The sequence below is a fragment of the Rhizobium sp. P1_C7 genome (assembly GCF_056406295.1).
Genome location: NZ_JBFUAL010000015.1, coordinates 1 through 111,526 on the forward strand (window position 1 = coordinate 1; position 111,526 = coordinate 111,526).

Annotated in this window: 109 protein-coding genes and 3 pseudogenes (1 of these 112 cut by a window edge); 51 read left to right on the forward strand and 61 right to left on the reverse strand. The window is 59.6% G+C overall.

What is annotated here, in order from left to right; all coding sequences use genetic code 11:
* From AC1D2R_RS21660 to hemC, 3 genes are all read left to right on the forward strand, one after another.
* Positions 1-257 (forward strand): aminotransferase class I/II-fold pyridoxal phosphate-dependent enzyme (locus AC1D2R_RS21660; RefSeq protein ID WP_477970333.1); only part of this gene is annotated, 257 nt, incomplete at its 5' end.
* 299 nt (positions 258-556) lie between these two features.
* Positions 557-2,404, forward strand: coding sequence for an ABC transporter transmembrane domain-containing protein (locus AC1D2R_RS21665; RefSeq protein ID WP_477970334.1), 1,848 nt, complete (start codon positions 557-559; stop codon positions 2,402-2,404).
* Complete coding sequence (gene hemC, locus AC1D2R_RS21670) at positions 2,404-3,327, forward strand: hydroxymethylbilane synthase (protein ID WP_477970335.1); 924 nt, start codon at positions 2,404-2,406, stop codon at positions 3,325-3,327. The genes AC1D2R_RS21665 and hemC overlap by 1 nt, the downstream gene beginning before the upstream one ends.
* A gap of 438 nt (positions 3,328-3,765) precedes the next feature.
* Here hemC and AC1D2R_RS21675 read toward each other — a convergent pair whose 3' ends face one another.
* The gene (locus AC1D2R_RS21675; protein ID WP_477970336.1) at positions 3,766-4,023 is read right to left on the reverse strand and encodes a DUF982 domain-containing protein; all 258 of its coding nucleotides are present in this window, start codon (positions 4,021-4,023) and stop codon (positions 3,766-3,768) included.
* 97 nt (positions 4,024-4,120) lie between these two features.
* On the opposite strand from AC1D2R_RS21675, the gene AC1D2R_RS21680 reads away from it, so the two are divergent.
* Both AC1D2R_RS21680 and AC1D2R_RS21685 read left to right on the forward strand, forming a co-directional pair.
* Positions 4,121-4,420, forward strand: a complete 300-nt coding sequence (locus AC1D2R_RS21680) for a hypothetical protein (RefSeq protein ID WP_477970337.1) — start codon at positions 4,121-4,123, stop codon at positions 4,418-4,420.
* On the forward strand, positions 4,417-5,061 hold the full coding sequence (locus tag AC1D2R_RS21685; protein WP_477970338.1) for a metallophosphoesterase family protein: 645 nt from the start codon (positions 4,417-4,419) through the stop codon (positions 5,059-5,061). Before AC1D2R_RS21680 ends, AC1D2R_RS21685 begins: the two co-directional genes overlap by 4 nt.
* Before the next feature lie 46 nt (positions 5,062-5,107).
* Here the strand turns inward: AC1D2R_RS21685 and AC1D2R_RS21690 are convergent.
* Positions 5,108-5,206 (reverse strand): annotated as a pseudogene (locus AC1D2R_RS21690) (MerR family DNA-binding transcriptional regulator); the annotation flags it as partial.
* Between the two features lie 230 nt (positions 5,207-5,436).
* Between AC1D2R_RS21690 and AC1D2R_RS21695 the strand changes: the two are divergent.
* Complete coding sequence (locus tag AC1D2R_RS21695) at positions 5,437-6,396, forward strand: MYG1 family protein (protein ID WP_477970339.1); 960 nt, start codon at positions 5,437-5,439, stop codon at positions 6,394-6,396.
* Between the two features lie 40 nt (positions 6,397-6,436).
* On the opposite strand, the gene AC1D2R_RS21700 is transcribed toward AC1D2R_RS21695, so the two are convergent.
* The 4 genes from AC1D2R_RS21700 to AC1D2R_RS21715 all read right to left on the reverse strand — a co-directional run bounded on the left by AC1D2R_RS21700 (position 6,437) and on the right by AC1D2R_RS21715 (position 8,715).
* Positions 6,437-6,667 carry a hypothetical protein gene (locus AC1D2R_RS21700; protein WP_477970340.1) on the reverse strand — a complete coding sequence of 77 codons (231 nt, stop codon included), beginning with the start codon at positions 6,665-6,667 and terminating at the stop codon, positions 6,437-6,439.
* 407 nt (positions 6,668-7,074) lie between these two features.
* Positions 7,075-7,392: a cupredoxin domain-containing protein gene (locus AC1D2R_RS21705; RefSeq protein WP_477970342.1), complete on the reverse strand. Its 318-nt coding sequence runs from the start codon at positions 7,390-7,392 to the stop codon at positions 7,075-7,077.
* A gap of 11 nt (positions 7,393-7,403) precedes the next feature.
* Positions 7,404-7,925: a DUF4142 domain-containing protein gene (locus AC1D2R_RS21710; RefSeq protein WP_477970344.1), complete on the reverse strand. Its 522-nt coding sequence runs from the start codon at positions 7,923-7,925 to the stop codon at positions 7,404-7,406.
* An 88-nt stretch (positions 7,926-8,013) separates the two neighbouring features.
* Positions 8,014-8,715 carry an RNA polymerase sigma factor gene (locus AC1D2R_RS21715; RefSeq protein ID WP_477970346.1) on the reverse strand — a complete coding sequence of 234 codons (702 nt, stop codon included), beginning with the start codon at positions 8,713-8,715 and terminating at the stop codon, positions 8,014-8,016.
* Positions 8,716-8,985: 270 nt separating this feature from the next.
* Between AC1D2R_RS21715 and AC1D2R_RS21720 the strand changes: the two genes are divergently transcribed.
* Together AC1D2R_RS21720 and AC1D2R_RS21725 are read left to right on the forward strand one after the other, a co-directional pair.
* On the forward strand, positions 8,986-9,891 hold the full coding sequence (locus AC1D2R_RS21720; RefSeq protein ID WP_477970601.1) for a LysR family transcriptional regulator: 906 nt from the start codon (positions 8,986-8,988) through the stop codon (positions 9,889-9,891).
* Between the two features lie 39 nt (positions 9,892-9,930).
* Positions 9,931-11,052, forward strand: a complete 1,122-nt coding sequence (locus AC1D2R_RS21725; RefSeq protein WP_477970348.1) for an HPP family protein — start codon at positions 9,931-9,933, stop codon at positions 11,050-11,052.
* Positions 11,053-11,098: 46 nt separating this feature from the next.
* Here AC1D2R_RS21725 and AC1D2R_RS21730 read toward each other — a convergent pair whose 3' ends face one another.
* The 5 genes from AC1D2R_RS21730 to AC1D2R_RS21750 all read right to left on the reverse strand — a co-directional run bounded on the left by AC1D2R_RS21730 (position 11,099) and on the right by AC1D2R_RS21750 (position 16,680).
* A complete protein-coding gene (locus AC1D2R_RS21730) occupies positions 11,099-11,398 on the reverse strand; it encodes a hypothetical protein (RefSeq protein ID WP_477970350.1) in 300 nt (99 codons plus the stop codon).
* Between the two features lie 288 nt (positions 11,399-11,686).
* Complete coding sequence (locus AC1D2R_RS21735; RefSeq protein ID WP_477970352.1) at positions 11,687-12,109, reverse strand: hypothetical protein; 423 nt, start codon at positions 12,107-12,109, stop codon at positions 11,687-11,689.
* Positions 12,110-12,178: 69 nt separating this feature from the next.
* Positions 12,179-13,177, reverse strand: coding sequence for a glycosyltransferase (locus AC1D2R_RS21740; RefSeq protein ID WP_477970354.1), 999 nt, complete (start codon positions 13,175-13,177; stop codon positions 12,179-12,181).
* Between the two features lie 388 nt (positions 13,178-13,565).
* Positions 13,566-14,621, reverse strand: a complete 1,056-nt coding sequence (locus AC1D2R_RS21745) for a sterol desaturase family protein (protein ID WP_477970356.1) — start codon at positions 14,619-14,621, stop codon at positions 13,566-13,568.
* A 91-nt stretch (positions 14,622-14,712) separates the two neighbouring features.
* A complete protein-coding gene (locus AC1D2R_RS21750; RefSeq protein WP_477970358.1) occupies positions 14,713-16,680 on the reverse strand; it encodes a hydrolase in 1,968 nt (655 codons plus the stop codon).
* A 625-nt stretch (positions 16,681-17,305) separates the two neighbouring features.
* On the opposite strand from AC1D2R_RS21750, the gene AC1D2R_RS21755 reads away from it, so the two are divergent.
* The 4 genes and pseudogenes from AC1D2R_RS21755 to AC1D2R_RS21770 form a co-directional block, all read left to right on the forward strand.
* Positions 17,306-18,451, forward strand: coding sequence for an acyltransferase family protein (locus AC1D2R_RS21755; protein ID WP_477970360.1), 1,146 nt, complete (start codon positions 17,306-17,308; stop codon positions 18,449-18,451).
* Positions 18,452-18,623: 172 nt separating this feature from the next.
* A complete protein-coding gene (locus tag AC1D2R_RS21760) occupies positions 18,624-19,316 on the forward strand; it encodes a DUF72 domain-containing protein (RefSeq protein ID WP_477970362.1) in 693 nt (230 codons plus the stop codon).
* A gap of 382 nt (positions 19,317-19,698) precedes the next feature.
* Positions 19,699-20,324 (forward strand): annotated as a pseudogene (locus tag AC1D2R_RS21765) (flavodoxin family protein).
* Positions 20,325-20,519 (forward strand): annotated as a pseudogene (locus AC1D2R_RS21770) (putative 2-aminoethylphosphonate ABC transporter permease subunit); the annotation flags it as partial. It lies immediately after the preceding pseudogene.
* Between the two features lie 78 nt (positions 20,520-20,597).
* Here the strand turns inward: AC1D2R_RS21770 and lhgO are convergent.
* From lhgO to AC1D2R_RS21825, 11 genes are all read right to left on the reverse strand, one after another.
* Positions 20,598-21,785, reverse strand: coding sequence for an L-2-hydroxyglutarate oxidase (lhgO, locus tag AC1D2R_RS21775; protein WP_477970364.1), 1,188 nt, complete (start codon positions 21,783-21,785; stop codon positions 20,598-20,600).
* A gap of 274 nt (positions 21,786-22,059) precedes the next feature.
* Entirely contained in the window at positions 22,060-22,302 is a 243-nt protein-coding gene (locus AC1D2R_RS21780) for a hypothetical protein (protein ID WP_477970603.1), read from the reverse strand.
* 133 nt (positions 22,303-22,435) lie between these two features.
* A complete protein-coding gene (locus AC1D2R_RS21785) occupies positions 22,436-23,476 on the reverse strand; it encodes a fatty acid desaturase (protein WP_477970365.1) in 1,041 nt (346 codons plus the stop codon).
* A 77-nt stretch (positions 23,477-23,553) separates the two neighbouring features.
* A complete protein-coding gene (locus AC1D2R_RS21790; protein WP_477970367.1) occupies positions 23,554-23,934 on the reverse strand; it encodes a DUF6481 family protein in 381 nt (126 codons plus the stop codon).
* Between the two features lie 184 nt (positions 23,935-24,118).
* Positions 24,119-24,328 carry a cold-shock protein gene (locus tag AC1D2R_RS21795; RefSeq protein ID WP_477970369.1) on the reverse strand — a complete coding sequence of 70 codons (210 nt, stop codon included), beginning with the start codon at positions 24,326-24,328 and terminating at the stop codon, positions 24,119-24,121.
* 327 nt (positions 24,329-24,655) lie between these two features.
* A complete protein-coding gene (locus AC1D2R_RS21800) occupies positions 24,656-26,191 on the reverse strand; it encodes a SpoVR family protein (protein ID WP_477970370.1) in 1,536 nt (511 codons plus the stop codon).
* A 12-nt stretch (positions 26,192-26,203) separates the two neighbouring features.
* Positions 26,204-27,517: a YeaH/YhbH family protein gene (locus AC1D2R_RS21805; RefSeq protein ID WP_477970372.1), complete on the reverse strand. Its 1,314-nt coding sequence runs from the start codon at positions 27,515-27,517 to the stop codon at positions 26,204-26,206.
* A 25-nt stretch (positions 27,518-27,542) separates the two neighbouring features.
* Positions 27,543-29,492, reverse strand: a complete 1,950-nt coding sequence (locus AC1D2R_RS21810; RefSeq protein ID WP_477970374.1) for a PrkA family serine protein kinase — start codon at positions 29,490-29,492, stop codon at positions 27,543-27,545.
* A gap of 287 nt (positions 29,493-29,779) precedes the next feature.
* Entirely contained in the window at positions 29,780-30,829 is a 1,050-nt protein-coding gene (speB, locus tag AC1D2R_RS21815) for an agmatinase (protein ID WP_477970376.1), read from the reverse strand.
* A 64-nt stretch (positions 30,830-30,893) separates the two neighbouring features.
* Positions 30,894-31,286: a YybH family protein gene (locus AC1D2R_RS21820; RefSeq protein WP_477970378.1), complete on the reverse strand. Its 393-nt coding sequence runs from the start codon at positions 31,284-31,286 to the stop codon at positions 30,894-30,896.
* An 18-nt stretch (positions 31,287-31,304) separates the two neighbouring features.
* Positions 31,305-31,931 carry a TetR/AcrR family transcriptional regulator gene (locus AC1D2R_RS21825; protein WP_477970380.1) on the reverse strand — a complete coding sequence of 209 codons (627 nt, stop codon included), beginning with the start codon at positions 31,929-31,931 and terminating at the stop codon, positions 31,305-31,307.
* Positions 31,932-32,045: 114 nt separating this feature from the next.
* On the opposite strand from AC1D2R_RS21825, the gene AC1D2R_RS21830 reads away from it, so the two are divergent.
* The 6 genes from AC1D2R_RS21830 to AC1D2R_RS21855 all read left to right on the forward strand — a co-directional run bounded on the left by AC1D2R_RS21830 (position 32,046) and on the right by AC1D2R_RS21855 (position 38,159).
* Entirely contained in the window at positions 32,046-33,143 is a 1,098-nt protein-coding gene (locus AC1D2R_RS21830) for a polyamine ABC transporter substrate-binding protein (RefSeq protein ID WP_477970382.1), read from the forward strand.
* Between the two features lie 78 nt (positions 33,144-33,221).
* A complete protein-coding gene (locus AC1D2R_RS21835; RefSeq protein WP_477970384.1) occupies positions 33,222-34,085 on the forward strand; it encodes an ABC transporter permease in 864 nt (287 codons plus the stop codon).
* Positions 34,085-34,876: an ABC transporter permease gene (locus tag AC1D2R_RS21840; protein ID WP_477970386.1), complete on the forward strand. Its 792-nt coding sequence runs from the start codon at positions 34,085-34,087 to the stop codon at positions 34,874-34,876. The genes AC1D2R_RS21835 and AC1D2R_RS21840 overlap by 1 nt, the downstream gene beginning before the upstream one ends.
* On the forward strand, positions 34,873-35,973 hold the full coding sequence (locus tag AC1D2R_RS21845; RefSeq protein WP_477970388.1) for an ABC transporter ATP-binding protein: 1,101 nt from the start codon (positions 34,873-34,875) through the stop codon (positions 35,971-35,973). The genes AC1D2R_RS21840 and AC1D2R_RS21845 overlap by 4 nt, the downstream gene beginning before the upstream one ends.
* Positions 35,970-36,713 carry an MBL fold metallo-hydrolase gene (locus tag AC1D2R_RS21850; protein WP_477970389.1) on the forward strand — a complete coding sequence of 248 codons (744 nt, stop codon included), beginning with the start codon at positions 35,970-35,972 and terminating at the stop codon, positions 36,711-36,713. The genes AC1D2R_RS21845 and AC1D2R_RS21850 overlap by 4 nt, the downstream gene beginning before the upstream one ends.
* Before the next feature lie 12 nt (positions 36,714-36,725).
* Positions 36,726-38,159, forward strand: a complete 1,434-nt coding sequence (locus tag AC1D2R_RS21855) for an aldehyde dehydrogenase family protein (protein WP_477970391.1) — start codon at positions 36,726-36,728, stop codon at positions 38,157-38,159.
* 146 nt (positions 38,160-38,305) lie between these two features.
* Here the strand turns inward: AC1D2R_RS21855 and hutC are convergent, their stop codons facing one another.
* A complete protein-coding gene (hutC, locus tag AC1D2R_RS21860; RefSeq protein ID WP_477970393.1) occupies positions 38,306-39,061 on the reverse strand; it encodes a histidine utilization repressor in 756 nt (251 codons plus the stop codon).
* 188 nt (positions 39,062-39,249) lie between these two features.
* Here hutC and AC1D2R_RS21865 point away from each other — a divergent pair, with 188 nt between their 5' ends.
* The 6 genes from AC1D2R_RS21865 to solA all read left to right on the forward strand — a co-directional run bounded on the left by AC1D2R_RS21865 (position 39,250) and on the right by solA (position 45,101).
* Positions 39,250-40,089 carry a transporter substrate-binding domain-containing protein gene (locus AC1D2R_RS21865; protein WP_477970395.1) on the forward strand — a complete coding sequence of 280 codons (840 nt, stop codon included), beginning with the start codon at positions 39,250-39,252 and terminating at the stop codon, positions 40,087-40,089.
* Positions 40,090-40,193: 104 nt separating this feature from the next.
* Positions 40,194-40,919 (forward strand): ABC transporter permease, encoded by a 726-nt coding sequence (locus AC1D2R_RS21870; RefSeq protein ID WP_477970397.1) that lies wholly within the window; start codon positions 40,194-40,196, stop codon positions 40,917-40,919.
* Between the two features lie 10 nt (positions 40,920-40,929).
* Positions 40,930-41,634, forward strand: coding sequence for an ABC transporter permease (locus AC1D2R_RS21875; protein ID WP_477970399.1), 705 nt, complete (start codon positions 40,930-40,932; stop codon positions 41,632-41,634).
* Positions 41,635-41,662: 28 nt separating this feature from the next.
* Positions 41,663-42,439, forward strand: a complete 777-nt coding sequence (locus AC1D2R_RS21880) for an ABC transporter ATP-binding protein (protein ID WP_477970401.1) — start codon at positions 41,663-41,665, stop codon at positions 42,437-42,439.
* On the forward strand, positions 42,436-43,929 hold the full coding sequence (locus tag AC1D2R_RS21885; RefSeq protein ID WP_477970403.1) for an HAL/PAL/TAL family ammonia-lyase: 1,494 nt from the start codon (positions 42,436-42,438) through the stop codon (positions 43,927-43,929). Before AC1D2R_RS21880 ends, AC1D2R_RS21885 begins: the two co-directional genes overlap by 4 nt.
* Positions 43,930-43,940: 11 nt before the next feature.
* Positions 43,941-45,101: an N-methyl-L-tryptophan oxidase gene (gene solA / locus AC1D2R_RS21890; protein ID WP_477970405.1), complete on the forward strand. Its 1,161-nt coding sequence runs from the start codon at positions 43,941-43,943 to the stop codon at positions 45,099-45,101.
* Between the two features lie 3 nt (positions 45,102-45,104).
* Here solA and AC1D2R_RS21895 read toward each other — a convergent pair whose 3' ends face one another.
* The 6 genes from AC1D2R_RS21895 to AC1D2R_RS21920 form a co-directional block, all read right to left on the reverse strand.
* Complete coding sequence (locus AC1D2R_RS21895) at positions 45,105-46,175, reverse strand: ABC transporter ATP-binding protein (protein WP_477970407.1); 1,071 nt, start codon at positions 46,173-46,175, stop codon at positions 45,105-45,107.
* Positions 46,172-47,101 carry a PfkB family carbohydrate kinase gene (locus AC1D2R_RS21900; protein WP_477970409.1) on the reverse strand — a complete coding sequence of 310 codons (930 nt, stop codon included), beginning with the start codon at positions 47,099-47,101 and terminating at the stop codon, positions 46,172-46,174. The genes AC1D2R_RS21895 and AC1D2R_RS21900 overlap by 4 nt, the downstream gene beginning before the upstream one ends.
* On the reverse strand, positions 47,102-48,124 hold the full coding sequence (locus tag AC1D2R_RS21905; RefSeq protein ID WP_477970411.1) for an SIS domain-containing protein: 1,023 nt from the start codon (positions 48,122-48,124) through the stop codon (positions 47,102-47,104). It abuts the gene before it with no gap.
* Positions 48,121-48,966, reverse strand: coding sequence for a carbohydrate ABC transporter permease (locus tag AC1D2R_RS21910; protein ID WP_477970413.1), 846 nt, complete (start codon positions 48,964-48,966; stop codon positions 48,121-48,123). The genes AC1D2R_RS21905 and AC1D2R_RS21910 overlap by 4 nt, the downstream gene beginning before the upstream one ends.
* Positions 48,966-49,850 carry a carbohydrate ABC transporter permease gene (locus AC1D2R_RS21915; RefSeq protein WP_477970415.1) on the reverse strand — a complete coding sequence of 295 codons (885 nt, stop codon included), beginning with the start codon at positions 49,848-49,850 and terminating at the stop codon, positions 48,966-48,968. Before AC1D2R_RS21915 ends, AC1D2R_RS21910 begins: the two co-directional genes overlap by 1 nt.
* Positions 49,851-49,923: 73 nt before the next feature.
* Positions 49,924-51,162 (reverse strand): extracellular solute-binding protein, encoded by a 1,239-nt coding sequence (locus AC1D2R_RS21920; RefSeq protein WP_477970417.1) that lies wholly within the window; start codon positions 51,160-51,162, stop codon positions 49,924-49,926.
* Positions 51,163-51,383: 221 nt separating this feature from the next.
* Between AC1D2R_RS21920 and AC1D2R_RS21925 the strand changes: the two genes are divergently transcribed.
* Complete coding sequence (locus tag AC1D2R_RS21925; protein WP_477970419.1) at positions 51,384-52,589, forward strand: ROK family transcriptional regulator; 1,206 nt, start codon at positions 51,384-51,386, stop codon at positions 52,587-52,589.
* A gap of 62 nt (positions 52,590-52,651) precedes the next feature.
* On the opposite strand, the gene AC1D2R_RS21930 is transcribed toward AC1D2R_RS21925, so the two are convergent.
* Together AC1D2R_RS21930 and AC1D2R_RS21935 are read right to left on the reverse strand one after the other, a co-directional pair.
* A complete protein-coding gene (locus AC1D2R_RS21930; RefSeq protein ID WP_477970421.1) occupies positions 52,652-53,674 on the reverse strand; it encodes a Gfo/Idh/MocA family protein in 1,023 nt (340 codons plus the stop codon).
* An 81-nt stretch (positions 53,675-53,755) separates the two neighbouring features.
* Positions 53,756-54,664 carry a LysR substrate-binding domain-containing protein gene (locus AC1D2R_RS21935; RefSeq protein ID WP_477970423.1) on the reverse strand — a complete coding sequence of 303 codons (909 nt, stop codon included), beginning with the start codon at positions 54,662-54,664 and terminating at the stop codon, positions 53,756-53,758.
* 192 nt (positions 54,665-54,856) lie between these two features.
* Between AC1D2R_RS21935 and bioB the strand changes: the two genes are divergently transcribed.
* From bioB to AC1D2R_RS21960, 5 genes are read left to right on the forward strand one after another with little or no spacing between them, the layout of a single operon-like run.
* Complete coding sequence (gene bioB / locus AC1D2R_RS21940; protein WP_477970425.1) at positions 54,857-55,861, forward strand: biotin synthase BioB; 1,005 nt, start codon at positions 54,857-54,859, stop codon at positions 55,859-55,861.
* Positions 55,858-57,003 carry an 8-amino-7-oxononanoate synthase gene (locus AC1D2R_RS21945; protein WP_477970427.1) on the forward strand — a complete coding sequence of 382 codons (1,146 nt, stop codon included), beginning with the start codon at positions 55,858-55,860 and terminating at the stop codon, positions 57,001-57,003. Before bioB ends, AC1D2R_RS21945 begins: the two co-directional genes overlap by 4 nt.
* The gene (bioD, locus tag AC1D2R_RS21950; protein ID WP_477970429.1) at positions 57,000-57,638 is read left to right on the forward strand and encodes a dethiobiotin synthase; all 639 of its coding nucleotides are present in this window, start codon (positions 57,000-57,002) and stop codon (positions 57,636-57,638) included. The genes AC1D2R_RS21945 and bioD overlap by 4 nt, the downstream gene beginning before the upstream one ends.
* Entirely contained in the window at positions 57,635-58,900 is a 1,266-nt protein-coding gene (locus AC1D2R_RS21955; RefSeq protein ID WP_477970431.1) for an adenosylmethionine--8-amino-7-oxononanoate transaminase, read from the forward strand. Before bioD ends, AC1D2R_RS21955 begins: the two co-directional genes overlap by 4 nt.
* The gene (locus AC1D2R_RS21960) at positions 58,897-59,886 is read left to right on the forward strand and encodes a beta-ketoacyl-ACP synthase III (protein WP_477970433.1); all 990 of its coding nucleotides are present in this window, start codon (positions 58,897-58,899) and stop codon (positions 59,884-59,886) included. The genes AC1D2R_RS21955 and AC1D2R_RS21960 overlap by 4 nt, the downstream gene beginning before the upstream one ends.
* 52 nt (positions 59,887-59,938) lie before the next feature.
* Here the strand turns inward: AC1D2R_RS21960 and AC1D2R_RS21965 are convergent, their stop codons facing one another.
* The 16 genes from AC1D2R_RS21965 to AC1D2R_RS22040 all read right to left on the reverse strand — a co-directional run bounded on the left by AC1D2R_RS21965 (position 59,939) and on the right by AC1D2R_RS22040 (position 75,045).
* Entirely contained in the window at positions 59,939-60,940 is a 1,002-nt protein-coding gene (locus AC1D2R_RS21965) for a dihydroxyacetone kinase subunit DhaK (RefSeq protein ID WP_477970434.1), read from the reverse strand.
* A 61-nt stretch (positions 60,941-61,001) separates the two neighbouring features.
* Positions 61,002-61,412: a hypothetical protein gene (locus AC1D2R_RS21970; protein ID WP_477970436.1), complete on the reverse strand. Its 411-nt coding sequence runs from the start codon at positions 61,410-61,412 to the stop codon at positions 61,002-61,004.
* A gap of 1 nt (position 61,413) precedes the next feature.
* Entirely contained in the window at positions 61,414-63,015 is a 1,602-nt protein-coding gene (locus AC1D2R_RS21975; RefSeq protein WP_477970438.1) for a putative PEP-binding protein, read from the reverse strand.
* Positions 62,999-63,301 carry an HPr family phosphocarrier protein gene (locus tag AC1D2R_RS21980; RefSeq protein ID WP_477970440.1) on the reverse strand — a complete coding sequence of 101 codons (303 nt, stop codon included), beginning with the start codon at positions 63,299-63,301 and terminating at the stop codon, positions 62,999-63,001. The genes AC1D2R_RS21975 and AC1D2R_RS21980 overlap by 17 nt, the downstream gene beginning before the upstream one ends.
* A 41-nt stretch (positions 63,302-63,342) precedes the next feature.
* The gene (dhaM, locus tag AC1D2R_RS21985) at positions 63,343-63,741 is read right to left on the reverse strand and encodes a dihydroxyacetone kinase phosphoryl donor subunit DhaM (protein WP_477970442.1); all 399 of its coding nucleotides are present in this window, start codon (positions 63,739-63,741) and stop codon (positions 63,343-63,345) included.
* Complete coding sequence (dhaL, locus tag AC1D2R_RS21990; RefSeq protein WP_477970605.1) at positions 63,738-64,346, reverse strand: dihydroxyacetone kinase subunit DhaL; 609 nt, start codon at positions 64,344-64,346, stop codon at positions 63,738-63,740. The genes dhaM and dhaL overlap by 4 nt, the downstream gene beginning before the upstream one ends.
* A 53-nt stretch (positions 64,347-64,399) precedes the next feature.
* On the reverse strand, positions 64,400-66,040 hold the full coding sequence (locus AC1D2R_RS21995) for a dihydroxyacetone kinase subunit DhaK (protein WP_477970444.1): 1,641 nt from the start codon (positions 66,038-66,040) through the stop codon (positions 64,400-64,402).
* A 52-nt stretch (positions 66,041-66,092) separates the two neighbouring features.
* The gene (locus AC1D2R_RS22000) at positions 66,093-67,100 is read right to left on the reverse strand and encodes an ABC transporter ATP-binding protein (protein ID WP_477970446.1); all 1,008 of its coding nucleotides are present in this window, start codon (positions 67,098-67,100) and stop codon (positions 66,093-66,095) included.
* On the reverse strand, positions 67,093-68,190 hold the full coding sequence (locus tag AC1D2R_RS22005) for an ABC transporter ATP-binding protein (RefSeq protein ID WP_477970448.1): 1,098 nt from the start codon (positions 68,188-68,190) through the stop codon (positions 67,093-67,095). Before AC1D2R_RS22005 ends, AC1D2R_RS22000 begins: the two co-directional genes overlap by 8 nt.
* Before the next feature lie 4 nt (positions 68,191-68,194).
* Positions 68,195-68,407, reverse strand: coding sequence for a hypothetical protein (locus tag AC1D2R_RS22010; protein WP_477970450.1), 213 nt, complete (start codon positions 68,405-68,407; stop codon positions 68,195-68,197).
* Positions 68,404-69,357: a carbohydrate ABC transporter permease gene (locus AC1D2R_RS22015; protein WP_477970452.1), complete on the reverse strand. Its 954-nt coding sequence runs from the start codon at positions 69,355-69,357 to the stop codon at positions 68,404-68,406. Before AC1D2R_RS22015 ends, AC1D2R_RS22010 begins: the two co-directional genes overlap by 4 nt.
* Complete coding sequence (locus AC1D2R_RS22020; RefSeq protein WP_477970454.1) at positions 69,354-70,322, reverse strand: carbohydrate ABC transporter permease; 969 nt, start codon at positions 70,320-70,322, stop codon at positions 69,354-69,356. Before AC1D2R_RS22020 ends, AC1D2R_RS22015 begins: the two co-directional genes overlap by 4 nt.
* Before the next feature lie 101 nt (positions 70,323-70,423).
* Positions 70,424-71,749 carry an ABC transporter substrate-binding protein gene (locus AC1D2R_RS22025; protein ID WP_477970456.1) on the reverse strand — a complete coding sequence of 442 codons (1,326 nt, stop codon included), beginning with the start codon at positions 71,747-71,749 and terminating at the stop codon, positions 70,424-70,426.
* Between the two features lie 1,060 nt (positions 71,750-72,809).
* Positions 72,810-73,835 (reverse strand): hydroxyacid dehydrogenase, encoded by a 1,026-nt coding sequence (locus tag AC1D2R_RS22030; RefSeq protein ID WP_477970458.1) that lies wholly within the window; start codon positions 73,833-73,835, stop codon positions 72,810-72,812.
* Between the two features lie 114 nt (positions 73,836-73,949).
* Positions 73,950-74,339, reverse strand: a complete 390-nt coding sequence (locus AC1D2R_RS22035; RefSeq protein ID WP_477970460.1) for a VOC family protein — start codon at positions 74,337-74,339, stop codon at positions 73,950-73,952.
* Positions 74,332-75,045, reverse strand: coding sequence for an SDR family oxidoreductase (locus tag AC1D2R_RS22040; protein WP_477970462.1), 714 nt, complete (start codon positions 75,043-75,045; stop codon positions 74,332-74,334). The genes AC1D2R_RS22035 and AC1D2R_RS22040 overlap by 8 nt, the downstream gene beginning before the upstream one ends.
* Before the next feature lie 105 nt (positions 75,046-75,150).
* Between AC1D2R_RS22040 and AC1D2R_RS22045 the strand changes: the two genes are divergently transcribed.
* Positions 75,151-76,092: a LysR family transcriptional regulator gene (locus tag AC1D2R_RS22045; protein ID WP_477970464.1), complete on the forward strand. Its 942-nt coding sequence runs from the start codon at positions 75,151-75,153 to the stop codon at positions 76,090-76,092.
* Positions 76,093-76,094: 2 nt separating this feature from the next.
* On the opposite strand, the gene AC1D2R_RS22050 is transcribed toward AC1D2R_RS22045, so the two are convergent.
* Positions 76,095-76,991, reverse strand: a complete 897-nt coding sequence (locus AC1D2R_RS22050; RefSeq protein WP_477970466.1) for a LysR family transcriptional regulator — start codon at positions 76,989-76,991, stop codon at positions 76,095-76,097.
* 118 nt (positions 76,992-77,109) lie between these two features.
* On the opposite strand from AC1D2R_RS22050, the gene AC1D2R_RS22055 reads away from it, so the two are divergent.
* Positions 77,110-78,291: an MFS transporter gene (locus AC1D2R_RS22055; protein WP_477970468.1), complete on the forward strand. Its 1,182-nt coding sequence runs from the start codon at positions 77,110-77,112 to the stop codon at positions 78,289-78,291.
* 100 nt (positions 78,292-78,391) lie between these two features.
* The gene (locus AC1D2R_RS22060) at positions 78,392-79,225 is read left to right on the forward strand and encodes an aldo/keto reductase (protein WP_477970470.1); all 834 of its coding nucleotides are present in this window, start codon (positions 78,392-78,394) and stop codon (positions 79,223-79,225) included.
* 56 nt (positions 79,226-79,281) lie between these two features.
* On the opposite strand, the gene AC1D2R_RS22065 is transcribed toward AC1D2R_RS22060, so the two are convergent.
* From AC1D2R_RS22065 to AC1D2R_RS22075, 3 genes are all read right to left on the reverse strand, one after another.
* Positions 79,282-80,982, reverse strand: a complete 1,701-nt coding sequence (locus AC1D2R_RS22065; protein ID WP_477970472.1) for a GMC family oxidoreductase — start codon at positions 80,980-80,982, stop codon at positions 79,282-79,284.
* A 72-nt stretch (positions 80,983-81,054) separates the two neighbouring features.
* Positions 81,055-81,723: an HAD-IA family hydrolase gene (locus tag AC1D2R_RS22070; RefSeq protein WP_477970474.1), complete on the reverse strand. Its 669-nt coding sequence runs from the start codon at positions 81,721-81,723 to the stop codon at positions 81,055-81,057.
* A gap of 33 nt (positions 81,724-81,756) precedes the next feature.
* On the reverse strand, positions 81,757-82,134 hold the full coding sequence (locus AC1D2R_RS22075; protein ID WP_477970476.1) for a VOC family protein: 378 nt from the start codon (positions 82,132-82,134) through the stop codon (positions 81,757-81,759).
* Between the two features lie 234 nt (positions 82,135-82,368).
* Here AC1D2R_RS22075 and AC1D2R_RS22080 point away from each other — a divergent pair, with 234 nt between their 5' ends.
* Positions 82,369-83,067, forward strand: a complete 699-nt coding sequence (locus tag AC1D2R_RS22080) for a glycosyltransferase (protein WP_477970477.1) — start codon at positions 82,369-82,371, stop codon at positions 83,065-83,067.
* On the opposite strand, the gene AC1D2R_RS22085 is transcribed toward AC1D2R_RS22080, so the two are convergent.
* Positions 83,049-83,465, reverse strand: coding sequence for a hypothetical protein (locus AC1D2R_RS22085; protein WP_477970479.1), 417 nt, complete (start codon positions 83,463-83,465; stop codon positions 83,049-83,051). The two genes, AC1D2R_RS22080 and AC1D2R_RS22085, sit on opposite strands and share 19 nt — an antisense overlap.
* Positions 83,466-83,779: 314 nt before the next feature.
* On the opposite strand from AC1D2R_RS22085, the gene AC1D2R_RS22090 reads away from it, so the two are divergent.
* The 5 genes from AC1D2R_RS22090 (at position 83,780) to AC1D2R_RS22110 (ending at position 90,102) form a co-directional block, all read left to right on the forward strand.
* Complete coding sequence (locus tag AC1D2R_RS22090) at positions 83,780-84,700, forward strand: 3-deoxy-manno-octulosonate cytidylyltransferase (protein ID WP_477970481.1); 921 nt, start codon at positions 83,780-83,782, stop codon at positions 84,698-84,700.
* 1,122 nt (positions 84,701-85,822) lie between these two features.
* Positions 85,823-86,752 (forward strand): aldo/keto reductase, encoded by a 930-nt coding sequence (locus AC1D2R_RS22095; protein ID WP_477970483.1) that lies wholly within the window; start codon positions 85,823-85,825, stop codon positions 86,750-86,752.
* A gap of 242 nt (positions 86,753-86,994) precedes the next feature.
* Positions 86,995-87,747 (forward strand): transporter substrate-binding domain-containing protein, encoded by a 753-nt coding sequence (locus tag AC1D2R_RS22100; protein WP_477970485.1) that lies wholly within the window; start codon positions 86,995-86,997, stop codon positions 87,745-87,747.
* A gap of 9 nt (positions 87,748-87,756) precedes the next feature.
* On the forward strand, positions 87,757-89,130 hold the full coding sequence (locus AC1D2R_RS22105) for a GGDEF domain-containing protein (protein WP_477970487.1): 1,374 nt from the start codon (positions 87,757-87,759) through the stop codon (positions 89,128-89,130).
* Between the two features lie 189 nt (positions 89,131-89,319).
* On the forward strand, positions 89,320-90,102 hold the full coding sequence (locus AC1D2R_RS22110) for a TIM barrel protein (RefSeq protein WP_477970489.1): 783 nt from the start codon (positions 89,320-89,322) through the stop codon (positions 90,100-90,102).
* 220 nt (positions 90,103-90,322) lie between these two features.
* Here AC1D2R_RS22110 and AC1D2R_RS22115 read toward each other — a convergent pair whose 3' ends face one another.
* A complete protein-coding gene (locus AC1D2R_RS22115) occupies positions 90,323-91,831 on the reverse strand; it encodes a winged helix-turn-helix domain-containing tetratricopeptide repeat protein (RefSeq protein WP_477970491.1) in 1,509 nt (502 codons plus the stop codon).
* A 143-nt stretch (positions 91,832-91,974) separates the two neighbouring features.
* Here AC1D2R_RS22115 and AC1D2R_RS22120 point away from each other — a divergent pair, with 143 nt between their 5' ends.
* The 6 genes from AC1D2R_RS22120 to AC1D2R_RS22145 all read left to right on the forward strand — a co-directional run bounded on the left by AC1D2R_RS22120 (position 91,975) and on the right by AC1D2R_RS22145 (position 99,724).
* Positions 91,975-92,187 (forward strand): DUF1127 domain-containing protein, encoded by a 213-nt coding sequence (locus tag AC1D2R_RS22120; protein WP_477970607.1) that lies wholly within the window; start codon positions 91,975-91,977, stop codon positions 92,185-92,187.
* Between the two features lie 13 nt (positions 92,188-92,200).
* Positions 92,201-93,667: an MFS transporter gene (locus AC1D2R_RS22125; protein WP_477970493.1), complete on the forward strand. Its 1,467-nt coding sequence runs from the start codon at positions 92,201-92,203 to the stop codon at positions 93,665-93,667.
* A 252-nt stretch (positions 93,668-93,919) separates the two neighbouring features.
* Positions 93,920-96,466 carry an autotransporter family protein gene (locus tag AC1D2R_RS22130; RefSeq protein ID WP_477970495.1) on the forward strand — a complete coding sequence of 849 codons (2,547 nt, stop codon included), beginning with the start codon at positions 93,920-93,922 and terminating at the stop codon, positions 96,464-96,466.
* 42 nt (positions 96,467-96,508) lie between these two features.
* Positions 96,509-96,706 carry a helix-turn-helix domain-containing protein gene (locus AC1D2R_RS22135; RefSeq protein ID WP_477970497.1) on the forward strand — a complete coding sequence of 66 codons (198 nt, stop codon included), beginning with the start codon at positions 96,509-96,511 and terminating at the stop codon, positions 96,704-96,706.
* Positions 96,707-96,830: 124 nt separating this feature from the next.
* Positions 96,831-98,198 (forward strand): LLM class flavin-dependent oxidoreductase, encoded by a 1,368-nt coding sequence (locus AC1D2R_RS22140; protein WP_477970499.1) that lies wholly within the window; start codon positions 96,831-96,833, stop codon positions 98,196-98,198.
* A gap of 431 nt (positions 98,199-98,629) precedes the next feature.
* Positions 98,630-99,724, forward strand: a complete 1,095-nt coding sequence (locus AC1D2R_RS22145) for a rhodanese-like domain-containing protein (protein ID WP_477970501.1) — start codon at positions 98,630-98,632, stop codon at positions 99,722-99,724.
* A 233-nt stretch (positions 99,725-99,957) separates the two neighbouring features.
* Here AC1D2R_RS22145 and AC1D2R_RS22150 read toward each other — a convergent pair whose 3' ends face one another.
* The 3 genes from AC1D2R_RS22150 to AC1D2R_RS22160 all read right to left on the reverse strand — a co-directional run bounded on the left by AC1D2R_RS22150 (position 99,958) and on the right by AC1D2R_RS22160 (position 101,887).
* Complete coding sequence (locus AC1D2R_RS22150) at positions 99,958-100,716, reverse strand: SDR family oxidoreductase (RefSeq protein WP_477970503.1); 759 nt, start codon at positions 100,714-100,716, stop codon at positions 99,958-99,960.
* Between the two features lie 357 nt (positions 100,717-101,073).
* Complete coding sequence (locus tag AC1D2R_RS22155; RefSeq protein WP_477970505.1) at positions 101,074-101,481, reverse strand: PAS domain-containing protein; 408 nt, start codon at positions 101,479-101,481, stop codon at positions 101,074-101,076.
* A 91-nt stretch (positions 101,482-101,572) separates the two neighbouring features.
* On the reverse strand, positions 101,573-101,887 hold the full coding sequence (locus AC1D2R_RS22160; RefSeq protein WP_477970506.1) for an ArsR/SmtB family transcription factor: 315 nt from the start codon (positions 101,885-101,887) through the stop codon (positions 101,573-101,575).
* Between the two features lie 258 nt (positions 101,888-102,145).
* On the opposite strand from AC1D2R_RS22160, the gene AC1D2R_RS22165 reads away from it, so the two are divergent.
* The gene (locus AC1D2R_RS22165) at positions 102,146-103,066 is read left to right on the forward strand and encodes a LysR family transcriptional regulator (RefSeq protein WP_477970507.1); all 921 of its coding nucleotides are present in this window, start codon (positions 102,146-102,148) and stop codon (positions 103,064-103,066) included.
* Here the strand turns inward: AC1D2R_RS22165 and AC1D2R_RS22170 are convergent.
* Positions 103,055-103,975 carry an alpha/beta fold hydrolase gene (locus AC1D2R_RS22170; protein WP_477970509.1) on the reverse strand — a complete coding sequence of 307 codons (921 nt, stop codon included), beginning with the start codon at positions 103,973-103,975 and terminating at the stop codon, positions 103,055-103,057. The two genes, AC1D2R_RS22165 and AC1D2R_RS22170, sit on opposite strands and share 12 nt — an antisense overlap.
* A 403-nt stretch (positions 103,976-104,378) precedes the next feature.
* On the reverse strand, positions 104,379-104,894 hold the full coding sequence (locus AC1D2R_RS22175; RefSeq protein ID WP_477970511.1) for an NUDIX hydrolase: 516 nt from the start codon (positions 104,892-104,894) through the stop codon (positions 104,379-104,381).
* Between the two features lie 21 nt (positions 104,895-104,915).
* Between AC1D2R_RS22175 and AC1D2R_RS22180 the strand changes: the two genes are divergently transcribed.
* Positions 104,916-105,041 carry a hypothetical protein gene (locus AC1D2R_RS22180; protein ID WP_477970513.1) on the forward strand — a complete coding sequence of 42 codons (126 nt, stop codon included), beginning with the start codon at positions 104,916-104,918 and terminating at the stop codon, positions 105,039-105,041.
* Here AC1D2R_RS22180 and AC1D2R_RS22185 read toward each other — a convergent pair.
* Complete coding sequence (locus AC1D2R_RS22185) at positions 105,028-105,462, reverse strand: hypothetical protein (RefSeq protein ID WP_477970515.1); 435 nt, start codon at positions 105,460-105,462, stop codon at positions 105,028-105,030. The genes AC1D2R_RS22180 and AC1D2R_RS22185 overlap by 14 nt on opposite strands.
* A gap of 125 nt (positions 105,463-105,587) precedes the next feature.
* Positions 105,588-105,962, reverse strand: a complete 375-nt coding sequence (locus AC1D2R_RS22190; protein WP_477970517.1) for a winged helix-turn-helix transcriptional regulator — start codon at positions 105,960-105,962, stop codon at positions 105,588-105,590.
* A 141-nt stretch (positions 105,963-106,103) separates the two neighbouring features.
* On the opposite strand from AC1D2R_RS22190, the gene AC1D2R_RS22195 reads away from it, so the two are divergent.
* A complete protein-coding gene (locus AC1D2R_RS22195; RefSeq protein ID WP_477970519.1) occupies positions 106,104-107,093 on the forward strand; it encodes a zinc-dependent alcohol dehydrogenase family protein in 990 nt (329 codons plus the stop codon).
* 612 nt (positions 107,094-107,705) lie between these two features.
* On the opposite strand, the gene AC1D2R_RS22200 is transcribed toward AC1D2R_RS22195, so the two are convergent.
* Positions 107,706-108,509, reverse strand: coding sequence for a DUF1194 domain-containing protein (locus tag AC1D2R_RS22200; protein ID WP_477970609.1), 804 nt, complete (start codon positions 108,507-108,509; stop codon positions 107,706-107,708).
* 270 nt (positions 108,510-108,779) lie between these two features.
* Here AC1D2R_RS22200 and AC1D2R_RS22205 point away from each other — a divergent pair, with 270 nt between their 5' ends.
* From AC1D2R_RS22205 to AC1D2R_RS22215, 3 genes are all read left to right on the forward strand, one after another.
* Positions 108,780-109,250, forward strand: coding sequence for a hypothetical protein (locus tag AC1D2R_RS22205; RefSeq protein ID WP_477970521.1), 471 nt, complete (start codon positions 108,780-108,782; stop codon positions 109,248-109,250).
* On the forward strand, positions 109,247-109,870 hold the full coding sequence (locus AC1D2R_RS22210) for a hypothetical protein (RefSeq protein ID WP_477970523.1): 624 nt from the start codon (positions 109,247-109,249) through the stop codon (positions 109,868-109,870). The genes AC1D2R_RS22205 and AC1D2R_RS22210 overlap by 4 nt, the downstream gene beginning before the upstream one ends.
* Before the next feature lie 234 nt (positions 109,871-110,104).
* A protein-coding gene (locus AC1D2R_RS22215; RefSeq protein WP_477970525.1) for an FAD-dependent monooxygenase crosses the window boundary here: on the forward strand, positions 110,105-111,526 show its 5' portion. Its footprint extends 120 nt past the window's final position; the window shows 1,422 of its 1,542 coding nt (coding positions 1-1,422); the start codon lies at positions 110,105-110,107; its stop codon lies beyond the right edge, outside the window.

Genomic DNA, 111,526 nt, shown 5'->3' on the forward strand with positions numbered 1-111,526 from the left:
ACATGCCGATGCCGAACCCGAGCCACATCGTCCCCGTCATGGTCGGCGATGCGGCCAAGTGCAAATGGATCTCGGATCTGTTGCTCGACAATTGCGGCGTCTACGTGCAGCCGATCAACTATCCGACGGTGCCGAAGAAGACCGAGCGCCTGCGCATCACACCCACGCCGCTGCATACCGATGCCGATATCGAGCATCTGGTCGAGGCGCTGCATTCCCTCTGGGCACGCTGCGCGCTGGCCAGGCAGGTCGCGTAGAACCAGTCGCAGAAGAAATCTCGCGGCCAATGTCGGTTATCTCGGCATCAGGATGGTCGTTTTGCCGCTCCAGTGCTCTCCCGGTCCGCCAGACACCCGGAGGCTTCCCTTGGAAGCTTTGGGCCACTGCTGCGGAAAGCCGATGACCCCATAATTTAGGAACAATCGCAATTTGCGTGCCCATCTGGGATCTGCCTGATTGCTGATAATACGAGACAGTAGTTGACCATAATCAAAGACTTGATCGCCAACCCGGTAGACAAGGGCCTCATGTTCATCCCCAGGAGAAAACGGCGTTGATGATAGCTCAGCACGACCGACAGCCCGACAGCCCTGCCCACAATGGAGACGGTGGTAAAAACCTACCCCCTACCAGGAAGCAGACTGCAGCCCGGCTCCTTCGCCTTGTTCCATTTCTGCGTCGTCACGGCGGCCTCTCGGTTTGCGCTGCCTTGGCGCTCACATGTGCCGCCTTGATTTCGCTCGCACTCCCGATGGCCGTACGCCGCATGGTTGACAATGGCTTCGGCCATGCCGATGGCGCATTCATCAACCGGTACTTCCTCATGGTGATGACGCTGGCGGTGGCTTTGGCACTCGCGAGCGCATTGCGCTATTATTTCGTGACCACTCTCGGAGAGCGCCTTGTCACTGACCTTCGATCGGCGGTCTTTTCACATATAATTCGTCTTCCGGCTCCTTTTTTCGACAGCAATCGCTCGGGAGAAATAGCCTCCCGACTATCCGCCGACGCCGCCCAGATCAAATCGGCGGTCAGTTTGACGGCATCTGTAGCCTTGAGGAACTCGATCCTTTGCGCCGGCGCTTTGGGAATGATGTTCGTCACCAGCCCAAGTCTCTCCGCGATAGCGATAGGTGTGATTCCCCTCATCCTCACTCCGCTCATTATCTTCGGCCGATCGGTTCGTCGGAAGTCCCGGGTCGCACAGGACAGGCTCGCAACCGCGTCTGCCTACGCCAGTGAAATCATCGCTGCCAACCGAACCGTTCAGGCCTTCAATAGTGAAGACCTCGCTCGCCAACGGTACGTTCGAGGTGTTGAGTCTTCTTACGACGCTGCGGTGACGGCGGCCCGAGCCCGGGCCTGCCTGACAGGCGTCGCGATTGCTCTGATATTCAGCAGCGTGGTTGGGGTACTCTGGCTTGGCGCGCACAGCGTGCTTGCCGGAACTCTTTCGCCAGGGAGCCTTGGCCAGTTTCTGATTTACTCGGTCATCGCCGCGGGCTCACTCGGTTCACTGTCCGAGGTTTGGGGGGAGCTAGCACAAGTAGCCGGTGCTGCAGACAGACTGTTCGAACTGCTGGGCGAAAAGACCTACGATCGCGAGCCGGGGGCTTGCGCCCCGCTGCGCAGCCCGGTTCGGGGTGGTATCGAAATCTTGGATGTCACCTTCTCGTATCCGGGAGCGCCCGGGCGCGCCGTCCTGGACGGACTGTCACTAAGGGTCTCGCCGGGTGAGATGGTTGCGCTGGTCGGCCCGTCCGGGTCGGGGAAGAGCACGGTTTTTTCCCTGCTGCTCGGGTTCTACGACAATCAGGCAGGCAGTCTGTCGATCGATGGCAGGGAGCTCAAGTCGATCTCGCCCCAGGATATCCGCAAAGAGATATCTGTCGTACCCCAAGACGTGACGGTTTTCACGGCCTCGATCCACGACAACATTGCGTTCGGACGGCCTGATGCCACACGGGATGAAGTGGTCGCGGCCGCTATCAAGGCCCAGGCGCACGGTTTTGTGACAAGTTTGCCGAACGGGTACGATACCGTCGTTGGCGAGCGAGGCTTGACCCTTTCAGGAGGGCAAAGGCAGCGACTGGCGATTGCGCGTGCGATACTCAAGAACGGACCAGTCCTTCTCCTGGATGAAGCCACATCCTCGCTGGACGCAGAGAGCGAGCTGTTGGTTCAGCGAGGGTTGGAGGAGTTGATGGAGGACAGGTCCAGCATTGTCATCGCCCACAGGCTTGCGACGGTGCTCAAGGCAGACAGGATCCTCGTGATGGACGAAGGCAGGATCGTAGAGGAGGGGACTCATGCTTCGCTCTTGCGTCAGGGTGGGCTCTACGCCCGCCTGGCAGAACTGCAGTTCAAAGCCGCTTCCTCCGAATTGAAACAGGATGCGGCGTGATGGCGAGCCCCAGCAAAATTGCAAGACCCATAAGGGTCGGGACGAGGGCGAGCCCTCTTGCGTTGGCGCAGGCCGGCGAGGTGGCAGACAGACTGGCGTCGATCCACGACCTTCCACGAGAATGCTTCGAGATCATTCACTTTGCGACCAAGGGCGATCAGTTGCGTGACCAGCCCCTTCCCGAGATCGGAGTAAAGGGTCTTTTTACAAAAGAGCTGGAAGAGCGGCTGCTCACCGGCGAGTTAGACATGGCAGTCCACTCGGCAAAGGATGTTGCGACCTCGCTCCCGGAGGGGTTGCTTCTCAGCGCGTTTCTTCCTCGGGAGGACGTTCGTGATGTCTTCCTTTCCCGTAGCGGGTTCACACTTTCGGAGCTCCCGCCTGGCGCGATTGTCGGGACATCTTCGGTCCGTCGCCATGCGCTGGTCGCGATGCATCGTCCAGACGTGGAGATCGTGCCGTTTCGAGGATCGGTTGGAAGTCGGTTGCAGAAGCTGGAACAAGGCGGCGTCGACGCGACCCTGCTTGCCTTGGCTGGCCTGAAACGCCTGGGCATCTCTGATGGCATTACGCAGATTTTCAGCACACGAGAGTTCCCGCCCTCACCTGCGCAAGGCGCCATCTGCATCGAAACCGCCGTCGTCAACCGCTGGATCAACGAGCTTGTATCCGCTGTAGACGACGTGGCAACAGCGGACGCCGTGAAATGCGAGCGCGCCTTTCTGCGGACGCTGGATGGCTCGTGTAGAACTCCAATCGGCGCCTACGCAGTTTGTAGCGGCAGCGAAATCATCCTCCGCGGCATGACAATCCAGCCGGATGGAGCAAAGCGCGCGAACATTCTGGTACGCGGGGAGAGAGCTTCCGCGGAGGCGGTTGGCATCGAAGCCGGACGTCACGCACTTTGCGCAGCAAATTCATAGTCCGTTCCGACCGGATAGAGCAGCAAAGGCCCGGACACGTTGAAAGCGTCACGACGTCGCGGTGGCCGTGCTCGACGAGGAGGACAATGCCCGCGTATTCAACCGAGGGAGATCTGCGATGTCATCAGACATTCGCACGGCGGCGAAAACGCGCCGCTTGCCAACCGACAGTGGCGGGAGGTCGTTATCAACTCCCCTCGCAAGAACGGACAGATTCCCGAAGGTGCGAATGACACCGGTGACCCCAACCTGGCATAATGTCGCGTTGTCGATCGCAGTGCGGCAACGCGTGGAAGGTGCCAGATCCTTCAGATCACCGAGAGGTGGCTGACAGGGCGCGCTCGTTCTGGGCGGGAGCACACTCAATGACCAACCCTGGAAGACGACACGGCCGTCCTTCAACGAGCGGAGAGGGCAAGATGTCCCTCATCAGCCAGATTATCCCGGATTATCCATGACGCCCGCGCTCCGGTGAGGTCCGCCGGTCGCCGCGAGCTCAACAGCGATTCTTGCATCCTCGGCAGGCAGTTGGCCTTCGTGCACCGCATGGCAGGCACGCCAGGCGTTGCGCCATCTTTCCGTGTTCTGGTTGGGCTCGTGGATAAGCCAGTTCATCGCTTCTTCGGCTGAGCCAACAACGATCCGAATACGGTTGTCTCCCAGCACGAGCGGCTTCTTCCAGCGTTGTATCAACATGAGTGCGTTCCAAACGTGGGTTGGTCGATCCTAGCCAATTCGCGGCGACGAGAACGCGTTCTCTCCCTCGTTCCGTAAAGAGAAACAGGGCCGTCAAATGCAGAACAAATTCGACTCGGCCTCAATGCGCGATCTCACCGGTTGGATCGGCTATCGCCGACGCGTTTACGAAGCAGAGACCTGCATGCTTGATGAAGCCAGAACGATATCATCTTTGGGACCGAAGTTGAACGGTGAAAGACGCCAATTTCGCGTTCATGCGATATTTAAGCACCGCCGTCTCGGGCGAATAATCACGGGCAGCGGCAGCAAGTACAGGCTGGCGAAAAAAGCGGCGGGGGCCATATTTCACCACAGTCGAAAGATCCAAGTCGAGCGCAAGAGGTTGGTTGTATGAGCGTCACGTTCGCGATAGGCGATATCCATGGCTGCATTGACCCAATGAACAGGTTGCTGGCCCGCATCGAAGCATACGCCGGGCACGGCACGATTGTCTTCCTCGGCGACTATATCGACCGCGGACCCGACAGCAGAGCGGTCGTTGAACGACTGATGGCTGGCCCAGAATCGCCCGGGTGGGTTTGGATCGCGCTCAAGGGTAACCATGAACATATGATGGTAAGTGCTCATAACGGCCAAAGCGATGAATCTTGGTGGCTCGAAAATGGCGGGCTCCAGACGCTACAATCATATGGAGCAGGGATTCCGGAAGAGCATTTGAACTGGGCGCAAGCCCTTCCGTTCCTTCACGCCGACGAGCACCGCATTTTCGTTCACGCCGGGGTCAGGGAAGGTGCGTACTTTGAGGAACAGTCGCCAAACGATTTGATGTGGACGCGGTTTCCAGACCAATACTCGGGCACTTACTGGGGAAAACACCTCTGCCACGGACACACCCCTTCGCCCAAGAACCCCATGACCGTTGGTGACCGTACAAACATCGACAGTGCGTGCGTATTTGGCGGCCGGCTAGCAAGTGCGGTGTTCGAGGACGACAAGCCTGGCGGCCCCATCGAATTCATTCAGGTCTGCGCATAAGCAAAGTGCGGCCTCCCGGGGCGTTGCCAGCTATGACACGAATGGCCCCAGTGCGGTGCGCAGGGATAATCAGCTTAACCTGTTCATAGTAGCGGATCATTTTCGCGGTGAGGCCACTTTCTATTGCTGCTTGGCCGATATTCAAGTCGATTTCTCCCCAATTGAAACGTAGCGCACGCTTGCCGTGCGATAGGCGCCAAACTGGTTGATAGTCTTTCCCCACCGGCCCCCCGACGGCCCTTGGATCTAGTGCCATGCGGCCCAACGCGGGGCGGCGCAGCGGAATAAGCGAATGGCGGGTTGAGATGGCATTCAGCAACGGCTATCTGGTGCTAGCCGCAAGCGGCACTCAGCGAACAACAAGGTACACCCGGCATGATTCCAGATTTCCTCGTCACCCATTCCGGTGGCTTCCATGCCGACGAACTGCTGTCCAGCGTCATTCTGACCCGGCTTTTCCCGCAGGCTCGTCTCATTCGAAGCAGGGCGCCGGAATGGATCACACCCGGCACAGACCGCATCATCTACGATGTTGGAGGATCATATGACGCTGCAAAGCGGATCTTCGATCACCACCAACGCGGCGCTCCACAGCGCGAAGAGGGTCAGCCGTTCAGTTCGTTCGGATTGATCTGGAAACACTATGGCCGTGATTATCTTGCCGCCCTTGGCCTACCCGAAACGCATGTTGAGGCGGTACACGCCTCTTTCGATGCAAGCTTTGTGCTGCCGGTCGATCTCGTGGATAATGGTGCGCTTAGCCCCTCTGTTGCCGGGCCGCTGGCTGGGTTGACGCTGCCGGCTTTGCTGGAGACGCTAAAACCCGTTTTCGACGAGCCGAGCCCCGACGCCGAAGATCGCGGTTTCCACGCCGCCCTGGCCATTGCCCGTAGTTTCACCGAGGCAAGCATAGGCAGAAGCGCCGCAAAATTGCGGGCAGAGGCGGTGGTGCATCAGGCAATCGAGGACACAGGCCAAGGACGCATTCTGGAGCTCCCAATGGGAATGCCCTTCCGTCCCGCCATCGTGAAGGCGGGCGCCGATCACCTCTTGTTTGTCGTTCATCCCCGTGAAAACGATTGGTGCCTGACCGGCATCCGCCGTGCGGAGGAGGGATTTGAGCTGCGAGCAGATCTGCCTGCGGCTTGGGCCGGCCTGACCAACCGTGACCTGGAGGCGGCTTGCGGCGTAGACGGCGCGACCTTCTGTCACAATGGCCGCTTCATCGCGGCCGCCAAGACCCGTGAGGCTGCTATTGCCATGGCCGAGTTGGCGGTAGGGGAAGCCATCTCTATGCAGCTAGGTCAAACAGTGGCGGCGAAGGCGGCGCGTTGAGTGCTCAATTCCGTTTGTGATTTACCGTTGATTCGCCTGATCATGTCCTCCCCCGGAAGAGGGCAGGGCCAGCTCGGAAGCTGGCCCTGCAAATCACCTTGTACCTGGAATAGTCGAGTTTCGGAGCCTTCGACAGGTCGTCTTTCGACGTGTCGACAAATGCCTTCAACTTGCCATCCTGATCGGCGAGTGTGATCAAGGCTGGATCGAGGACGACGTAGCTTTCGCCGATGCCGAGGAAGCCGCCGACGCTGGCAACGATGCCGATCACCGACTTGCCGCCGCCAATCACGACGTCAGAAATTTATTTCCTCGTTCTGCCTATTGTAGATATCAATCACGATCAGCTTAGATGTCACCAGGTCGGTATCTTGAATGCTGACGTACCGCAACGGCACGGTGGCAGGCGCTCCCATGGAGATGCCCGGACCAGTCAATGTGGCGTCGGATCCAGTTGCGGCAGGCGCCTGTACGAGGACAGCGCCACTATCTGATTATTATTGGCGAACGAAAGCTCCCACAAAGTGCGATGAGTTTGCCGATGCAACCATGCTTGCGGCCGGATCAGGTCCCAGGAGCAGAGGTGATTGTCATACTTGCATGGTTGCCGAAGTGACAAGGCAGTCTGGCGCGCCCACATCATCCTGGTGGACGGGAACCACCAGGCGCATCCTCAGACTATCTCACCTCGACCTCAAGCGTACCGACCATATTGGGATGATATCGGCAATAGTAACGGATCGTTCCTGCCTTCGTCATGATCAGAGTGCCTGTGCTCCCCGCAGGGATCACAATATCAAAAGCGCCTTCAAAGGTTGCCGTATGGTCCATGATATCCTTGTTCGACCACACGATCTTGTCTCCCGCCGCCGCGCTCACAGTGCCGGGATCGAAGGTGAGTTTTCGGATGGTGATTTCGATCGTAGCTGCTTGCGCTGGCGAAAATCCCAACACAAAGACGAGGAATGCAATGCCAGTGCCCAAGATGTTTTTCATCGTGCGCCGCTCTATTTGAGGGTTGCTGCGACGTGTTCGGCGTGCTGCTCATGCCCTTGGAAGAGCTTCAGGCCCGTCTCCAGGAGATCCTTGAGTTCGCCGTTCTTGGCCGACGGAATAAGCAGGGTTTCCAAGGCACCGTTGACCTGCTTGTGATATGCCACCTCATTGTCAACGTAGGCTTTGTCGAAGGCGGAACCCTTGAGCTTTGCCAGCTTCTCGCGTTCCTGGGTGGCGGCGCTGGACAAGGACTGGCTGGTACTGTTGTCTTCGGGCGTCACCTTGAGCTTTTTTACAAGACTAAGCGCTTGCTTGTTCACGGCCTCGTGGTCTCGCAGCATGTCATTCGCGAAGGCGATTACCTGTTTGTTCTTTGATTTCTCGATCGCCAGTTTCGCGGCTTCGATATCGATCACGCCTGCGGTATAGGCGATGTGAGCAATCTGCGGATCTGTCGGACGTTCACCCGCAGCAAATGCGACTGGAGTAACAAGGCAAATTACGGCTAATGCCGCACTCAGACGGATAAACATGGAATGTCTCCTCTTCGCCGGCGGTCAAAGCGCCGGACCCGTTGCTAACATTCCTTTGATGCTCGTATGCACCGGACGTTCCCCAAAATTACGGCATGAAGCCCAATTTTCCCATGACGCTCTGCGTCAAGCGGGCGCACCTCTTGCCTGCGAAGGGAAACGCATCGAGGAGGACCGGACCAATGCGTTCGTCGATGTGCCTTCGCAACAGGATGCGAGCGCGGTGAAGTCTGGTTCTCACCGTCTCGGGCTTGATTTCCAGCAGTTCAGCGGTGTCTTCGACAGACAAGCCCTCTATCACTCGCGCAACAAATACGAGGCGGAAATTATCGGGAAGCTGATCAGTGGCTTCCTCGACCAATTGCAAAATCTGGCGCTGGGCCATCGCCTTCTCCGGATCATCAGAAGCGGCTCCATGGGGAAACTGCAGGATTTCGGCTCCTGAGAGCTCGGAGGGCAGGGCGGTCTCGGGGGTGCGGGAAATCTTGCGGAGCCGGGTAAGAGCTTCGTTGAGCACAATCCGATGCAGCCAGGTTGAAAGTCGGGATTCTGCCCGAAAGCCGTCAAGGTGCTGGAAGGCCCGGAGATAGGATTCCTGGACGACATCCTCAGCCACACTGTCGTCGCGGACGACCCCGCGCGCGATTCTGAACAGACGTTGATTGAACCGGGTCATGATGGTCCGAAACGCCTCGGGATCGTTGCGAAGAGCGGCTGCAACAAGCGCCTTATCGTCCGACCAGTCCAGGGAGCTGAGCTCTGTCGGTGTCACACGGCCTAAAGGGTTCATGGCGATCTCCAGTCGCTGATTGGATGCCGCTGTGGCTGAAGCGTTCCCATCGATCTCCAAATATTGTTGCGACATACCAACCAGTGCCAGATCAATCGGGGAGCGCTTGGGTCTTGGACGTCATTTCCCTGATCTCATGCATGGTTTTGCAGTGTTCCGGATGGCTTAAATCACAAGTTCAGATCGAGGTTGCAAGATGCTTGAGCTTTGCCGATGATTTTCGTAAAGAGAATTCTAGACGAACATCATTCTCATATCGAGATCTATCCGGTGGACCTTACTTCAATAGAGATATTCCTGGCGGTCGCGCGAGACCACAGCGTCACCAAAGCGGCCGCGGCCATCGGGCGCGCGCCTTCCAATGTGACAACCAGAATCCGGCAACTGGAAGAAGATCTAGGCGTCGCTCTCTTCAGCCGCGACGGCAAAAAGATGACGTTGACCCCCAAAGGAGAGAGTTTTCTCGGCTACGCCAATCGGTTGCTGGCGCTCGCGCTAGAGGCACGCCACGCGGTAGGGGTATCGACGCCTAGCGGAACGTTGCGCGTTGGCACGATGGAAAGCACGGCGGCAAGTCGTCTTCCTTTGGCACTCTCCCAGTTCAACGAGATGTGGCCTGACGTGTCCCTCCGCCTCAAGCTCGGCGCTTCGCGAGATCTCGTGCGGGAGGTCCTCGCTGACGCATTGGACTGCGCCCTGATAGCCCGCCCCCCGAAGAACCTTTTGGAGACCGAGGGGTCTTTCGACAAGGATCTCAAGGCCCTCCAAACGGAGCCCGTCTTCGTTGAAGAGCTGCTCATCGTACTGCCGGCTGGGCATCCCGCCATCAAGTCGGCATCAGATCTTCGGGTTGCCAACCTTGTCGCTCTGGAGCCGGGTTGTACCTATCGACGCATCGCCGAAAACTGGGCTGCCAAATCGGCTTCCATCGAGACTGTGGAGCTCGGCTCCTACCATGCGATCATGGCAAGCGTCTCGACTGGAAACGCTGCAGGTGTCGTGCCGCGATCAGTGCTCGATTTGATGCATTGGCCAACAAAAACGCCTGCCCATTCGATGGGGCTGGTCGAGACACTGCTGGTCTATCGGAAAGGCAACCTTCCGAGCGCATTCAGTGCTTTCCAACAGGTATTGGACGCCACCAAAGGCAGAGACCGTCGTATGATGGCAGCCTGACGCCATACTCTCAAACGAAACCCAATCCTGGTCCCAATCATGTCTTCTCGCAATCTAGGTGGGGCGGAAACGTCCGGTACCCGACGCTTTCGACTCTTCTCACCAATTCTGGCTGGCGCCACGCTGAGGGAGCGACTGATCGCATGCCTTGGTGCGTTGGTCGGCATCGGCCTGACCGGTGTCATCAGCGGCTACCTGTTCGGACAGGGACCAGATCTTCCACTGATCGTCGCCCCAATGGGCGCTTCGGCTGTGCTTCTCTTTGCGGTTCCTTCCAGTCCGCTCGCCCAACCGTGGTCGATCATTGGCGGCAATACGATCTCGGCCATGATGGGGATCCTAGCCGCCTACTGGATACATGATCCGATCATCGCAATCGGCGTCGGGGTGTCTCTCGCGATCGGAGCAATGTCCTTTACGCGAAGCCTTCATCCGCCCGGTGGCGCGGCTGCGTTGACAGCCGTTCTCGGCGGTCCGGTCGTGGCCGGCTGGGGGTTCCTGTTTCCATTCGTCCCGGTCGCCTTGAACTCCTGCATTCTCGTTTGTTTGGGGCTTGTTTTTCATAAGCTTGCAAAGCGGAATTATCCCCATGTCGCAACAAAAGTCCCGGAGAACACGCATCTGACAGTCGATCTGCCCTCGTCCTTGCGGGTGGGCTTCCGGGATGAGGACGTGGACGCCGCCTTGGCGACCCTGGAGGAGACATTCGACATCGACCGGGACGACCTGGCAAGGCTCCTCCATCAAGTGGAATTGCAGGCGGCAATCCGCTCTCATGCCGGCATCAGCTGCGCTGACATCATGTCGCGTGACGTCATCGCGGTGGAGGAGAACGTCGCGCCGGCCCATGCGCGACATCTGCTCCTCAAACACAATATTCGTACACTGCCGGTCAAGGATCGCGAGGGTAGGCTCGTTGGTACGGTTGGATTGAGAGAACTGCTGGAGAGTGGGGACACTCTCAAAAGGATGGCTAAGCCAGCGACCGCGTCGGCAACTGATCATGTCCTTTCATTGTTGCCCGTTCTAACCGACGGCAGGACCCACGCCGTCATCGTCACGGATGACGACGACCGGATACTGGGGCTGATCTCGCAGACCGATCTGCTAAGCGCCGTCGCGCGTCTTCTCCCGAACGGCGGATCAGGCAGACTGGCATGATCACGATGCGGTTTATTCGGCGGCGACATTGACGGGAGACGGATATCTATTGTCGCAGCGCTGTGTCCGCCTCGTCGCGAACGGCAGTGCGCTCTAGGCGCTCGGAGATGCTTGCGACGAATGTAATGCCCTGCTCCAGTAGAAGCTCTGCCGCGCGGAGATCGCGCACTGCAAGATCGGCGGCGCAGCCGCGCACCGTCAGCGCAAGGCACATCGAGTTCTGGGCGGAGCGGGTGTCCCCGCGCTCCTGCGCCTCTTCGGCAACCGCTTCAAGCGCATCTGCCACCAGCACCATCATGTCGGAGCGCTCGCGCCGGGTCATCTCGTTCAAGGTTCTTGCAAGCATGTCTTCCATCCATTGTCTCGCGATAGCCAAGCGGGGATGGCGCGTTGGCGGTTGCGTTTTGTTTTGTTGGAGACTGTCGACGTAATTGTCTTCTGGCTAGTCACTAGATGGAGCCAGGGTGTCGGTTAATAAGGCCCGGATCCATGTCATCCATGCATTGCAGCCGTGCAGGTGTCCGTCGCGGGATCTACGGCGACATCGGCTGTGGTCGAACGATGTCGCGTGTCGGGCGCAAAGCGGGCGCCTATGCGCCAAACAAAATCCAGCACCAGTCGATCTGGGCGGGCTTCAGCCTTTTTGCGACGCGTCGCCTTGGGGATTTATCGCCCGCTCCAGCAAAGCAACGTTCTCGACTGGCAGGGTAACAGACGTCGTCACGCCCAGAATGCGAACCGTGACCTCCGCCCTGTCGTTATCGACTGCTGCAATTTCGCCGAACACGCTAACCCGGTCGCCCTTGCTGAGAGTACGAGCAACGCCGTCGGTGCGCCACGTGGCGCTGTCGTCCCAGTAGAGGTCGAGCTCGGAGACGCCGATATTTGCCAGAAAGGCCGCTTCCAGATTCTGCTCCAGCCATTCAGGTGAGCAGCCCAGTGCGGTGGCTGCTTCCGTGGCGTCCTGATAGTCGTTCTCGCCACCGTCGCCCCAGGTGACCGCGACCGACTGCCCGCGATCGGGGTTGCGGTATACCCGGATGTTCTTCTGTCTCATGAATCGTGCTCCTGCCGGTCGTTAATGACCCAGACTGCTGCCCGGTTGCGGCGCAACCTCCTTTGAGGTTCAGCGCGCCATGCAGTAAAGTATGTCCTTTGCAAGGGAGGTCCACCTTTGCCTGCCATTATGCGAATTGCGATATTCCCCCTTGGCGAAGTTTATGGCGATCAAGATGGGGCTGGACATACGCGCAGCCTCGTAGACCTTGCCGCGGGCGGTGACCTGGCTTAACGCAAGGGAATAGACTGCGAGCGCCGCGTCCCGGTTAAACCCTGGGAATTGCTTCCTGACGTCGGCCGGAAGGGCGCCGACGATCTGCACCATTTCTGACGTCGCTGCGATATAACTGGCATTGTCAGACTGAACTGCGGCGCGATCTATTCTTCGCCGACCCCTTCTTGCGCCGAACAGATTTTTGCCGTGCTGACGATATTTGACGAGCGGTGTTGCGATTTCAACGGTGTGGCCTGTCACCTGGGAAAGAAAACAGACCCACCTGTCGTGCGCAATCCGGTGCTCGGGCGCAATATAGTCCAAAAAGCGCGACTGGACGGGGCCGATCGCGAGTAGTTCGCGCCGGAAAACCATGGAAAATCCGAAGAACGTATGCCAAACATCGTAAAAGAGCGGCGGGCGGATGGCGTTGTACTTTATACCCTGTTCGAACAAGCCGATATGCTCGCCATTGGCGTCGATAAGCTCTGCGGTGTGAACGATAAGGGTCACCCTTTGATCGTTAAAATGCGTGGAACACAGCTCCAGTTTCCTCGGATGCCAGACGTCGTCTTGATCGCAAAATGCAATCCAATCGGCAGTTGCATGCAAGCTTGCATGGATAAAATTCTCTCTAAAGCCTTTGCCTGGATGGTTTTGTAGGCGGATGACCGGGAATGGGCATCGACGCTGGAATTCATCCAAAATAGCGCTTGTACCATCGGATGAATTATCGTCGCTGAGGACAATTTCGTCGGGCTGACGCGTCTGCGACAAAATGCTCGCAAGCTGTTCGTTGAGAAACGAGCTGCCGTTGCAGGTTGCCAATACCACCGATATGCGATCAGACATCAGAGTGACCAGACATGAACGTGGAGCTTGGCGGTTCCCGTGGGTTTAGATTGTCTCTGCGGGGGCGTAATCGCGAGCTTCAGAAACACCGGTCGACAAGACCCGCGTCCACCTTGTCCATGCCATGAATCCGCTGCATCACAAGACATGGTTGTCTCCCGGTCAAAATATCCGGTGTAGTAATACAGTATACTTGAACATTGCCAAAGCGTCCACCGCATCAACTGCGAAATACGCTGACCTAAATATGCAATAACGGCCGATCTATATCACTTGTTCATTTGTTTTAGGAAAAGGAGCGTGGCTTTTGCTTGCCGGTGGGCGCCGGATATGAACGTCGCCTGTCGGGTATATTCCGGATGCTGTCGTTACCTTGCATCGGCTAATCCTAGCCGAGATCGGAACTCGTTTGGATATCCGAGCGAGGCTGTCCCGTACCCATGTCGCTGGCGACCGGTGTTTTGGACGTTGTAGCGGCGGAGTTGTTCGGTTTTGGTCGTGCCAAATTCAAGAGGATCCTGCCGCTCCTCAGTACTGGCGTGACGAATGCGCCCTTGATCGTGTTGAATTTTTGCAACGAACTGTCGCTGTAACCGGAAATGCCGAACACAACCTTCTCCCCCTTCGCCGGTCGATATGCTGTTCGGAAAAGCCAGTCATAGATCGAAAGGTTCGTGCCAAAGTTCCTGTCCCAATGCGGCTGGAGCTTGCTGTGATGAATCTGGTGCATGTGTGGGCTGATGAGAAAGCAATCGAACCATCCCAGGCTGACCGGAATATGCGAGTGCTTGAGCGGATCAAGCGTCCATACGGTAAAGATCTTGCTGGCCACCGCCTTGAGAAGCAGCGCCTCCGGCAGGCTAATGCCGAACACATAGATGAAAACCCCGGCCGTCGGACCGGTTATCATCCCGGCCATGGCTCCTCCATAAAGGATAGGAAGCGAATGGCCCCGCTTGGAGGTGAGTGGATTGAGGAAATCCGCAGAATGATGGACCTTGTGCAATTCCCACAGAGCAGGGATCTTATGTTCAAGATAATGTACGAGATAATCGGCGAATTCCGCGGCAAGGAACATCGCAAGCGTGCAGACGGAAGTCGCAAGATAATCGACGCTATGGGGCGTCATGTCGCCAAACAGCCGTCGCAGAAGAAAATCCGTCGACGCGGCCGCGAAGGCCATAACGGCGATGCCGGGTGCTGCAAAAACAAAATCGGTAAATTTGCGGTGGACGTAAATAAGAACGTCCATGTGGAAGCTCTTCGATTTCCACGGGCTGAATGGAATGCAGTGGTCGATCACTTCCTTGATCGAGAATTGACCGCGATTGCGATAGAGTTGCAGGGCAAAGGTCAGTAGGCCCGCGCCGAAGAAGATTCCCCAGGTGATGGCGAACTGAGGAAAGCTGATGAAATACGAGTATAACGCGTTCAGGGAAATCACTCGGCCTTCCTCACATTGCGATTTCGCGAAACCGCGGCGTCGTTTGGTGGCGTTGTCGAAAAAGCGGCAACAACCGCTTCCCAACCTCAGTCTACAAATGCAGACGTGCGGAGACCCCCCGCACGATATGGGCAAATTCCAGTGCCGGCAGCAGTGCCGACTTCAGGCGGGGGAAATCACGAGCGATGGCGCCTTCGCGCCAAAGCTGGGACCTCATTGACGTCAGCAGACGTGCAAAGTCTGCCGTGTCTGTCTGCTCGAGCACGCGGACGCTTTCCCGTCGGCCAAAATCGATCGAGCGCGGTCCGACGCCAAGCACTGTCATGTCCGAGGCGCTGGGGTTGGTGATCGCCCGCTTCAGGCGCGACCAGGCGATGTCAGCGTCCTTCATGACCTGTGCACCAGTCCGAAGCCCATCGATGTAATCAAGAGCGCCTGAAAGCAGCGAGTTTCCGGCCGCGGCATCGATCGTGCCATAGCTTATGTCGCCTGAGTTGCTGCGCACGACGCCATCTTCGCCTTCGTTCAAATGGCGAACCGATGGAATCGCAGGTTCGAAGAGGCTTTCGATGATGTGCCAGTATCGGAGGATGACGGTTTCGACCTTCAACGGATTGTATTGGTTCTCTTCGACCACCAGCCCGCTGACTTCGGGGAAATGATCCTCGCTCATTCGCTTGTAATTGCAGCGGGCAAACTGGATGGTCTCGAAGTTTCTTTCCGGCAGGCCGGCGGCGAGAAGCCGCTGCGTGCTGCCGTAAAGGCCAGTGTCGCAGAGGATGATACGCGTCGCGGGCGCGGAGAATGTATCGAGATGGCGCCTGAACAGTCGATTCTGTCGGGCAATATCTTCGCCCACCTCTAGCCCGTCTGACCGGTCGAGCATTGCGAAGAAGCGCTCCGGTACAAAGGGTTGTTGCCAGGCGGTCGTCAGCTCATATTCGCCACCGCCCAAGGCAGCGGCGACCTCTGCGAAACTGTTCTTTGCGAACTCCCGCCCCAGCTCGTCCAAGACGGCGAAACTGCGCATCTCCAGAGCGGTACGCGCGGCCACCAGTCTCGAAATGAGGATGTTTTCGCGGCGGATGTCCAACGGCAGCTGAAGCCGTGCAACCAGGGTCTCAAAGGCTTCGCGAATCCCAATCCCGCCCCGCGCGCAGAAAGCCAAGACACAATTGCCCTGTGCTTCAGCCTGGGCCGCATAGAGCCATATATAGAGACAAAACTGCGCAACGATGGGTCCGAACACGTCGCGACCGAACGAGCCCTCGTCGCCCAACGTAGGGACGGCCAGAACACCGGACGACAACCGCCGACCAGCCTTCCTGAACGCTTCGGCGCGTGCGCCATCGGCACGCGTGGCAAAGTGGCGAATGCGGCCCTTGGGCAAGTGCATCGAGTGGATGCCCAATTTGCTTGGGATAAGGTAATCCGCGACATAGTCGTCGCCGATGTGCAGCATCTGTGCGGGTGCCGTCTTTTCAGCCGACAACACTGCCGTAAACAGGCTGCCGAAACGCTTGCTGGCCCCGACGTCGGCACTCGAGTATACCTTGTCGATGAGGCCGGGGCCGTGAAAATAGTCTATGAGTTCTGCCAGCCGGTCGCCGGTCAGTGCGGTATCTGAAACCGCGACAATGCGAATGCCCGCCTGGCGCTGCTGGCGCAAGGCCGTGGCCAGCGCAGTGTTGGCCGAGAGGGAAACCCTTTCGACTGCCATCTCCAGCCCGAGCCGCTGCTGCAGCAGATCTGCGGGAAGGCCGAGCATTGTCAGCTGCCGCGCGATGATGTCCTCAAGACGGACTTCTCCGATGCCGCCGCCCACGTTCAGCGCACGATAGGCAAAGCCTTCGGCCAGTCGCCGTGCTTGAAAAAGCTGTTCGGCGTCGATGCAAAGCCCCTGTTCTCTCAGAAGGCGAGCAAAACGCCGTTCCGCCTCGATCAGACGCGTGCGCTGGGATCGCGGCCGACGGAGCAGCAATGTATCGAACACGTCACTGGAAATAAGGCCAATGCCGTCCAAGGGGCTCAAGAGACGATCGAGGTTTCGCCGCAACACTGCACATCCCTTCGCCATCTCTCGACTTCGCTTCGTCCCATTAAGAAGTCGCCCTGTCCTTGAGCCGAACCGTTCCCGTGCTGTAGCCGTGAGCGGATCACTACCAGTATACATTAGCACAAATATATATACATCAAGACAAAAAGGCTAGTCCACTTGAATAAACAAGTCGCACTTGAGAAAACTATTCGTGAACATGATTATTTATTGGGTGTTGTGCTTGCGAAAGTTGCCGCTTCATTGCGTACTTATTGCCCGTTCACTCCAAGACGAGCGTGCTTACAATGTGCTTGCAACGAGTGATGTGAGGAGGGGCGCAATTCGCATACCTGCAGTTCAGGAGGTCGGCGCAGGCATATCGAGTGCCGTATTGGAGGCCGCCGGCCACATGGAGCAGCGGTTCTTCGGTCGGACCTAGCCACCATCTCGGAGGCTCCGGACGCGATCGGAGTGCCGGCTGCTGGCCTGCCGTTCGCTCGGCCCCGTCCTCGCGCGCGGATGTCGTGTGCAGCACACGAGTTGCATCTGCCTCGACGGGATCGTAACTGTTGACCTGGGTCCAGCCGATCGGCGTTCCCTGGCTTTGGATGGGACTGCGAGTTGTGCCGACTGGGGGGCGGTCTCAATGCGAAGTGGTGCGACGCCTCAGAAAGGGCGACTGGCTCATCTTGACGGCTTGCGAGGGATCGCAGCTGTCGTTGTCGTCGTCTTCCATATCATGTCGGCTTTGACGCCATACCTGGTGCCCGATCAGTCAGACGTACCCGTGTGGATGGCCTATTTGCCGGTGGCGGTCCTGTGGAACGGGCCCTTTGCAGTATCCGTCTTTTTCGTCCTCAGCGGCTTTGTCGTCACGCAAGCGGCGATCGGACGGCCCGAGGCACTATGGGTCAAGGTAGCAGTGCGATACTTGCGCCTGGCGGTTCCATCGCTCTTAAGCGTGTTGCTTGCCTGGGTCCTATTGATGGCCATGCCTGACCGGGCAGGCGATCTTTACGCGCTGACCGGAAGTCGATGGCTGCAATACACCTATCAATATCCCGTGCCAGGCTTCGGCGCTGCGCTCTACGACGGCGCGATCGGCATCTTCCTGACGGGCGGATCGCTGTTCAACAACGTGCTTTGGACGATGCGCATCGAACTCGTCGGCTCCCTGGCTTGTTTTGCGGTGGCCGTTTTTCCGGGTATGAATGGGAGGTTGTTGGTCGCGTTGGTGGTCGCGATTGCTGCATTGGTGAGCCAGCATCTCGCTTTCGAGTGCTTTGTTCTGGGGATCTGCCTAAGAGAGGCATGGGCTGCCGGACGATTGCGTTCGAACTATGCGATGTTCGCCCTGGCATTGGGTCTGATCATCGGTTCGCAGGGCGGCGTAGCGCCTCAGCTTCGGGACACAGGGCTGCCTTGGCCTTTGATGCCAGGAAACAAGGAAGGGATTCTGTACCCCCTGGGCGCCGCCCTGGTCGTCTATGCCAGCTTGGCTTCTCCTGCGCTGACCCGCTTGCTGTCGAGCAGGGTCGGTTCATTTCTCGGATCGATCTCGTTTCCTCTCTACCTGATACACGTTCCCCTCATCTATACGGTCTTGTGCGCGGCAAGTGTGCTGCTCTGGGATAGCAGCTTGCTTCTCCTGATCGCCGTTGCTGTCTTCCTTTGCATGAATATCGCGATGGCCGCCGCTATCGAACGCTACGGGGAACAGCCTTTCCTCAAGCGATTGAGGGTTCTGGGTGCGACGCTCGGTGCCGATCGCGAGCGGTCTCGCGGGGGATAAGACTATGAAACGGTCGAAACGATCCGCGGGATCAGAACGAAGCGCGAAGCTGCACATAACGCATGTCTCAATCCTCGTTTCAGGTCTCTGTCGTTCAGCGGATGGAACCGCGTCACCGTCCGCGCATTACCTCTGGCACGCCGGCACTCGACGGCAGTAGAAGGAGTTCGATTTGCCGCTCATCGCGACAGCTGCCTGGTCAATTCCCAAGATGGTAGCCGACCGGTTTCCCCGGCAAGGGAGCGGGCTCACCCGATACGCGTCGGTGTTCGACGGCGTTGAGATCAATTCCACCTTTTATCGGCGGCACAAGCCATCGACCTTTGCGCATTGGGCCGAGTCGGTACCCGACAACTTTCGTTTTTCGGTGAAGATCCCCAAGGAGATCACGCACGTTCGGGCGATGAAGGATATCGGCGGGTCGTTCGACCTCTTCCTCGAGGACATCTCGCCGCTCGGCGGAAAGCGTGGCCCCTTGCTCTGCCAGTTATCCCCTTCGCTGGCGTTCGATCGTGACCAGATGGAGGACGCATTCAAAACTATGCGCAGCGCGGACGCAGGACCAGTGGCTATTGAAGTCCGGCACAAAAGCTGGGCGTCGCAAGAGGCACTCGCCCTGCTGCGGAAATATGCGATCGACAGGGTTCTTGCCGACCCGGCGCCGGTATGGTCGGCTGACGATCTTGCTGATCTGCCGCATTATCTCCGCCTGCATGGCAAGCCAAAAATCTACTACTCGAGCTATACAAAAGGGGAGATAGGAGCCTTCTCGAAACTCTTGCCGCACGATGGCTGGTGCGTGTTCGACAACACTGCCTCGGGGGCTGCGATCGAAAACGCGCTGACGATGCTTGAAATTCGATAGAGCCCCTTCAGGCTGAGGCGGCCGTGACCACCGGCGTTGAGAGATGCCGCCAGTGTAGTGAATCCGCGCGGAGGCCTGATGTCCCGGCTTGCCTTTTTGGGGAACTTAAGACTCCACCACCAAGGGATTGGCTGTCAGGGAACAACTCGGGTGATGATTGGTTTCGCCCTGTGCGAACAGGAGACATCCCTGTCTCAGTGCGGCGGTGGACACGCGGGGAGACCGCTGGCCGCACGCTGAAGATCTCTGACCAGGACACGGCATCGATCCCGGCGACACCTCTGGCGGGCCGAATGGAAGCGCCAATGCGTCTGACGGCGGCGCTGGCGATGATGCCCGCCACGCAAATTGAGTGTTCAGTTCCCTACCAACAGGAGTTGTCATGTCATTGAAAGCACTTGCCTTGAACGGCACTTTGAAGTCCTCGGATTCTTCTGAGGCTTCATCGACCGGAAAGTTGCTCAAACTCATTGCTGAAGAGTTCAATAAGCATGATGTCGAGACGGAAACGGTCGTCTTGCCGATCACAACATCAAGCCGGGCGTCACCTCTGACGAAGGCGAGGGCGACGCGTGGCCGGACATACGCCGACAGGTTCTGGACGCCGACATCCTGCTTGTCGGCACGCCGATCTGGCTCGGACAGCCAGAAAGCGTTTGCAAACGTGCGCTGGAGCGGATGGACGCATTTCTGGAAGAGACCGACGACCAGGGCCGCATAGTCTCATACGGCAAGGTCGCCGCCGTTGCCGTCGTCGGAAACGAGGACGGCGCTCACCATGTTTCGGCGGAGGTCTTCCAGGCCCTCAATGATGTCGGCTTTACCATCCCGGCCAATGCCGTGACCTACTGGGTCGGCGAGGCCATGGGATCCACGAACTTCGTTGATCTGAAGAAGACCCCGGAGGCCGTTCAGACGATGATATCCATGCTGGCCCGCAACATAGCGCATCTGGCGAACCTTCTTAAGAGGTCTGAGTATCCGGGCAAGAAGGATAGACGTCGATGAGTGTCGGCGGTAGTGTTCCTCTATTCGACCAACGCGAGGCTCCCGTCTGTCACGGTGCTCAACGTGGACGATGCGGGCGACATCGCGCCTGCCGCAGCCATGGGCATGATGATTTTCTATACCAGTGTGGTGGCCAGGTTGGGGCAAGCTGCGTTCGCGCGTCGAATTCTCGCTCGGACCCACGCCTGGAGGTGATGCCGGGCCAATTGCCAAAGGCATGGTGGCCAAGCGATCGGGCACCTACGGAGGGACATCCCGCACCACCGGCGATGATCAACCGCCAAGCAGGCGATCGACGATCATTCGCCCGATCGGGATGGCTGAGGTCGCAGCCGGCGAGGGCGCGTTGCAGACGTGTAGCATCCGTTCTGTCTGCTTGAAAAGGAAGTCATGCACCAGGCTACCATCAGACATCACAGCCTGGGCGCGAATGCCCGCTTGCGGTGTTGTGAGATCATCGATCGTCAGCGAGGGGCAGTATTTCTGGCACTCTTTGAGATACCGGGCCTTCGAGGCCGAATTGGCAAATTCCGTCATTGCTGAACGCCAGTTGCGCAAAGCCATTCTCCAAAACCCCGGGAACGCCGCCATGTCTGCGACGTCGGCAAGAGCGAAGCTTCCCTTTGGGTATCCTTCCCGGGCGAAGCCTAAGACCGCGTTGGGACCTACTGTCATCCCGCCGTCGATCGTTCGTGTGAGGTGAATTCCAAGAAACGGCAAATCGGGGTCGGGGATCGGGTAGATCAGGCGCTGGGTAACGCTGGCCCTCGATGCCGAGAGGACATAGTATTCTCCTCTGAAGGGAACAATTCGATGGTCGATTTGCAGGCCCGCAAGAGAGGCAATGCGGTCGGACTGGAGGCCGGCGCAGGCAATGAGCCTGCGTGCCTCGACGCGGCTGGTGACGTCTTCGACCCGGACACCATCTTCGTTTTCGCGAATGGCCGAGACCTCGACCCCGCGGCGGATTTCGCCGCCCTTCTCCTCGATGCGCATCGCCATTGCCCGGCATACCGCAGTGTAGTCAACGATACCGGTGGAATGCACGAGCAGGGCACCAAGGCCCGCGATTTCAGGCTCGTCGGATCTTAGACGCGATTTCGACAGGCGGGTATATTCGATCCCATTCTGCCGGGCCCTCTCCTCCAGGCTATCCATGCGGCGCATTTCCGCATCACTGGTTGCCACGAGAAGCTTGCCGCAGGTTTCAAAGGGAATGCCATTTTCGGCGCAAAACCGCTTGGTTGCTTCCGCTCCTTCGCGGCACAACGTCGCTTTCAGCGAGCCTGGGGCGTAGTAGATGCCGGCATGGATTACGCCGCTATTGTGCCCGGTCTGGTGACGGGCGATGTCCGGCTCCTTTTCGAGCAGGATCACGGTTGCGTCAGGCATCTTTTCCTGTAGCGCCATGGCAACCGCCAGGCCCACGATACCACCGCCAATGATGCAATAGTCGTACATTCTTGAACCCACCGAACCTGCACGGGCGCAACGAGGGCCCATGGCCTCAGTTTGCCGCCTTTCAGTAGCTGCCAAGTATGATGCAGATCGGTTAACCGAGGGCGAAGAAACCGGATGTCGAAGACGCGATCGGGTGCCGGAGGAATGGGCCCGAAAATCTCGCAATGCATCGAGATCCTCGAGTGGGAGCAGTCGCCGGTTCCGGTGAGGGGCGTCGGCAGGGCCAGGGAAGCTCCCGCGGTCGGGAGCTTCGATCGTCAATCGCGTGAAGCGACTATTTATTCTTCAGAAGCCAGATTTTGCCAGCCATCGTTATGCTGTGTGCCGTCCGTTCCACCTCTGCATCGGGATCGAGAGGTTGAACAAAGCCAACCTCCCTCAGTTCGGAGAGGGTGTTGGTGCTCAGAAATTTGATCTTCTGCGGCCGTTCCTTGAACCTGTCGGTTTTTGCATAGGTAACGACAGCATTCAGGTGAGTCCATTTCTTCGCGTCCTGGGGAAAAAGATCCCCATCCATGGCGAGTTTAAGACCCCTGATTTGGATCGGCGTAAGCGTGATCGGGTTCAATTTTAGATCCTTGGAACGGGTACAGTTAGTTTTGATGGCCGGCTGCGCTCGGGGCGCGCGCCGACGTGTGCGGATTTGGTCGTCAGACGGTCGTGGCTGCTTTGGCGGCATCGCGGAAGGACACGAGCTTTCGGCTCTTTTCGTCCCAGAGCACGAGCTTAACACATTGCAGGCTCTCCCATAAGGTAATGCGGCCGATATCAGCCAGTTCCGGGTGGTCACGAAGGACCTCGGGGAGCCGATAATAAGGGATTCTGCTTGCCAGGTGATGGACGTGATGAACCCCGATGTTGCCGGTGATCCATCGAAGCGCCAACGGCAGGTCGTAGTGCGAGGCGCCGTGCAGCGCGGCCTGCGGGAAGCGCCACTCTTCGTCCTTTGACCAGTGCGTTTCCTCGAACTGGTGCTGAACGTAGAAGAGCCACACACCGGCCGCTCCTGCGAGCAATACGATGGGGAGATGAACCACAAGGAATGGTACCAGTCCAACCGCCCAAATTGCGGCGACGGTCAGCACGGCGATGGCAAGGTTTGTGGCCATGGTGGAGATCCATGGTGACGAGCCATTGCGCATCATCCCGAAAGGCAGTCGCTGCTTGAAAAGAAAAATCCAGGCGGGGCCGATGCCGAACATCACGAGCGGATGCCGGTAAAGTCGGTAGGCGAGCCGTTTCGACCTGGGAAGCGAGCGATACTCAGCGACCGTCAGCGTGGTGATATCGCCGAGACCGCGCTCGTCCAGATTCCCGGCTGTTGCGTGATGGGCGGCGTGTGCTCGCCGCCAATAGTCATAGGGCGTCAAGGTCAGCACGCCGAGCACGCGGCCCGTCCAGTCATCGAGACGCCGGCGACCAAAGAAAGAGCCATGTCCGCAATCGTGCTGGATCATGAATAGCCGAAGCAGGAAGGCCGCGGCCGGAACGACCAACACCAACCCGGGCCAGAAACCCTTGTAAACGCAGATATAGGCGCCGGCCCAAAATGCGATGAACGGAAGCAGCGTAACGAAAAGCTCGAAGCTGCTCCGTCCCATGCGTGGCTGGCGATAGGCTGAAAGAATCTTCAACCAGCTTGCGACGTTGTCTTCGGCAGGTGCCACAGTTGCGTAGGCGTGGGCGTTCATGAAAATCGATCCGCTTTTGGCTGGATATGCAGCGCGGTCGAAAAGACCACGCTGCACCGTCCGGCATATATCAATCGTCAGCCTTGGCGGGCCTTGCGCGCTGCGTAGCGGCGATCCCGTTCGGCCTTGCGTGCGGCTTCGTCAGCTACAACGCGCGAAATGCGATTATTGATTTCAGCTTCTCGAGCTTCAGCCTCGGCCTTTTCGTGGGCTTGCGCGGCGGCTGCAAGCGATGCGGCCTCGGCCAGGAGGCGCTCATTTTCCGCCTTCTTGGCGGCTTCGCGCTCGGCACGACGAGCTTCCTTGGCGCTGGCCAGGGCAACACGAGCGGCGAGCCGCTCCTGCATCTCGGGATCGGTCGGTTTCGGCGCGGATTCAAACTTCGCCAGCAGTTGCTTCTTAGCGACTGCCGCGGCATTGCGACGTTCTGCAAAGCCATTGTCGTTCGGGTGTCTCAACGTGTGTTCCTTGTTCGATTTTTAACGGAGCGCAGGTGATGCGCAACTTGTTGTCCGGTCGTAATGCCCATGGATAGCACAATCGTGCAAAGGGATCTCGACGAAAAAAGGTCAGACATATGCCTGACCTTTCACAACCTTGTGCTTCCATGCCAGTACATCCGTGGTCATGGACAGCAAAGACTTAAGCGGCCTGGAGTTGGCCGGCGGACATCTTGCCCGACTTCTGGTCGCGCTCAAGTTCGAAACCGAGCTTCTGGCCTTCGACGATTGATCTCATGCCTGCGCGTTCAACTGCAGACACGTGGACGAACACGTCCGCGCTGCCGTCATCCGGCTGAATGAAGCCGAAGCCTTTGGTGGCATTGAACCATTTAACTGTACCAGTGTTCATAACGAACCCTTTCATGGCGATAGCGATCACCGCTGAGCGACGCGCAGCGGGCATTTTTCGACTTTTGAGAGGGGAAGTTCGTCACGACGCGCGAAGCGCAAAACAAATATCGGCAAACAAAGTATCGATGGGTTGTTCATACAGGCTAGATGTCGGCACGTCAACTTTTTGTTTTGCTAGCGGGTGATTGATCGCTGTAGGGTTGTGTTTCTGGTCGAGACATGCTCATGCTGCGATGCAGCGCACCCTCAGCCAAGCGGGCGCTTTGGAAGGTGATGATACGCCATTGACCTCAGCGGAACGGTCGAGTAGCGCTATCCCGGGATGTCAGCCCGTCGAGCACTCGTACAGTATCGCGCCGGTTGCCCCATCGACACCTTCCAAACTAACCTCGTATCCCCAGAGATGACGAAGATGCATCAGCGTGGCATCTCGAGTGGCTTCCTCAAGGCGAAGGCCATCCTTGACGATGTGTTTCAAGCGAAGTTGCCTGTCGCCAAGAAGGTCGACGTCGACGACCTGAATATCAGGCTGCCGGGCTCCGACATCATAGCTGCGGGCGAGCGCTGCGCGAACCGCTGCATAGCCGCGCTCGTTGTGAATGGAGGAGACCTCGCAATAGTTGTCGGTTGCGACATCGGACAGCGAAAACAATCGGAATTTGCGGATCATCGCCGGGCTTAGATATTGCAATATGAAGGACTCGTCGCGATGGTTCGCCCAGGCATCCAGAAGGGTGCCCCGCCAGTCGCCGTTGCCCGCAAACGAGGGAAACCACTCCTGGTCTTCTGCGGTCGGCTTCGTACAGATGCGCTCGATGTCCTGCATCATCGCAAATCCGAGCGCATAGGGATTGATCCCAGAAAAGCGCGGGTCGTCGAAGGAAGGCTGAAAGACGACATTGGAATGGCTGCGCAGCAACTCCAGCATGTTGCCTTCGCTTAATTTTCCCTGGTCAAAGAGGCGGTTCATGATGGTGTAGTGCACGAAGGTCGCACATCCCTCGTTCATGACCTTTGTCTGGCGCTGCGGATAGAAATACTGCGCGATGACACGCACGATCCGCAGGATCTCGCGCTGCCAGGGTTCGAGGATCAGACTATGCTTCTCGATGAAGTAGAGCAGGTTTTCCTCTGGCAGGTTCAAAATCTTCTTCCGCTCGGAGGCATTGCGTTCTGCCTCTTCCGGATCCCTGCTCTCGGCCGCGAGCGGAAGCGTACGCCAGAGGTCGCTGTAGCTCTGCTCTTCATATTCCAAGCGTTCGCGCGCACGTTCGCGCACCTTCTCCGAAGACAGTCGAGGCGGGCGGCGGTAGCGGAATACGCCGTGATCCATGAGCGCATGGGCGGAATCGAGAACCGCCTCCACTGCCGCGATGCCATGCCGCTCCTCGCATTTGGCGATGTATTTCTTGGCGAAGTCCATGTAGCCGAGGATGGCGCCCGCGTCCGTCCATTGGCGAAACAGATAGTTGTTCTTGAAGAAATGATTGTGACCAAAGGAGGCATGCGCGGTGACGAGCGTCTGCATGGCCATGGTATTTTCTTCCATGAGATAGGTGATGCAGGGATTGGAATTGATCACCAGCTCATAGGCAAGTCCCCGCTGGCCTTTTCGATACGATTGGTCTTCGAAGATGAAGCGCTTGCCGAACGACCAGTGCTGGTACATCAGCGGCATGCCAACCGAGGAGTAAGCGTCGAGCATCTGCTCGGACGAGATAATCTCAAGCTGATTGGGATAGATGTCGAGCCCCATCTCGTCGAGTGCAATTGTCTCTATGGCCTCATAGGCGCGGGAAAGCGTCGCGAAATTCCAGTCGGAACCATGAAACAGAAGGCCTGCGCTCGCGCGTTTCGCCATGTCGGTCTTCCCTCAGTTGCGCGCACGCACGCCCGGTTGGCGGGTAAAGAGTTTGCGAAAGACCGGATAGATGTTTGCGGGCCTCGCAATACGGGCCATATGGAAATTTGGCACGTCACCATCGACCGTACGGTAGGCGCGCCAAAGCGAGGTGCCGTTGTCGGTCGAGCCGAATATCTCCGTCTCGCGCTCGTCGATGATCTCGACATAGGCATAATATTGGCAAAGTTCCATCAGTTGCCCGCGAAGCAGGGCTGCACAGCGTTCGGAGTCACCGCTTGTGTTGTCACCATCGGATGCCTGGGCTGCGTAGATATTCCAGAGCCCGGCGGGATATCTCGCCTCGATGATGCGCAACATCTCTTCCAGCGCGGTCGAAACGACTGTGCCCCCGCTTTGCTTGCTGTAGAAGAAAGTGTCCTCGTCAACTTCCCGGGCCTCATCGGTATGGCGGATGAAGACGATGTCGATCCGCTCGTAGCGACGCTTCAGAAAGAGATGCAACAGCACGAAAAAGCGCTTGGCGAGATCCTTCTCGCGCTCCCCCATCGAGGCCGAGACATCCATCAGGCAGAACATGACAGCGTTGGCATTCGGTACCGGTTGGCGCTCAAATCGATTGAAGCGCACATCGACAGGATCAACGTAGGAGATACGCCGGCGCCGACGCTCCAGCGCCTCCAGTTCCTGGCGCAGCGCCTTGAGCCGACGATTATCCTCCGGCGAGTTGGCCTCTTTCTCGAGTGCTGAGATTTCGTCGGCAAGGGCTTGTATCTGCCTTTCGCTCGGCCGCTGCAGAGCCATGCGCCGGCCAAAACTGTTGCGCATGGTCCGGCCTATATTGATGTTGGTCGGTGTGCCGGCGGTGGTGAAGCCGACCCGGTGCGATTTGAAGGTGACCGTCTCCTTCAGGTTCAGCTTCACCATATCGGGGAGCTCCAGATCTTCGAAGAAGAGGTCAAGCACCTCTTCCCGCGACAGCACGAACTGGAATTCATCGTCGCTTCCACCCGAACCGGCGCCACGGCCCATGCCGCCGGCCCCACTCTCCGGCTTGGAGAGGCGGTCACCGGCAGAAAACTCCTTGTTGCCGGGCAGAACATGTTCGCGGATGCCGCTGCCGGGGGAGGGTCGAAAGGTCGGTTCGCCAGCACCGCGCGTCGGCATGGGTACGCCGTGAGCAGCGTCCACATCGACAATCCTGTCGGATTTGATCTGATCCTTGATCGCTCGTTTTAGTTCTTCGCGAGCCCGATTCAGGAAACGTTGCCGGTTCCCGAGGCTCTTGTCCTTCGGGTTAAGCCGGCGATCGATGAAATTCGGCATCTGCCAATCCCTCGTTTCGGCATCGTCAACCGGCCTTGTTTACCCGCATATACCAGTCGACAAGCCGGCGGACCTGGCGCGCCGTATAGCCGCGCTCGGTCATGCGCTGAACGAACTCGGCATGCTGCTTTTCGGTCGAGCTGTCTTTCTTGGATCCGAAACTGATGACCGGCAGAAGATCCTCGACCTGGCCGAACATGCGCTTCTCGATGACCTCGCGCAGCTTTTCGTAGCTCGTCCAGGAGGGGTTGCGGCCATGGTTCTTTGCCCGCGCGCGCAGCGTGAATTTCACCACTTCGTTGCGGAAGTCCTTTGGATTTGCAATGCCGGCGGGTTTTTCGATCTGGGAAAGTTCGCCGTCGAGAATCTCCCGGTTGAGGATCTGACCGGTATCGGCGTCCTTGAAATCCTGGTCCTCGAGCCAGGCATCGGCATAGGCGATGTAGCGGTCAAAGAGGTTCTGTCCGTACTCGCTGTAGGATTCGAGATAGGCCTTCTGAATCTCGTGGCCGATGAACTCGGCATAGCGGGCTGCAAGCTCGGACTTGATGAAGTCGAGGTAGCTTGCTTCTATCTCCTTGGGAAACTGCTCGCGCCGGATTGCCTGCTCCATGATGTACATCAGGTGAACGGGATCGGCGGCGACCTCCTTGGTGTCGTAGTTGAAGGTCTCAGACAGGACCTTGAAGGCAAAACGGGTGCTGATCCCGGTCATGCCCTCGTCAACGCCGGCAGCGTCGCGGTATTCCTGTACGGATTTCGCCTTGGGGTCGGTATCCTTGAGGTTCTCGCCATCGTAGACGCGCATCTTGGTGTAGAGTGGCGAGTTCTCGTGGCGCGCAAGGCGCGTCGCAACCGTAAAGCGGCTCAGGTTCTCCAGCACCTCCGGCGCACAGGGGCTCTTTGCCAATTCGCTTTCCCGCAGCAGCTTCTCGTAGATCAGCCGCTCTTCCGTCACCCGCAGGCAATATGGCACCTTCACGACGAGGATCCGGTCAAGGAAGGCTTCGTTGTTCCTGTTATTCTTGAACTGGAGCCATTCGGACTCGTTGGAGTGGGCCACCACGATCCCCTGGTAGGGGAATGCGCCGAAATTCTCGGTGCCGTTGTAGCTCCCCTCCTGCGTTGCCGTCAGCAGAGGGTGAAGAACCTTGATCGGTGCCTTGAACATCTCGACGAATTCGAGGAGGCCCTGCGTCGTGCGGTTGAGGCCGCCACTAAAGGAATAGGCGTCGGGGTCAGCCTGGCTATAATTTTCCAGCTGCCGAATATCGACCTTGCCTACGAGTGCCGAAACATCCTGATTGTTCTCGTCCCCTGGTTCGGTCTTGGCGATAGCGATCTGGCGAAGGCGGGATGGCATCAGCTTGACGACGCTGAATTTGGAGATGTCGCCGCCGATTTCGTCCAGTCGTTTTGTTGCCCAGGGTGAGATCAGCCCTGTCAGGCGCCGCCTCGCGATCCCGTACTTCTCCTCCAGGAGATCCGCCATTCTGTCCGGGTGAAAGAGGCCGAGAGGGGATTCAAAAACCGGGCTGATCTTTCCATCAATGGCCAGGGTGTAGATCGGGAAGCGTTCCATCAACTTCTTGAGCCGCTCCGCAAGCGAGGACTTTCCGCCACCCACCGGACCAAGAAGATAGAGAATCTGCTTGCGTTCCTCGAGACCTTGCGCCGCGTATCTGAAATAGCCGACAATACGCTCGATTGTGTCTTCCATGCCGAAGAAATCGGCAAATGACGGATAGACCTTGACTGTCCGGTTGGAAAAGATCCGTCCCAGACGCTCGTCCGCGCTCGTATCGATGAACGTAGGCTCGCCAATGGCTTCTACCATGCGTTCCTGCGCGGTCGCATACATCCTTTTGTCATCGCGGCAAGCCAGGAGATATTCCTGGAGACTAAGCTCTTCTTGCGCGGCGTTCGTATAGATCTCTGAAAACAGATCGAATACGTCGCATTCGCTCTTTTGCATCGTGCTCTCCCGCGGCCGGTTGTTAGGACGGGATCGCTGCACGGTCGGCTCGCGTAAGGTAAACGCGTCAGACTAGCTGTTGTTCCAAATGCTTACACGAAGTTCGAGACAGTCTGATTGCCGATCAGCCGCGATGTTCGTAGAATCAGCATTATGCAGTCGCTGGGGCCAATCGCCAAGGGCGTTCAACGGATTCCACGTCTTTTTCGTGCATTGCGACAATAACGCGCGCTGACAAGGGGCTGGATGCAGCCCTTGTCAGCGCGTTTCCCATCGACCCGCAGTGTCTAGGCTCGTTTTGCGAGTGCGGGGCTGAAAACCAGGAGGCTCAGGATTTCAAAGAGTACCTGCGCCCCGGCTTGGGCGGTATTTGTGGTGCTGTCGTACTGCGGGGCGACTTCGACCACATCGGCACCGACGAAGTTGAGACCCTTGAGGCCGCGAAGCAGTTCCAGCGCTTCGCGGCTTGTCAGTCCGCCAATTTCTGGTGTCCCGGTGCCGGGAGCGAACGCGGGATCCAGGCTGTCGATATCGAAGGACAGATAGGTCGGTCCGTCTCCGACAATCTGCCGTGCCTTCTCGATGATCGCCGCGACGCCCATGCCGGTAACCTCTTCGGCATGAATGACCGTCATTCCGGATTCATAGGAGAACTCCCAGAGATATTCCGAAGGCCCCCTGATGCCGATCTGTATGGTCCTGGTGGGATCGAGGACACCGTCCAGAACAGCGTTTCGCATTGGCCCGCCGTGATGGAATTTCGTCTGATCAAAAGGGCCGCCGGTGTCGCAATGCGCGTCAATATGGATCAATCCGACCGGCTGCCTGGCGCCGACAGCCTTCAGGATTGGGTGGGTGATGGAATGGTCACCGCCAACCGAGACAGGAATGATGCCGGCCTGGACGATCTGTGCGATCACTGTCTCAATGTTTTGATGGCACTGTTCCAGGCGATAGCGGCTGCCGAACGGCACGTCGCCGATGTCGGCGGCGCGCAGGTCATAGGCAGGTGCACAGTCGAGGACATGATTGTAGGGGCCGATGCGTTCGATACTGCGGACGGCGCGGGGCCCGAAACGGGAACCTGGGCGATTGCTGACGCCGAGATCCATCGGAATGCCGATCGCGGCCACCTGCAGGTCGCCGAAGTCAGGGGCAGCGAAATTCACGTCCTTGTAGGGAAGGCTCGCAAAGGTTGAGATGCCGGAATAGGGCGCCGCACGGGTGCCCCCCTTGAAAATCTTCTCGGCCACGCGGCGAAACCGCGGGTCGAAAAATTCGGCGCTGTCGGCGAATTTTCCGCGCAGCTCTTCGAGCTTCTTCTTCAGATCAACCATTCGTCTTGTCCTTCTCCTATGACCATTGCATCGCGATATGTCGTACGGGCGGCTGCCTCAGTTCTCATGCCAGTGGCGACAGATGCTCGTGGATCGCCAACCACTCACCCGTTGCCTTCTTCTCGAACACGATGGTTTCCCGCTCGGTGTTTGTCGCCAACGCACCATCAAAGACGAGATCGGTTTCGACACGATGGGTGAAAATGGCGACAGGCCCCACGACTTGAACATGCGGTTCGGTGGAGCGGCAACCCGTCACACGAAATCCGTCCCGTGTTTCCCAGAGCTGCCATTCAGCCTCGTAAGCAGCGCGACAGCGCAACTGCCGGTCCAGATTGTGGAATATGAAGGTGGCCTCCGGCGCGAAGGCGGCGAAATAGCCGTCGCGGTCATGACGCCCGAAGGCGTCGACCAGGCGCTCGGCAGCCGCAAGAACGGCATGTTGCTGTTGTTCCATCCCAAAGTCTCCCGTCTTTTATTGAATTCTGGGGCTGCTGATCAGCAGCGCAAGTGGTCGGTTCTGCCGCGCAACGCGTTCTTTTAGCGTTTGCAGTGTCATCGCGTCGTCCTTGACGAATTCGATGAACATCATGTTGAGATTGTTGAAGGCCATCTGCCCGACGGCAACCGCGTCAATGCCCGGCATGACGACTCCACGCAATTGCAGTTTTTGGATCAGCATCGAAACCTGGTCGCAAAGTCGACCATCGAGTTCGGTATAGCGGCGGCTAAAGGGGCTGTCGGGCTGCTGAATGGACGTTGCCATCGCTGTGCGCCACATTTCCTTGCTCAGATAGACAAGCGAGTGATCGAAATACTGGTCGATCAGTGCCTGCAGTGCCTCGAGCGTTGCCACCGGCGGATTTTCGACAATTGCCATCCCGGATTCAAGGACTTCCTCGACTTCCATCGAGACTGCGGCAACCAGAATGTCGCCCTTGTTCTGATAGTAGTTGTAGAATGTTCCCACCGAGACTGCTGCTTGTTCGGCGATGTCCTCGATGCGAGCGCTATCGTATCCGACCTCACGGAACAGGCTTGTCGCTGCCTCCAGGATGCGGCGATTCCGATCGGCTTTCTGCCTTGCGCGCAGTCCCGTCATTCCCGACTCTCTCAAATTATGAATGTCCTCAAATTTCATATTGACTTAAAAAATGAACTCATTCAATCTTTTTCCTGAAGGCGCCGAAATGAGCGTCGCTGACCAGAGGGCAACATGATGATCCACCTCCGCAATGGCGCCTTTGCGCGCAGATTCCTGTCTTCGACCGCCGCCTTGTCACTCGCCGCGGCGTACGCCGTCCTTTCTCCAGCACCAGTCTTGGCACAGGAGGAGCTGAATGCGCTCGTCTGGTGCGACCACACCGACCCGGCTCTGATCGAGCCATTCGAAAAGGCCAACGACGTCAAGGTCAACCTCAAGGAATATGAGGGGACAGGCGCGGGCCTGTCGATCATCGATCAGTCCCAGCCTGGGGATTGGGACGTCCTGGTGATCGACGGTGTCGATGTACAGCGCGCGGTGGACAAGAACATCCTCGCCGACATCCCGGCCGATGCCCTTCCCAATGCCGACATCTTCCCGGAGGTGCGCATGCAGGACAACAACACCCGTGCTGGCAAGACATATGCGGTCACCGAAAAGTTCGGCTACAACACCGTCTCCTACGACAAGAGCAAAGTTGATCCGGCCGATATGAAGGATATGTCCAAGCTGTGGTCGGACAAATACAAGGGTCGCATCGCAGTCTACGACTACTATCTGCCGATGATCGGCCTCACGGGTATCGACCTGGGCAAGGCGACGGCCGATCTCAAGGAAGCAGATTTGCCGGCAATCAAGGACAAGCTCTTCGCCCTGAAGAAGAATTCCAAGCAGGTGAGCGACGTCGTCTCCTCGCAAACGGCACTCGCGACGGGTGAGGTCGATATCGTCTTCGGCGGGGGCGAATGGCTGACGGCCGGATTGGTCAAGGACAAGCCCAATCTCGACTGGGTCATTCCGGACCAGGGTGCGGTGCGTTGGGCGCAGTCGATCGGCGTCATGAAGGATTCCAAGAAAAAGGATCTGGCGCTGAAGTTCGTTCAGTATATCGTCAGCCCCGAAGGCCAAGCACGGCTTGCGACCTCATCCTGCTACTGGGCCATGCCCGCAAATGCGAAGGCCGGAGAACACCTGACTGGCGAACAGAAGACGGCGCTGCGCTGGAACGAGCAGGCGAACTATCTCAAGCGCACACAGCTCTATCCGATCCCGAGCGCCGAGCTTGATACGAAGATGCAGGACGTATGGACCGAAATGCTTCAGAACTGACAGGCTGATCGTTCTCTTATGTGCCCTCACCATGACCCTCTCCCTGAAAAAAAGGAGAGGGACGACGGAGCCTTGAGCATGGCTACGCTTTCTCTCGAAGATACAGAGCATCGCAAGGCTTGGGGGTTCGTCGCTCCCGCACTTGTCTGGACGATCGCATTCTTCGTTGCGCCGTTTCTTTTCATGGCGGCGATGAGCCTGTGGTCGCAGCAAAGCGGCTCGATTGTCCGCCTCTGGAGCTTCGGCAACTACATTGCGTTCTTCGAGAAGGACGCTCTGTTGAAGGGCCTGATCAACTCGCTTGAAATCACCGCCATCGTCACGATTTTCTCCATTCTGCTCGCCTATCCTCTTGCCTGGATCATCGCCGAGCGCGTGCCTCAACGCTTTCAGCGGACCGCGCTGATATTGGCAGTTCTCCCGTTCTGGACGTCCTATGTCGTCCGCTCCTATTCCTGGCTGCTGGTTCTCTCGCGCAACGGCGTCATCAACCAGGCACTCATGCAGAGCGGCCTGATCAGCGAGCCGCTGGAACTTGCCAGCAATCGCACGGCCACCGTCATCGGGTTCGTGCATTTCTTCGTCATGCTTCTGACGCTGACCATCTATGCCAACCTCGTGCAACTATCGCCAAATTATCGGCGGGCCGCGGCGGATCTTGGGGCCAATGCGCTGCAGACGTTCTGGCATGTTGTCTTGCCACTGACGCTGCCAGGCATCATGACGGGCGCCTTCCTGACATTCGTACTGTGCATCGGCGACTACGTCACGCCGCAGATTCTGGGCGGCAACAATGAACTTGTGCTGCCGCAGATCATCATGCTGCAGCTCGGGCGCCGCGCCGATTTCCCGATGGCAGCAGCATTGTCGATCATCCTGATGCTGGCGGTCACCGCCGCCTATGTCGCCTGCGCCCGCTGGCTGAAGATCGAGAGGGCGTGATGCTTGGCAAGAGGCTCTCCACATGGCTCGCGATCGCCTACGCTGGCCTGATTTTCGGCTTCATTTTCCTGCCAGTCGTGGTCCTCGTGCTTTTTTCCTTCCAGGACGGACGCCTGCCCATCCCGCCGTTCAACGGTTTTTCCCTGCAATGGTATGAAGCGGTCCTTGCCGACCGCAAGCTGATGGCGGCGCTGCTGCACTCCTTTCTGGTCGCGACCATCTCCTCATTCGTCGCCTGCCTGCTCGGGTTTCTGGCGGCCTACGCACTTGCGCGCTACAAGCTGCCAGGCTCCGCATGGCAGCGTGGTCTATTGATCGCGCCGATGACGGTCAGCTATCTCATCATCGCGCTTGGGCTGCTCACGGTCCTCAACACGCTGGGCATCGGCCTGTCCCTCTGGACGGTCGGTATCGGGCACGTGGTCATCAACCTGCCGCTCTGCTTTGCGATTATTTACTCGTCGATGGGCGAGCACCACGTCAACATCGAACGGGCTGCCCGCGACCTCGGCGCCAATGACATGAAAGTCATGATGCTGGTCACGGCGCCAATGCTGATGCCATCGCTGCTTGCCGCCTTTTTCCTCTCGGTGACCTTCAGCTGGGACGAGTTCATCATCGCTTTCCTGCTGTCTCGCTTTGACGTCACGCTCCCCGTAGAGATCTGGAGCCTTTTGCGCTCCGGCCTCAATCCGAAGACCAATGCCATCGGGTCGTTGGTGTTCCTCGTCTCTGTCATGGTGCTGATCGTGCTGGAGCTGTGCCTGTTCGGAAGGACCAAGAAATCATGACCGCTCCGGTTTCGATCACAAACGCAACCAAGACTTTCGGCAGTTTCACCGCGCTCGATGATGTTTCGCTCGACATTGCTGCAGGCGAGTTCATCGTGCTGCTTGGGCCTTCGGGATGCGGCAAAACCACGCTTCTGTCCATTCTGGGCGGCTTTCTGACGCCGACAAGGGGACGCATCGCGATCGGCGGCAGGGAGATGACCAACGTGCCTCCGGCACGCAGGCCGACGACGACAATGTTCCAGGACTACGCGCTGTTTCCACACATGAAGCTCAAGGAGAATGTTGGCTTCGGCTTGAGGATGCGCGGTGTCGGCAAGGTGGAGCGCGACGAGCGTGCGAGGAGCTTCCTCGACCTTGTCGGTCTGAAGGCATCGGCCGAGAAAAAACCGCATGAGCTTTCCGGCGGCCAGCGGCAGCGCGTGGCGCTTGCCCGTGCGCTTGCCGTCGATCCCGACGTCCTTTTGCTGGATGAACCGCTTGGTGCGCTGGACCTGAAACTGCGTCGCCAGATGCAGGACGAACTGAAAGCGATCCAGAAGCGCGTCGGCACGACCTTCGTGCATGTAACCCACGACCAGGAAGAGGCGATGGCGATTGCCGACCGGATCGTGGTGATGAACCAGGGTCGTATCGAGGATTTCGGGCCGCCGACGGACATCTATATGCGCCCGCGCTCGCTGTTTTCGGCCGCCTTCATGGGCGAAGTCAATCTCGTGTCCGGCACCGTCAGGTCGCTGGATGCAGCCCATGCGCAGGTCGAAACGGCACTCGGAAGGATCACCCTCGCACATCGGAATTTCACGGCTGCGCCGCCTTCTGGAGGTCAGAAGGTGACCCTTTGCATACGACCGGAGCACTTGCGCCGCAGCGGCGAGGCAAGCGAGGCGACGACCGCGCTCGGCGATGCGATGGTGACGAGCACCGCCTTTTTCGGCACGCATCACCGTTGTCATTTGAGATCCGCCAGGGTGCCGGGGATCGCGATCATCGCTCACATGCCCCAGACGACGGATGTCGCCGTGGGCCAAAACGTAGCGCTTGCCGTCAACCCCGCAGATGTCGTCGCCCTGCCGGCGCGGGCCGGTGGACATTGAAGGGGAGGGAACGCATCAGGGCGGATGGATGGTATAAGGTCCGCCATCTCGAGGACGATGTCACGGCGATCTCCGAACCCTATATTCAGGAGTTCTACCGTTGCAACATCTGGCATGTGCGCGGACGCGACCGCGACATGCTGGTCGACAGCGGCATGGGTGTTGTTTCCCTGCGCGAATGGGTGCCGCTCGTCACCGAGCGCGATCTGATCGCTGTCGCCAGCCACACCCATTTCGACCATATTGGCTGCCATCACGAGTTCGACTGCCGCGCCGTGCATGCGGCCGAAGCCGACCTGCTTGCCAATCCCACGCGGACGAACACGCTCGCCGATCCCTACGTGGCCGATGAAATCTTCAGCGCCCTTCCACCCGAACCCTATTGTTCCAAATGCTATGCGGTTAGGAAGGCGCCCGCGACCCGGATTCTCGAAGACGGTGATGTGATCGACCTCGGCGATCGCAGCTTCGAGATCATCCACACGCCCGGGCATTCCCCGGGCGGCATCGCGCTTTGGGAAGAGAAGACGGCAGTGCTATTTTCCGGCGACATTCTCTACGACGGCCCGCTCATCGAAGACACCTATCATTCCAATGCGCAGGACTATCTCGCCACGATGGAAAGGCTTCTTAAAATTCCCGCCCGGATCGTCCACGGCGGCCACTTTCCGAGCTTCAGCGGCGAGCGATACCGTCAGTTGATCACCGACTGGCTTACCGACAAGACAGACCAGATTTGAGGGAGGCACCCAATGCTCGACAAGCGGAAATTCTATATCAACGGTGAATGGGTAGCCCCTCTTGCCGAAAATGACCTTGAAGTCCTGAACCCGGCGACCGAGCAGCCCGTGGCCGTCATATCCATGGGGACAGCCGCCGATATCGACCGGGCGGTTGCGGCTGCGAAAACGGCGTTTGCGAGCTATAGCCGCACGAGCGTCGAAGAGCGCCTGGCGCTGCTGGAGGCACTCCTCTCGATCTACAAGCGTCGCTATGACGAGATGGCGCAGACGATCACGCTGGAACTCGGGGCGCCGATCACCATGAGCTGCGAGCAGCAAGCCGACGTCGGCGTCGGCCATCTGCAAGGCTTCATTGACGCCCTGAAGCGCCTGGAGACGCGCGAGGTGCTTGGCAACGGCGACGTGCTGTTGCGCGAACCGATCGGCGTCTGCGGCCTCATTACGCCATGGAACTGGCCAATCAACCAGATCGCGCTGAAGGTTATCCCGGCCCTGGCCACGGGTTCGACCTGTGTGTTGAAGCCCTCCGAGTTTACGCCGCTGAGCGCATTGCTCTATGCCGAGATGATCGATGAGGCGGGCTTGCCCGCAGGCGTTTTCAATCTTGTCAACGGCGACGGCGTCCATGCGGGTGCTGCACTGTCACGGCACCGGGACGTCGATATGATGTCGTTTACCGGCTCGACGCGTGCCGGCATCGCGGTCAGCAAGGATGCGGCTGAAACAGTCAAGCGCGTCACGCTGGAGCTTGGCGGCAAGTCTCCGAATATCGTCTTCGAGGACGCCGATCTTGAGGAGCGGATCACTGGCAGCGTTCTCGAATGCTTCAACAACTCCGGCCAGTCCTGCGATGCACCGACGCGGCTCTTGGTTCAGAGGTCGGTCTATGCGAGGGCGGTTGAGATCGCCGAGCGCGTGGGCCGCGAGGTCGTGGTCGGCAACCCGGCCGAAGCGGGAACGCATATCGGGCCGCTGGTCAGCGACGTGCAGTTCAAACGCGTGCAAGCGTTGATCAAAGCCGGGATTGCCGAAGGTGCGCGAACGCTTGTTGGCGGTGCCGGCAAGCCGGACGGCTTTGAGACCGGCTATTTCGTCAAGCCGACCATCTTCGCCGATGTTGACAACTCGATGCGCATTGCGCGCGAAGAGGTGTTTGGTCCGGTGCTGGCGATCATGCCGTTCGACACCGAAGAGGAGGCGATCGCGATCGCCAACGACACCAGCTACGGCCTCGCCGCCTATGTGCAGACCGGTGATCCGGCGCGCGCAGAGCGCGTCGCTTCGCGGCTTCGCGCGGGCATGGTCCATATCAATGGTGCGCCGCACCGCTACGGCAGCCCCTTCGGCGGCTATAAGCAATCAGGAAACGGACGCGAGGGCGGGATGTTCGGCCTTGAAGACTTCCTGGAGGTGAAGACGCTCCATCGCCCGGATGCCGCTTGAGGGCGTTGGTGAGCCCCCGGAAGTCTGGCGCTCCCACGCGCCGTCGCCACGAAAACCGCGCCGCTCCAAAGCGGCGAGGAAGCGGATGGCTGCGGACGTCGGCTGAACCGCCATCAGGCCTAAGTCCCATATACAACTGAGGTTGCTCATTCCTCGAAAACTCTACCGCTCCGGGTCTCCAGGCGGTAGCGATAACCGGGATAGACGAGCCGTGCGGTGGAGACGACATGCCGCTCCGACCATGTTCGGCGGCGGATCGTCAGGCAAGGTTCGCTCCTCAGTATCGTCAGCAATTTGCATTCCCAGGCCTGAGGCATGGCAGCCTCCACGATGTGTTCGGAGCCGCTGAGTGGTGCGGCAGCCGTCAGATAGACGTTGGGCGTGAGCGACGAGAAGTCCTGGGAAAGGTAGTCCGGCGCGGCGGCCGGATTGACGAAGCGGTCTTCGATCTGGACTGGCACGCCGTTTTCGCTGTGGACGATCAGCGAGTGGAAGACGGGTGCCGCGATATCGAGCTCAAGCGCGTCGGCAACCTCCGGTGAAGCGGCTTCCTGGGCAAGGATGACGACCGAAGCCTCGTGCGTGTGGCCGCGCTCAGCGATTTCGTCGGCGATGTTGCGCACCTCAAACAGCGCCGAATAGCCCTTGCGCTCGGCAACAAATGAGCCGACGCCCTGGATGCGCACAAGCTCTCCCTCTGTTGCGAGTTCCCGCAGGGCGCGATTGGCCGTCATCTTGCTGACGCCAAGCTCGCTGACCAATTCGTTCTCCGAGGGCACGCGGTATTTGGGCGGCCACTCGCCGCTGTGGATGCGGTCAAGAATCATCTGCTTGACACCAGCATAGAGCGGTGCGGTATCGTTCTGGGCCAACTCACGCTTCATCTCTCCAGGACGCTTCATTGCCTATTCCTTTTGCACGAACGGAATTCGCCCGATAAACCGACTTTCCCCTTGCATATCATAAAATATCTCATATGGTACCCTATACAACCTGTCGATCAACTTCTTTGAAGTGCGTGGCAGGCAAGCCGGCGCAGACCGGTCGATCGAGCCGAAAGGCCAATTGTAACTTCAGAGGAGATCCTTCAATGAAATTCAGCACACTGCTTCTTTCCGGCGCCATGGCGCTCTCCGTCTTTGCGGCCCCGGTTGCTGCAAAGGATTGGACGACTGCCACGATCACGCTTGAGGGTGCCTATGCACCCTGGAACATGACCAATGCCGATGGATCGCTCGGCGGTTTCGAGCCCGAGCTTGCCAAGGTGCTCTGCGAGCGCGCCAAGATCGATTGCAAGCTCGTCGCATCCGATTGGGACGGCATGATCCCGGCGCTCAACGCCGGCAAGTTCGATGTGATCATGGATGCGCTGTCGATCACCGAGGATCGCAAGAAAGTCATCGGCTTTACCATCCCCTACGCTGCAACGCCTGCAGCGTTTGCGACCGCCAAGGATAGCCCCCTGGCGAGTGCAGCCGGCACTGGCGCAACGATCAAGATGACGCCAGGCCAGACCGGCGTGAAGGAAATCGACGCACTCAAGGAAGCCTTCAAGGGCAAGACCATCGGCATCCAGGCGGCCACGGTTTACGCGAAGTTCGTCTATGACAATTTCGGCGATATCGCTGATATCCGGGAATACAAGACCGGTGCCGACCGCGATCTCGACTTGCAGAGCGGCCGTATTGATCTCGGCTTCGACGATGCCGTTTATTTCGCCAATGCATTCCAGTCCGCAAACGATACACTCGCATTTACCGGTCCCGAAATCGTCGGCTCGATCTGGGGTGAGGGCGAAGGCCTTGGCATTCGCCAGGCCGATACCGATCTGCGCGACAAGTTCAACGAGGCAATCAAATCGGCACTTGCCGACGGCACAGTGAAGAACCTCTCGATGAAGTGGTTCAAGGTCGACGTCAGCCCGCAATAACGCTCGACCGGCGAAAGCCGGCGGTCCCGGTCTCCGGCTTTTCTGCCGGGGACCGCATGCTATTCTGACACCGTCGAGAGACTGGCGGGCGCGGGGACACGGGTATGGCAACACTGCAATTGATTGGATTCGGCTCGACTGGATGGGGTGCGCTGCTCCTTCTTGCGGCATTGATGACGCTTTGCGTCACGGCGACCGCGCTCGCAATCGGAGCCGTACTTGGCGCGGGGATCGCCGCCGCCAAATTGTCCGGAAACGTCCTTCTCGCAACGCTGGGCAACATATACACGACCGTCTTTCGCGGCGTGCCGGAACTCCTGATCATCTATCTCATCTACTTCGGCGGCTCGTCTGCGATCACCTCCATGGGCAAAGCGATGGGTTACGAGGGTTTCCTCGGCCTGCCGTCATTCCTCGCCGGCGCACTGGCGGTCGGCATCATTTCCGGCGCCTACCAGGCAGAGGTGTTTCGCGGTGCCTTTCAGGCAATATCGAAGGGCGAGCTGGAGGCTGCTTCGGCGATCGGCATGCCGCAAAGCCTGCGTTTTCGTCGCATCATCATTCCGCAGGTCCTGCGCCTTGCCATTCCGGGCCTCGGCAATGTCTGGCAGCTCAGTCTCAAGGATTCCGCGCTGATCTCGGTCACCGGCCTTGCCGAGTTGATGCGTACCAGCCAGGTCGCAGCAGGCTCCACGCGGCAGTACTTCCTCTTCTTCATCGTCGGCGGCGCGCTCTATCTCATTTTGACCAGCCTGTCCGATCGCGTCTTCAACGGAGCAGAGCGACGGGCAAACCGCAGCATGCCGACTGCGGCCATGGGCAAGGCTTGAGGATCGTAGAATGGATTTTGCATTTCTCACCCAGACCATGATGACCCTGCTCAAGGCCGTTCCGATGACCTTGGCGCTGTTTTCCCTTGCGGTCTTCTTCGGCGGCATTCTCGGGCTTTTGATCGTATGGATGCGCATCGGGGGCAATCCGGTGCTTGCGGCGATCGCCAAGGGCTACATCTTCATCTTCCGCGGTTCGCCGCTCTTGATCCAGATGTTCCTGGTGTTTTACGGCCTGGGTCAATTCGGGTTCATCCGCTACTCGTTCCTCTGGCCGTTCCTGCGCGAGCCCTTCGTCTGCGCGGTCCTGTCGCTGGCACTGTGCACCGCCGGCTATTCGGCCGAGATCTTTCGCGGCGGCATTCGCGCGGTCTCGCCGCGCGAGATCGAGGCGGCACGCTCGATCGGCATGTCCGGCCCGCTCCTCGTTCGCCGCATTCTGGCACCGATTGCCTTCCGTCACGCGCTGCCGGCCTACTCGACCGAGATCGTGCTGATGATGAAATCAACGGCGCTCGCCAGCCTCGTGACCGTCTGGGAAGTCACCGGAGTGGCGCAGCGTCTGATTTCGCAGACTTACCGGACAATGGAAGTCTTCCTCTGCGCCGCCGTCATCTATCTCGTTCTCAACTTCATCATCCTGCAGGCCATGTCCTTGCTGGAATACTCGCTCTCGCGACATCGCCGCGCCGCCCCGCCGGCGCTGAAAGCGTAGCTGCGAAACGACCACGATTGGAGCTTTCATGCCAGGTGTCACACGACTTTCCGTTCGCAACATCCGCAAGAGCTTCGGGACACACGAAGTCCTGCGCGGCATCTCTCTCGATGCCCAGGATGGCGATGTCATTTCCCTGCTCGGTGCATCCGGCTCGGGCAAATCGACGTTCCTTCGCTGCATCAATCTCCTCGAGACCGCGAGCGACGGCGAGATTTGGGTGGATGGCGAAGAGATCCGCATGGTGCACAAGGGCGGCAGGACCCGGCCGGCGAGCCAGAAGCAGGTGGACCACATCCGCTCTGAACTCGGAATGGTGTTCCAGTCGTTCAACCTCTGGTCCCACATGACGATCCTGCAAAACGTCATTGAAGGTCCGGTTCACGTTCTGAAGCGATCGCGCGCCGAATCCATTGCCGAGGCCGAAGCACTGCTGGAGAAGGTTGGCATTGCCGACAAGCGCCATGCCTATCCGGCGCACCTGTCGGGCGGCCAGCAGCAGCGCGCAGCGATCGCGCGCGCGCTTGCCATGAAGCCCAAGGTCATGCTGTTCGACGAGCCAACCTCGGCGCTCGATCCGGAACTTGTCGGTGAGGTGCTGCGCGTCATGCGCGCGCTTGCCGAGGAAGGCATGACGATGCTCGTCGTCACCCATGAGATGAGCTTCGCCCGCAATGTCTCCAACCGTGTTGTCTTCATGAAGGAGGGCCTTGTGGAGAGCAGTGGAACGCCCGATGAGATGTTCGGCGGCGGCGGATCGCCGGCGTTTCGCCAGTTCATCGGCCATTTTGGAAGCGGACAATGAAGGTTACCATCGAGACCACGCTCGGCTGGCGCGATGTGGCGCGGGTCGGGGCAGGGCATGCGCTTGCTCTCTCGCCTGCGGCATGGGCACGCGTCGACAATGCCAGCCGCATCGTCGAGCGCATCGTTGAAAAAGGTATCCGTGCCTACGGCATCAATACCGGTGTCGGGGCTTTGTCCGATACGGTCATCGATCGTGCCTCGCAAAGCCGGTTGTCGCGAAACATTATCCTCAGCCATGCCTGCGGCGTAGGCGATCTCTTGGCGCCACGCGAAGTGCGCGCGATCATCGCGGCGCAGATTGCCAATTTTGCCCACGGCCATTCCGGTGTACGGCCAGACATCCTGCACCACCTCGCGGCGTTTCTGGCGAAAGATTGCATTCCGGACGTGCCGTCGCGAGGTTCGGCAGGCTATCTGACACACAACGCCCATACGGCACTCGTCCTGATCGGCGAAGGCAGCGCCCGCGTTGCAGGCAGGCGGATGAGCGGCCGCGACGCATTGGTTTCGATCGGCCTCAAGCCCCTGGTGCTGGGCGCCAAGGAAGGGCTCAGTCTGGTCAACGGCACGGCTTGTGCCACCGGTTTGGCGAGCATCGCCCTGGCAAGGGCCGAACAGCTCCTTGACTGGGCGGATGCGATCGGCGCGCTGACGCTTGAGGCGGCTGGATGCCAGATGGCCGCGTTCGACGAGGCCGTGCTTGCGCTTCGCCCCTCGCGAGGCATCGCACAGGTCGGTGCCTCGTTGCGCCTTCGCCTGACAGGCAGTGGTCTTGTCGCCGCTGCGGTGGGGCGGCGTACGCAGGATGCGCTCAGCCTGCGGTCGATACCGCACGCCCATGGTGCGGCCCGTGACGTGTTCGACACATCGGCAGCAGTGGTCGATCGGGAGCTCGCATCGGTGACGGACAATCCCGCGGTGTCGGGAACGCCCGAAAGCCCGATTGTCTCGTCGGAGGCTCATGCGGTTGCTCCAGCGCTTGCGCAGGCAGCCGATAGTCTGGCAGTCGCGCTGGCGCAGATTTCGGCCATGAGCGAGAGGCGCATGGATCGGCTGATCAACCCGCTGGTCAGTGGCCTGCCGCCATTCCTTGCCAGCGATGCCGGCAGCAATTCCGGATTCATGATCGCCCAGTATACGGCAGCGACCCTCGCCAATGAGAACCGGCGGCTTGCCGCACCGGCTTCCACCGACGGCGGGGTGACGTCCGCCTTGCAGGAGGACTTCCTTGCCCACCCGACGGCTGCGGCAAACAAGCTGCTCTCGGTGATCGACAACGCCGAATACATTCTGGCGATAGAGCTGATGGCTGCGGCCCAGGCTCACGATTTCCTGGTCGGGTCCGGGTCGCGTGCACAAGGTACGGACGCCATTCATACGCTCACCCGCAAGGCGGTTGCGCATTATCAAGACGATCGACCGCTTTCCAACGATATTGAGAGGTTGCGGACACTGTTGCAGGAAACCCCGCCGCCAGCTGCCGCCTGAAGGAGAAGGAAATGACCACCCAGTTTGATGTTGCCGTGATCGGCCTCGGTGCGATGGGCAGCGCAGCGCTCGCATTTCTTTCGGCACGCGGCGTCAAGGCGATCGGTATCGATGCCTATTTTCCGGCGCACGCCTTGAGCTCCTCGCATGGAGACAGCCGTCTGATCCGGATGGGCTACTTTGAGGACCCGTCCTACGTGCCGCTCCTTGAGCGTGCCTACAGGAACTGGCGCTCGCTGGAGGCGAGGCTTCGTACCGACATCCTGACCATCACCGGCGTCCTGCAGATCGGTGCTCCCGACAGCAAGATCGTCAGCGGTACGCGGGCGTCATGCGAGATGCACGCCCTGCCGCACGACCTCCTCGACAAGGCGGATATGGCAGCCCGGTTTCCTGCCTTTCAACTCGATGACGGTGATGTAGCAGTGTTTGATCCGCAAGGCGGATATCTCCGGCCGGAGGCGGCTGTCATGGGATATCTGAAGCTTGCGGCAGGAGATGGAGCCGTCCTCCATTTCGGCGAGCGCGTGTTGGCGATCGAACCCGATGATGGTGGCGTGACGGTCCAGTCGGCCACAGGCCGTTATCGGGCGAGGAAGGTCGTTGTTGCGACCGGTTCGTGGATTGCGGAGCTTGTCCCGCACCTCAAGGGCCACGCCGTTCCGATCCGCCAGGTCGTCGCCTGGTATCAACCGGCCAATGGCTTTGCGACAGAACCGCAACGCATGCCGTGTTTTCTCCGCGATGAAGGTGCTGGGGGCTCCTACTTCGGGTTTCCGGCGATTGGGGTCGACGGCGTCAAGGTGGGCCGGCATGCCCATTTTCGGGAACCGATCGATCCCAACCGGCTCAATCCTCCGGTCAATGAGGCCGACACGGCTCTGCTCGACGGTTTCATAGCGAAACGCGTGCCAGCTGCGGCAGGTCTGCGGGTGAACGCCACGACATGTCGCTATACGATGCTGCCGAGCGAGGACTTTCTGCTGGACCTCTTGCCGGGCAACCGAAATGTCGTCGTGGCCTCACCGTGCTCCGGTCACGGTTTCAAGTTTACCAGCGTCGTCGGTGAGATCCTGGCAGATCTGGCGCTTGAAGGCGGCACGAAGCTTCCGACCGCCGCCTTTTCCTTTGACGCGATGGACCGCTCTATCGCGGCCCGCGCGCTGGCCTGAGCGTCAGCTGCACCGCAGTCCTGTTTCGGGATCGAAGAGGTGGATTGCCTCGGGATCGAAGACGAGCGCCAGTTCCTGCCCGGCGCTCAGGAGCGTGCGTGGCGGCAGGCTGGCCATGAGGCGTTGTTCTGCGAGGAACGCCGTGACAACGAGTTCGGGGCCGGTCAGTTCGGCGACATCGCATCGCACGGCGATCGAACTGCCGGAGCCGTCCACGCGCAACGTTTCCGGGCGGATGCCGAGTATCAGCTTTCGGCCTTCTGCTAGCTTTTCGATGAACTCGGAAGGAAGCGGCACCAGGCACTCTGTTCCATCGATCTTCAGGCTACCGTTTTCTACCGTCGCCTTCAGGAGGTTCATCGGCGGGGCGCCAACAAAGGTCGCGACATAGAGGGTTGCTGGCCGGTCATAGATTTCGGAGGGAGTACCGAGCTGCTCGATGCGCCCGTCTTTCATGACGGCGATCCGGGTTGCGAGCGTCATCGCCTCGATCTGGTCGTGCGTCACATAGACGACCGTCGTCTTCAGAATTTGGTGCAGGCGCTTGAGTTCGGTGCGCATCTCCATGCGCAGCTTGGCATCGAGATTGGACAGCGGCTCGTCGAAGAGAAAGACCTCCGGCTTGCGCACCAGGGCTCGGCCGATCGCGACGCGCTGGCGCTGACCGCCAGAAAGTTGTCCCGGCTTGCGGTCAAGAAGGCCCTCGATCTGCAAGAGCCTGGCGGCGTCGCGCACTGCCGTGTTGCGTTCTTCAGCCGGCACCTTGCGCATCTCGAGGCCAAAGCCGATGTTGCGGTGAACGGTCAGGTTCGGATAGAGCGCATAGGACTGGAAGACCATGGCGATGTCGCGGTCTTTCGGGTGCACGCCAAGGACGGAGCGATTGCCGATGCGCACGTCGCCGCTGGTTGCATCGGCGAGGCCGGCAATGATATTCAGCAGCGTCGACTTGCCACAACCTGACGACCCCAGCAACACCAGGAACTCGCCGCTTTGGAGAGCGATGTCGATGCCTTTCAGCGTCTCCACCTCACCATAGGTCTTGCGAATGTTCTGGATCTCGAGCGCGCTCATCGATTGGTCTCCTCGGAAGCCGCCGGTCTGTCATAGCTGCGGGGAAGGGTGGAAATGGCACGCGAGGCGACGTCGCAACCTGCCGAAAGGCAGGCTGCGATCGGCTTGTCCTCGGCGAGGGCGGCGAGAAAGGCTGCATTGAAGACGTCGCCGGCGCCGATCGTGTCGACGACCTTGACCTTCGAGGCGCAAACAGAGGTCGCCTGACCGTCCGACCCGATGCCGACAGCCCCATCGGGACCGCGCTTGACTACGACAACAGCGCCATCTGGCATATGAGACCTGATTTCGCGTGCTGCCTCGACAGGATCGTCAAGGCCGGCGAGCGTGGTCGACTCGACTTCGTTCAGAAGAGCAATCCCACAGCGCGAAAGCCAGTTGCGCGTGGCGCTGCAATTGTCTGGCGTCCAGCCGTCGAGCGGCCAGCCGGTATCGAGTGCCACCGTGATCTTGTGCTTGTCGGCCCAGTCGAAGAACGCATCGTAGTCACGCGTCAGATCGTCAGTCAGGAAGGCGCCGCACAGAAGGGCATAGCCGCCCGACATTTTCGAGCCATCGACGACGGCGAAAACGTCGGCGAGGCTGAAACGGGGCAGGTGGCCGCGGGTCGTGAAGAAGGTGCGCTCGCCGTCCGGATGTGTGATGCCAACGGAGAGCGTCGTTGTCTCCGGCCGCACCGGCCATTTTTCGGCGCGCGATCCGAATGTCTCGCTTAGCCAGCGGCCAAACTGGTCGTTGCCGACATTGGCCGCGATCTGGAAATCGACGCCGAGGCCATCCCAGGCAAGCGCGCTGTTGCCGGCTGCACCTCCAACACGCAATTCGTCATGATCGACGATGATCTCGGTGCCCGCCTTCGGCCACGGTGCCGCGGGGCCGAGAATGAGATCGACGTTGACGTTGCCAATAACGGCGAGCGGTCGCATTCATTCGCTCCGTGTGATCTTGGTCGAGCGTACCGGCGTGCCGGCATTGTCGACGCGAGCATCGGCAAATTCGATCATCAGACGCTGCGCCGCAGGAAGCATCGCCAATATCGCGGCAAGGCCGGTCGCCGGCTTGAAGCGGATCGTGACCGTTCCGGCGACAGGCTCCTCGCTTGAGGCATCAAACACCACGACGGGAGCCCCGGTCCCGACAGCGGAAACCGCCATTGCCGTGACCAGGCTGCGGGTATTGTCGTTTGCCCGGAAGAGGACAACGCCAATCCTGGGGCCGAGCATTTCCATCGGGCCGTGCCTCAGCTGACCCCCTTCCAGTGAAAAGCAGGGGAGCCGCGACAGTTCGGTCAATCCGAGCGCAAGCGCTTCTGCAACGCCCTGCAGGCGGCGTCCGGATGTGACGACGGTTGCGACATCGGCCAGTGCCGAAAGCGCCGGTGCGATGTCTGGTTGCTCGGGCGTGGCGAGGGCCGCCAGAGCACCGGCCGGATCTTCTCCCAGGGCCGCCAGAATGGCGAGGTGCAGCGCGAAGGTGACGGTGAGGCTGCGGGTTGCGGCGAACGCCAGTTCCGTGCCACCGGCGCCCGTCAGCGAGGTGACGGTGCGCGCAAGGAACGATCCGCCCTCCAAGGTCAGCCCGAACGTGTCCGGATTGCCGCCGGTTTCGTTGAACCAGCGCACCACCTCGGCGCTCTCGCCGGACTGGGATGTGATGAGCACGGTTCGGTCGACGAGTGACAATGGCTGCCCCAATTGTTCGGACAGCGGCAACGCGATCGTATCGATGCCGAGCGCGCGGTAGAGCGGCTCGACGGCGCGGCCGACGGCGTGCGACCCACCCATGCCGAGCAGGAGCAGCGCGCCTGTCTTGCGCAGCGAGGTCGCGATGGTCCCTGCTGTCGCCCTTGCAGCGTTGTAGGAGGTCAGCGCGTCCTGATGTTGACGCGCCATCTCCCGATCGATGGCGAGAAGGCCGGCGGGTCGTGTCTTTTGCTCGGTCATGTTCATCCCTTTACGCCGCCGCTGGTCAGCCCCGAGATCAGGGCGCGTTGCATGACGAGTCCGACCAACACCGGTGGCAGGGCGGCCAGCACACCCGCGGTCGCGATCAGTCCGTAGTCGGAGACACGGCCGCCGGCGAGATCGGCGATGGCAACCGTGAGTGTCTTGGCGCGCTGGTCGGAGGTGAACAGCAGCGCATAGAAGAATTCATCCCAGGCAAGCAGGAAGGCAAACAGCGCCGACGTTGCGACAACGGGCATGGCGAGCGGCAGCGTGATGATCCTCAAGGTCTGGAAGAGGCCCGCGCCATCGATCATTGCTGCTGCCTCGATCTCCTTCGGGATGGAATCAAAGCCCGATTTCATCAACCAGGTCGTGAACGGCGCCAGGATCGTCAGATAGACGAGGGCGAGCCCGAAGACGTTGTTCAGCATGCCGAGGTGCGAGAGGCCCATATAGAGGGGCACGGCCAGCGCCACAGGCGGCAGCATATAGGTGGCGATCACCATCGTCAGCGACCAGCCGACAGACGGCGTGCGCGAGACTGCCCAGCCGGCGGGAATGGCAAGCGCGATGGCGGCGATCGTCGCCATGCCGGCCACTTCGATGCTGTTTCTGAGTGACGCGGTGAAGGCGGCGCCTGCGCTGTTTTCCAGCGTCGAGAGCAGCACCCCATAGCGGGAAAAATCCATCGACTGCGGCCACCAGCGAAGCGGCTTTGCGGCAAGGTCGGCAGCCGGCGAGATGCTCATGATGAAGAGCCACAGGATCGGCGCCAAGATGACGGCGGCGAGAAGCAGCGCGCAAAAGTAGATGAAGACGGTGAAAACAGGACCCCTGCGTTCCATCAGGCGGCACTCCCTGCGGTCTTGCGGACAAGGGCAGCGTAGGCCGCAGCAAGGACGGTGACCAGGAGCGTGACGACGAGCGCAAGCGAGGCGCCGGACCCGGCCCGCTGGAAGGAAAAGGCTTCCTGGTAGACGAGTATCGACAGCGTTCGCGTGCTGTTGGCCGGCCCGCCCCGCGTCATGACCCAGATGATATCGAACACTTTGAATGCTTCGATCGTGCGCAGAACGAGTGCGACCATCAACGGACCGGCGAGATAGGGCAGGATGACGAAGCGGAAGCGCGAAAATGGTCCGGCACCATCGACCAGCGACGCTGCGGTGATATCACGCGGAACCGCCTGCAGGGCGGCCAGAGCAATCAGGGCGACCAGCGGAAAATTCTTCCAGCAATCGGCAACGATCAGGGCCGCGAGCGCGGTGCCGGGCTCTCCGAGCCATGAGCGATAGGCGTCGATCAGGCCGATCTGCGTCAGCGCCGCATTGAGCGCACCGTATTCAGGATTGTAGATCAAGCGCCAAAGCGTTGCGTTGACGACGGTTGGCAGGGCCCAGGGGAGTATCATCAGGGCACGCAGCACGCCGCGGCCGACAAAGTTCTGGTTGAGAAGAAGGGCAGCGAGAACACCGATCACCATTTCAGCGGCTACGGAGGCGATCGCAAACCAGGCGGTGGTGACGAGCGTGCGTTGGAAATTCGAGCCGGAGATCATCTTCACGTAATTGTCTATGCCGACGAAGCTGCCTTGTGTGCCGACGAGCTTGGCGTCGGTGAAGGACAGGCTGACGGTATCGATCAACGGCCATCCGATGACGGCTATCATGACCACGAGCAGGGGCAACATCAAAAGCCACGCACGGGTTGTCATCCAGGTGCCGGACATCGGGCGCCCTCTCAATTCATCGGTATGGACATGAAGGCCAGGCGGCGCTTGCGGCCGCCTGGCGGTTCGTTGCTCAGAGGCCGCTGTTTTCGGCAGCGGACTTCAGCGCATCTTCCGGTGAAGACTGGCCGAGCAGGGACTCCTGGATTGCCTGCTGAAGGGCAGTCGAGAGCTCCTGATACTTTGGTGTCGTCGGGCGCGGATACATGGCGGCGAGACCGATCTTGGCGGCAGAGATCAGCTCTTCCTGGCCCTTGGTGACGGCAGGGTCGTTATAGGAAGACGCCCAGATCGGCAGGCTGAGCTTGGCATATTGATTCTGCGTGGCCTGCGAGGTCATGAAGGCGATATACTTCCAGGCCTCATCGGGATGATTGCTTGCCGACGTGATGCCAAGGCCCATCGAACCGTTGACGGCGGATGCTTCACTCTTTCCGGCAACGCCCGGCGCGGGCACGACGCCTACCTTGCCAGCCACCTTGCTGTCCTTGGGGTCGTTTGCCATGTTGTACATGTAGGTCCAGTTCAACGCGAAGGCCGCGTCACCGTTTTGGAATACCTTACGGACGTCCTCTTCCAGGAATTCCTTGGAGTTCGGGTTGGTCAGGCCCGATTTATAGCTGGATACCATGTAATTCAGCGCATCGAGACCGCCACCCGTCTGGAAGGCGGGCTTGCCGTCTTTCAGGAAGTCACCCTTGTAGGCGCTGACGAGCGTCGTGTAATCGCAAATCGCGGCTTCTGCCTGCGACCAGCTCCAGGCGATCGGGGTGGCCAGCAGACCCTTGTCCTTGATGATCTTGGCCTGTTCGGTCAGCTCGTCCCAGGTCTTCGGCGGGGTCTTGATTCCAGCCTTTTCCAGAATTTCCTTGTTGTAGAACAGGTATTTGGTGTCCAGAATCCAAGGCATGCCGTAGTACTTGCCGTCGGCCTCAACGGTCGTCCAGGCGCCGGGCAGGACACCCTTCTTCGTGTCGTCGGAGATGCGCGAGGAAACATCGACCAGAACCTTGTTGCTCGCGTATTCAGCGGGCCAGATCACATCGAACAGGACGACATCGTAGCCACCGCCCGAGCCCTGAGCCAGCACCGTCTTGTCGTGCAGGCCCTCGTAGGGAACGAATTCCAGGTTTACCTTGACGTCGGGGTTTGCCTTGCTGAATGCATCCGTCATGGCGCGGACATCGGCCTCGCTATAGGCCGCCTGTGCCATGAACAGCGCATTGATCGTGGTTTCGGCAAAGGCATGCGGCGCGAATGACGCGCCGAGCAGAGCCGCACCGAGCAGTGTCTTGTTTAAGGATTTCAACATTCCAGCCTCCAGTTTTTTGACATTCACGCATTTTTCCGAGGCGGCTGTGCGTCGCACCGGCTGTCGAAGAGGCACCCGGTCTGCCGGCTGCCGAAATTCGGAGCGTCGTCGGAGCCGTTCCGGCCCGCTGCGTTCCCTGGAACTCTTCGGTTCCTTATTAAGTCAATTGTCTTGACTTATTTGTTCTTCAATATTCTATTGGTGTCAAGAGGGAATTGCACATGAACGAAACGCGCCCGATCCGGGCCAAGAGCGGCACCAACCATGAAGGCACCAGCGCCCATAACCGGCGCGTGATGATCGACGCGCTGCGAATGAACGGCGCGCTTTCACGTGCGGATCTCGCGCGAGCGACGAAACTGACCAAGCAGACCGTTTCCAACATCATCGATGAACTGGAGCAGGATGGATTGGTCAGCTCACAGGACGTCGTCAGAAAGGGAAGAGGCCAACCGTCGACCCCCTATGGTCTTGTGCCCGAAGGCGCCTTTGCGATCGGCCTTCAGATCGATCGGCACACCACCAGGGCGCTGGCCGTCGATCTCATGGGCAATATTCTGACGCGCGCGGAAGCGAACCTGCCACCGGACGGCCCATCGAGTGGCATCAAGGTCATTCTCGACCTGGTGGAGACTGTCAGGCGTGATCTTGCAAAGCGGGCCAGTCAATCGGAGCGGCGTCTTGTTGGTCTCGGCGCTGCGATGCCCGGTCCCTTCGGCGTCGAGGCAAGCGCCGATGATCCCTGGATGATGGCTGCGTGGCAGAGGTTTCCGCTGCTGGAGATGCTGGCTGCGGGGACGGGGCTCGAGGTCGGGCTCCAGAACGATGCGGCCGCCTGTGCGACGGCCGAGCGAATGGTCGGCGCCGCACACGGGCTTGATCACGCCGTGTGCCTCTATCTCGGCTATGGTATCGGCGCCGGCCTGATCCTCGGGGGGGAACTGTACAGCGGTGCAAACGGCAACGCCGGTGAAATCGGCATGGCGCTCTTGTCTCCTGGCGGACGCTCCGCGCCGCTCGAACATCGTGCATCCCTTGCCTCGCTCTATCAGCACTTGGGAATCGATCCCGCAGACCCTGAGCTCTATGGGGCCATCAACGATCTTGCCTCCAGAGGCGATGCCAGGGTTTGTTCCTGGATCGAGGAAGCCGCGATGGATCTGCGCTGGAGCGTCCATCTCATCGAGACCATCTTCGATCCGCAGACGGTCATCTTGTGCTGCGGCGCCCCGGAAGCGCTTGCCCGCCGGCTTGTCGCGGCGATGGAGCCGCTGCTGCCATCGATCTCCAATCGTCCAGGCCGTGTCATTCCGCGCCTCCAGCTCGGCATGACCAATCCCTGGGCGGTCGCGCTCGGCGCTGCGGCCGAACCCATCAGTCGCGCCTTCGACCCGCGCTTCTCGGCAATCCTGAAGGGGGCAGCGTAGCGCGAACCAACCTCGATCGGGATGATTTTACTGCGGCGACCCGACGGTGCTTCGCACAAATCTCAAAGCAAGCGAGCGACCTGCTGCGCGGCCTTGTACGGGGCCTGGCAGAGGTCTTCCCAGTCGGTGAGCAGCTGCATGATTTCGATCGAATCGTCAAGGCGCGGCGAGGGGCGTTGCGCCTGCTTGAGCCCCTGGGTGAGGCAGTGTTCGACAACGCGAACCTGGTGGCCAAATGCGTCGACGTCCGACCGGACCCGGACGTGTTCGGGCTCTTTTCCATACGCCTCGAGCGTGAGGATATTGTCGCCGGCAATCGGCAGCCACGGGTTCGTGATGAAGCTTACCGAGCCAAGGTCGCCGCGAACCGTGAAGTCGAAAGACATGCCGAAGCTGTCGGTCGATTGCAGTGTCGCGAGCGTACCGGTGCCGAAGCGAACAGCCAGGGCAGCATCGCATATGGTGTGATCCCCGGACGCGAGGTTGCCGTGACCGCTCATGGCCCTCTTGGAGAAAGCATCGGGGCCAAAGGCCGTCTGGATGACGTAGTGCAGCAGCGAGGCCGGATAGCAGCCGAGATTGTAGATCGTGCCATTTCCCCTGGGGTTGACGACCTTCCAGATATCGGCGGCGTAGAGGCCTGCGATTGAGCGGATGGCGCCGAGGCGACCCGATCGGATGATCGCGCCAAGCTCGGCGATGACGGGATGGTTGAGGTACATCAGTCCTTCGAGAAAGAAGATGTCCGATGTCCGCACTGCGCTCGCCAAAGCCTGAGCGTCGGCCATCGTTGTCGCCAGGGATTTTTCGCAGACCACGGCCTTGCCGCGTTGCGCTGCCTTGATCACGGCTTCGTGGTGCATATTGTTCGGCAGGCCGACATAAACGACGTCGATCTCGGGATCATCGACGAGGGCATCGATCGTGGCGTAGCTTTTTGCAACGGCATGCCGATTGGCGAACGTCAAAAGGCGCTCTGGATCACGGCCAGTGACCGCGTCGAGCCTGGAGCCGTCACTTGCGCAAATCGCATCGGCCATCGTGTTGGAGATGAAGCTCGTCCCCAGAATTCCCCAACGCAGCATTCCGTTTCATCCTTCGCTCGATCGCCGTCGTTGCGGCAACTGCTTCTTCTACCGGCTGCGAAGCGGGGTCGCATAGGGATATTATGATGCTGCGAGGGGCAGATTTGCTGCCCTTCCCTCCGCGACCAGCCAGGCGCGCAAGGCAGCGATCGGCTTTCGGTCGCGATCGGCAATCCGGCAGCAAAGCCGATAGCCGGCCGGCCGGGCTGTGAAGCCGAATGGTGCAACCAGACTGCCTGAGGCGAGTTCCGCTTCGACTGACGCGCGCGGCGCGATTGTGAAGCCCAGACCGGCCTTGGCGGCGCTGAGCGCCAGCACGAGGTCGCCGAATTCGGTGCGCTTCAGAAAGCGGACGGGTGTGGTCCCGCTTTCGCGAAACCAGTCGTCCCAGAGGTATCCGACATCGCGGGCGATGATGGCTGTCGCCTTTTCGAGGCCGGCGGATATCTTGGCGGCAGACTGCGGACTTGCGACCGGGCCGAATTCGTCGACCATGAACTGCGTGGCCGAAATATCCGGCAGCGGCCGGTACTCGCCGCCTGCAACGATGGCGTCGATATCGGGTGCGTCCGACAGCGTGACGCTGACGGGAACTGGCACCACCTCGATATCGAGTGACTTTATGTCCGCCTGAATGCGCGGCAAAAGTGCAACGAACCATGCGGAAGCCATCGGCATCGGGACGCCGAGCCGCAGTCGCAGCCGGTGTTGCTGGAACGATACCTCGTCGGCTGCCCGCACGATGATCGCAAATGCCACTCCGATGGCGTCTGCAAGGCGGCGGGCGGTGTCGTTCAGGCTGACGCGCCCGCTCTCCCTGTTGAAAAGCGCGACGCCGAAGTGATCCTCAAGGCTCGCTAGCTGCTGGCGCACGGCGCCCGGCACGACGCCGAGATCGGCCGCGGCCGCCCGAAGGCTTCCGCACCGCGCCAACGCATCGAAGGCTCTGAGCGCATTGAGCGGGGGAAGGGAGGGGCGTTTGTCTGCCATAAGGGGTTCACGGTCCAAACACGGGGTATCCAGCGTTTTCGGTCGCGGCAGGGCGTAAGTCAACCGATCCGCCCCCCGAAATAGCGGCGCTGGAAACGGGCGTTTATTCCGCCGTCTGCCATCTTGCAAAATTATAGATAAAAGTACATGCATATCTATATTGTGATCAAATTCAGGGGAGGCGCATAGCGAATGCGGCTTGAAGCATCAGAATTAATCCTGCGTGATCAGACCGAAGCGGCTGATCCGCTCGCGTGTTCGACCGAGAATGCGGGTATTATCTATAATTTGCCGTTCAACGATCTCCTCTTCCGTGCGCAGACCATCCATCGCGCCAACTTCGATCCAAATGCGATCCAAATGAGCCGACTGCTGTCCATCAAGACCGGCGGCTGTGCGGAGGACTGTGGATATTGCAGCCAGTCGGCTCACTATCCGACAGGCCTCAAGGCCTCGAAATTGATGGAAGTCGAGCGTGTGATGATCGAGGCTCGCAAGGCAAAGGAGGCTGGCGCCACCCGCTATTGCATGGGAGCGGCCTGGCGCAGCCCGAAGGATCGGGACATGGATCAGATCGTCGCCATGGTGCACGGCGTCAAGGCGCTGGGCCTTGAAACCTGCATGACGCTCGGCATGCTGACACCTGGCCAGTCCGCTTCGCTGGCCGACGCCGGCCTCGACTACTACAACCACAATGTCGACACGTCGGAACGGTTCTACAGCGAGATCATCACGACGCGCAGCTTTGCCGACCGTCTTGAAACACTGGCGAATGTCCGCGAAGCGGGCATAAAGGTCTGCGCCGGCGGCATCCTCGGGATGGGCGAGACCACCGAGGATCGCATCTCGATGCTGGTCACTCTCGCCAATCTGCCGGTGCCTCCGGAGAGCGTGCCGATCAACATGCTGATCCCGATCCCGGGATCGAAGCTTGCCAACGCCGAGCCGGTCGACCCGATCGATTTCGTCCGCACGATCGCACTGGCGCGCATCCTGATGCCCACGTCTCACGTGCGCCTGTCGGCGGGTCGGACGGACATGAGCGACGAGATGCAGGCGCTCTGCTTCCTTGCCGGCGCCAACTCCATCTTCGTCGGCGACACCTTGCTGACAGCCGACAATCCGGGCGAAGACCATGACAGCGCCTTGTTCCGCCGTCTCGGTCTGAAGCCGATGGAACTGGGGCCGGCGCAATGAGTAGCGCCGGCCTTGCTCGATACGAGAGGACATTGGCCGGCCTTGTACGCAAGGGTCGCGGCCGTGCCCTGGTCGCCCAAACCGGCTTGGATTTCACCTCGAACGATTACCTTGGCCTCGCCCGATCCGATCGCCTGAAGGACGCGATCGCCGCAGCACTTGAGCGCGGTGTGCCGGTCGGGGCGGGTGGATCGAGACTGCTGCGCGGCAACCACCCCGAGCACGAGGCACTGGAGGCGGAAGCGGCTGCCTATTTCGGGGCCGAGAGGACGCTCTATTTCGGCAGCGGCTATGGCGCGAACGTCGCCCTGTTTTCGACCCTGCCGCAACGCGAGGACCTCATCGTTCACGATGCGCTGATCCACGCCAGCACTCGTGAGGGGATCACCGCCAGCAAAGCCCCGGCGATCTCCGTGCCGCACAATGACGCACACGCATTCGACGACGCGATTGCGTCCTTTCGTCGTGCCGGTGGTACGGGGCGACCCTGGATCGCGGTCGAGAGCCTCTACTCGATGGACGGTGACCGTGCGCCAATTGCCGAGCTTGCGGGCATCGCCAAGGCGCACGACGCGTTTCTTGTCGTCGACGAAGCACATGCGACCGGTGTTCTTGGCCCAGGCGGTCGTGGCCTTGCGGCAGGTCACGCGGCGGGCGAAAATGTCATCGCTCTCCACACATGCGGGAAGGCGCTCGGCGTTTCCGGTGCATTGCTGTCGGCAAGTGCCGTCATCTGCGACTATCTCGTCAATCGCGCCCGCGGCTTCATCTATTCGACGGCGCCATCGCCGCTGATGGCTGCCGGCGTTCGCGAGGCGTTGTGCGTTCTTGGCGACGAGCCCCAGCGCCGCGCCTTCTTCGATGAGCGGTGCACGTTCGCAAACGCCGAGCTCACGCGCGTTCTCGGCTTGCCGCCAAGTGGATCGCAGATTCTGCCGGTCATGATCGGTGACAATGCCAGGGCGGTCAGGATCGCCACCCGCATGCGCGAAGCCGGCTTTGATATCCGTGCAATCCGGCCACCGACGGTGCCGGAAGGGACGGCACGGCTGAGGGTTGCCATCACTCTCAATGTCGATAGCGACACGATCGCGGCGATGTTCGAGAACCTGGCAACCGTTCTTGCGGAGGAACGCGCATGACGCCGCGTTTTGTTGTCACCGGCACAGACACCGGCATCGGCAAGACGGTCTTCAGCGCCGCCCTGACCAACGCCTTGGGGGGCTATTACTGGAAACCCGTGCAATCGGGGCTGGACGACGAGACCGACAGCCAGGCCGTCATGCGGCTTGGTGCGGTCCCTGCCATGCGCGTTCTTCCTGAGGCCTACAGGCTGAAGACGCCGGCCTCACCGCATCTCGCCGCACGGATCGATCGTATTTCGATCGATCCCGAGCGACTGATGCCGCCCGAAACCGACGCAGCGCTGGTCATCGAGGGCGCCGGTGGCTTGCTCGTGCCACTGAACGACCGGCTGCTGCTCGCCGACATGTTTGCGCGCTGGAAGATCCCGGTCATTCTATGCGCGAGAACCACGCTTGGGACCATAAACCACACGCTTCTGTCGCTTGAGGCGCTGAGGAGCCGGCGTATCCCCGTCTTTGGCGTTGCCTTCATCGGCGACGAGAACGTCGAGACCGAGCGGATCATCGCCGCGTTTGGCGGCGTGCGGACCCTCGGTCGGCTGCCGCGATTGCCCGCTCTGACACCGAAGGCACTTGCCCGCGCTCTTGCCGAGAACTTTGACATCCCTCGCTTCATGGAGGGTTTGGCATGACCCGCTCGGCTGTATGGCACCCCTTCACGCAGCACGCGCTCGAGCCGCCGATGCGGCGGATCGTCGAGACCGAGGGCGCCTACCTCATCGACGAAGACGGCAAGCGAATTCTCGATGCGATCTCCTCCTGGTGGGTGATCACTCATGGCCATCGGCATCCTGCGATCATGAAGGCGATCGCGACGGCCGCAGAGCACTATGACCAGCTGATCTTTGCGGAATACACGCACGCTCCGGCCGAGGAACTGGCCGAGGGACTGGTGGCCATTGCGCCGCCCGGCCTGGCGCATGTCTTCTATTCAGACAGCGGATCGACCGCTGTCGAGGTCGGATTGAAGATGGCGCTGGGTTTCTTTGCCAATAGGGGCACGGCGCGCAATCGTATCGCGGTCATGGAGCACGGCTATCACGGGGACACGATCGGAACGATGTCTGCGGGAGAACGCGGTGTCTTCAATGCCGCCTATGAGCCGTTCCTTTTCGCCGTCGATCGATTGCCCTTTCCCGAGCCGGGTCGGGAGCAGGATACGCTTGACGTCTTCGAGCGCGTCTGCCGGTCGGGTGACGTGGCCGCACTCCTGGTCGAGCCGCTGATCCTCGGGGCGGGCGGCATGAGATTGCTTGCCCCATCGCTGCTTGCTGATTTGAAGACGATCGCGGAGCGACATGGAACGCTCCTCATTGCCGATGAAGTCATGACCGGCTGGGGACGCACGGGAACTGTCTTTGCGTGCGAACAGGCAGGTGTGGCACCCGATATACTGTGCACGTCCAAAGGTCTGACGGGAGGCGCGCTGCCGCTGGCGGCGACGCTGTCCACCGGGGAAATTTTCGATGCGCATCTTTCGACGGATCGGCGAAAGACGTTCTTCCATTCGAGTTCATACACGGCCAATCCGATTGCATGTGCTGCGGCGGTCGCAAATCTCGGCATCTGGCGCAACGAGCCTGTGCTGGGGCGCGTCAGGGCTCTGGCGGACATGCATCGAGAGCGGCTGTCACGCTTCGACTGCGACACGAGGTTCCGGAACGTTCGACAGATCGGCACGATCGCCGCACTCGACCTCGACACCGGGGCCGGCGGCTACCTGGCAGATGTCGGCCCGCGACTTCGCGCCTTTTTCCGAGAGCGCGGCCTGCTTGTCCGACCGCTTGGCAATGTCATCTATCTCATGCCGCCCTATTGCGTGACGGCAGCCGAGCTTGATTACGCCTATGATGCGATCGACGAGGCGGCATCCTTGGTCGGAGCAACTGCATGATGACCGTCAGATCGTCGCGGCTGGTGGGCTTCGGACACAGCGTTCCCGCGCGTCGGGTCGACAGCCGCGAAATCGAGATCACGCTTGGTCTAGATCCCGGTTGGATCGAACAGCGGACAGGCATCAGATACAGGCACTGGGCGAGGGAGGACGAGACCTTGAGCGGCCTTGCGGCGCGCGCCGGCGCCATCGCGCTGGACGACGCCGGTGTCGATCGCGCAGACATTGCCCTGACCTTGCTCGCAACCTCTACCCCCGATCATCTGCTACCCCCGTCGGCGCCCTTGCTCGCCCACCGCCTTGGTCTTCGCAATGCCGGGGCGATCGATCTTGCAGGCGCGTGCGCTGGCTTTCTCTATGCGCTGACGCTGGCTGACGGCTTTGTCCGAACTCAGGGGCGACCGGTTCTCGTTGTCGCGGCAAATATCCTCAGCCGCCGCATCAATCCGGCCGAGCGGGCGAGTTCGGTGCTGTTTGCGGATGCGGCAGGGGCTGTCGTTGTGGCGCCCTCGACCGACCCGGACGCGGGCCTGCGTGGCGTTGACCTCATCGCCGACGGGAGCGGCTACGACCTGATCTCGATCGCGGCCGGCGGCAGCAGCCGGCCGTTTGAGCCGGGGTTGAGCGCCGAGGATTGCCTGATGACGATGCGGGACGGCCGTGAGGTGTTTTCTCGCGCCGTCGAGATGATGGCGACGTCTTCCATGCGCGCGCTCGGCCAGGCGGGGCTCCTGCCGCGGGATATCACGCGCTTCGTTCCGCATCAGGCCAACACGCGCATCTTCAGTGCGGTCGGGGAAAGGCTGGGCATCGCGTCGACCAAGACGGTCAGTACGATCGCAGAATATGGAAACTCGTCGGCGGCGACCATCCCGCTTTCGCTTTCGATTGCGAACAAGGCACGCCGCTTCGACGGTAATGACCGGGTTCTCCTGGCGGCTGCGGGCGCCGGAATGACAGGCGGTGCCGTGCTGGTCGCCTTCTAGGAAAACGAGGTTGAGCGAAAGACGACGGCCTGAAAGTAGGGGCAGACCTGGACTAGGCGTCGTTGCCCCAGTGAAGCGCTGCTGTCGCGACCGGCTGGTCCCACAGGGCTATCTCTTCGTCGGTCAAGAGGGCAAGGGTGACGGACAGACCCTGCATGTCGAGTGAGGTGACGTAGGTCCCAACCAGCGAGCGCTCGACGCGGATCTGACGCTGCTCCATGAAATTGCGGGCAGCATTATAGGCGACATAGAGCTCGGCCGGCGGGGTGCTTCCGAGACCATTGACGAACAACAGCGCCTTGGCACCGGCGGGCACAGCGATGTCAGCCGCGATGGTCATGCAGAGCTTTTCGATAATGGCATCGGACGGGCAGAAGGGTTCTCTTGAGTGGCCGGGCTCCCCGTGAATGCCAACGCCCAGTTCCATTTCATCGGGCCCGAGCGAGAACGTCGGGCGCTCTGTCTGCGGGACGGTAACGCCGCCCAGTGCCACGCCCATTGATCGAACCCTGCCATTCAACCGATCTCCAAGTGCCTTCAGCTGCTCAAGTGACATGCCTTGCTCCGCCGCAGCGCCGATGATCTTCTCAATGACAAGCGTGCCGGCAACACCGCGACGTCCGCGACCTTCGCCGGTCCTTGCCGTTTCCATGTCATCGCTGACGACGACCATTTCGATCCTGTGGCGGTCGCCGACCATCTCCATCGCCATCTCGAAGTTCATGACGTCGCCGTCGTAATTCTTGACGATGAGAAGGCACCCGGCTCCCGTGTCCGTTTCGTCAATGGCACCGATGATCTGGCTTGGGGTCGGCGACGTGAAAATGTGCCCGATGCAGGCAGCATCCAGCATGCCGCGGCCGACAAAGCCGATATGCATAGGCTCATGGCCGGCGCCGCCCCCGGAGATGACTGCGACCTTTCCCGGGGTCAGGTCACGGCGGCGGACGCATTTGCGCTGCGCACCGAACACGGCAAAGGCTTCATGGGCGCGCACAAAGCCTTCGACGCTTTCGGCGACCATGGTTTGCGCTGTGTTCATGAACTTCTTCATCAAGCCCCTCCCAAGGCGGCGATCGTCATGGCCGATTAGGCCGAGGTTCTTGCTCTGTCGGTCATTCTGGCCCCCCCGAAATCGCGACGATCTTCTGGACGAGATCCGAAATAGCTTCCTCCAGCAGGCGGTTGCGTCGTTCGTCGCCGAAATCCGGCACCATCAGGGACAGGTGCCGCAATTTATCCGAATGACCGAGTTCCGGCAGCTTTCCGGGGTGCGCATTCTGGTAGGCGTCCAGAAAGCGCTCCTGTTCGGTGGCGCTGAAATGACAGACCCTGAAAATCGTCGCGAGATGGCGCGCCGGTAGCGGTGTCGCGTAGCCCGGGCTGGTGATCTGCGTGACAAAGCTGCGGTGCTTGCCAAGCTCGGTCGCCAGACGCTGACGTGTGCCGGACGGCCTGTTGTCGATGATTTGCGCCAGGATGGACTTGTAGGCGATGATGGCGTCTTCGGTGTCTTCGCGCGCCATTCTATTCTCCGGCTGCCGTTGTCCCGTCGGCGTTCAGGCCGACGATCGCCGATCTTATCGCGCGAAGTCGGGCCGGCGCTACGGAAAAATGCCGCAAACCGGCGGCGAGGAGCGAAGGCAGGCATTCCGGATCGCTTGCCATGTCTCCACAGATACTGACCGGTTTTCCGGCGGCGAGTTCGACGGCCTGTTTCACGAGACGGAGCACGGCCGGCTTTGCCGCCTCATACTGTGCCTCGAAGCCTGATCCCTCCCGGGCGGAAGCGATCAGATACTGTGCGAGATCGTTTGTACCGAATGAAAAGAAATCTGCCGCCGAAAACCTGTCCAGCATCAGGGCGGCGGCAGGCACCTCTACCATCATTCCAATGGAAGGCATTCGATAGGGTATGCCACGGCGATCGAGTTGACTTGCCTGGTCAAGGAATATCTGGCGCATCTGTTCGACCTCCGATGGAAAGGTCACCATTGGCAGCATGACGGCGAGCGTTCCTGACACAGCTGCCCGAAGCAGCGCACGCGCCTGGACACGTGCAATCTCGGGCCGGGCAAGGAGCAACCGTATGCCGCGCGGTCCCATTGCGGACATGGATTGATGATCATCAAGACCCGAAAGCGGTTTGTCGCCGCCGATATCAAACATGCGGATCGTCACGGGCCTGTCGGCGGCCCATTCCAGCACGCGTCGATAGATCGCGAGCTGCTTCTCCTCGTTTGCGGCATCCGCGACCGAAATCACCGCGAACTCCGAGCGCATCAACCCCACACCGGCAACCGTTGCCGGATCAACGGAAGCGATCTCGGCCGGATCATTGAGATTGAGGAACAGTCGTATCGGCATGCCGTCTGCAGTCAGCGCATTGCCGTCGTCGGACGCCGTTGCGCTGTCGCGGCTGGCAGTTGCGCGAGAGGGCACGGCTGGGATCGATGACCGGCCGTCCTGCAGCACAATCTCGCCGCGATCGCCGTCCACCTGGATCGGGTGCCCGCCCGTTGCCGTGAACAGGCCGGCACTGACCACCATCGGAATTGATCTCGACCTGGCGAGCAAGGCGACATGGCCGACGGTGCTGCCATTGAACAGCGCAATGCCGCCGCCTGCCGACCAGTCATGCGCAAGAAAGCGGCTCGGCTCCATATCTCTTGCCACGAACACCGACCCGGCAGGAAAATCGTCGACTGCCGTCCCGGTCAGTGCGCCAAGGACACGGTTCTTGATGTCCAAAATATCGACGGCGCGGGCGCGCATCTGTTCTTCTTCAGAAGACTCCAGCTCCCTGATGTACCCATCGAGTGTGTTGACCCAAGCAAAGGCGACGTTCTCGCCTGCCGCCATGCGAGCCGTCGTCGCCTCGGCAATCGTCGGATCGTGAAGCACTTCAATCTGAAAATCGATGATATCCCGGCTCTCGCTGTCGGCTCCCTGCGTCAGGAGCTCAAGTTCGCCGATTGCGGTTTCGATTGCGGCTGCGAGGCTATCATATTGCCAGGCGGTCTGGAGGTGAGACGCAGCCGAAAGGTCCGGCGGTTCCGCCAGGTGAACCGGGCCGGTCGCGACGCCCGGAGATGCGCTTCTTGCCTTCACCCTAAACGGTCCGGCCATTTTTCCTCTCCTCATCGAAATTGCGCTCGATGAGTTCTCTCAAGACCCGGACTGCCTCCTCGGCAAGAATTCCGTCGGCCCGTATCTTGAGGATCGACCCCTTGCGGATTTTGGCGCCCATGATCTTGATGATGCTCTTACCATTCAGCCAGACGTCGCTGCCGTTGACGGCGACTTCGATGGAGCAGGGGAAGGACTTGGCAAGCCGTGTGAACGTGACGGAGGGACGGGCATGCAGTCCCACGCCGTGCTTGACTTCCACTTCCGTCTGGCAGCGTGCATGCACTGGATCTTCCTCTCGTTTTGCCTTGCCCAACCCGCTGCTCGTCAAGGGGATAGTTCCTCGGCGGTCGCCACGACTTTTGCGAGCGACGCGCCGCCTGATGCTTCGGCTGCCGCGATCACGGCACCCTCGACCAGCGGCGCGTTGCAGATCGAGACCAGGGCAGCACGCGGTGCGCCGAGCATCTCGATGGCCATTTCGCTGTTGGTTTCTGCGCCGCCGAGATCGACGAAGACCGCAACGCCGGCATCTGACCAGGCAGCCTCGATTGCACGAAGGATGCCCGCGGCGTCCGTGCCGAGCTCGCCGTGAACGTTGCCGCCTGACCACGAGAGTGGTACGCAATCTCCGACCATCTGCCGCACCATGTCAGCAATGCCTCGTGCGACAAGGGGCGAATGAGAGACGATCACGATCCCCACATTTGCGGTCTTTCCACTCATTGCGGATAGTGCTCCTCCAGATAATGACAGATTGCCGTGGCCAGCAGCGCGCAGCTCGATGCGCCTGGATCCACATGCCCGATCGAACGGTCGCCGAGATAGGAGGCCCGGCCGCGCATCGCTTTCATTGCAGCAGTCTGGCTGGCAGACCGTTCCGCCCTGATCGCGATTTCGGCGAGCGGCGATTGCGCCGTCAGTGCGGCATGGATCGGATAAAGAACATCCAGCAGTGTCTTGTCGCCTGCCTGAGAACGGCCGCGCCTTGCCACCGCGTCAATTGCCTGTTTCAGCATGAGAGAAAACTCCGCTGTCTCCTCGCGCCTGCGAAGCTCACGTCCGAGTTCCATCAGCAAGGTGCCGTAAAGCGGTCCGGCCGCGCCGCCTATGTTCATCACCAGTGTCAAACCGATCTCTTCCACCGCATCCGGAAAAGGCAGTGTCGACAGCTTTGCGCCCTCGGCACTGACCGCATCGCAGCCACGCTGCATGTTGGTGCCATGGTCGCCGTCCCCGATTGCACGATCCAGCGCGCAGAGCCGCTCGCTGTTTGCCGCGATTGCAGCACGGCAAACTTCGATCAGTCCCGAAACAAGCACAGGCTCCATCCGCACCTCTGTTCCTCCCGCCTTCTGATCCTCGCAGAGGACCGCCTCGCATTCTAGGCGAGGCTTGCCGCAACTTCGAACGCTCCTGCGACCGCGACGGCTCCGGGATCCGGCACGCCGGCGAGATCGCTTTCACCGACATAGGACGCGCGCCCTGCTTTGGCCTTGCGCATTGACTTCGTCGCTTCTGCACCTGCGGCCGCAGCCTTTGCTGCGGTCGCGACATTGCCGGAGGCCAGTGCCTTCAGCGCCGGGGCAAGCGCGTCCACCATCGTCCTGTCACCCACGACCGCTCCTCCATAGAACGTCATTCGCTCGAGCCCGGCAAGGAGGGCAGCAGCGATATCCGGCTTGTCTGCCATTGCCTTTGCGGCTGCGGTAAAGAAGATCGACATCAGCACGCCACTTGAGCCACCCATGCTGGTGCCCAGGATATCGCCAAGCGACGCAAGGGTCGCGGCCGGCTGGTTGAGCGGCAGCGTGTCGATTCGGACAAGGATACTGCGGGCGCCGGCTGCGACAGTGGAGCCCGTATCGCCGTCGCCAACACGGCCGTCGAGGCGGTTGAGTTCGTCCTCGAGCGATATCAGATGGTTGCAAAGTGCGGTGATCAGACGCCGGCTCTGTTCATGCTCGCTCGCCGCACCTGTTGGGTGCGGTTTGGCGGCCGTTGCCGCAACGGCGACGACGGTGACCTCGTGGCGTTCGACCACAGGCACCCAGGCATGCGGTGCGACCGCGGCCGTCAATGCTGCCTCGCGATCGGCGTCCAGCCGGATCAGCGAGAGGGAGAAGCCGTTCATATTCAGTGCGGTCATCATCGGCGCCGGACCGACAATCAACCTGACCCGCCTGGCGATCGGGGAGGACAGGACCGCATTGGCGATCACGGTCATCTCCAGCGGTGGCACCGCTCCGAGGTTGTTGATGAGAAGCGCGTGGTCGGCGCCTTCCTGCAGCGTCGCCTGAAGCCGCTTGATCATGGTGGCGACAATATCAGTGACCGGCTGCAGTGCGATCCGCTCGGCCCCTGGCTCCCCGTGGATGCCAAGCCCGAGCTCGCCTTCGTTTTCCCCCAGACGATCCTCGTGTGCCTGGCCGGGCAGGCTGCAAGTCGAGAGAGACATGCCGAGAGACACGATATCCTTGGCTGCCGCGCCGGCGTGAGCCGCCACCGTCGCCAGGGCTTCTCCGGCCTCTGCATGATAGCCGGCGATCTTGTGCACGAACAGGGTGCCGGCGACGCCGCGCGGCTGATTTATGTCAGGTATGGCAATGTCGTCGGCGACGATCACCATCTCGACGTTGAAACCCTCGGCGCGCGCTTTTTCGGCAGCCAGACCGAAATTCAGGCGATCGCCGGTATAGTTTTTGACAATCAACAATGCCCCCTTGGGGCCGGTGACCGCGCGGATTGCCGTCAACACCGCGTCGACGCTCGGCGAGGCGAATATCTCGCCCGAGACCGCCGCCGTCAGCATGCCCTTGCCGACGAATCCGGCGTGCGAAGGTTCATGTCCTGCTCCACCACCGGAAATGATCGCCACCTTCGACTTGTCCCAGTCCGCGCGCAGGATCACCTTGATATCGGGAAACGAATCCAGGCGGGCAAGACGGCCCTTGCCGGTCGTCAGGAGCAGACCATCCAAGGCCTCGGTGACGATGTTTTCCCTGCGGTTGAAAAAGTGCTTCATTGGTCGATACCCGCCTGTTTGTCTTGCATGCCATGATCGGTTCGTTTGACGTCTAGGAGAGACGCTCTCCGCTGGCGCCGAAATAGAGTGGATCGCGTAGCGTCAGGTTGATCCTGTCGCCTCGTTTGATCGCGAGATAAGGGTCCGCAAGTGTGACGAGCTTGTGATCACGGACCCGGATGTGCAGATGGTTCTGATCGCCGAGATGTTCGATCCAGTCGATCTCGGCATTCGCATCCTTCCCGACGACGATATCGAGATGCTCCGTCCGGGCGCCGACGGTTCTGGTACCGGACGGAGGGTGGCCGCCCGGAAGCAGATCAGCCGGCAGAAGGTTGATATGCGGCTGGCCGAGACGGGCGGCAACATGGAGGTTGGCGGGGTTGCCGTAGATCTCGCGCGGCGTTCCGACCTGCATCAGCCGGCCTTCAGCGACGATGCCGATACGGTCGGCCATGGTCATGGCCTCCACCTGGTCGTGGGTCACGTAAAGCAATGTCGAGCCCAATTCCTTCTGGATCCGCTTCAGTTCCAGGCGAAGCTCCGCGCGCAGCTTGGCGTCGAGCGAGGAAAGCGGCTCGTCCATGAGATAAATTGCGGGCTGGCGCACCAGTGCGCGGCCGATCGCGACGCGCTGCATCTCCCCGCCGGACAGACGCGTCGAACGGTTCTCCAGCTTGTGGTCGATCCGGACCATGCGTGCAACGTCGCGAACGCGGTGGTCGATCTCGTCCTTGGTGAGTTTTCGCACCGGCGCCCTCAGCGGAAAGGCGAGGTTCTCATAGACCGTCATGTGGGGATAAAGCGAATATTGCTGGAAGACAAAGGCGACATCCCGCTCCGCCGGGGCCTCAGTGCCGACGTCGCGGCCGCCGATCTCGATGCGGCCGCTGTCTGGCCTTTCAAGCCCGGCGATGAGCCGCAGCGTCGTCGTCTTGCCGGCGCCTGTCGGCCCCAAGAGCACGACGAACTCGCCATCGCGGATCGAAAGATCGAGATTGTTCAGGGCCTTCGTTTCGCCGAAGCTCTTGTTGAGGCCCTTGAGAACGACATCAGCCATGATGGGCCTCCTGATACAGCGCTGAAGCGACCGCTCGGCCCGACTTGCAGTCAAAAAGCGCGAGGTTTGAATGGTTGAATTCGAGCCCGACCGTCTCGCCGATGCGAAAGTTGCGGTTTGCCGGAACACGCGCCTTGATCAATCCGCTGGAGGTTTCGACAGCGACCACCTGGTTCGTTCCAAGATACTCGCTGCCGTAGACGGCGCCGCGCAGCGGCGAGGCGTCGCTAAAGCGGATATGCTCGGGCCGAACCCCAAGCGCAAGCTCGCCTTCCGCCATGTCCTGCCTGACCTCGGGAACGGCAATGTCGACGCCGTGGAGCGAGACGGAGCGCGCACCCATTTGCAGGCCCGCGTTGAAGCGCATGAAGTTCATCGGTGGCGAGCCGATGAAATCGGCGACGTACATGGTCGCCGGCTTGCTGTAGATCTCCTGCGGCGTCCCGAACTGTTCGATGACGCCGTGGTTCATGACCGCGATCTTGTCGGCCATCGCCATTGCCTCGTGCTGGTCGTGAGTGACATAGACCGTCGTTGCGTGGATGCGGTTATGGAGTTCGCGCAGCTCGTGAACCATGACCTCGCGAAACTCCGCATCGAGCGTGCCGAGCGGCTCGTCCATCAGAAAGCACTTCGGTCGACGCACGATGGCTCGGCCGAGCGCCACGCGCTGGCGGTCGCCACCGGCAAGGCCGGAGACGGACTTGTTGAGGATATGGCTGATCTGCAGCAGTCGGGCGGTTTCCTCCACGCGGGTGCGGATTTCGGCCTTCGGCATCCCCTGCGACAGCAAGGGGAATCCGATATTCTTGCGCACGTTCATGTGCGGATAGAGTGCAAAGAGCTGGAAGACGAAGGCGATGTCGCGGGCGCTCGCCCTGTTGAAGGTGACATCCTCGCCGTCGAGGTAGATCTTGCCGCTGGTCGGCAGTTCCAGCCCGGCGATCATGCGAAGGGTCGTCGTCTTGCCGCAGCCCGACGGCCCGAGCAAGGCAAGAAATTCGCCGTCATGAATGATGAAGCTCGAGTCCTGAACCGCGACGAAGCTTCCGAACTGCTTGCGCAGATTTTCGATCCTGATGTCCGCCATTGGTTCACTCCGGAAACTTCGAGACGATGATGAACATCACTGTTCCCGCGAGAAGGGTGACCAGCGAATAGGTGTAGAGCACCAGCAGGAACGGCTGGAACAGCATGAGGAAGCCGACCGCGATCAGGACCGTGGCTATGGTTTCCATCGGCCCGCGCCGCAGCAGGAACGACCGTTTCGGTTGGGCGGGGCGTGGCGTGTCGATCTGGTGGGTCATTTGCGGACCGCTCCGAAGGTGATGCCGCGCAGGAGCTGTTTGCGAAGGAGGATGGTAAAGACAAGGATCGGGATCAGGAAGATTGTCGTTCCGGCAGCCACGGCCGGCCAGTCCTGCCCGCCTTCGCCGATGATCGTCGGAATGAAAGGCGGAGCCGTCTGCGCCTCGCCCGAGGTCAGGAGCGCTGCGAAAGCGTATTCGTTCCAGGCAAAGATCAGGCAGAAGATGGCGGTTGCCGCGATACCGGTTGTAGCTTGCGGCAGGACGACCTTGCGAAAGGCCTGCAGCCTCGTGTAGCCGTCGATCATGGCGGCTTCCTCGTATTCACGCGGGATCTCGTCGATGAACCCCTTGAGCAGCCAGACGGCGAGCGACACGTTGACCGCCGTGTAGAGCAGGATCATGCCGAGAGCCGTGTCCGAAAGTCCAAGCTCGCGGTACATCAGATAGATCGGGATCGCGACGGCGATCGGCGGCATCATGCGCGTCGACAGGATGAAGAACAGCAGATCGTCGGCGAGCGGTATCCGGAAGCGAGAAAAACCGTAGGCGGCAAGTGTTCCCAGGAAGACCGCGAGGAAGGTGGAACCGAATGCGATCACCAGCGAATTGACGAAGCGCGGCAGGAAGTTCGATGGGCCGGCGATCACCATGTTGCGCTTGCGCGTTACCTCATCGCAGGTTCCCGTCGGAGCCGGCAGCGAAGCGATGTATTCGGGCGTCTGCCGCGTTCTCGTGGTGAGAAGGTTGCAATAGCCTTCGAGGGTTGGCGTGAAGACGATCTTGGGAGGATAGCTGATGGAATCGGGCGGCGACTTGATGCTGGTCAAGAAGATCCAGACAAGCGGGATCAGCGTGATCAGCGCATAGAGGATCACGATCGTGCCGGCGATGCGCTTGCTGGCGAGGCTCGGTGCGACGACCGAATGGGCTGATGTAACGGAGCTCATCGTTGCTTCACCTTGTTGAGAGCCTTGACGTAGATGTTGGCAAGGCCGAACACCGCGACGAAGAGGACAATTGCGAAGGCGGAAGCCCGGCCGGTTGCCCAGCTTTCGAAGGCGGTGCGCTTTAGGGTGATCGACGCCACTTCGGTGACCGATCCTGGCCCGCCGCCTGTCAAAAGGGTCACCATGTCGAACATCTTGAAATTCTCGATGCCGCGGAAAAGCACTGCGAGCATGATGAAGGGCAGGGCCATCGGTACGGTGATCGACCAGAACTGCCGCCATGCCGATGCGCGATCCACCTCTGCTGCCTCGTAGATGTAGTCAGGTATCGAACGAAGACCGGCAAGGCAGATCAGCATCACGTAGGGCGTCCACATCCAGGTATCGACGATGATGATGGCCCAGGGCGCAAGCGAGACGCTGCCGAGCATCTGGATTTCAGAGGTCGGGATGCCGGTGACGAGCGAAACCGCATAGGCAAAGAGACCGATTTGAGGCTCATAGAGGAACCGCCAGAAATTGCCGACGACTGCGGGAGACAGCATCATCGGGATCAGGATAATGGTGGTCCAGAAGGCGTGGCCGCGAAACTTGCGGTCGATCAGATATGCCAGCGCGAAGCCGATCAGCGTCTGCAGCACGATCGTCCAGAAGACGAAATGTGCCGTCGTCTGCATCGCCTGCCAGATATCCGGATCGGTCAGAACGCGCTCGTAATTGCTGAAGCCGACGCCTTGGACGGGCGCATTCGGCCGGTTGGCACGATAGTTCGTGAAGGAAAGATAGACCGCCCAGACGAGCGGGAAGATGTTGATCGCGAGCAGGAGGATGATGGCGGGTGCGATAAACAGCCAGGCGATCGCCCTGTCGGAGAGACCGCGGACGCGGCGGGCGACCGACACCGGCGTTGCCCTTGCTGTCGCGTCCGCTGCCTTCTCGACGATGGAGGAATGGGAGATATTCAAGATGTCACCTGGTCTTTGGGTATGTGAGACACCTGGCGGCCCGGCCTTGTTGCCGATCCGGGCCGCCATTCTGACTAGGATATCGCGTGTCCAGCCGGACACTAGATCTTGCCGTCGTCCTTGAAGACCTCGGTCCAATCCTTGACCAGTCCGTCGAGCGCTTCCTTGGCAGTGCCATTGCCGGCCACGACATAGTTATGGACGCGTTTTTGCATGTCCTGGAGAAGGGTGGCGTAGCTTGGCTCGGCCCAGAAGTCCTTGACGATCGCCATCGATTCCAGGAAGGCCGGGGCGTAAGGCTGGCTGGCGGCGAAGTCGGGCGCGTTGACGACGGACTTCAGGCATGAATAGCCGCCGAGTTTCCACCACTTGGCCTGCACGTCAGGCTGGGCGAACCACTTGATGTATTGCAGCGCCGCATCCTTCTTGTCGGAATAGGAGACGACCGAGATGCCTTGCCCGCCAAGCTGAGCGAAGTGTGCCTTTTCGGCAGGATTGGGGAAGAAGCCAATCCGGTCGCCACCGACCTTCTCGTCCTTGTAGAGGCCGGGCCAGGTGAAGGCGAAGTTCATCTGCATGGCGACCTGGCCGGATTTGAATGCGTCGGCGGACTCGACCATGTAGACATTGGAGCTGCCGGGCGGCGTGCAGCAATCATAGAGGGCCTTGTAGAATTCGAGGCCCTTGACCGCATCGGCGGAGTTGACGAAGCCTTCCATCTCGTAGGGCTTCTTCGGATTTTCGTACTGGAAGCCCCAATCGTAGAGGACGTTGGTAACGCCCATGGTGATGCCTTCGGAGCCGCGCTCGGTGTAGATCGAAGCGCCGTAGACGGTCTTGCCGTCGATCTCGCGCTTCTGGAAGAATTCGGCAATTTCTTTCAACTGGTCATAGGTCTTGGGTGCAGCGAGTTCCCAGCCGTATTTCTCCTTGAACGCCTTCTTCAGTTCCGGCTTCTCGAACCAATCCTTGCGATAGGTCCAGCCGACGACGTCGCCCATGGCGGGAAGCGCCCAATAGTTTGGTGAATTCTTCGGCCATTCGGAATAACCCACGACCGTCGCCGGCACGAAGTCATCCATCTTGATGCCTTCCTTGTCGAAGAAATCGTTGAGCTTGACGTAGTGGCCGTTCTCCGCCGATCCGCCGATCCACTGGCTGTCGCCGATGATCAGGTCGCAGAGCTTTCCATGGGAGTTCAGTTCATTGAGGAAGCGGTCCGCATAGCTTGTCCAGGGCACGAACTCGAACTTCATGTCCGTTCCCGTCTTTGCGGTGAAATCCTTCGACAGCTCGACAAGCGCATTGGCCGGATCCCACGCGGCCCAGCAGAGCGTCAATTGGTCGGCTTTCGCGAGAGTGGGCAATGCCGACGACAGTACAAATGCCGATGCGAGCCCAACAAGGGCTTTCGATGTTTTCTGCATAAGTTCCTCCCAGAACCAAAGGCCGGCTCCCCGCCGGCGGCGCAAATTCACCCGATTTCAGAGAATGCCGACATGAACTCCTCAATCATCATGTTTAGCAATATGTTTAGTGATAAGCATTTTTGTAAACAACGCAAGCCACATTCGTTGCTGCAGTGCAGCGTCGTCATTGTGGGCAGGTGCGGTGAGGCGGCGTGCCGTCCATCAGCGTGGGTTGGACCTCTCAGGAATTCCAACACCCAATCGGCCAATGAGCGTGAATATTGCCTTGAAGAAGGGGTGGGTGGGGCCCTCGGCAACACAAGCGCCTTGATTGGGCGATCCACCGCTAGGCGAACGGGCTTTCGACGAGCGCTGCGACATGCATGGCAGCCTCAACAAAATGACGTAGGAAACCCACGTTGCAATGTATTTTAGTAAAATATAAAATATAACTTGGAGGGCAAGGCAATGCGGACAGCCATCGCAATACTGCTGTTATTTGCCGCGCTGGACACAGCTTCAGCTTCCGAGCGGTATATCCACATATCGGGTTATGCGTTCAGGACCGATCCCCAATGTCACCGAACAAAGCCGGTCGACGAGTTCGATCCAAGATGCGATGAGCCCGTGCTGGGATACAAGGATTTCTGTCCCCCGCTGTGGCCTGGCAACGTTACGTGATCAGGCGCCGGTTGATTTTGGCGATATCCGAGTTCTGCGCTCTGGCCGGCTGCTGCACGGCAAGCGCATAGCGCATGGCTGCCGTGCGGAAATCTGCCTACCGTTTGAGCTAAAATAGGGTATACACATATTTACCGAAGCGATGCACCTCCTCCCGCATAGCTTCGCGTTGCAAGCGCCTTCTCCTAACGGGCGCATGCGCGAACAGCAGCACTCCTCCTCCCAGCTGCTGTTCATCTATTTCGAAAGCCTGCCGCACCTCCTCCCGCGGCAGGCTTTTTCGTTTGGGAGTGTCTCCAGGAAAAGCGGCTGTCGCATCGTCGGCGTGCGGACAGAAAAACCACGGCCGTTCGCCAGCACGTGCGTTTGCAGATCGCTCCTTAAGCTGCGACTGCCCCTACGACACCGAAACAGGCTTTGACCTCAACCTGCTCGCAGTGGCGGGGTCGGCGCGTCGGCAAAGCTGCGGCGGCAAACCCTTCATGATCAGTTCTGCGTCGGCGACGGCCATCGCGCCGATGTCGTAGAATGCATCGCGCGTGCCGCCAGTGCGGTGCGCGGAGAGAAGCAGGCCGGGAATCGAACGGATGGGATCGTCTGCGGGCACCGGTTCGTCAGGGAAGACGTCGGTTGCCGCCTTGATATGGCCGGAGATGACAGCGTCCAGCATTGCCGGGAAGTCCACAACAGCGGCGCGGCTCATCAGCAGGAACGCCGCGCCTTTCTGCATCAGCGCAAATTCCCGACGGCCAATGAAGCCTTCGTTTTCGCTCGTGACGCTGGCGAAGACAAAGACGACGCGACTTTCGCGCATGATCTCGTCAAGGTCGCCTTGGATGCAGTCGAGCCGCTCGATGATTTCCTTTGGAAGCCAGGGATCGAAGACCCGGACCGTATTCCTGAACGGCCGTATGAGCTCGCGCAGCTGCTTGCCGAGATCGCCGAAACCGACAATGCCGACAGGCGCGCCAGAAAACCGAAAGACCTCTCGATTTCCGGCAAGCCCGTACTCTTCGGTTCCAGCGCGAAAGTCGCGGTCGGCTGTGGTGATGCCTCGCGCAAGATCAAGTGCCATGCCAAGCGCCGCTTCTGCGACGGGCGACGCGAATGCAGATGCCGGCGTGATCACCCAGATGCCCCGCTCGACGCAGGCCTGATAATCGATATTCGGCATAAAGTTCGATTCGACGTTGATGATCGCCTTGAGGTTCGGTGCCCTGTCCAGGCGTTCCTTCGGCATATCCGTCTGCCCGAAGATCAGAACAATATCGGGAAGCAGCGCTTCAACCTGCGCGTCCGGCATCTGGCGATCCTGCGAAACGATCACCTCGCCGAGATCTTCCAGGCGCGCACGCACGTCAGGCGTCATGATGAGCTCAAGCGTCCGGGGCAAAGGGTCGACTAGAATGATGTTGCGGTTCATGACACCTCCCAGATATCCAGCACCAAGAAATATCAGCAAAGGGCATCAGGGACAGCATATTTCTTGTCATGAGGCGCAGAACGGGAGAATGGAGGCCGGTCCGCGACGGCGATGTCATCGTGCCGCTTGCCGATCGATGCGGAAGACGAGCTCCAGCAGGATCTTGCCCGGCGTGCGTACAAACAGGCGCCGCTCGCCAAGGTCCGGCAGATCCATCGTCGAATAGGCAATGGCGCTGCGATCAAGCCTGGAGCGCAAGCCGTCGTAGTCATCCATCCGAAATCCGACATGATCGATCGTCTCGGCATCGGCGCCAACGGCTTGGCCCCCGCCGGGGATCAGGTGCACGATCGCGTCATCCCCGCGATAGAGCCAATATCCGGGGAACGAAAATTTCGGTCTGTAGCCTGCGGTGAGTTCCAGCAATTCTTCGAGAAAGCGACGCGTTCCCTCAAGGTCTGCCGTTCGAAGTGTGACGTGGTCGATCTCCATGGTTTCAGCCAATCACACCGCCACCATCCACCCGGATCGTCGACCCTGTTGCAAACGGCGTCGTCATGGCGAAAAACACGGCGTTGGCGATGTCTGAGGGCTGTCCGATCGTCTTTGCCGGAAGCCGGTCGGCCACGCGGGCAAACATCTCTTTGCGCGCATCGCCATCCATCCGAGACCAGAGCGGCGTATCAATCAGTCCCGGCGAGACCGTGTTGACCCTGACAGGGGACAGTTCGAGGGCCAGTCCTCTGCCCAGTGCCTCGAGTGCGGCGTTGATCGCCCCCTGCAGGACGGATGTCGCAGACGGGCGCTCGCTTAAAAAGCCGGAGATGAGCGTGAGCGATCCGCGTTCTGAAAACCGCGCGGAACGAGCAATTCTATAGGCGCCCCAGAATTTGCTCTCCATCGCCAGTCTGGCGTCGTCGAGCGATAGCACGCGGACCGGACCGCTTGGTGTCTGCGCCGCCGATATCACGACATGATCCCAAGCGTCGTGTGTCGCAAAGAACGTCTCCACGCCACCTTCGTCGGCGGTATTCAACACCGTCGTCTTAACGACGCCTCCGAGATCGTTCGCGGCGGCATCGAGCCTGGCCGCAGAGCGAGATGCGATTGTCACCTTCGCGCCGGCCAAGACCGCTTGATGCGCCACTGCCAGGCCGATGCCCGAACTGCCACCAACGACCAGAACACGCTTGTTGTCGAGGGATGTCATCATTTTCTCCGTTCATTTCGGTTGATATGGATTAAGCATAGCCAGACGATCGCACCGCAAGAATACCCATTGCTCACTATGGTCTATTGCCATATCAGCAATAATATGAGCGATAATTTCCTCGACATGCTGGTATTCGTTCGGGTGGTCGAAGCAGGCAGCCTTTCGGGTGCCGCGCGCGACTTGAGATTGTCACTGACTGTCGTGAGCAGGAAGCTCGCAAGGCTCGAGGAGCGGCTGGGCGTTCGCCTGATCAACCGAACCACGCGCTCGCTGATCCTTACCGAGGAAGGCTCGCGCTTTTATGACAGATGCGTGCGCATCCTCGCCGAGGTCGACGACGCCGAGACCGAGGCAACGAAGGGGCGCGATTCCGTCCTCGGTCTTCTCAAGGTGACGTCGACTTTCGCCTTCGGATGCCGATGGCTGGCGCCCCTTCTTCAAGAGTTTCAAGCAACGCACCCGGGCCTGCACGTTCATCTCGATGCGCAGGACGCTGTCACGAACATCATCGAGAGCGGCTATGATCTTGCAATCCGCTTCGGGGCGCTTGCCGATTCCAGTCTCATTGCAAGGCAGCTTGCGCCGAACCGCCGGGTGATTTGCGCTGCCCCTTCCTACCTCGCGCGGCGCGGCCGTCCGAAGACGATCGAGAACTTGCTGCAGCATGACGTTATTGCGTTTGGAAATCCGCCGAACGACCATTGGACGTTTGCGGACGGACGCAGCATCAATGTCAAGGGTGGACTGAGCACGAACAATGGCGAGTTGGCACACCGCTGGGCAAGGGACGGGGCAGGACTTATCCTGAAGTCGATCTGGGACATCCATGATGATCTTGAGGGCGGAACGCTCGAGGTCGTGCTCCCGGATGTGGAGCTTCCGGCGGCGCCGATCCACGCCGTGTTCCCCCATAACAGGCTGACGGCAGCAAAAGTAAGGCTTTGCGTGGATTTCCTTGCCACGAAACTGAAAGGGGTGCGGCTCGGTTCATCAGCCCTTCGGACCACCAGCCGAACTCCACCGCGGCCGTTTCCCGGACTTTGAGGCTATCGGATGCGCTCGACAAGGAAGTCGATAAACGCGCGTATTCTCGTCGCCAGATGCTCATGTCCGGGGTAGACCGCATGGATCCGTTCAATATCCTCGGGGTTGAATTCCTCGAGCACGGGAACAAGCGTTCCGGCATCTATGTCGGGCTGAACGTGAAAACGGCCCACGCGGGCGAGGCCCGCTCCTTGAAGGCAAAGTGATCGAACAGTAGGGCCGTTGTTGCTTTCGAAATTCCCATGAACAATCCTCAGGAAGCCGTTTCCCGTAGCAGGATCTCGAAACGGCCATTCCTCCCAGGTCGGTCTGAAGCTGAAGGTAAGACAATTGTGCCGGTCCAGTTCGTCTGGACTGGACGGTCTGCCAGCTGAAGCGAGATAGGCCGGCGACGCCACGATGACCCGCCGGCTCTCCAGGAGCTTTCGTGCTTTCATTGATGTATCCCTGAGATCGCCGGACCGGATTGCGACGTCTGCGCCTTCGCCGACAATGTCGATGAGCCCGTCGGTCAAGGAGAGCTCCAGCTGAACCTCCGGAAAATTGTCGAGAAAATCCTGAATGATAGGAACCACGTAGCGCACCCCGAACGCCACGGAGACACTGACCCGCAGCCGACCCCGGGGCACGACCACTCCCCCGGCCGACACGACCTGTTCAGCCTCGTGAATGTCTTCGAGAATGCGCTTTGCGCGCGCGAAATAAACTTCGCCTTCCGGTGTCAACCGCAGCTGGCGGGTCGTGCGGACGACCAGCCGGGTTCCAAGCCGTTCCTCGAGCCTGGTGACGAGCTTGCTGACCGCGGAAGGCGATAGACGGAGCAGTCGTCCCGCCGCTGAAAAGCTCTGCAATCTTGCGGCCTGTGTAAAGACTTCCATCTCACCTGCCCGATTGTCCACGATCACTCCTGTGAATTCATTTCATAAGTATTTGGATGATATATCGTCTTATCGCGATAGTGAAAGCCCCGCATATACCGGTCCGACCCGCAACTGCCTCGATTATCGGATTCACGGTATGCCAATTGCTCTCTTTGCACTGACGGTCGCAGCCTATGCGATCGGAACCACCGAATTTGTGATTGTCGGTCTTTTGCCGACCGTCGCGTCAGATCTGCACATTACCCTTCCACTCGCCGGATTGATCGTCAGCGTCTACGCACTTGGCGTCACCTTCGGTGCACCTGTCCTGACGGCATTGACCAGCCGGGTGGAGCGAAAGCCGCTCCTGCTCGGTCTCATGGCGCTCTTCATCGCGGGGAACATGATCGCAGCCCTGTCGCCCAACTATCAGATCCTGCTTGTCGCCCGTATCCTTGCAGCCTTTGCGCACGGCGTCTTCTTCTCAGTGGGTTCCACCATCGCTGCCGATCTGGTGCCGGAGGATCGCCGTGCGTCAGCGATCGCGATGATGTTCATGGGCTTGACCGTAGCGATCGTCACCGGCGTACCGATCGGCACGCTGATCGGACAGACGTTCGGTTGGCGGATGACCTTCTGGGCAGTCACCGCCTTGGGCGTCGCAGCCTTTGTCGGCATCGCCACGCTGCTGCCTTGCAATCTCAGCAGGGCAGAGCCTGCAAGGCTTCTCGATCAGGTCCGGGTTCTCGGCTCCGCGCGCCTTCTGATTGTCTTTGCAATGACAGCGCTCGGCTACGGCGGCACGTTCGTTGCGTTCACCTACCTCTCGCCCATCCTGCAACAGGTGACCGGCTTCTCCGAGGGGAGCGTCAGCCTGATACTCGTCGTCTACGGCATCGCAATCGCGCTCGGCAACATCGCCGGCGGCAGGATTGCCAACCACGATCCCGTCCGAGCGCTGATCATCCTGTTTGCGCTTCAGGCGATCGTGCTTGTTGTCTTCTCCTTCACGTCGGTCTCCCCGGTCCTCGCGGTTGCCACGCTCGCGGCACTCGGCTTCCTGCAGTTTGCCAATGTGCCGGGTCTGCAGCTCTATGTCGTCAAACTTGCCAAGCAATACCGCCCCGGCGCGGTCGACGTGGCCTCGGCGCTCAACATTGCCGCGTTCAACTTCGGGATCGCAATTGGAGCCTGGCTCGGCGGTCTGGTTGTCGCATCCCCGGTCGGCCTGACCGGGACACCATTGATCGGTGCCATTCTGGTCGCCGGCGCTCTTCTCCTGACGATCTGGAGCGGCTCACTCGACAGGAACGCGACGCCGGAACTCAAGGCCGCCTGAGTTCCCACTGTGGCTGTGCGCTGCCACCAGTGCACAGCATCTATCCCGAACAACCAATCATCCACCGCGTTCTGGCTGCGGAACAACAAGGAGAAACTGAATGCATGAACAAAACGCCAACGGAGCATCCATTCCGGCACTTGGCTTCGGCACCTTTCGTATGCCCGGCCCGGACGTCGTCAGGATCCTGCCGCACGCGCTGAAGATCGGATTTCGCCACATCGACACCGCACAGATCTATGGCAATGAAGCAGAGGTCGGCGATGCCATCAAGATATCAGCTGTTGCGCGCAGCGACATCTTCCTGACCACCAAGGTCTGGGTCGAAAACTACAGGCCCGCGGCCTTCGTCAAGTCGGTCGAAGAGAGCCTGGAGAAGTTGAAGACGGACTATGTTGATCTGCTTTTGTTGCATTGGCCGAATGATGCCGTTCCTCTCGCCGACCAGATCGGAGCGCTCAATGCCGTGAAGGATGCAGGCAAGGTTCGCCACATTGGCGTGTCCAATTTCAACACCGCGCTGATGGCCGAATCAATCGCGCTCACCGGGTCACCCCTCGTCACCAACCAGATCGAGTATCACCCCTACCTCGACCAAACACGCGTCATCAACTCCGCGAAGAAGGCCGGTATGGCTGTGACCGGCTATTTCGGCATGGCTGACGGAAAGGTCTTCTCCGATCCGCTTCTCAAGGACATTGCGGCTTCGCACAACAGATCGGTTGCCCAGGTCGTATTGCGCTGGCTGGTCCAACAGGATGGGATCCTCGCCCTGTCAAAGACGGTGGGCGAGGCCCGTGCTGCGGAAAACATCGCGATTTTCGATTTTGCGCTCACCGATCAGGAGATGGCGGCGGTGCACGCTCTTGCAAGGCCGGACGGCCGTATCGTCAGCCCGAACGGTCTTGCACCAGTTTGGGACGCTGCTGCCTGAGCAAGGATCTGCGTGATAGAGCTCGGTTGTCTTCTCACGCAGCCCGCAAGAGCCTGTCAACTCCCGGAGCGAGGCGCCGAGGCTAACCGGTGATCGGCGCCTATCAATTCCGCGGCCTTGGATCCGATGGCCATGGCGGGTGCGTTCGTATTGCCTGAGGGGATGAAAGGGATGATTGAGCAGTCGATGACGCGCAGTCCTTCGATGCCGCGCACCCGCAATCGCGGATCGACGACCGCCATCGGATCGGCGTCGGCCCCCATCCGCAGGCTGCCTGAAGGATGGTAGTTCGTCTTGACTGTCTGGCCGGCGAACCTGGCCAGTGCGTCTTCGTCCTGGAGGCTCTTGCCGGGCAGGAGCTCGACGTCGATCTTCGATTTGAACGGTTCCGTCTCAAGGAGCGCTCTTGCGGTCTTCAACGAAGCGAGCGTCAGGCGAAGATCATCGGGGTCTCCGAAGAAATTGCAATCGATCACGGGTTGGGCGGCGGGGTCTGCCGAGCGGAGCCTGACGCTCCCGCGAGCCTTGGGCCGCAGCAGGCACGAGGTGAAGGTAACGCCATGGGTCGGTTTTGCGGAAGAGACATCACGATCGAGATAGACGATCGGCGCGCAGTAGAGCTGGATCGTCGGTCGCTCGCCACCGTCTGGGTCGTAGAACAGGCAGGCCTCGATGCCCGTCGTTGTCACTGGACCGGAATTGAAGAGCAGATACTGCAGGCCGTTACGGATCATCGGCCAACCCTTGTCCTCGCCGAAATAGCCGGATTTGGCCCTCGTGGTCGCGATCACTGGAACCTCGTGGTGATCCTGCAGGTTGGCGCCTGCACCTGGAAGATCGGCGTGAACCTCAATGCCGTGCTCGCGCAGGTGATCGGCCGGACCGAGACCGGATAACATCATCAGCTTGGCGCTATTGTAGGTTCCCGAGGCCACAAGAACCTCGCGACCGGCATGCACCGTGTGATTTTCGCCGTTCCTCTTGTAGATCAAGCCGACGGCGCGGCCGTTTTCGATCAGGATGCGATCGACGCGTGCGTCGGTTACGATCTCCAGTCGCTTGTCGTCGGCAAGCGGATCGAGGAAAGCCTTCTTCGCATCCGAGCGCGCTGTCCGGCCGCCCCACGTCCCGAATGTATGCTGCATGAGGCCGACGCCGTTTTGTCTGGCGCCGTTGAAATCCGGATTGTAGGGATGGCCGAGCCCCTGTGCTGCGAGGATGAAGTCCTCGGTCGTATCCGAGATGTGGCGCGGCTCTGAAATACGCAGATTGCCCGATATGCCGTGATACTCGTTGTTGAAGCGAGTGTTGGCCTCGACGTTTTTGAAATGCGGAAGCAGGTCGGCGTAGGACCATTCGGTGTTGCTGCCGAGATGAGTTGCCCAGCCGTCGTAGTCTTCCTTCTGGCCGCGCATGTAGACCATGGCATTGACGGCACTGCCGCCGCCAAGGGCCCTGGCGACTGGAACGATCGGGCCACGGCCGCCGAGTTGCGGCTGGGGCACCGTGTGATGCATTTCCAAAAAGTCGTCGCGGGCGAGATATTTCATGTAGCCGGCGGGGAAATTCATCAAACGGGCGGTCTGGCGTGGCCCGCGCTCGATCATGAGAACGGAGAACCCGAAATCGCGCACCAGTCTCATCGCAGTGACGGATGCCGCCGATCCGCCGCCGGCGATGATGAAATCGAAATTCTTCGCCAAAAGCTGTCCTCCGGCCTGAAACTGCAGCACTGCGCGCGATTCGGCTTCGCGCATTGAATTTAGGAGTACGATGCCAGGCGGGAAACACCAGGAAATCCACGATGGCAGCGCGCGTGCTTCTCGGCTCTAAACGCGTGTCACTCCAACGGTTCCGTCGCGAAAGACGATGGGCTTGATGTCATGGTAGGACGACAATGTCGGGTGGGGGGTCTCGATTTCATGATGCTGTGCGGCGGTGACGACCATCACATCCGCGCCCGCCGCTTCGCCGGCCAGAATACCCGCCTGAACGTCTTCAAAGACAAGGCACGCGCTTGGATGTGCGCCCAAACGCTCCGCTGCGAGAATGTAACAGCCTGGATCAGGCTTGCCGATTGCAACATCCTCGGCCGTGACCATCAAGGTTGGGACGGGCAAACCCGCAGCCTCCAGTCGACGCCGAGCGAGGCGCAAGGGCGATGACGTAACAATGGTCCATCGCTCCGGGGGGAGGGCGGCCAGGAAGGCCCGCGCGCCCGGCAATGCGACAACGCCCTCGACGTCGTCAATTTCCGCCTCGGTTATCGCTGCGGCCTCGCGCTCGGGGTCAACACCCGGCAACCCGAGGCGGGCAATAGTGTCGATGCCACGCGAACCGTGCATGGTCGGAAGAAATTGATCAACATCCAGCCCCTGCCGCTCTGCCCATCTGCCCCAAACCCGTTCGGCCGAAGCAAGAGAGTTAAGGATCGTCCCATCCATATCGAACAGGAACGCGGCGTAAGGCCTGTCAAATGACGCGGGTATCTGGGGCATTGCGGGAGGCTTTCTTGAGCAAGGTGCCGAGGTTCAGTCCGGCATCCTGAAATAGGCTTCGAGCCTGTATCCGTCCGGGTCTATGACGAAGGCTGCATAATAGGTTTGTCCGTACTCCGGTCGCACACCCGGCGATCCATTGTCGCTTCCGCCGGCGGCAAGTCCCTTGGCGTGGAATTCCCTCACAGCGTCCTCGCTGGGGGCGACAAAGCAAAAATGCAGCCCGGAGTCCATATCCGGAACGACCGGCCGCGAGGCTTGTGCAACCCAGAAAGCGACCCTTTCAGGGCCATAGCCCAAGACCCGTTCCGATTTGGACAGCCTCTCATATCCAAGCGCAGCAAGGGCAGCGTCGTAGAAGGCCTGCGAACGGTCAAGATCGGCAACGCCGATCGATATGTGGTCAAACATGGTCCGATCTCCCTTGTCGACAAGGGATATGACAGCCGGCGGGATGTCAACAGACGATGATTGGGGCGGACTTGTCCATGCCCATCAGCTTTCCGGCCCGGAGACTGCCGCTGCCCCACGGGTGCCAATCTATGGTTGAGTGACATTGCTAAAGTAGCGTATTGACAGTCAAGCATCCATCCGTCCAAATTGCCAGGATTGAGCTCAGGTGGCGGCAACGAGGAGACGTGGTTGATGGCAGATTTGTCAGTCTATATTGGATGGGATTCCCGCGAAGATATTGCGTACGAGGTCGCCAAAACAACCTTGCTCGAAAATGCCTCGATCGATGTCGACGTACATCCGATCAAACTGCAAGAGCTGGTCGACCAGGGTGTTTACACCCGTGCGGTCGATCCGCTGGCCTCGACGGAATTCACCTACTCGCGCTTTTTTACGCCTTGGCTTGCGGGTTACAAAGGCTGGGCCCTGTTTTGCGATTGTGATTTCTTGTTCTTTGGCGACGTCGCAGATCTCGTTGCTTTTCAAGACGAATCAAAGGCGGTGTGCTGCGTCCATCACGACTACGTTCCGAAGGAAGGCGTCAAAATGGACGGCAAGGTGCAAACCACCTACCCAAGAAAAAACTGGTCGTCGTTCATGCTCTTCAATTGCGGGCATCCATCCACGCGCGCTCTGACCCCTGAACTCATCAACGCTCAAACCGGCGCGTTTCTGCATCGTCTCCAATGGGCCGCCGACAGTGAGATCGGCCAGATACCTGAAGAATGGAACTGGCTTGAGGGCTGGAGCGAAAAGCCAACGGCCGGCTTTCCGAAGGGTGTCCACTATACCAACGGTGGTCCTTGGTTTCACAACTGGCAAGACGTCGAATACGCGCAGGTTTGGCTGGACAAAGCGCTTGAGATTGATCCTCATTTCTCACCGGTATGACGCGTGAACCTTGGAGTTCTGGTCAAGATCCGCTCGTTTTTTCTCAGGCGGATCTTTAAGGATCGGGAAAAGGGCCGCGGTTCCGGTGGGAGCAGGGCACAATCGAGATCGGTGACCGTATCTGGACCCGCTGTGGCATCGTGATTGACGCGCAGAGCGGTGACATCAAAATAGGAAATGATGTCTGGATCAATGATTATGCGATCCTGCTGGGGCATGGTGGCATCGCAGTCGGCAACAACGTCCGAATCGCCGCCCGTGTCGTTATTGCCTTCTTCGAACACGCCTACGATGATCCAACGGTTCAGATCAGGCATCAGGGCATCAAGAAAATGCCTGTGATCATTGAAGACGAGGTCTGGATCGGCGCGGGCGCAAAGGTGCTTGTCGGTTGTCATGTTGGCCACGGTTGCGTCAGGCGCCAACAGTGTCGTCAAAGGAAAACGGTTCCTTTCGGCGTCTACGCCGGCCCGCTCGGCTGATCAAATCAAGAGCAGATGACCGTGACTGACACGCGCCATGCCGCTTGTCGTGGTGCGGCCTCTTGAGAGGCAGCATTCGTGTGTCAACTCCAGTGGACTGGCTGTAAAAACAGGGAGATTCATCCTGCTCACCGAGCAATCGAATCGAGATAGTCATCCTCAGCAGGAATTTGAAAGAGCCTCGAAATCTGGCAAGTAAAGGGATAGGTTGCTGGAATCGATAGTCGACAATGTGCGAACAGCGTCGTTTCGAAGATGAGAAGGCCGACAATAGGGTGCATGATACGATGGATACGACAGCGTCGAACATTCGTTCCGAGGAATGGAGGTCGTTCTTTCTGGGATATAGCGATTTCGTGTTGGTCGCAAACAGTGAGGACGTTGACATCGATGAGCTGATGTCCCGCTTCCCTGAGACAACGCTCTTCATCTTCTTCAACAAGGTTTACAAGGTTTTGCACCAGCCGTTCAGGCGCAAGTCGCTTCTCGTCTCGCGAAGTGGAACGCTCGGGGCAAACCTTGTGAAAAGTGGCAAGGTGCCCAAGGTTCTCCAGTATTTCGAACCGAGCAGCTTTCTGGGCGTTCTTAATCTAACGATTGGAAACAACGAGCGGTTCAGTCCTGCGTCTGCTTTTGGCGATGTCAAAGTCAGGCACGTGGACCTGGAGGAACTGTTCGCTCCCTTTTATCCGCGCGCCAAGATCCCGACGACGGGCTTTGCATTGTGCTATTGGCTCACCAAACTGGACCTTGGTGCGAAGATAACGCTGGCGGGTTTCTCGTCGAAGCGCGGCGAGCGCTACAAAGTCTTCGACGTCCACGACTGGACATTCGAACGGGTGCTCCTACGCCTGCTCTATCGCAGCGGGAAGATTGACATCAGCGAGAGTGGGCTGACCAATCCCTACGCCGACCTTGCTGCGCATTTTCCCGAATATTCGCCGGCTGAAATCGCCTTGACGGCAAATGAGGTGCTTTCCGAGCGCCTTGAAAATTTGAGTTCAGTCGTTGATCGGTTGATGCATGTAACGCGCTTCCTTCGCTTTCTTGATCGAACATTCCACCGGCTGAAGCCCAAGTCGCGCAAGGAGCGTCTTTGGGAGCAGATGGAAGGCAAGAGCGATCACAACACCCGATCGGGCGGGACTTGATCCGCTTCCTGTCCGGGCTCTGATGATCGGGCGCCAGTCAAGTGGGATCGCGTTCTCGACGCAGGACTGCCTTGGATCACGGCAGGACTGCCTTGGATCACTGTGTCCCTAGTCGGGCGTGCCGCAAACGGTACTATGTCTGCTTTGGAAGATGGCCATGCTTCCCACAAAGGGGGGAAGCGGTCGTTCAGGAGGTCTTGATGCTTAGGCCCGGACTGCTGGTGATATTGGGGATCTGTTTGTATGTGGCAATCTTGCTCGCCGCCTGGTGAAGGCGGTGATATTGGGGATCTGTTTGTATGTGGCAATCTTGCTCGCCGCCTGGTGAAGGCTGTAACGAGGAAAGCGGCCATACGATTGCATCGACTGGTGTTGTGGAGGGGCGTCGACGCCCATCCCAGCAGCCTGATCAACGACTTGTCGCATCAGCAGTAGAGGACCAGATAGGCCGCTGCGCGACAAAGGGCTGGCTTTGTGTATGTTGTGACAGATCAGAACATCCTGATACAACGGGTGGGATCCGGTTGCGGCTGATCTTTTGCCCCGCATCGGAAGCGGGTTGCCACAAGTCAGCGGTGCGCAGAACCGTTGAGGGACGCCTTGTCAATGGTCTCGAAGTGAGCCCGCAATCAGCGGCACATCAGCGCTCCTCGCCGCGATGGCGGCGGCTTGGCGAAGGAGGGCGCGACGCGCGGGCACGGCTTCGTTTTGGAGACTGATCTCTGCCGTTCCTGTAATGCGGTATCGGCCGCAGTCGGAACAGCTGATCTCGCGTTGGTCACCGATCCTCGGCAATGCTTCGCCGCATTTTCCCATACATACAGGACAGGTTTGGCTGATCCAGCTCATCTATTTCCCCCCGGACTTCATGCCAGCCAGCAAACGACATGACGAGCCTGGCAGCAATTCGTCAATTTGGAGGGTCGGCCAGAAGTTGGTGGCAGGTCACACGTCAGAGGCCGCGGCTACAGGGCGCTGGTCGCGCGCCGCTGGCCATTCTGCGTGGTCCAGTCCAAGCTGCAGTTCTTGTTCCCGGGTGCCTTTGGGTTATCTTGCAGGCGCCGAATCGAAACCGATGCGTTCGGCAATCTCGCAATGCCGCCTGTATTGGAGCAGCCAAACATGAAGACCTTCGAGCTCGCCAGATCCGGAATTCAAGTCTCGAGCGTCATTCTCGGCCTGATGCGCATCGCCACGTTGGAAGATGGTCATATCAGATCGCTTTACAGAGCGGCGCGAGAAAGCGGTATCAACGTTTTCGATCACGCCGATATCTACGGGGGTGAGCCACACCTGTGCGAGGCGCGTTTTGGCGCTGCGATCAGCATGTCCGCCTCGGAGCGTGACGAGATCGTGGTGCAGAGCAAGGTCGGGATTCGGCCGGGCTTCTTTGACTTTTCAAAGGAGCACATCTTAGAGCGTGTGGACGCGTCTCTGACGGCGCTCAAGACCGAATATCTCGATGTCCTGCTCCTGCATCGACCCGATGCGCTGGTCGAACCGGAGGAGGTCGCAGAAGCGTTTGAGACGTTACACAACGCGGGCAAGGTCCGGCATTTTGGCGTATCCAACCACACACCCGGGCAGGTTCAGCTTCTAAAAACCGCCGTGAGCCGCCCCCTTGTTGCAAACCAGATACAGCTGAGCGTTGCCCATGCACCCTCAATCGCGTTTGGTGTTGCCGCAAACATGGCGAACTTTGATCAATCGGTGGATCGAGATGGCGAGCTCATCAATTACAGCCGTCTCCACAACATGACCCTGCAAGCCTGGTCTCCATTCCAGCGGGGCTTCTTCGGTGGCGTCTTCATTGGCGACCGGGAGAATTTCCCGGAATTGAACCTTGTGCTCGACGAACTGGCGGCGAAATACGGGGTCTCGCCCTCTGCGATCGCATTGTCCTGGATCGCACGCCATCCAGCGAACATTCAAACTGTGCTCGGCACGACCAATCCAGAACGCGTGAAGGGCTCGGCGGCTGGTTCGGATGTCTCGCTCTCTCGGCAGGAATGGTATCGTCTCTTCACATCTGCCGGTTATACGCTGCCGTAATCCCGCTGGCGCCAACCGGAGCTTATGGATCAGCCGCCACGGTTGCGGTGTCACACGTCGCAGAGCCGAACCACCTGCTTGCTACCGAGTTCGCTCCACTTCCCCAAGCACGTGCTCGCGGGTAGCCGCGTGCGCCACGATCACCACGGCAAAGTCTCAAGGATCGCAAGACTTTGAGATTTTGATTGAGGATTTTCTTAGTCATTTGGCGCGATTATGGTCTTGAACGGGGAACTGCGCCGATGCGATCCACTATCCTTGCCATAGGTTTTTTGCTGATCGCGGCGTCTGCCGCGTCCTCGACCGAACACCTGCGGGTGGCCACGGAGGGCGCTTATCCACCATTCAACTTCGTTGACGATAGTGGAACGCTTAAGGGTTTTGACGTCGATATTGCCAAGGCGCTTTGCACTCAGCTCCACGCCGATTGCACGTTCCAGACCGTCGCCTGGGATCAAATAATCGAGGGCTTGGAGGCTGACAAGTACGACCTGGTCGTGGCCAGCATGGCCTACACCAAGGAGCGCGCCGAGCGTATGGAGTTTTCATCACCATACTATCGGTCCCATTCCGTGCTGATCGGGGATGCCGACAGATTTACCGACAGTGCTCCTGCAGCGTTGGCCGGGGTGCGCATCGCCGCGGCCAAGGGGACCATTCAGGCCGACTACGCACAGCAGGCCTACAAGCAGAGTATTACGGTTCTCGCCAAGGATCAGCCCTCGGCACAAAAGCTGCTGGAGGAAAAGAAGGCTGACTTGCTGATCGGAGATGCGATCGAGCTTTTGAGCTTCATGCAAACACCGGAAGGCTCTGAATATGGTTACGTCGGGGATCCCATATCCAGCGAGTTCCTTCAAAGCTCCGCACACATCACGGCAAAGAAAGGCAACACCGCTCTCGTTTTGAAGGTGAATGAGGGTCTCAAGCAGATCAAGCTCAACGGCGTGTACGACAAGATCAACGATCAGTACTTTCCCTTCAGTATCTACTAGGGGAAAAAGTTGAAAGAACCACGCTTGTCTTTGCCCCACGAAATTTCGCTCCGATCGGCAGGGCGGATTCTGCTGGTCGTGGTGGTTATCTATTCTGCGGTTGCAGCCGCCGGCGCAGCTCTTTTGCTCACTCGGATCGAACACGAGGCCATTGCCACTCGCGAACGCCAAATCCCGCAAATTCTCTCGCAGACCCGCAATGCCGTAAAAGTCGAGCGCTTGTCGTCGCTGGTGCGGGCGATCTTTCTCACCAAGGACAGACGCCTGGAACGCCAACTCCAATTGCAAATTCAAGCGCTTGCGCAGGGTTTCGGCTTTGAGGGTGCACCATCGCTTGTTGATGGATCCCGTGAGGTGGCTAACCTCGCGAAAGTAATCGTGAACGCCCATCAAGGTCAGCGGGATGTTCTGGCCAAACAGTCCGCAGAGCAACCGAACGCTGAAACCGACCAGTCGACGAAGGACCTGACTGCCTACGAGAGTGCGATGCGGATCATTGATGTCATGGGTAAGGAGGTCAGCGGCAATTCCGCTTTGGTTGCCGACGACATTGCCGGGGGCATTCAAAAGAGAGCAGTCGCTGTTCGCAATCTTGTGATCGTCGTTCTCAGCGTGCCAGCGCTGTTTGTCGTGGTATTGTTGATGCTCGCTCGTCGTCACCTGGCGGCTCCAATTGTCGCGGCAATCAGAAACCTTGACCGGGTTGGCAATGACAAGACATTGGAGCTGGCGAAGAACCGACCAGTGCTCAAGGAACTTGCGTTGATCGGCGACGCGATTGTTTCTTACGGAAGCACCGCCAGCGAGCTTCGACGCACGAATGTGGTGTTGCAGGCACTCGCAGAAACAGACCCGCTCACAGATTTGGCAAATCGTCGGACGTTCGAGAAATTCTTGACCGCTGCCATTCAGCGCGCCTCTCCCGAGGCAGGCCCCGCGGTTCTGCTTATCGACATTGACCATTTCAAAATGATCAATGACCGGTTTGGTCATCCCACCGGTGATCGTTGCTTGAAGTCGCTTGCCTTTCTTCTAGCCAACATTCCGGATTTGTCGAACGCGCTCGCAGCGAGATTCGGTGGCGAAGAGTTTGTTCTCGTTTACGATGCGCCGTCAGCCGATCACGCACTTGAGTATGCCCGGTTTCTCTGCAGGAAGATCGAGCAGCTTGAAACGGAAAGCGTTGATGGAACAATCGTGCGATTTACAGGAAGCATCGGCGTATCTTTTACGACCTCGCGCGCAGAAGACCTGTCGGATCTCCTCGAAAAAGCCGACCGGGGCCTCTACTGCGCCAAGCGGTCGGGACGAAATCGGGTAGAAGCCGACCCTCTCATGCAGCGTGGGGATGAAAATCAGGGCCGATCCCAACGATTTCCCTAGGTCAGGGATGAGAGGAATTTCAGGCCGCCGCGGGCATACTCGACCTTCCGCTCGGCGTGTGCACACCCGGGCCATTTCCCTGGAAGCCCAGTGTGATACCTTTGATGTGATACCTTTGATTCTGAATTGTACCGCCTTGCCCAACTATGCGAACTGGCGAAGCGCGCTCTGACTTGAGGTTTAATCATCATGAATTCGCCATTCCAACTAGCCGCCTGCGCCGAGATGCTCTGGCGTGACCATCCGATGGAATGGCGAGCGAGCAGACTGAAAGGGCTGGGCTTCGGTGTCGGCCTTTGGAACTGGCCGGAACACGATCTGGCCAAGCTCGAAGCAACGGGTGCGACCTTTACCATCATGAACGGCTACCTGGAGGGTCGGCTCACTGACGATGACGGCGCGGCTCAATTGCTAAAATCCGCACGCGAAACGGCGCAGGTTGGCAAACGTCTGAATGTGCAGCGGCTCAATCTACATGGAACAGGATTGGGCGAGGGCGGTTTGCCTGTCCGGCCGGTCGAGGTCATCACGGGGTCAATGTGGTTGAAAGCACGCGATACGCTCTGCCGTATCGTCGAATTGGCCGAAGAAGAAGATGTCACGTTTACGCTCGAAAACCTGAATCTGCCGGTTGACCATCCGGGTGTGCCGTTCGGCCGCGCCGAAGACACGCTTGCTCTCGTTTCGAGCGTGAACCATCCGCGCCTGCGGCTAAATCTTGATCTCTATCATGCACAGATTGGCGAGGGTAATCTGATCGAACTCTGCCGGAAATGCCTTCCATGGATAGGAGAGGTCCAGGTCGCCGACGTTCCCGGCCGTATGGAACCGGGAACCGGCGAGATCAACTGGCAAGGCGTCGCGCGCGCCCTGAAGGCGATGGGCTATGTGGGGCCGGTCGGCATGGAGGCGTTTGCCTCTGGCGATCCCGAGGCAGCCCTGGAAGCCTTTCGCGAAGCGTTCACGGTTTAGAACCTGAAAGGTAAGATATCGCGAAACGCCTTTCGTCGGAAATCCGGCAGGTCCCTGGAACAATACTGGCGAACGCGTGAAATGAACCGGTTCGCCAACGCGCAACGCCATCGATGCGACCGAGCACTTCGCTGCCAGGGAAGGGCAGAAACGACGGTCGCTGGCGCAGGCAATTGTGGCGGATCCGCTGCAGCGCCTTCACGTCTTGCGAGCCGACGCCTCACTCCGGAAGACCGGCCTTGCGGTAGCCATCAATGAAATGCTCAAGCGTCGCAGCGTCACGGAATGGTTCCGTCGTGGCCCAGTGGCGGGTTGTGAAATGCGGGTTGCCGACGAGAAACAGCTCGACCTCGGCGCGCGCCTCGTCGAGCCGACCGAGTTGGGCAAGGCTTGCCGCCAGGAAACGCCGTGAGGTGGTCCGATAAGTCTCGTCCCTGTGCAGTGTCTCGACAGCGGCTTCGTAATCTCGGGCCGCATATTGAGCCTGGCCGAGTGTCAGATAATACCAACTTGCCGGAAACGGATTCAGCCGGAACGCTTTGCGAATGTGCTCAAGGCCCTCCTCGACCCGCCCTGCCAGGACCGCGATGTCGGATAGTGCCGCCCAGGTGTCGGCCTCGTTCGGGTCGAGCTCGATCGCCCTTGCGAATTCCGTCTCCGCCTCGGGGAAGCTGCGCTCATAGGCTAGCAGGTAAGCGAGGATCCAGCGACAGCCAGCATCGTTGGGATCGATTGCCACAGCCTTGCGCGCCAGTTGCAATGCAACATTGCGGCTGGGCTGCGTTGGTCCGCCCGAATGGACGCCTCCCATCCAGTGGTTCATGGCAAGCCAGCGGTAGGCGTCGGCGTATCCAGGATCGAGGGAAACCGCGCGCGTCAGCATCAGATGCGCTTCGCGCGCCGTCTGCGGCGAGTCATCCATCAGCTTGCGCGCCCGTACGCAGAGATCGTAAGCCTCGAGATTTTTAGGCCGATTGCGCGGCAGCGGTGCCCGCAGCCGGCCGAGCAATGCCTCCACGATCTTGCCGGTGATCTCGTCCTGAACGGCAAAGATGTCTTCAAGGCTGCGATCGAAGCGTTCGGCCCACAGATGATCGCCGCTCACCGCGTCAACCAGCTGGGCGTTGACGCGCACGCGCCCTGCGGCGCGTCGTGCGCTACCCTCCAGCAGGTAGCGCACACCAAGGTCCTGTGCGATCTCGCGCACATCCATCGCCTTTCCTTTGTAGGCAAAGGCCGAGTTGCGTGCGATGACGAACAGGCCGGGGCTCCTGGACAGGTCGGTGATGAGGTCCTCGGTCATCCCATCCGCGAAGGATTCCTGCTCGGGATCGTAGCTTACATTCACGAAAGGCAGCACGGCTATCGATGGCTTGCCGGGCAGTGGCAAGGGTTTTCGCTTCGCGCCACCGAACTGTTCGATGGCTCCCGTGAAGCGGTAGCCGACGCGCGGAACCGTGGCGATCCATTGACCATCGTCGGCGGCCGGACCGAGCAACTTCCGCAGCTGCGCAATCTGGACGGTGAGGTTGCCTTCCTCGACGGCCATGTCCGGCCACGCTGCGTCCATCAACTCGGCCTTGCCCAGGATTTCGCCGGGCCGCCCGAGGAGCGCCGCAAGCAGCTTTACCCCGCGGTAGCCGACGGCAACGGGGACATCGTCCCGAAGTAGCGTTCCCGCATCGGAATCAAGCACGAACGGACCAAAGGCAAAGCGCGATCCCTGCATGCGGCGCATCTATAGCCGGTTTGGAAGTTTTTGGCACTATTTGGGGAAGCTTAATTACGCCGCTGTTCGTATCCTGCAGAATTTATCCTCTTTCAGGTGAAGGTCCCCGGACCTTCACATCCAGATGGAGGCTGCCATGAACGATCCTTCCACCTCGCGGGCCCCACATCAGTCAGCGCGCGGGAACGCCCGTCCTGACGACGCTTCGGAGCACCATCGCGACCTGGCGCTGGCGGATCCAGTTTCGCTGGGAACTTGAGCAAAAGTCGAAGACCAGTCTCCATCTATTCGACGACATCGGTCTGACAAGACGGCAGATCGAGGCGGAGATCGCCAAGCCCTTCTGGCAAGCATAAGGCGAATGCTGCAATGACACCCGATCACCAGTTTCCGCGCGCCGCAGGAGGTCGCCAGCACCTGCACAGCACGACGTCCTCGCGAGAGGATAGGGTCCCTTTGGCCGCGATGGCGGGCATCACCGCTACCGTCACTGTATTCGCCGTGGCACAGGGGCTGACCTATCCGCTGCTCAGCCTCATCCTGGAGCGGCAGGGGACGACGCCCGGCCTGATCGGCTTGTCGGCGGCGATGACGCCGCTGGGTTTCATTGTCTCTGCGCCCTTCATTCCGGCGTTGGCGCGGCGCCTGGGCGGGGCGCGGCTTGCGATCCTGTGTTCGCTCCTGGCCGCGCTCACCCTGATCGCGATTGCCTTGACGCAGGAAGTCTGGGCCTGGATGCCGCTGCGCTTTCTGCTCGGCTTCTTCGCCAATCCGCTCTACGTGATAAGCGAGACCTGGCTCGTGACGATCACGCCCGCGCCACGCCTTGCCCGCACCATGGGGCTCTATTCATCGATCGTTTCCGGTGGTTTCGCCATCGGCCCGCTGTCGCTCGGCCTGGTCGGCACACAGGGTTGGCCGCCCTTCGTGATCGGCATCGTTGCCTTCCTTCTGTGCGGTCTGATCGTGCTTGCGGTCGTGTCGCGTCTGCCTGACATGGCGCATGAGGGCGAGGCAGCATCGGTCGGCGGCTTCTTCGCCCTGGCGCCGCTCCTGTTGTTTGCGGTTTTCACCGCTGCCGCCTTCGAGCAGATCCTGCTTTCCTTGTTCGCGGTCTATGGCGCTGCGCTCGGCAGCGCCGAGGAGCGCATCACGTCGCTCATCACCTGTTTCATCGCAGGCAATGCCGTGCTGCAGATTTTGCTCGGGCGCGTAGCCGAACAGTGTGGCTCAACGCGGACCATTTCGTTCTGTGTCCTGGCTTCGCTTGCCGGCTGTCTGCTGTTGCCGTCGATCTTCCACTCGTGGCTCATCTGGCCGCTCGTTTTCGTCTGGGGCGGGGTCTCGTTCGGGATCTACACGATGTCGCTGATCCAACTCGGCGAACGTTTCACCGGTCAGGCCCTGATCGCCGGCAACGCGGCCTTCGCGTTCGTATGGGGCATTGGCGGCATCGTGGGTTCGCCGACGACCGGACTGGCGATGCAACTGATCGGATATCAGGGGCTCCCATGGTCCCTTGGCCTTTTGTGCTCTGTACTGGCGGTGTTTCTGATGGCGGAGACGCGGCGCGTCCCGGCCGATATCGGCAAGTCCTTGGCTGAATGCGCGACACCCAATGGCCTCTTGCGCCCTCTCGCAAGGCTGGGCGCCTTAGCCACCCAATGGAGCATGTGGGGAGGTAGCCTGACAATCCGGGGAGAGATCGCCGACTTGAGCGAAGGTCAGTTGCTTGAACTGGGTATCAGGCGCGTTGCACGAAGGCAGCGATGGCTTGACGGTTGCGAGACGCGGCTCCCCGCGGAATATTTCTACCGGATCCATCCGGACGTCTGACGAGGAGGTGAACGCCAGGAGAGGTGGAGACAACTATGACACAGTGTCGCAGAAATGCGACAGGCTTTCGCCGATTTCCGTCGTCGCGCGATATCCGATGCTACGGAATTCAACAGCCTGTATATCTGGTGATATCAGTCATTGTTCTTACGTCTCAACGCAGGGCACGGCATGGTCGTCGGGAGAGTTGGTACACGGTGTCGGTTGCTGGCCGGCCAGCCTACCCATTTGACGGCATTCCTTGCTCTTTGCGTGAGCGCTGTTGTCCTTCTTCTCTCCCACCCGGCCCTTGCCGATTGCGTCCCGGCAATCCCGACGTCCGGCCAGACGGTGACTTGCACGGGAAATCCAAGTGGCTTTTCCAGCAGCGGCCTTGGCGCTCTTACCGTCAATATTGTTTCCGATACGAACTTCAACGGCCCGCTTGTCATTTCCAACACCGGCACGCTCGGCGTTACGAGCGCCGGCAGATTGGGAAGCGTCACTCTTATCAATGACGACTTCATTACGTTCGTGAATTCACGCAGTATCAACCAAGGCCTGGTGATCGTCGGCAATGGAACCTACTCGGTAACGAACAACGACAACGCCTTCATCAATCAGACCTTCTCCTTTACCGGCAACAGCAACAACACGATCACCAATTTCGGCTTCCTGAACGACGGCGTGACAGTGAACGGCGACGGCACGACCACCATCGTCAACAATGCCAACGCCTTCATCAACAACGGCATCTTCATCAACGGCGCGAGCCAGACGCTGGTCAACAACTACGGCGTCATCCAGAGCAACACCCTGCTCGGCACCGGAAACGACACCATCAACAACTACGATCCCGGGACGATCAACGGAACGGTGGATCAGCGGGCGGGCAACGACCTGTTTCGAATGTACGGCGGTCGGGTCAACACGTCGATTATCCAGTCGGCCGGCACCGATCGCTTCGAGCTCTATGGCGGGGAAGTCACCAGCTCCCTACTTGCCGGAACCGGCAACGACACCATGCTCTGGACGGGCGGCCTGATCGGCGGCGTCGACATGGGTGACGACAACGACCTGGCGCTGTTTCAGGGGCTGACCGACACCCAGCTGAGAACGATCCGGATCGATGGCGGCCAGGGCAACGACGCGCTTGCCTGGGATAATACCCAGGGAAGCAATCCGTACCGGATCATCAACTGGGAACTCTTCGCGCTCACCAACGGCTCGAAGCTGACGATGAACAACAATCTGGTTCTTGGTGACACCGGCACCGGAACCGGTGCGCTGACAATCGACGCGACGAGCGTTCTCAATGGAAGCGGCGTCCAGTCGACGATCTCGCCTGCGGTCGGCGGGCGGCTCGTGTCCGTATCGAATGCCGGCGTCATCGACCTTGCCACCGGCTCGAACTCAACGTCCGATTCGCTGAGGATCGTCGGAAACTATCTCGGCAATTCCGGCCAGCTTTGGCTTCAGAGCACACTGGGCAACGACAGCTCGCCAGCGGACAAGCTGATGATCGACGCGGGCAAGGCATCTGGTTCGACCGGAATACGCGTAACCAATGTCGGCGGTGCCGGAGATGAGACCGTCCAGGGTATCCTCGTCGTTCAGGCCCTCAATGGTGCCACGACGAACGACGATGCCTTCCACCTCAGCCAGCGTGTCAGCGCCGGCCCCTACGAATATCTGCTCGTCAAGGGCCAGAGCGCCGGCACGCAGCAAAACTGGTATCTGCGCAACACCTTTGATCCGGTCCCGCCGGAGCCAGTCCCCCCGGACCCGGGGCCCCTCCCGCCTGATCTGTTTCCTGGCTGCGACGAAGACTGTGAATCCGGAGGCAGCGGCGGATCCTTTGAACCGGGGCCGGCCATTCGTCCAGAAGTGCCGCTGTTGACGTTGGTACCGGGCATGGCGCGAGCCCTCATTCGCGACACGATGGGCACCTTCCACGATCGCCACGGCGAGCAGGCGTGGATGGCCGACGAGCAGTCTGGCCACGCCATGTGGACGCGTGTCTTCGGCGGCAGCTACGACCGCGACCTGCCCACGCTGCTCGACGCGCAATATGACGGGCACACGTCGGGCTTCCAGGCCGGCCTGCCCATCTACGAACACGAGGGCAAGAACGTTCTCGACACCTTCGGCCTCTTCGCCGGCTACTCGCGCGGATGGGGCGACGTCAACGCCGAGGCGCTCAACCGCCACACGATCAATGTCGGCGACATCGCGATCAACGCTTACAGCCTGGCTGCCTATTGGACCCGAACATCGACCGGCGGCAGCTATATAGACGCGGTACTGATGCATTCCTGGCTCAATCCGACGACGAACTCCATCGGCGACTATCACTCCGATTTCAACGGCAGCGCGGTGACGGGCTCGCTGGAAACGGGCACGCCCCTCGCGCTTTCCGATCACTGGAACCTCGAGCCCCAGGGCCAGATCATCTGGCAATATCAGCACTACGATACGACCTACGACCCCGGCGGCAGCATATCCTACGACGACAGCAACAGCTTCACGGGACGCGTCGGGATGCGCCTGCAGGGCAACTATCTCTATGACGAGAAAAGAGTCTCCCCCTTTGCGCTCGCCAATCTGTGGCATGGCTTCAGCACCACCGACGTTACTTCCTTTGACGGATTTCCTTTCAACACGCCGCGCGAGTCGACGACCCTGGAACTGGGCGCAGGCGTCACGGCCGATCTCAGCGCGAATACCCGGCTCTATGCCAACGCGTCATATGCGTTCAATCTTGGTGGCGACGACCTCAAGGCGGTCGCCGGGCACATCGGCCTGCGCGTCCGCTGGTAGGCGCATCTGGCCTGTGACGTGGCGATTGCATCTGTCGCAGGAATGAAGAATCTGCTTTCAACAGCTTCGGCGGCGCTGAACGAAGGCGATGGCCATTTGCGAAACGGCGAGAGCGTGACGGAGACGGCCTACAAATTGGGCTTCAACAGTATCGGGGCCTTTAGCGTAGCGTTCAGCAACCTCACGGGAACGAGCCCAAGCGCATTTGTGCGGGGCCAGTCGATTCACGCCATGATGTGACCAGAGACGATCCGGAGCAGTTGCTGGGCTCTTTCCTCTCTCTGCAGGTCTGAAAATTTGCCTCGCCACTCCCTAGATTGAAGGAAGGGCGGCGACCCGAAAGTAATATTGAAAGCGAGATATGATGGCTAACAATAGGAAATTGCATCTGGGAGCATTTATGCGGCCCGTCAGTTTGCATACGGGCGCATGGCGATATCCTGGCTCCTATCCTGACGCCAACTTCAACTTCAAGCATCTCGTGTCGTTTGCCCAAAAGCTCGAGTCCGCGAAATTCGACGCTTTTTTCATGGCAGACCACCTCGCGGTTCTCAACATGCCGACAGAGGCGTTGAAACGAAGCCACACTGTGACGTCCTTTGAGCCGTTCACGCTGCTTTCTGCAATTGCCGCTGTGACCAATCGGATCGGACTTGTCGCCACCGCTTCCACGACATTCGACGAACCCTACCACGTGGCCCGGAGATTTTCCTCGCTCGATCATATCAGTGGCGGCCGGGCTGGTTGGAACATTGTCACGACGTCCAATCCAGACGCGGCGTTAAATTTCGGTCTCGATGAGCACGTCGAGCATGGGGAGCGATACCAACGTGCGCGGGAATTCTACGATGTCGTTACGGGTCTTTGGGACAGCTTCGCCGACGATGCCTTCACACGCGATGTCGAGTCCGGCCTGTTCTTTGATCCCGCAGGGATGCATATCCTAAATCACAAGGGTGACGGATTCAGTGTTCGCGGGCCGTTGAACATTGCACGAGCGCCGCAGGGCTGGCCGGTGATCGTACAGGCAGGACAGTCGGATCCCGGCCGTCAACTGGCTGCGGAAACTGCCGAGGTCGTATTCTGTGCTCCCCGCGACCTAGCTGCTGGGCAGGCGCTCTATGTCGACATAAAGGGACGGATGCGTAACGTCGGCCGCAATCCAGACCATCTGAAAATACTTCCTGCCGCCTTCGTTATCGTCGCAGATACTGTTGATGAGGCGCGCGGGAAACGGGCCAAACTCGACAGCCTGGTCTACTATGAGAGCGGTATTGCATCCTTGTCGATCGCCCTTGGCCACGACGCTTCAAGGTTTGACCCGGATGGGCTGTTGCCAGATATTCCCGAAACCAATGCAAGCAAGACCGGGCAGGCAAACGTGCTGAAACTCGCGCGTGATGAAAAGCTGACGGTGCGACAGCTTGCACAGCGATATGGCGGATACAACGGCCTCGCATTTGTCGGCACACCTCAGACGATCGCCAACGAAATGGCTGAATGGTTAGACACCAACGGCTCTGACGGGTTCAATATCGTGTTCCCATACCTTCCTCAGGGCCTCGATGACGTCGTTGAACGCCTCGTTCCGGAGCTGCAGCGAAGAGGACTGTTCAGGACCGACTATGAAGGGCCGACACTCAGGGATCACCTTGGTCTGCCAAGACCTGCAAACCGATACTTCGACAACGCCCTCGGCACCCGCGTTGGAATGTCCACGAATGCTCCATAAATGGAGCCTTGCATGACGTATTGCGCCATTTATGGAGGATGGCGCTGCTGAATATCGTACCTCGGAAGCCGCGTGGCGTCACACCGGTCCGGGATGGCACACCGACCGGCGAACGTCTTGGTCCTGCCGTTCAGTCACCCGTAGGTCAGGCGATAGGATAGGCCGAGGCCCACGTGACGGCCTGACGTGGTTCGGCGGCCGGTTTCGATCAAGCTCAATGCGGCATGATGCTGCAGACCGTCTGTTGGATGCTGTAAAAGCATCCCAGAGCGGCACTGGATTTCGTCATAAGAAATTTTGTCTATAGATTTAGTCAATTCGCAAATTACGTTCCTGTTTTGGCCGAAACCACGCATGGCGTCGCCTTCGCAAGAACGGCTCGCCTCCATAAGCTTGTCGACATCGTCAGTTGGCCCCCACGGAGTCCGGTCATGAGCAGCAAAACGATTTCCGGCGACGTTTTCCGTCATTGGCTTGGTGACGGTGAAGAGCTGGCTGTGCTTGACATCCGCGATCCGGCCGTCGTTGGCTACGCTTCTCCGCTGTTTGCAACCAATCTGCCGACCGAGCGGGTGGCAAGCGAGATCGCACGCTTCATCCCACGTTCGGTTGTCCGCACTGTGCTTGCCGACGGCGGTGACGGCGCGGCCGAACGTCTGGTCGAAGAGCTGCGAACAGCAGGACGACCGAATGTGTTTGCCCTCGAGGGCGGCATTCCGGCATGGACCGCAAGCGGTGGCGACGAGATCCTGCCGACTTTCGACACTCCCGGCGTCGATTTCTCGCTCGCCGTGCAACGGGAAAAATCGACACCGGTGATTTCGGTCGATGAGCTGAAGAGGCTGCGCGACGGCGACGAGGATGTCATCGTTATCGATACCCGCACCGTTCCCGAATTCAGTCGCGAGCATGTACCGAATGCGGTTAGTGTGCCCGGCGCCGAACTGGTGTTGCGTTTCAAGGATATAGTGCCGTCGGAAAGAACCAAGGTGGTCGTCTCCTGCGCTGGCCTGCCGCGTGCCATCCTCGGCGCCCAGACACTGATCGACGCGGATGTACCCAATCAGGTCTTCTATCTGCATGACGGCACGAAGGGCTGGACCGGTGCCGGACTGGAACTCGAAAGCGGCAAGACCCGAACCTATGGAGCGGCAACCGACAAGGCTCTGGAATTTGCTCGGGAACACATCCAGGCATTGGCTAGAGATGATCGTTTCCGGGAAATCGACACTGCCACTGCCCGCCACTGGGCCGGAGATGAAAACCGCACGACCTACCTGCTCGACGTGCGCACGCCCGAGGAATTCGAACGCGGGCATCTCGAAGGCACTCTGTCATCGGAAGGCGGCCAACTTCTGGGCGTGGCCTATCGAACGATCGCGGTGCGGGGTGCGCGCGTGGTTCTGATCGACGACCTTTTGGGTGTTCGCGCTCGAACTGTAGCCCACTGGCTGCAGAGGCGAGGATACGAAATCGCAATCCTCCTGGTGGATTTCTCCGCTGACGAGCTCAGCGCGGTGGCATAGCGAGGCGTCTACGATCGCCCGTCATTGAGATAACACCGCTGCGACAAGACGCCTGCAAGGCCTTAGGTCGTTGTACACGAGCAACACCACGAGCGCGCCAGGCCCGTTTGCAGGCCAGCGCCCTTAAATGCGTCCGCGAGATCCAGATTGAGATTCCTCCGTGTCGAGGAATTCGGAAGCGTCATTGCCACCTGCACGGCTCGATGCCGATGCAGGCGACATCCGTGTGGTTGCTATGCCAGTCGAACGGACATACCGCCATCCACGATCATCGGGCTTCCCGTCATGAAGCTCGACCGATCGGAAAGGAGGAAAAGGGCAGCCTGGGCGATTTCTGTCGCGCTTGCCATCCGCTTCATGGGATGCAGGTTCGCGATGATCTCCAACAAAGCCGGGTTCCCTTCTCCGCCACTCGGCGTGATAGTGCCCCCAGGCAACAACGCGTTCACGCGGATGCCGTCTGACGCATGGTCAGATGCCAGAGACTGCGTAAGACCGATCAACCCCGCCTTTGAAGCTGCATATGCCCCCATTCCAGGCATGCCGCCGTTGCTGTGGCCGACAAAGGATGAGGTAAAGATGATTGAGCCTTGCCCCTGCTTCTTCATGGCAGGTATCTGGGCCTTCGCGGCAAGGAAAGCGGCAGTCAGGTTGATCGAGATGACGTCATTCCAGTTTCCGATCCCCATATCTGGGACCGGGACCATATCTCCCACGACGCCCGCATTGTTGAACGCGCCGTCCAAGACGCCGAACTCATCGACTGCAAGATCGACGAGAGCCTCGGCATAGCTTTCATCGGTGACGTCGCCGGCCAGATAGAGGGCCCGGCCATTGCCGCGGTTGATTCTTCCGGCGAGGGCCTCGAGTTCTGCCGACCGGCGCGCGCCGAGGACCACATTGGCTCCCTCGTTTGCAAACAGCAAAGCGGCAGCCGCGCCGATCCCACTGCTCGCGCCGGTGACGACGATAGATTTGTTTTGCAGTTCCATGACGTGTTTCTCCTGAACGGTTCGTCACGGCTGTCTAGCTGTTGGGTGGATTGCGCGGCCACCCGATACATGCCTTCAAACTCCTGAATGGCCGCGTGATCGAGGTAAAGTCGCCATTTGACATGTTGTGACAGTCCTTAAGGCAACGCTCGATGCCCCACCGACGAAGCTGGGGCTTGTCATACGCAGTCTCGGCAAGGTCACTGCCGTTCGATCGACGAGTGCCGGCCGGCGGCCGATCGTGGCGGGAAATCATGCAAACCCCTGGAGGCGGAGCTCAAGATCCAAGATGATGACGGTGCACGCTCGCGGATAGTTGGGAAACGAGGGCGAGTACTGACGTGTGCCGCTCGAGCCTCAATGGGTAGACTGATAGTCCGGGGCATCTTCAGTCGGCATAACTATTCCGGCATAGTGAACCGGATTGTTATCACGGTCTCTGAAGCAACGGCCGAAGACGGATACATGAACGTAGGATCCATCTGCCTTTTGTGACCGATACCGTTGGAAGGTTGGATGCTGGGCGATGATGGCGTCCTTGATCTGTTTTGCTAGATTGGCGACGTCATCCGGATGCACCCGCTCCAGGTATGTTTGCAGGGGTAACCCATGTTCCGTTTCTTGGGGATCGAGACCAAACAGTTCGGCGACGGCGCTATCCGCGTAGGCGAGGTCAGCGTTGAGATCCCACGTGAACAGTCCCGCATCCGGCATTCGTTCACCGGAGATTTGGGTGACAAACAGGCGATTTGCACTCGTTACCATCAGACCTCACATTTTCCGTTCGGGGAAGCATGAACCAGGACGGCGTTAAGCTGCAAGTTGGTAATTGAGAGAAACCTACAACATCCAGAAGTTATACTGCTTTTGCATTGACCTCGTTGGTGGACGGATCAGATATTTCGTCGACGGTTTCCAGGATCCTTCGAACGCCATGGTGTGAAATCGAATAATAGATCGACTGCGCATCGCGACGCGTCGTGACAACCTTGGCCTCACGAAATTTCGCGAGATGTTGCGAAAGCGAGGACTGAGAAAGTCCAACCTTGTCTGCAAGATCGCCCACGCTGAGTTCCTCACGAAGGATGAAAGAGGCGATCATAAGCCGCTTTTCATTTGCAAGGAGTGCAAGAAGCTTCGCCTGATCGGCGAGGGCTGGGTCACTGGTCATTTCACTTTCACCGCTCTTATCGAAGTGCGGCTTACTTATACGTAAGATGACACCAGCGCTATACTCGGAATGTTACACTTTAGAAAGGGTGGCATGTTTGACCAGGATCCGAAGGACTTAAAATCTCCAGCGTGACTTCAGCCCGCCGGTCTTTCAATCTGGCAGAGGAGCGAAAGTGGGAGCCTGCCGTTCTCTTGTTTCATCTGGCCACCGAAGGCACAATGCCCGCCAGAGGCCAGATAGTTGTCGAGGTGCTCCATGGATCGGCTGGATGCAATGCGGGTTTTGCTCGCCGTCGTCGATGCCGGCAGCATCTCTGGCGGCAGTAGGAAACTGAATAAGCCGCTTGCTAGCGTCAGTCGCAAGGTCGCCGACCTCGAGCGTCACCTGGGTGCGAACCTGATTGTTCGAACAAGCCGAAACGCCCAGCTCACCGAGGCCGGACGCGACTACGTCGAAGCTGCCCGTAAGATCATGGCGGACCTCGAGGAGGCCGAACGCCGCGCCTCGGGCGAATATCAGGCGCCTCGGGGAACGTTGACGATCACAACACCGATCGAATACGGCAACCGCTATGTGCTGCCGGTCGTCCTAGGCTTTATGGAAAAATACCCCAAGGTCTCGTTGAATCTTCTGTCAGTCGACCGCACGGTCGATCTCGTCGCTGAGAAGGTTGATATCGCCATCCGGCTTGGTGAACTTGCTGACAGTTCCCTTTACGCGGCGAAGACAGGTGATTTCCGCCTGCTGACCTGCGCCAGTCCAGCCTATCTAGATCGATGCGGCATTCCCGAGCATCCCAGAGACCTTGCCACCCATGATGGCATAATCTTCAACAAGCGAACCTTCTTCTGGACATTCCATGTCGACGGCAAACTGATCGAGGCGGTTCCACGCAACCGGCTTGAGGTCAACACGGCGGCAAACTGTGTGGCCGCAGCGGTGAACGGTGCCGGAATTGTGCGGCTCTTTGACTACCTGGTGCCGGACGAGCTGGCCTCGGGTGCGCTCGTGCCGATCCTGACTGAATTCGCAGGCGAGCGGCAGCCGATCCACATCGTCTATCCGCGCCAAGGGCTTCTCGCTCTCAAGGTTCGCTCGTTCATAGATTGGGCCTTGCCGCGGTTGCGGGAGCGTGATGATGGCTCCAGTGGGTATCCACTCTCCTCATTGGAATGAAGCGCGCACTTCTTCAACGGTTCGGCCTGGATCCTGCAGATGCGGGAAATGTCCAATGCCGGGCAGAACGTCTAGTTTTGCATTGATCATCTCCGAGAACTCGATTCCCATTTCTTTCTTGATGTAGATGTCCTTGTCGCCCCAAATAACCTTCGCAGGGATCTGGAGTTTGCCGAGGTTTGCTTCGAGATAGTCCTGGTCGCGCGTGAATTGGGAATAGTAGTGTGCGAAAGCATCGGCAGAAGTGAGATCGCCGTGGCCCCATGACTTGACCATGTCTTCCCGAACGTCGGCCGGCAGCTCGAACTGCTCCTGGGGCGAAAGCCCGCGTCTGTGGACGTTGTCGAGGATTTCGTCACGGGTTTTGTTCATGTAGGCACGCGTAGGCGACGCCGTTGGCTCGGCCTTCAGATTTTGAAGGCTCTCCCACATGTGCGCCGGTCGATTGAACGGCGCGAAGTCGCCGACAATGATATTTTTAGCGATATCGGGCTCCTCAAGCGCTAGAAGTAGAGCGGGCAGCGCTCCGATGTCGGTGGCGTAGATCGTCAGGTTCGATCGATCGAGACCCGTCTTTTCGATGTAACCCTTCAGTACGCGGGCATAGTCGCTGGGCGCATAGGAGAACTTTTCGATATCCGGTCTCGATGACAGGCCGTACCCCGGCCAATCGAAGGCATGGACTTCATATTCGCTCGACAACGTCCTTGCAATTTCCCTCCATACGGCAATTGTTTCCGGAAAGCCGTGCAGGAACAGAGCCGTTCCCTTCGGATTCGGATTGCGGGCAATCAGTCGTCTCAGAAATATGTCCCCTTCGATCTGGGTGAATCCGATGTCGGGATCGTTGGTGGCGGCGTGTCCCACCGTAGCAGTCGCGACGAGGTTTCTGATCAATGGCCTGGGCATATCGGTCGTCCTTTGACAGAGAGCGTCTCATCAACCATCGACGAGGTGTCGTGGCCTATGACGTCGGGCGAAGAATCGCGGATCTCCGCGGTCGGGTATAGGCGGGAAATGTGAGAGGAAGCCTCTTGAATTGGGCAAGTCCCGCATCGCACGGGAACGAAGGGGCGCTCGACGGACCTCGACCATCTGCTCCGGACGGGGGCCGCTCTCTGCAACACAACTAGGCGACGACAATGTGTGAACATCAATGGGACGTCTGAAGTGGGTCTGGCGCCTGATCTCTCCACCGGCGCGGATGGCGCGACGATACCAATGAACGGTCCGGCGTTTCACACCCAAGGGACCTTTCGAGCCGGAGGCTGGAAGCGCTGATGACCAGGTGACCGCTCTGCGCCGCCAGTAGCTAGCCGTCGATCGGCTTATCGAGCAAAATGGCCGTCGTGGCTTGCGACCGCGCGCTCAGCTTCTCAAACAGCTTCTTAAGCTCTGGTTCGTTCACCAGGAGAGAGGCTTCCAGTGCAGGCAGCCATGCCAGCTTGCGCTCCTTGCACTCTGGAAAGTCCTTCTTGGTGTACTCGACGTCAAGCCAGTGAACTTCGACAAAGGCCGGAACTTTCTGCCCATCGTCCAAGACCTTCACATAGCTGTAGTTCCCCAAGACGCTTTTCTTTGCGCGGCCCTTCACGCCAGCTTCTTCCCACGCCTCTCGTTCGGCCACCTTGTGAGCAGGAAGCCCTTTTATCGGCCACCCCCTTGGTATCGTCCAACGGCCGGTTTCGCGCGTTGTGATCAGGAGAACTTCCAAATTACTTCGCCCTTGGCGCACGCAAAGTGCGCCGAATTGTTGAACGATTTTGCCATCGAAAATCGACTGCGCGTGTTCAGCAAGACGAGATGGGTGAGAGCGTGGCTTCGGCATCCGACCAGTATGTATCGCAAGATGAGTCGCGGCAAGGAAGCGAGTGTCTCGTTCACGCCCACAGGCGACAACGGCGCCGTCCCGGAGGTCTCCATCGCGCCGAAAGCGGTCATCAACGCAAACTCTGCTGAACTCAGCCTGGGATGATAAATCTGCGCAGCAATAGCCTCACTCGGTCGATTTCTTCCGACAAATCCCGGATCACTTGAATGGTAAGATTGTGCTTGAGACCATCAGATGCCGCACAGACCACAACCGCGCTATCACTCTCCCAAGGGTCCGCAGCAACGGATTGGATGCCATGCGCGAGAAGATTGCGAGTTTTTGCCACTTTCTCTACCGCATTGAGATAGCCAGCGATCGGACCCTGATCTGATTTGTCGGCGACCTCGACCATGTAGGTCCGCCAGTGCGAGATAATCGTTCCTCTCGCAATCCTCTCTTGCATTCCCGCTGCGTTCAATTGGCGACGCATCTCCTCTTCAAGGAAGCACCAATAAATTTGAACTTGACCGATTTCACACGCTAGATCGCGCAAAGTGGGATTGGAGAAATTGTCGCTATTCATGTTGGAGAGAATTAATGGGATGACACAGAATTAGCCAGCCTTTTTAGGTCCGGCGATGGAGTTCGTCTGCTTCGGGCGGCCGACAGCTGCCGTCGACAGTTGGCCGCTTCGCGCCCCACAAGCGGTCAACCGGCGAAGTCAGCCAAGTGGTCGTCGCGCGCGACGAGATTACGTCTGATCAACCATCCATGTCCCCAATCCCGTAAACCAAGCAGGACCGGTTCTAAGGTCCTGCCTTCCTCAGTGATTGAATATTCCACTTTCGGCGGGATCACTGCGAACACCTTGCGTTCGACAAGGCCGTCCTCTTCAAGTTCCCGCAATTGCTTGATTAGCAGGCGCTGCGAGCAGTCGCCCAACACTCTCTTCAGTGCATTGAAACGCAATGTACCCTTTAGCAGGTGATAGAGGATCATGCCTTTCCACTTGCCGCTGATGAGGTTGAGCGCCGCGTACATCGTGCAGCCGGGCACCTCGTCATAGTTCCGGTCCTTGTTCATCCTAGCCTCGCTTACGGTATACTTTTGAGCACTATATGCTTTTGATTACCGTATTTTCATCTTCGCAGCTACTTGCCAGATGCATGCGACCGGTCGCGCAGCATTGAGACGCGTGACGGAGACATGCAAGGAGAATGAAGCATGACCAGAGTTGTCCGTTTCCATGAATATGGCGAGCCAGACGTGTTGCGCATCGACGATATCGATGTCGCTGCTCCTGCTGCCGACGAAGTACAGATTGCCGTCCAAGCCATCGGCCTCAACCGCGCCGAGGTGATGTTCCGTCGCCACGCCTATCTGCAAGAAGCCGAATTCCCGTCAAGACTCGGATATGAGGCGGCCGGCACGGTAAAAGCGCACGGTACAGACGTCGTCGGAATTGCGGCGGGTGATGCGGTCAGCGTCATCCCGACGCTCGACATGGCGCGCTGGGGCACCTATGGCGAAGTCATTAACGTGCCGGTCCGTCACGTCGTCAAACACCCTGCAAACCTCTCCTTCGAACAAGCGGCTGCATCGTGGATGCAGTATGTAACGGCATGGGGCGCGCTGATCGAACAGGCACGACTGTCCGCCGGCGAGTTTGTCATCGTCACTGCCGCGTCTAGCAGCGTCGGAATTGCCGCGTTCCAGATAGCGCGAAGCGTCGGAGCCACCGTAATAGCAACGAGCCGCACCCGGGCGAAGGCCGAAACCCTGCTGACGGCCGGAGCTCATCATGTCATCGCGACTTCGGAAGAAAACTTGCCCGCTCGTGTGAAGGAAATCACCGGCGGAAAAGGTGCCCGTGTGGTGTTTGACCCGATCGGCGGCCCCGCCATTGCGCAGCTTGCCGAATGTATGGCGGTCGGCGGAATCCTGCTTGAATATGGTGCGCTTAGCCCGGAGACTGGTCCATTCCCGCAGTTTGGGGTGCTCGGCAAAAGCCTGACGCTGAAAGGCTATCTCTTTACGGAGATCGTATCGGACGACGCCATTCTCGACCGCGCGAAGGCGTTCATCAATGGAGGCTTGCAGTCCGGATTGCTCGATCCATTGATTGCGCAAACCTTCGCTTTCGAACAAATCCAGGACGCAACGCGCTTCCTCGAAAGCAACGAGCAGATTGGCAAGATCGTCGTTACCCTGTAGTCGGGGCGGCTCCTAACCAAAGTCTGACCCGCCGATCCCTAGCGGCAGGTCAGATCCCTTTGTCAGCTTTGGGCCCGACAGCCGCCAACACGTCTCGGCCGGAAAGGCCACAAGGAGAAGCGTCATTCGGCCGAAGCAGAAGGGACCAGTCCCCTTTGAAAATTTGGGGTTTCCGAGCGGGATCAGCTGCACTATCCGCAGCGTCATTGGCCTCCGCCGCAGCCGACAGGCTCTTTGCGGCTATCACATCCGCCGCCTCCAAACCTTCATCAAACCCATCGATCACGGGCTTAACGATAATCTTGCATCGCGTAGCTTTTCATCTGCGATCCAGTGCGCAGCGAGGTCGGTCGCTGTTGGCGCTCCCAGGCGCTTGCGCCAATTTCGGCACTTTTATCAATCGATGAGACCAAGCAGGCCTCCGCCTCATTCATGGACTGTGTCGACAACAGCAGGGCTGCCTTAACGGAGCAACTCCGGCTTCGGAAGCTTCTCAACGATTTGCGCTGTCTGCATAATCGATAGGCTTCGTCATTCAACGGGAAGCGGCCGTCGGTTCACGTGACAACATCCCCGCAACTTTGATGGCATACCCGGAGACCCCGGACGCGATTACTCCTCGCCGGTCACCAATCGCGCGCTGGCGGTAATCATGCGTGGCTGTCTGTCCTGCGGATAGGAGTTCGGGGCTAGTCTCAAGGATATTTCGGTCACGAGCTTGCGACGCAGGGCCGTGGTGTAGTCACTCGATTCCTTCGGTACCATTACGAAGGCCTGGTCGCCGCCGATGACTTCGTCCGCGAAATAGGTGGCCAGCGGGCGGTCGGGATTCTGGTCCTTTGACGGAACCGCGATCGCATTGATCGTGTAGCCCTTCTCGATCGCCCTCGTCCTGGCTTGCTGAACGGGCATGCCGTCATTGTTCTCGCCATTGCCGGATATGTCGATGACCTTTCGGTCGGCGTGGCCGGGAAATCTGTCGAGAAGCAGGCTTCCGATCGCGATGGCTGAGGAAATGGATGTTCCGCCCCTGATCCTGCGGCCGCGACCCTTGTCACCCCCGCTGCCTATAATGCCGGCGGCTGCTTTGGCATCTTTTGGTCGGCAAATCCTCGTCCAGGGCAGGACGGACCTTATAGTCTGCGGGCTTGCCCATTCGAAATAGCTGATTGCAATGCAACCTCGGAGGTTGCTTGAAAGAGCCTTCATGATCTCGGGCGACGTCAACGCGGCGGCATGACCGTTCCGCTGTAGGTCCGCGGTAGCGGGGTCGATTGAAGCCGAGAAATCGACAGCGAAGACCACGGCGACATCGACGTCGAGCTCCTGTGGTTGATCAGTTCCGGAGGCCCGCGCCTCAAATCCCATCGCCGACATGACAACAATCGCCACCGTCAGTTTCGTGAGTGACCAAATGCACATGAGCCCCTCCCACCAGTTGTCGCGCGGGACGAGTGCCGCGGGTGACTTGGCATTGTCGCCTTTACGACCGACCCTAGCCGGAGAAACGATTGCATGAGGCCCCCTTATGGGGGTTGCGCGGGCAAAAGACGGCTGTCGATGAAACTGAGCCGAGCCGTGGACAGACCGATTTCTGCGGCGTAGGTTGCGGCGCGGATCATTGATTTTCCGGTTGTTTCATTTCTTTTATCTGTTTGCTCATTCCAGCAACGCGGGGGGAAGGCGATGGCGATTGACGTCGATCGGCTGCAGCGTGCATCCATGAACCTATCGGACGTGATCGCCGATCCCGCGCGCTGGTCCGGGATTCTGGAAGACTTGGCGACGTCGTTAGGCGCTATGGGCGCAGGCCTGATCCCGCAGTCCGGGTCCGAAGGGGCGATTGTTACGGCCAGCCTCAGGGAGTGCCTCCAGACCTATGTTGGCGAGAGTTGGGCAGAACAGGACAGCCAAAGCCATCAACGCGCGCGGGCGATCAACATGCGGGGCGAGGTGGCGCTGGATAGCGACCTGATCGACCGCGACGACCGCTATGTGCCGTTCTTCGATGATTTCCTGCCCCGCTTCGACGGGAAAGGCTGGGCGGGCATCGGCCTTCGCACCGGCCCCGACTTCTGGTCGCTGACATTGCACCGGTCCGTCCGCCAAGGGGCATTCGAAGAGGCGGGGGGGGCATTCTTCAGCAGTTTTCCGTGAGACTGCACGAAATCGGCAGCCTCGCGCATCTGGCAGGGCGCGTGACGCTGTCCGCGGTCGCCAAGTCGTTCGACCAGATCGGCAAATCTGTGGTGGCGATCGACCAGACAGGGCGGTTCATTCACGCAAATGCCACGGCACAGCGGCTGTTGGGCACCTCCATCCATGTCGCCGGCGGCCGTCTGGTGCTTCGTGATCGGCAGGCTGCAGCCGAATACGAAAGGGTGGTCAACCGCCTGCAAGGGCTACGTGAGGGCAAGACCTTGCGCGCGGCCCCGATTATCGTCAGGCGGGAAAACGCTACCCCGCTCGTGATCAGGGTCCTGCCCGTCGACGGCGCGGCGAAGTCGCCGTTCATTTGCGCGCGAGCTCTGCTGCTTCTCAGCGAGGTGTCAGGGGCGGGCAGGAACGCGTGGCAGGTTTTCGCCCGCGCTTTCGGACTCAGCCCGGCAGAAGCGCGCCTTGCAGAACTTCTCGCGAGCGGCAGTTCTCTCGAATACGCCGCAGATGCTCTCGGAATCACCCGGGAGACCGCCCGAAGCAGGATCAAGGCTGTCTTCCAGAAGACCGACACGCATCGCCAGGGCCAACTGGTCGCATTGCTTGCCTCATTGACCTAGACAGGAGACGGACTTCTGCGGTTGCAGATCGCTCCAGCCGAAGTTATAACGCCCCTGTCGGAAAAGGCAGATTTGGTGTGGTCTAGCCCAAGTCCTTTCGGAAACGAAAGCTCTGTCCTTGCGCAAGCATGAGTCCCACGACGAACGACGGACGCTGTATGGCGTCCCATTGTTCGTCCGTGTGGTTCTCAAAACGATGAACCGCTCCGGTCGAACGACCATGGAGAACGGTTTATGGATATTCTTCATTCGACATATGATGTGGTGATCGCCGGGGCAGGACCTGTCGGGTTATTTCTCGCCTGCGAACTTCGCCTTGCGGGATTGTCGGTTCTGATGCTGGAACAGGCCGAAGACCCGTATTCACCCCTGAAGCAACTTCCATTCGGAATGCGTGGCCTATCGGCCCCCACCATCGAAGCCTTCTATCGTCGCGGAATGCTAGACGAGATCATCGCGCCGCAACACCCGGAGATGCGATCCAGTCATAGCGCCGCTTCGACTGCGGCACACTGGACGCATCAGTTACGTCGCCCCGGCGGTCATTTCGCGGGCATCCAGTTCTTCCATGACAAAGTAGACTCTGGGAAGTGGCAGCATCGTTTGCCCAGTCCCGCTGCTACCAACGTGGCAACCACAATGGAGCACGTCGAATCCGTCCTGGCGGCCCGCGCAACCGCGATGGGTGTCCAGGTTCGTCGTGGTATCGGCGTCCAAGACTTCAAACAGTCAAACACAGGTGTGACTGTTTACGCTGGTGGTGAGACGTTTGACGGACGTTGGCTTGTCGGATGCGATGGCGGCCGTAGTACCGTGCGAAAGGTCGGCGACTTCGAGTTCACCGGAACCGATCCCGAGTTCACCGGCTATTCCGTTCAGGTAGAGCTGGCTGATCCGGAGCAACTCGAGTCCGGCCGCCACTATACGGCGACGGGTATGTATACCTATCAAAAACCCGGTACCATTGCGATGGTCGATTTCGACGGCGGCTCATTCCATCGAACGCAGCCAATCACGCGCGACCACGTGCAGGCGGTGCTGCGGCGCATCTCCGGGACGCACGTCACGTTAACAGCTCTCCGGCTTGCGACGACATGGACGGACCGAGCTTATCAGGCAACAGCTTACCGCAAAGGACGCGTACTGTTGGCTGGCGATGCCGCACACATCCATTCCCCATTGGGCGGCCAAGGGCTTAATCTCGGCCTTGGAGACGCAATGAACCTGGGTTGGAAACTTGCCGCGACCATCCGCGGCGACGCGCCGGTCGGCCTGCTGGACAGCTATGCAGTCGAAAGGCATCCCGTCGGAACGCAAGTTCTTGACTGGTCGCGTGCCCAGGTGGCGATCATGCGGCCGAGCCGGAGTTCGCGTGCACTCGAAGCCATCTTCCGGGACTTGATCGATACTCCCGACGGTGCAACCTATTTTGCCGAACGCGTTTGGGGGGTGACGGTCGGCTACGATCTCGGTGGCAGCCAGCCGTTGGTTGGCCGCAGTGCTCCTGACTTCGCGCTTGCCGACGGTACGAAGCTCGGCGATCACCTCAAAGAGGGTAAGGGACTCCTTTTGGACTTTACCCCCGGATCGCCGCTGCAGGAACTCCACCGCCCTTTTGCTCAACGGATCACTTACATCGCGAGCGAGGTTAAGGAA

What these genes read in the sequence shown, in the direction of transcription:
- AC1D2R_RS22010 (WP_477970450.1), bottom strand. Translation starts at nt 68,407, where the DNA reads ATGACCCACCAGATCGACACGCCACGCCCCGCCCAACCGAAACGGTCG.
- AC1D2R_RS21905 (WP_477970411.1), bottom strand. Translation starts at nt 48,124, where the DNA reads ATGAACATGACCGAGCAAAAGACACGACCCGCCGGCCTTCTCGCCATC.
- AC1D2R_RS21935 (WP_477970423.1), bottom strand. Translation starts at nt 54,664, where the DNA reads ATGGCAGACAAACGCCCCTCCCTTCCCCCGCTCAATGCGCTCAGAGCC.
- AC1D2R_RS22125 (WP_477970493.1), top strand. Translation starts at nt 92,201, where the DNA reads ATGACACCCGATCACCAGTTTCCGCGCGCCGCAGGAGGTCGCCAGCAC.
- AC1D2R_RS22175 (WP_477970511.1), bottom strand. Translation starts at nt 104,894, where the DNA reads ATGCCGAAGCCACGCTCTCACCCATCTCGTCTTGCTGAACACGCGCAG.
- lhgO (WP_477970364.1), bottom strand. Translation starts at nt 21,785, where the DNA reads ATGTACGACTATTGCATCATTGGCGGTGGTATCGTGGGCCTGGCGGTT.
- speB (WP_477970376.1), bottom strand. Translation starts at nt 30,829, where the DNA reads ATGGTTGATCTGAAGAAGAAGCTCGAAGAGCTGCGCGGAAAATTCGCC.
- AC1D2R_RS21895 (WP_477970407.1), bottom strand. Translation starts at nt 46,175, where the DNA reads ATGAGCGCGCTCGAGATCCAGAACATTCGCAAGACCTATGGTGAGGTG.
- AC1D2R_RS21975 (WP_477970438.1), bottom strand. Translation starts at nt 63,015, where the DNA reads ATGGCCGGACCGTTTAGGGTGAAGGCAAGAAGCGCATCTCCGGGCGTC.
- hemC (WP_477970335.1), top strand. Translation starts at nt 2,404, where the DNA reads ATGGCGAGCCCCAGCAAAATTGCAAGACCCATAAGGGTCGGGACGAGG.
- AC1D2R_RS22070 (WP_477970474.1), bottom strand. Translation starts at nt 81,723, where the DNA reads ATGCCCCAGATACCCGCGTCATTTGACAGGCCTTACGCCGCGTTCCTG.
- AC1D2R_RS21885 (WP_477970403.1), top strand. Translation starts at nt 42,436, where the DNA reads ATGAAGGTTACCATCGAGACCACGCTCGGCTGGCGCGATGTGGCGCGG.
- AC1D2R_RS21995 (WP_477970444.1), bottom strand. Translation starts at nt 66,040, where the DNA reads ATGAAGCACTTTTTCAACCGCAGGGAAAACATCGTCACCGAGGCCTTG.
- bioD (WP_477970429.1), top strand. Translation starts at nt 57,000, where the DNA reads ATGACGCCGCGTTTTGTTGTCACCGGCACAGACACCGGCATCGGCAAG.
- AC1D2R_RS22205 (WP_477970521.1), top strand. Translation starts at nt 108,780, where the DNA reads ATGGCGATTGACGTCGATCGGCTGCAGCGTGCATCCATGAACCTATCG.
- AC1D2R_RS22080 (WP_477970477.1), top strand. Translation starts at nt 82,369, where the DNA reads ATGGCAGATTTGTCAGTCTATATTGGATGGGATTCCCGCGAAGATATT.
- AC1D2R_RS21915 (WP_477970415.1), bottom strand. Translation starts at nt 49,850, where the DNA reads ATGTCCGGCACCTGGATGACAACCCGTGCGTGGCTTTTGATGTTGCCC.
- AC1D2R_RS22030 (WP_477970458.1), bottom strand. Translation starts at nt 73,835, where the DNA reads ATGAACCGCAACATCATTCTAGTCGACCCTTTGCCCCGGACGCTTGAG.
- AC1D2R_RS22110 (WP_477970489.1), top strand. Translation starts at nt 89,320, where the DNA reads ATGAATTCGCCATTCCAACTAGCCGCCTGCGCCGAGATGCTCTGGCGT.
- AC1D2R_RS21810 (WP_477970374.1), bottom strand. Translation starts at nt 29,492, where the DNA reads ATGCAAAAGAGCGAATGCGACGTATTCGATCTGTTTTCAGAGATCTAT.
- AC1D2R_RS21830 (WP_477970382.1), top strand. Translation starts at nt 32,046, where the DNA reads ATGATGATCCACCTCCGCAATGGCGCCTTTGCGCGCAGATTCCTGTCT.
- AC1D2R_RS21795 (WP_477970369.1), bottom strand. Translation starts at nt 24,328, where the DNA reads ATGAACACTGGTACAGTTAAATGGTTCAATGCCACCAAAGGCTTCGGC.
- hutC (WP_477970393.1), bottom strand. Translation starts at nt 39,061, where the DNA reads ATGAAGCGTCCTGGAGAGATGAAGCGTGAGTTGGCCCAGAACGATACC.
- AC1D2R_RS22195 (WP_477970519.1), top strand. Translation starts at nt 106,104, where the DNA reads ATGACCAGAGTTGTCCGTTTCCATGAATATGGCGAGCCAGACGTGTTG.
- dhaM (WP_477970442.1), bottom strand. Translation starts at nt 63,741, where the DNA reads ATGAGTGGAAAGACCGCAAATGTGGGGATCGTGATCGTCTCTCATTCG.
- AC1D2R_RS21735 (WP_477970352.1), bottom strand. Translation starts at nt 12,109, where the DNA reads ATGAGACAGAAGAACATCCGGGTATACCGCAACCCCGATCGCGGGCAG.
- AC1D2R_RS22165 (WP_477970507.1), top strand. Translation starts at nt 102,146, where the DNA reads ATGGATCGGCTGGATGCAATGCGGGTTTTGCTCGCCGTCGTCGATGCC.
- AC1D2R_RS21710 (WP_477970344.1), bottom strand. Translation starts at nt 7,925, where the DNA reads ATGTTTATCCGTCTGAGTGCGGCATTAGCCGTAATTTGCCTTGTTACT.
- AC1D2R_RS21785 (WP_477970365.1), bottom strand. Translation starts at nt 23,476, where the DNA reads ATGAACGCCCACGCCTACGCAACTGTGGCACCTGCCGAAGACAACGTC.
- AC1D2R_RS21835 (WP_477970384.1), top strand. Translation starts at nt 33,222, where the DNA reads ATGGCTACGCTTTCTCTCGAAGATACAGAGCATCGCAAGGCTTGGGGG.
- AC1D2R_RS22170 (WP_477970509.1), bottom strand. Translation starts at nt 103,975, where the DNA reads ATGCCCAGGCCATTGATCAGAAACCTCGTCGCGACTGCTACGGTGGGA.
- AC1D2R_RS21930 (WP_477970421.1), bottom strand. Translation starts at nt 53,674, where the DNA reads ATGCTGCGTTGGGGAATTCTGGGGACGAGCTTCATCTCCAACACGATG.
- AC1D2R_RS21910 (WP_477970413.1), bottom strand. Translation starts at nt 48,966, where the DNA reads ATGGAACGCAGGGGTCCTGTTTTCACCGTCTTCATCTACTTTTGCGCG.
- AC1D2R_RS21805 (WP_477970372.1), bottom strand. Translation starts at nt 27,517, where the DNA reads ATGCCGAATTTCATCGATCGCCGGCTTAACCCGAAGGACAAGAGCCTC.
- AC1D2R_RS22085 (WP_477970479.1), bottom strand. Translation starts at nt 83,465, where the DNA reads ATGACAACCGACAAGCACCTTTGCGCCCGCGCCGATCCAGACCTCGTC.
- AC1D2R_RS21955 (WP_477970431.1), top strand. Translation starts at nt 57,635, where the DNA reads ATGACCCGCTCGGCTGTATGGCACCCCTTCACGCAGCACGCGCTCGAG.
- AC1D2R_RS21880 (WP_477970401.1), top strand. Translation starts at nt 41,663, where the DNA reads ATGCCAGGTGTCACACGACTTTCCGTTCGCAACATCCGCAAGAGCTTC.
- AC1D2R_RS21715 (WP_477970346.1), bottom strand. Translation starts at nt 8,715, where the DNA reads ATGAACCCTTTAGGCCGTGTGACACCGACAGAGCTCAGCTCCCTGGAC.
- AC1D2R_RS21875 (WP_477970399.1), top strand. Translation starts at nt 40,930, where the DNA reads ATGGATTTTGCATTTCTCACCCAGACCATGATGACCCTGCTCAAGGCC.
- AC1D2R_RS21925 (WP_477970419.1), top strand. Translation starts at nt 51,384, where the DNA reads ATGAACGAAACGCGCCCGATCCGGGCCAAGAGCGGCACCAACCATGAA.
- AC1D2R_RS22000 (WP_477970446.1), bottom strand. Translation starts at nt 67,100, where the DNA reads ATGGCTGATGTCGTTCTCAAGGGCCTCAACAAGAGCTTCGGCGAAACG.
- AC1D2R_RS21800 (WP_477970370.1), bottom strand. Translation starts at nt 26,191, where the DNA reads ATGGCGAAACGCGCGAGCGCAGGCCTTCTGTTTCATGGTTCCGACTGG.
- AC1D2R_RS21965 (WP_477970434.1), bottom strand. Translation starts at nt 60,940, where the DNA reads ATGAAGAAGTTCATGAACACAGCGCAAACCATGGTCGCCGAAAGCGTC.
- AC1D2R_RS22135 (WP_477970497.1), top strand. Translation starts at nt 96,509, where the DNA reads ATGAAGAATCTGCTTTCAACAGCTTCGGCGGCGCTGAACGAAGGCGAT.
- AC1D2R_RS21755 (WP_477970360.1), top strand. Translation starts at nt 17,306, where the DNA reads ATGCGAAGTGGTGCGACGCCTCAGAAAGGGCGACTGGCTCATCTTGAC.
- AC1D2R_RS22005 (WP_477970448.1), bottom strand. Translation starts at nt 68,190, where the DNA reads ATGGCGGACATCAGGATCGAAAATCTGCGCAAGCAGTTCGGAAGCTTC.
- bioB (WP_477970425.1), top strand. Translation starts at nt 54,857, where the DNA reads ATGCGGCTTGAAGCATCAGAATTAATCCTGCGTGATCAGACCGAAGCG.
- AC1D2R_RS21685 (WP_477970338.1), top strand. Translation starts at nt 4,417, where the DNA reads ATGAGCGTCACGTTCGCGATAGGCGATATCCATGGCTGCATTGACCCA.
- AC1D2R_RS21970 (WP_477970436.1), bottom strand. Translation starts at nt 61,412, where the DNA reads ATGGCGCGCGAAGACACCGAAGACGCCATCATCGCCTACAAGTCCATC.
- AC1D2R_RS21665 (WP_477970334.1), top strand. Translation starts at nt 557, where the DNA reads ATGATAGCTCAGCACGACCGACAGCCCGACAGCCCTGCCCACAATGGA.
- AC1D2R_RS22055 (WP_477970468.1), top strand. Translation starts at nt 77,110, where the DNA reads ATGCCAATTGCTCTCTTTGCACTGACGGTCGCAGCCTATGCGATCGGA.
- AC1D2R_RS21960 (WP_477970433.1), top strand. Translation starts at nt 58,897, where the DNA reads ATGATGACCGTCAGATCGTCGCGGCTGGTGGGCTTCGGACACAGCGTT.
- AC1D2R_RS22190 (WP_477970517.1), bottom strand. Translation starts at nt 105,962, where the DNA reads ATGAACAAGGACCGGAACTATGACGAGGTGCCCGGCTGCACGATGTAC.
- AC1D2R_RS22180 (WP_477970513.1), top strand. Translation starts at nt 104,916, where the DNA reads ATGAGTCGCGGCAAGGAAGCGAGTGTCTCGTTCACGCCCACAGGCGAC.
- AC1D2R_RS22150 (WP_477970503.1), bottom strand. Translation starts at nt 100,716, where the DNA reads ATGGAACTGCAAAACAAATCTATCGTCGTCACCGGCGCGAGCAGTGGG.
- AC1D2R_RS22095 (WP_477970483.1), top strand. Translation starts at nt 85,823, where the DNA reads ATGAAGACCTTCGAGCTCGCCAGATCCGGAATTCAAGTCTCGAGCGTC.
- AC1D2R_RS21725 (WP_477970348.1), top strand. Translation starts at nt 9,931, where the DNA reads ATGTCTTCTCGCAATCTAGGTGGGGCGGAAACGTCCGGTACCCGACGC.
- AC1D2R_RS22160 (WP_477970506.1), bottom strand. Translation starts at nt 101,887, where the DNA reads ATGACCAGTGACCCAGCCCTCGCCGATCAGGCGAAGCTTCTTGCACTC.
- AC1D2R_RS22015 (WP_477970452.1), bottom strand. Translation starts at nt 69,357, where the DNA reads ATGAGCTCCGTTACATCAGCCCATTCGGTCGTCGCACCGAGCCTCGCC.
- AC1D2R_RS22090 (WP_477970481.1), top strand. Translation starts at nt 83,780, where the DNA reads ATGTGCGAACAGCGTCGTTTCGAAGATGAGAAGGCCGACAATAGGGTG.
- AC1D2R_RS21695 (WP_477970339.1), top strand. Translation starts at nt 5,437, where the DNA reads ATGATTCCAGATTTCCTCGTCACCCATTCCGGTGGCTTCCATGCCGAC.
- AC1D2R_RS22100 (WP_477970485.1), top strand. Translation starts at nt 86,995, where the DNA reads ATGCGATCCACTATCCTTGCCATAGGTTTTTTGCTGATCGCGGCGTCT.
- AC1D2R_RS21740 (WP_477970354.1), bottom strand. Translation starts at nt 13,177, where the DNA reads ATGTCTGATCGCATATCGGTGGTATTGGCAACCTGCAACGGCAGCTCG.
- AC1D2R_RS21845 (WP_477970388.1), top strand. Translation starts at nt 34,873, where the DNA reads ATGACCGCTCCGGTTTCGATCACAAACGCAACCAAGACTTTCGGCAGT.
- AC1D2R_RS22075 (WP_477970476.1), bottom strand. Translation starts at nt 82,134, where the DNA reads ATGTTTGACCACATATCGATCGGCGTTGCCGATCTTGACCGTTCGCAG.
- AC1D2R_RS21840 (WP_477970386.1), top strand. Translation starts at nt 34,085, where the DNA reads ATGCTTGGCAAGAGGCTCTCCACATGGCTCGCGATCGCCTACGCTGGC.
- AC1D2R_RS21855 (WP_477970391.1), top strand. Translation starts at nt 36,726, where the DNA reads ATGCTCGACAAGCGGAAATTCTATATCAACGGTGAATGGGTAGCCCCT.
- AC1D2R_RS22045 (WP_477970464.1), top strand. Translation starts at nt 75,151, where the DNA reads ATGAGCGATAATTTCCTCGACATGCTGGTATTCGTTCGGGTGGTCGAA.
- AC1D2R_RS22185 (WP_477970515.1), bottom strand. Translation starts at nt 105,462, where the DNA reads ATGAATAGCGACAATTTCTCCAATCCCACTTTGCGCGATCTAGCGTGT.
- AC1D2R_RS22145 (WP_477970501.1), top strand. Translation starts at nt 98,630, where the DNA reads ATGAGCAGCAAAACGATTTCCGGCGACGTTTTCCGTCATTGGCTTGGT.
- AC1D2R_RS21945 (WP_477970427.1), top strand. Translation starts at nt 55,858, where the DNA reads ATGAGTAGCGCCGGCCTTGCTCGATACGAGAGGACATTGGCCGGCCTT.
- AC1D2R_RS22115 (WP_477970491.1), bottom strand. Translation starts at nt 91,831, where the DNA reads ATGCAGGGATCGCGCTTTGCCTTTGGTCCGTTCGTGCTTGATTCCGAT.
- AC1D2R_RS21900 (WP_477970409.1), bottom strand. Translation starts at nt 47,101, where the DNA reads ATGCGACCGCTCGCCGTTATTGGCAACGTCAACGTCGATCTCATTCTC.
- AC1D2R_RS21675 (WP_477970336.1), bottom strand. Translation starts at nt 4,023, where the DNA reads ATGTTGATACAACGCTGGAAGAAGCCGCTCGTGCTGGGAGACAACCGT.
- AC1D2R_RS22060 (WP_477970470.1), top strand. Translation starts at nt 78,392, where the DNA reads ATGCATGAACAAAACGCCAACGGAGCATCCATTCCGGCACTTGGCTTC.
- AC1D2R_RS22065 (WP_477970472.1), bottom strand. Translation starts at nt 80,982, where the DNA reads ATGCGCGAAGCCGAATCGCGCGCAGTGCTGCAGTTTCAGGCCGGAGGA.
- AC1D2R_RS21730 (WP_477970350.1), bottom strand. Translation starts at nt 11,398, where the DNA reads ATGCTTGCAAGAACCTTGAACGAGATGACCCGGCGCGAGCGCTCCGAC.
- AC1D2R_RS22025 (WP_477970456.1), bottom strand. Translation starts at nt 71,749, where the DNA reads ATGCAGAAAACATCGAAAGCCCTTGTTGGGCTCGCATCGGCATTTGTA.
- dhaL (WP_477970605.1), bottom strand. Translation starts at nt 64,346, where the DNA reads ATGGAGCCTGTGCTTGTTTCGGGACTGATCGAAGTTTGCCGTGCTGCA.
- AC1D2R_RS21820 (WP_477970378.1), bottom strand. Translation starts at nt 31,286, where the DNA reads ATGGAACAACAGCAACATGCCGTTCTTGCGGCTGCCGAGCGCCTGGTC.
- AC1D2R_RS21825 (WP_477970380.1), bottom strand. Translation starts at nt 31,931, where the DNA reads ATGACGGGACTGCGCGCAAGGCAGAAAGCCGATCGGAATCGCCGCATC.
- AC1D2R_RS22140 (WP_477970499.1), top strand. Translation starts at nt 96,831, where the DNA reads ATGGCTAACAATAGGAAATTGCATCTGGGAGCATTTATGCGGCCCGTC.
- AC1D2R_RS21920 (WP_477970417.1), bottom strand. Translation starts at nt 51,162, where the DNA reads ATGTTGAAATCCTTAAACAAGACACTGCTCGGTGCGGCTCTGCTCGGC.
- AC1D2R_RS21705 (WP_477970342.1), bottom strand. Translation starts at nt 7,392, where the DNA reads ATGAAAAACATCTTGGGCACTGGCATTGCATTCCTCGTCTTTGTGTTG.
- AC1D2R_RS21680 (WP_477970337.1), top strand. Translation starts at nt 4,121, where the DNA reads ATGCAGAACAAATTCGACTCGGCCTCAATGCGCGATCTCACCGGTTGG.
- AC1D2R_RS21865 (WP_477970395.1), top strand. Translation starts at nt 39,250, where the DNA reads ATGAAATTCAGCACACTGCTTCTTTCCGGCGCCATGGCGCTCTCCGTC.
- AC1D2R_RS21870 (WP_477970397.1), top strand. Translation starts at nt 40,194, where the DNA reads ATGGCAACACTGCAATTGATTGGATTCGGCTCGACTGGATGGGGTGCG.
- AC1D2R_RS22040 (WP_477970462.1), bottom strand. Translation starts at nt 75,045, where the DNA reads ATGACATCCCTCGACAACAAGCGTGTTCTGGTCGTTGGTGGCAGTTCG.
- AC1D2R_RS22155 (WP_477970505.1), bottom strand. Translation starts at nt 101,481, where the DNA reads ATGGTAACGAGTGCAAATCGCCTGTTTGTCACCCAAATCTCCGGTGAA.
- AC1D2R_RS21780 (WP_477970603.1), bottom strand. Translation starts at nt 22,302, where the DNA reads ATGGATGGGGATCTTTTTCCCCAGGACGCGAAGAAATGGACTCACCTG.
- solA (WP_477970405.1), top strand. Translation starts at nt 43,941, where the DNA reads ATGACCACCCAGTTTGATGTTGCCGTGATCGGCCTCGGTGCGATGGGC.